Source organism: Bacillus sp. X1(2014), from assembly GCF_007678255.1.
Genome location: NZ_VEED01000002.1, coordinates 634,386 through 732,911 on the forward strand (window position 1 = coordinate 634,386; position 98,526 = coordinate 732,911).

96 protein-coding genes and 1 rRNA gene are annotated in these 98,526 nt (G+C 39.3%); 20 read left to right on the plus strand and 77 right to left on the minus strand.

Features of this window, described 5'->3' with window-relative positions; genetic code table 11:
- Window positions 1-266 precede the first annotated feature (266 nt).
- The 6 genes from FS608_RS07015 to FS608_RS07040 all read right to left on the minus strand — a co-directional run bounded on the left by FS608_RS07015 (window position 267) and on the right by FS608_RS07040 (window position 8,872).
- Complete coding sequence (locus FS608_RS07015) at window positions 267-4,220, minus strand: S8 family serine peptidase (protein WP_144548517.1); 3,954 nt, start codon at window positions 4,218-4,220, stop codon at window positions 267-269.
- A gap of 162 nt (window positions 4,221-4,382) precedes the next feature.
- Complete coding sequence (locus FS608_RS07020; protein ID WP_144548518.1) at window positions 4,383-5,045, minus strand: amino acid ABC transporter permease; 663 nt, start codon at window positions 5,043-5,045, stop codon at window positions 4,383-4,385.
- Window positions 5,046-5,057: 12 nt separating this feature from the next.
- Window positions 5,058-5,696 (minus strand): amino acid ABC transporter permease, encoded by a 639-nt coding sequence (locus FS608_RS07025; protein ID WP_144548642.1) that lies wholly within the window; start codon window positions 5,694-5,696, stop codon window positions 5,058-5,060.
- A gap of 88 nt (window positions 5,697-5,784) precedes the next feature.
- Complete coding sequence (locus FS608_RS07030) at window positions 5,785-6,591, minus strand: transporter substrate-binding domain-containing protein (RefSeq protein ID WP_144548519.1); 807 nt, start codon at window positions 6,589-6,591, stop codon at window positions 5,785-5,787.
- 14 nt (window positions 6,592-6,605) lie between these two features.
- Window positions 6,606-7,334, minus strand: a complete 729-nt coding sequence (locus FS608_RS07035) for an amino acid ABC transporter ATP-binding protein (RefSeq protein WP_144548520.1) — start codon at window positions 7,332-7,334, stop codon at window positions 6,606-6,608.
- A gap of 185 nt (window positions 7,335-7,519) precedes the next feature.
- A complete protein-coding gene (locus FS608_RS07040) occupies window positions 7,520-8,872 on the minus strand; it encodes an amino acid permease (protein WP_144548521.1) in 1,353 nt (450 codons plus the stop codon).
- A gap of 312 nt (window positions 8,873-9,184) precedes the next feature.
- On the opposite strand from FS608_RS07040, the gene FS608_RS07045 reads away from it, so the two are divergent.
- Window positions 9,185-9,862 carry a cell wall hydrolase gene (locus FS608_RS07045; protein ID WP_144548522.1) on the plus strand — a complete coding sequence of 226 codons (678 nt, stop codon included), beginning with the start codon at window positions 9,185-9,187 and terminating at the stop codon, window positions 9,860-9,862.
- 105 nt (window positions 9,863-9,967) lie between these two features.
- Here the strand turns inward: FS608_RS07045 and ypfJ are convergent, their stop codons facing one another.
- Together ypfJ and FS608_RS07055 are read right to left on the minus strand one after the other, a co-directional pair.
- Entirely contained in the window at window positions 9,968-10,807 is an 840-nt protein-coding gene (ypfJ, locus tag FS608_RS07050; protein ID WP_144548523.1) for a KPN_02809 family neutral zinc metallopeptidase, read from the minus strand.
- A gap of 219 nt (window positions 10,808-11,026) precedes the next feature.
- Complete coding sequence (locus FS608_RS07055; protein WP_144548524.1) at window positions 11,027-12,838, minus strand: S9 family peptidase; 1,812 nt, start codon at window positions 12,836-12,838, stop codon at window positions 11,027-11,029.
- 369 nt (window positions 12,839-13,207) lie between these two features.
- Between FS608_RS07055 and FS608_RS07060 the strand changes: the two genes are divergently transcribed.
- On the plus strand, window positions 13,208-14,779 hold the full coding sequence (locus tag FS608_RS07060) for a bifunctional metallophosphatase/5'-nucleotidase (protein WP_144548643.1): 1,572 nt from the start codon (window positions 13,208-13,210) through the stop codon (window positions 14,777-14,779).
- Window positions 14,780-14,933: 154 nt separating this feature from the next.
- On the opposite strand, the gene FS608_RS07065 is transcribed toward FS608_RS07060, so the two are convergent.
- From FS608_RS07065 to FS608_RS07080, 4 genes are all read right to left on the minus strand, one after another.
- The gene (locus FS608_RS07065) at window positions 14,934-16,505 is read right to left on the minus strand and encodes a SagB family peptide dehydrogenase (RefSeq protein ID WP_144548525.1); all 1,572 of its coding nucleotides are present in this window, start codon (window positions 16,503-16,505) and stop codon (window positions 14,934-14,936) included.
- Between the two features lie 23 nt (window positions 16,506-16,528).
- On the minus strand, window positions 16,529-18,478 hold the full coding sequence (locus FS608_RS07070; RefSeq protein WP_144548526.1) for a TOMM precursor leader peptide-binding protein: 1,950 nt from the start codon (window positions 18,476-18,478) through the stop codon (window positions 16,529-16,531).
- Complete coding sequence (locus FS608_RS07075; protein WP_144548527.1) at window positions 18,475-20,439, minus strand: putative thiazole-containing bacteriocin maturation protein; 1,965 nt, start codon at window positions 20,437-20,439, stop codon at window positions 18,475-18,477. Before FS608_RS07075 ends, FS608_RS07070 begins: the two co-directional genes overlap by 4 nt.
- Before the next feature lie 159 nt (window positions 20,440-20,598).
- A complete protein-coding gene (locus tag FS608_RS07080) occupies window positions 20,599-20,952 on the minus strand; it encodes a heterocycloanthracin/sonorensin family bacteriocin (protein ID WP_186328639.1) in 354 nt (117 codons plus the stop codon).
- 326 nt (window positions 20,953-21,278) lie between these two features.
- Here FS608_RS07080 and FS608_RS07085 point away from each other — a divergent pair, with 326 nt between their 5' ends.
- On the plus strand, window positions 21,279-21,536 hold the full coding sequence (locus FS608_RS07085; protein WP_222127316.1) for an HPr family phosphocarrier protein: 258 nt from the start codon (window positions 21,279-21,281) through the stop codon (window positions 21,534-21,536).
- A gap of 63 nt (window positions 21,537-21,599) precedes the next feature.
- Here FS608_RS07085 and FS608_RS07090 read toward each other — a convergent pair whose 3' ends face one another.
- From FS608_RS07090 to pdxR, 10 genes are all read right to left on the minus strand, one after another.
- Entirely contained in the window at window positions 21,600-22,295 is a 696-nt protein-coding gene (locus tag FS608_RS07090; protein WP_144548530.1) for a YoaK family protein, read from the minus strand.
- A gap of 432 nt (window positions 22,296-22,727) precedes the next feature.
- The gene (locus FS608_RS07095) at window positions 22,728-23,033 is read right to left on the minus strand and encodes a hypothetical protein (protein ID WP_144548531.1); all 306 of its coding nucleotides are present in this window, start codon (window positions 23,031-23,033) and stop codon (window positions 22,728-22,730) included.
- An 81-nt stretch (window positions 23,034-23,114) separates the two neighbouring features.
- Entirely contained in the window at window positions 23,115-23,240 is a 126-nt protein-coding gene (locus tag FS608_RS31185) for a hypothetical protein (protein ID WP_260871600.1), read from the minus strand.
- A 210-nt stretch (window positions 23,241-23,450) separates the two neighbouring features.
- Window positions 23,451-24,437, minus strand: a complete 987-nt coding sequence (locus FS608_RS07100; RefSeq protein WP_144548532.1) for a Gfo/Idh/MocA family protein — start codon at window positions 24,435-24,437, stop codon at window positions 23,451-23,453.
- A gap of 13 nt (window positions 24,438-24,450) precedes the next feature.
- Window positions 24,451-25,614 (minus strand): SEC-C metal-binding domain-containing protein, encoded by a 1,164-nt coding sequence (locus FS608_RS07105; protein WP_144548533.1) that lies wholly within the window; start codon window positions 25,612-25,614, stop codon window positions 24,451-24,453.
- Window positions 25,615-25,784: 170 nt separating this feature from the next.
- Window positions 25,785-27,908 carry a glycoside hydrolase family 3 protein gene (locus FS608_RS07110; RefSeq protein WP_144548534.1) on the minus strand — a complete coding sequence of 708 codons (2,124 nt, stop codon included), beginning with the start codon at window positions 27,906-27,908 and terminating at the stop codon, window positions 25,785-25,787.
- 168 nt (window positions 27,909-28,076) lie between these two features.
- Entirely contained in the window at window positions 28,077-29,291 is a 1,215-nt protein-coding gene (locus tag FS608_RS07115) for a helix-turn-helix transcriptional regulator (RefSeq protein WP_144548535.1), read from the minus strand.
- 33 nt (window positions 29,292-29,324) lie between these two features.
- Complete coding sequence (locus tag FS608_RS07120) at window positions 29,325-30,377, minus strand: LLM class flavin-dependent oxidoreductase (RefSeq protein ID WP_144548536.1); 1,053 nt, start codon at window positions 30,375-30,377, stop codon at window positions 29,325-29,327.
- A 185-nt stretch (window positions 30,378-30,562) separates the two neighbouring features.
- Window positions 30,563-32,098, minus strand: a complete 1,536-nt coding sequence (locus tag FS608_RS07125) for an NCS1 family nucleobase:cation symporter-1 (protein WP_144548537.1) — start codon at window positions 32,096-32,098, stop codon at window positions 30,563-30,565.
- 460 nt (window positions 32,099-32,558) lie between these two features.
- Window positions 32,559-34,004 carry a MocR-like pyridoxine biosynthesis transcription factor PdxR gene (pdxR, locus tag FS608_RS07130; RefSeq protein WP_144548538.1) on the minus strand — a complete coding sequence of 482 codons (1,446 nt, stop codon included), beginning with the start codon at window positions 34,002-34,004 and terminating at the stop codon, window positions 32,559-32,561.
- 144 nt (window positions 34,005-34,148) lie between these two features.
- Between pdxR and FS608_RS07135 the strand changes: the two genes are divergently transcribed.
- The 4 genes from FS608_RS07135 (at window position 34,149) to FS608_RS07150 (ending at window position 36,532) form a co-directional block, all read left to right on the plus strand.
- A complete protein-coding gene (locus FS608_RS07135) occupies window positions 34,149-34,340 on the plus strand; it encodes a hypothetical protein (protein ID WP_144548539.1) in 192 nt (63 codons plus the stop codon).
- Window positions 34,341-34,394: 54 nt separating this feature from the next.
- Window positions 34,395-34,676, plus strand: coding sequence for a hypothetical protein (locus tag FS608_RS07140; RefSeq protein WP_144548540.1), 282 nt, complete (start codon window positions 34,395-34,397; stop codon window positions 34,674-34,676).
- Between the two features lie 117 nt (window positions 34,677-34,793).
- On the plus strand, window positions 34,794-35,720 hold the full coding sequence (locus tag FS608_RS07145; RefSeq protein ID WP_144548541.1) for a DMT family transporter: 927 nt from the start codon (window positions 34,794-34,796) through the stop codon (window positions 35,718-35,720).
- Window positions 35,721-35,851: 131 nt separating this feature from the next.
- Entirely contained in the window at window positions 35,852-36,532 is a 681-nt protein-coding gene (locus FS608_RS07150) for a zinc metallopeptidase (protein WP_144548542.1), read from the plus strand.
- A 49-nt stretch (window positions 36,533-36,581) separates the two neighbouring features.
- On the opposite strand, the gene FS608_RS30115 is transcribed toward FS608_RS07150, so the two are convergent.
- Window positions 36,582-36,737, minus strand: a complete 156-nt coding sequence (locus FS608_RS30115) for a hypothetical protein (protein WP_186328640.1) — start codon at window positions 36,735-36,737, stop codon at window positions 36,582-36,584.
- Window positions 36,738-37,074: 337 nt separating this feature from the next.
- On the opposite strand from FS608_RS30115, the gene FS608_RS07155 reads away from it, so the two are divergent.
- Window positions 37,075-37,854 carry a Cof-type HAD-IIB family hydrolase gene (locus tag FS608_RS07155; RefSeq protein WP_186328641.1) on the plus strand — a complete coding sequence of 260 codons (780 nt, stop codon included), beginning with the start codon at window positions 37,075-37,077 and terminating at the stop codon, window positions 37,852-37,854.
- A gap of 49 nt (window positions 37,855-37,903) precedes the next feature.
- Window positions 37,904-38,431: a GNAT family N-acetyltransferase gene (locus FS608_RS07160; RefSeq protein ID WP_144548544.1), complete on the plus strand. Its 528-nt coding sequence runs from the start codon at window positions 37,904-37,906 to the stop codon at window positions 38,429-38,431.
- Between the two features lie 67 nt (window positions 38,432-38,498).
- Here FS608_RS07160 and FS608_RS07165 read toward each other — a convergent pair whose 3' ends face one another.
- The 5 genes from FS608_RS07165 to FS608_RS07185 all read right to left on the minus strand — a co-directional run bounded on the left by FS608_RS07165 (window position 38,499) and on the right by FS608_RS07185 (window position 43,292).
- A complete protein-coding gene (locus FS608_RS07165; RefSeq protein WP_144548545.1) occupies window positions 38,499-38,804 on the minus strand; it encodes a BC1872 family protein in 306 nt (101 codons plus the stop codon).
- 189 nt (window positions 38,805-38,993) lie between these two features.
- Window positions 38,994-39,980, minus strand: a complete 987-nt coding sequence (locus FS608_RS07170; RefSeq protein ID WP_144548546.1) for an aldo/keto reductase — start codon at window positions 39,978-39,980, stop codon at window positions 38,994-38,996.
- A gap of 275 nt (window positions 39,981-40,255) precedes the next feature.
- Window positions 40,256-41,383, minus strand: coding sequence for a cysteine desulfurase family protein (locus FS608_RS07175; protein WP_313958698.1), 1,128 nt, complete (start codon window positions 41,381-41,383; stop codon window positions 40,256-40,258).
- A gap of 10 nt (window positions 41,384-41,393) precedes the next feature.
- Window positions 41,394-42,128: a gamma-glutamyl-gamma-aminobutyrate hydrolase family protein gene (locus FS608_RS07180; protein ID WP_144548547.1), complete on the minus strand. Its 735-nt coding sequence runs from the start codon at window positions 42,126-42,128 to the stop codon at window positions 41,394-41,396.
- A 366-nt stretch (window positions 42,129-42,494) separates the two neighbouring features.
- Entirely contained in the window at window positions 42,495-43,292 is a 798-nt protein-coding gene (locus FS608_RS07185; protein ID WP_144548548.1) for an MBL fold metallo-hydrolase, read from the minus strand.
- Between the two features lie 159 nt (window positions 43,293-43,451).
- Here FS608_RS07185 and FS608_RS07190 point away from each other — a divergent pair, with 159 nt between their 5' ends.
- A complete protein-coding gene (locus FS608_RS07190; protein WP_035446489.1) occupies window positions 43,452-43,688 on the plus strand; it encodes a hypothetical protein in 237 nt (78 codons plus the stop codon).
- 56 nt (window positions 43,689-43,744) lie between these two features.
- On the opposite strand, the gene FS608_RS07195 is transcribed toward FS608_RS07190, so the two are convergent.
- Window positions 43,745-43,999 carry a DUF1292 domain-containing protein gene (locus tag FS608_RS07195; RefSeq protein ID WP_313958699.1) on the minus strand — a complete coding sequence of 85 codons (255 nt, stop codon included), beginning with the start codon at window positions 43,997-43,999 and terminating at the stop codon, window positions 43,745-43,747.
- Window positions 44,000-44,158: 159 nt separating this feature from the next.
- Here FS608_RS07195 and FS608_RS07200 point away from each other — a divergent pair, with 159 nt between their 5' ends.
- The 3 genes from FS608_RS07200 (at window position 44,159) to serC (ending at window position 47,191) form a co-directional block, all read left to right on the plus strand.
- Entirely contained in the window at window positions 44,159-44,503 is a 345-nt protein-coding gene (locus tag FS608_RS07200; RefSeq protein ID WP_395947637.1) for a hypothetical protein, read from the plus strand.
- Window positions 44,504-44,640: 137 nt separating this feature from the next.
- Window positions 44,641-45,942 (plus strand): MFS transporter, encoded by a 1,302-nt coding sequence (locus tag FS608_RS07205; RefSeq protein ID WP_260871601.1) that lies wholly within the window; start codon window positions 44,641-44,643, stop codon window positions 45,940-45,942.
- A gap of 151 nt (window positions 45,943-46,093) precedes the next feature.
- Complete coding sequence (gene serC / locus FS608_RS07210) at window positions 46,094-47,191, plus strand: 3-phosphoserine/phosphohydroxythreonine transaminase (protein ID WP_144548551.1); 1,098 nt, start codon at window positions 46,094-46,096, stop codon at window positions 47,189-47,191.
- Window positions 47,192-47,253: 62 nt separating this feature from the next.
- Here the strand turns inward: serC and FS608_RS07215 are convergent, their stop codons facing one another.
- Window positions 47,254-48,255 (minus strand): LLM class flavin-dependent oxidoreductase, encoded by a 1,002-nt coding sequence (locus FS608_RS07215; RefSeq protein WP_144548552.1) that lies wholly within the window; start codon window positions 48,253-48,255, stop codon window positions 47,254-47,256.
- A 338-nt stretch (window positions 48,256-48,593) separates the two neighbouring features.
- Between FS608_RS07215 and FS608_RS07220 the strand changes: the two genes are divergently transcribed.
- Both FS608_RS07220 and FS608_RS07225 read left to right on the plus strand, forming a co-directional pair.
- The gene (locus FS608_RS07220; RefSeq protein WP_144548553.1) at window positions 48,594-49,100 is read left to right on the plus strand and encodes a hypothetical protein; all 507 of its coding nucleotides are present in this window, start codon (window positions 48,594-48,596) and stop codon (window positions 49,098-49,100) included.
- Window positions 49,101-49,410: 310 nt separating this feature from the next.
- Entirely contained in the window at window positions 49,411-50,706 is a 1,296-nt protein-coding gene (locus FS608_RS07225; RefSeq protein WP_144548554.1) for an arsenic transporter, read from the plus strand.
- Window positions 50,707-50,868: 162 nt separating this feature from the next.
- Here the strand turns inward: FS608_RS07225 and FS608_RS07230 are convergent, their stop codons facing one another.
- The 5 genes from FS608_RS07230 to FS608_RS07250 all read right to left on the minus strand — a co-directional run bounded on the left by FS608_RS07230 (window position 50,869) and on the right by FS608_RS07250 (window position 54,527).
- Window positions 50,869-51,309: an SgcJ/EcaC family oxidoreductase gene (locus FS608_RS07230; RefSeq protein WP_144548555.1), complete on the minus strand. Its 441-nt coding sequence runs from the start codon at window positions 51,307-51,309 to the stop codon at window positions 50,869-50,871.
- 118 nt (window positions 51,310-51,427) lie between these two features.
- Complete coding sequence (locus FS608_RS07235; RefSeq protein WP_144548556.1) at window positions 51,428-52,600, minus strand: DUF3800 domain-containing protein; 1,173 nt, start codon at window positions 52,598-52,600, stop codon at window positions 51,428-51,430.
- Window positions 52,601-52,696: 96 nt separating this feature from the next.
- Window positions 52,697-53,362, minus strand: a complete 666-nt coding sequence (locus tag FS608_RS07240) for an LbetaH domain-containing protein (protein ID WP_260871602.1) — start codon at window positions 53,360-53,362, stop codon at window positions 52,697-52,699.
- 139 nt (window positions 53,363-53,501) lie between these two features.
- Window positions 53,502-54,161: a PspA/IM30 family protein gene (locus FS608_RS07245; protein WP_144548557.1), complete on the minus strand. Its 660-nt coding sequence runs from the start codon at window positions 54,159-54,161 to the stop codon at window positions 53,502-53,504.
- Window positions 54,162-54,182: 21 nt separating this feature from the next.
- A complete protein-coding gene (locus FS608_RS07250; protein ID WP_144548558.1) occupies window positions 54,183-54,527 on the minus strand; it encodes a lmo0954 family membrane protein in 345 nt (114 codons plus the stop codon).
- Between the two features lie 394 nt (window positions 54,528-54,921).
- On the opposite strand from FS608_RS07250, the gene FS608_RS07255 reads away from it, so the two are divergent.
- Window positions 54,922-55,512, plus strand: a complete 591-nt coding sequence (locus FS608_RS07255; RefSeq protein WP_144548559.1) for a guanylate kinase — start codon at window positions 54,922-54,924, stop codon at window positions 55,510-55,512.
- Window positions 55,513-55,554: 42 nt separating this feature from the next.
- On the opposite strand, the gene FS608_RS07260 is transcribed toward FS608_RS07255, so the two are convergent.
- From FS608_RS07260 to FS608_RS07280, 6 genes are all read right to left on the minus strand, one after another.
- Window positions 55,555-56,034 (minus strand): redoxin domain-containing protein, encoded by a 480-nt coding sequence (locus FS608_RS07260; RefSeq protein WP_260871603.1) that lies wholly within the window; start codon window positions 56,032-56,034, stop codon window positions 55,555-55,557.
- Between the two features lie 37 nt (window positions 56,035-56,071).
- On the minus strand, window positions 56,072-56,218 hold the full coding sequence (locus tag FS608_RS30120) for a hypothetical protein (RefSeq protein WP_186328642.1): 147 nt from the start codon (window positions 56,216-56,218) through the stop codon (window positions 56,072-56,074).
- Window positions 56,219-56,254: 36 nt separating this feature from the next.
- On the minus strand, window positions 56,255-56,389 hold the full coding sequence (locus FS608_RS31190) for a hypothetical protein (RefSeq protein ID WP_260871604.1): 135 nt from the start codon (window positions 56,387-56,389) through the stop codon (window positions 56,255-56,257).
- Window positions 56,390-56,527: 138 nt separating this feature from the next.
- Complete coding sequence (locus tag FS608_RS07270; protein WP_144548562.1) at window positions 56,528-57,964, minus strand: DHA2 family efflux MFS transporter permease subunit; 1,437 nt, start codon at window positions 57,962-57,964, stop codon at window positions 56,528-56,530.
- 239 nt (window positions 57,965-58,203) lie between these two features.
- Window positions 58,204-58,380 carry a DUF2187 family protein gene (locus FS608_RS07275; RefSeq protein WP_098576478.1) on the minus strand — a complete coding sequence of 59 codons (177 nt, stop codon included), beginning with the start codon at window positions 58,378-58,380 and terminating at the stop codon, window positions 58,204-58,206.
- 121 nt (window positions 58,381-58,501) lie between these two features.
- On the minus strand, window positions 58,502-58,783 hold the full coding sequence (locus tag FS608_RS07280) for a hypothetical protein (RefSeq protein WP_144548563.1): 282 nt from the start codon (window positions 58,781-58,783) through the stop codon (window positions 58,502-58,504).
- Between the two features lie 276 nt (window positions 58,784-59,059).
- Here FS608_RS07280 and FS608_RS07285 point away from each other — a divergent pair, with 276 nt between their 5' ends.
- Window positions 59,060-59,881 carry an HAD family hydrolase gene (locus tag FS608_RS07285; RefSeq protein WP_144548564.1) on the plus strand — a complete coding sequence of 274 codons (822 nt, stop codon included), beginning with the start codon at window positions 59,060-59,062 and terminating at the stop codon, window positions 59,879-59,881.
- 128 nt (window positions 59,882-60,009) lie between these two features.
- Complete coding sequence (locus FS608_RS07290) at window positions 60,010-60,504, plus strand: hypothetical protein (protein WP_144548565.1); 495 nt, start codon at window positions 60,010-60,012, stop codon at window positions 60,502-60,504.
- 57 nt (window positions 60,505-60,561) lie between these two features.
- On the opposite strand, the gene FS608_RS07295 is transcribed toward FS608_RS07290, so the two are convergent.
- The 10 genes from FS608_RS07295 to FS608_RS07340 all read right to left on the minus strand — a co-directional run bounded on the left by FS608_RS07295 (window position 60,562) and on the right by FS608_RS07340 (window position 70,350).
- Window positions 60,562-61,248, minus strand: a complete 687-nt coding sequence (locus tag FS608_RS07295) for an LrgB family protein (RefSeq protein ID WP_144548647.1) — start codon at window positions 61,246-61,248, stop codon at window positions 60,562-60,564.
- Window positions 61,248-61,616 (minus strand): CidA/LrgA family protein, encoded by a 369-nt coding sequence (locus FS608_RS07300; protein ID WP_144548566.1) that lies wholly within the window; start codon window positions 61,614-61,616, stop codon window positions 61,248-61,250. Before FS608_RS07300 ends, FS608_RS07295 begins: the two co-directional genes overlap by 1 nt.
- A gap of 136 nt (window positions 61,617-61,752) precedes the next feature.
- Window positions 61,753-62,631 (minus strand): LysR family transcriptional regulator, encoded by an 879-nt coding sequence (locus FS608_RS07305; RefSeq protein ID WP_186328643.1) that lies wholly within the window; start codon window positions 62,629-62,631, stop codon window positions 61,753-61,755.
- Between the two features lie 19 nt (window positions 62,632-62,650).
- The gene (locus FS608_RS07310) at window positions 62,651-63,751 is read right to left on the minus strand and encodes a threonine aldolase family protein (RefSeq protein ID WP_144548568.1); all 1,101 of its coding nucleotides are present in this window, start codon (window positions 63,749-63,751) and stop codon (window positions 62,651-62,653) included.
- 78 nt (window positions 63,752-63,829) lie between these two features.
- The gene (locus FS608_RS07315) at window positions 63,830-64,030 is read right to left on the minus strand and encodes a cold-shock protein (protein ID WP_026568674.1); all 201 of its coding nucleotides are present in this window, start codon (window positions 64,028-64,030) and stop codon (window positions 63,830-63,832) included.
- A 176-nt stretch (window positions 64,031-64,206) separates the two neighbouring features.
- Window positions 64,207-65,586 carry a branched-chain amino acid transport system II carrier protein gene (gene brnQ / locus FS608_RS07320; protein ID WP_144548569.1) on the minus strand — a complete coding sequence of 460 codons (1,380 nt, stop codon included), beginning with the start codon at window positions 65,584-65,586 and terminating at the stop codon, window positions 64,207-64,209.
- A gap of 298 nt (window positions 65,587-65,884) precedes the next feature.
- Window positions 65,885-66,559 carry a BsuPI-related putative proteinase inhibitor gene (locus tag FS608_RS07325; protein WP_144548570.1) on the minus strand — a complete coding sequence of 225 codons (675 nt, stop codon included), beginning with the start codon at window positions 66,557-66,559 and terminating at the stop codon, window positions 65,885-65,887.
- A gap of 192 nt (window positions 66,560-66,751) precedes the next feature.
- Window positions 66,752-67,543: an HAD family hydrolase gene (locus FS608_RS07330; protein ID WP_144548571.1), complete on the minus strand. Its 792-nt coding sequence runs from the start codon at window positions 67,541-67,543 to the stop codon at window positions 66,752-66,754.
- A gap of 108 nt (window positions 67,544-67,651) precedes the next feature.
- Window positions 67,652-68,845: a glucose-1-phosphate adenylyltransferase gene (locus FS608_RS07335; protein WP_144548572.1), complete on the minus strand. Its 1,194-nt coding sequence runs from the start codon at window positions 68,843-68,845 to the stop codon at window positions 67,652-67,654.
- A 272-nt stretch (window positions 68,846-69,117) separates the two neighbouring features.
- On the minus strand, window positions 69,118-70,350 hold the full coding sequence (locus tag FS608_RS07340) for a DUF438 domain-containing protein (RefSeq protein WP_144548573.1): 1,233 nt from the start codon (window positions 70,348-70,350) through the stop codon (window positions 69,118-69,120).
- Window positions 70,351-70,615: 265 nt separating this feature from the next.
- Here FS608_RS07340 and FS608_RS07345 point away from each other — a divergent pair, with 265 nt between their 5' ends.
- Window positions 70,616-71,593 (plus strand): ring-cleaving dioxygenase, encoded by a 978-nt coding sequence (locus FS608_RS07345; RefSeq protein ID WP_144548574.1) that lies wholly within the window; start codon window positions 70,616-70,618, stop codon window positions 71,591-71,593.
- 191 nt (window positions 71,594-71,784) lie between these two features.
- Here the strand turns inward: FS608_RS07345 and FS608_RS07350 are convergent, their stop codons facing one another.
- The 25 genes from FS608_RS07350 to FS608_RS07470 form a co-directional block, all read right to left on the minus strand.
- Window positions 71,785-72,474: a TetR family transcriptional regulator gene (locus FS608_RS07350; protein ID WP_144548575.1), complete on the minus strand. Its 690-nt coding sequence runs from the start codon at window positions 72,472-72,474 to the stop codon at window positions 71,785-71,787.
- Window positions 72,475-72,673: 199 nt separating this feature from the next.
- Window positions 72,674-73,975 carry an MFS transporter gene (locus FS608_RS07355; RefSeq protein WP_144548576.1) on the minus strand — a complete coding sequence of 434 codons (1,302 nt, stop codon included), beginning with the start codon at window positions 73,973-73,975 and terminating at the stop codon, window positions 72,674-72,676.
- Window positions 73,976-74,000: 25 nt separating this feature from the next.
- Complete coding sequence (locus FS608_RS07360; RefSeq protein WP_144548577.1) at window positions 74,001-76,046, minus strand: CocE/NonD family hydrolase; 2,046 nt, start codon at window positions 76,044-76,046, stop codon at window positions 74,001-74,003.
- A gap of 353 nt (window positions 76,047-76,399) precedes the next feature.
- Window positions 76,400-77,533: an alanine dehydrogenase gene (gene ald, locus FS608_RS07365; RefSeq protein WP_144548648.1), complete on the minus strand. Its 1,134-nt coding sequence runs from the start codon at window positions 77,531-77,533 to the stop codon at window positions 76,400-76,402.
- 78 nt (window positions 77,534-77,611) lie between these two features.
- Window positions 77,612-77,878, minus strand: coding sequence for a EutN/CcmL family microcompartment protein (locus tag FS608_RS07370; RefSeq protein ID WP_144548578.1), 267 nt, complete (start codon window positions 77,876-77,878; stop codon window positions 77,612-77,614).
- A 6-nt stretch (window positions 77,879-77,884) separates the two neighbouring features.
- Window positions 77,885-78,724 carry a hypothetical protein gene (locus FS608_RS07375; RefSeq protein ID WP_313958700.1) on the minus strand — a complete coding sequence of 280 codons (840 nt, stop codon included), beginning with the start codon at window positions 78,722-78,724 and terminating at the stop codon, window positions 77,885-77,887.
- Window positions 78,717-79,505 (minus strand): phosphate propanoyltransferase, encoded by a 789-nt coding sequence (gene pduL, locus FS608_RS07380; protein ID WP_144548579.1) that lies wholly within the window; start codon window positions 79,503-79,505, stop codon window positions 78,717-78,719. Before pduL ends, FS608_RS07375 begins: the two co-directional genes overlap by 8 nt.
- Before the next feature lie 3 nt (window positions 79,506-79,508).
- Window positions 79,509-79,790: a BMC domain-containing protein gene (locus tag FS608_RS07385; RefSeq protein ID WP_144548580.1), complete on the minus strand. Its 282-nt coding sequence runs from the start codon at window positions 79,788-79,790 to the stop codon at window positions 79,509-79,511.
- Between the two features lie 13 nt (window positions 79,791-79,803).
- On the minus strand, window positions 79,804-81,279 hold the full coding sequence (locus FS608_RS07390) for an acetaldehyde dehydrogenase (acetylating) (protein ID WP_144548650.1): 1,476 nt from the start codon (window positions 81,277-81,279) through the stop codon (window positions 79,804-79,806).
- Entirely contained in the window at window positions 81,279-81,776 is a 498-nt protein-coding gene (locus FS608_RS07395; RefSeq protein WP_260871605.1) for a BMC domain-containing protein, read from the minus strand. The genes FS608_RS07390 and FS608_RS07395 overlap by 1 nt, the downstream gene beginning before the upstream one ends.
- A 53-nt stretch (window positions 81,777-81,829) precedes the next feature.
- On the minus strand, window positions 81,830-82,639 hold the full coding sequence (gene phnX / locus FS608_RS07400) for a phosphonoacetaldehyde hydrolase (protein WP_260871606.1): 810 nt from the start codon (window positions 82,637-82,639) through the stop codon (window positions 81,830-81,832).
- Window positions 82,640-82,797: 158 nt separating this feature from the next.
- The gene (locus tag FS608_RS07405; protein WP_144548582.1) at window positions 82,798-83,994 is read right to left on the minus strand and encodes a saccharopine dehydrogenase family protein; all 1,197 of its coding nucleotides are present in this window, start codon (window positions 83,992-83,994) and stop codon (window positions 82,798-82,800) included.
- 218 nt (window positions 83,995-84,212) lie between these two features.
- Entirely contained in the window at window positions 84,213-84,740 is a 528-nt protein-coding gene (locus FS608_RS07410) for an MgtC/SapB family protein (RefSeq protein WP_144548583.1), read from the minus strand.
- A gap of 62 nt (window positions 84,741-84,802) precedes the next feature.
- Window positions 84,803-85,600 (minus strand): DeoR/GlpR family DNA-binding transcription regulator, encoded by a 798-nt coding sequence (locus tag FS608_RS07415; RefSeq protein ID WP_144548584.1) that lies wholly within the window; start codon window positions 85,598-85,600, stop codon window positions 84,803-84,805.
- Between the two features lie 154 nt (window positions 85,601-85,754).
- Entirely contained in the window at window positions 85,755-86,888 is a 1,134-nt protein-coding gene (gene phnW / locus FS608_RS07420; RefSeq protein ID WP_144548585.1) for a 2-aminoethylphosphonate--pyruvate transaminase, read from the minus strand.
- An 84-nt stretch (window positions 86,889-86,972) separates the two neighbouring features.
- Window positions 86,973-88,307 (minus strand): MFS transporter, encoded by a 1,335-nt coding sequence (locus tag FS608_RS07425; protein WP_144548586.1) that lies wholly within the window; start codon window positions 88,305-88,307, stop codon window positions 86,973-86,975.
- A 211-nt stretch (window positions 88,308-88,518) separates the two neighbouring features.
- A complete protein-coding gene (locus tag FS608_RS07430) occupies window positions 88,519-89,388 on the minus strand; it encodes an EamA family transporter (RefSeq protein ID WP_144548587.1) in 870 nt (289 codons plus the stop codon).
- Between the two features lie 118 nt (window positions 89,389-89,506).
- The gene (locus FS608_RS07435) at window positions 89,507-91,291 is read right to left on the minus strand and encodes a putative 2-aminoethylphosphonate ABC transporter permease subunit (protein ID WP_144548652.1); all 1,785 of its coding nucleotides are present in this window, start codon (window positions 91,289-91,291) and stop codon (window positions 89,507-89,509) included.
- An 87-nt stretch (window positions 91,292-91,378) separates the two neighbouring features.
- Window positions 91,379-92,374 carry an ATP-binding cassette domain-containing protein gene (locus FS608_RS07440; protein WP_144548588.1) on the minus strand — a complete coding sequence of 332 codons (996 nt, stop codon included), beginning with the start codon at window positions 92,372-92,374 and terminating at the stop codon, window positions 91,379-91,381.
- A gap of 121 nt (window positions 92,375-92,495) precedes the next feature.
- Window positions 92,496-93,542 (minus strand): putative 2-aminoethylphosphonate ABC transporter substrate-binding protein, encoded by a 1,047-nt coding sequence (locus FS608_RS07445; protein ID WP_144548589.1) that lies wholly within the window; start codon window positions 93,540-93,542, stop codon window positions 92,496-92,498.
- Between the two features lie 326 nt (window positions 93,543-93,868).
- The gene (locus FS608_RS07450) at window positions 93,869-94,867 is read right to left on the minus strand and encodes a histidinol phosphate phosphatase domain-containing protein (protein WP_144548590.1); all 999 of its coding nucleotides are present in this window, start codon (window positions 94,865-94,867) and stop codon (window positions 93,869-93,871) included.
- A gap of 61 nt (window positions 94,868-94,928) precedes the next feature.
- Window positions 94,929-95,168, minus strand: coding sequence for an aminotransferase class III-fold pyridoxal phosphate-dependent enzyme (locus tag FS608_RS07455; RefSeq protein ID WP_144548591.1), 240 nt, complete (start codon window positions 95,166-95,168; stop codon window positions 94,929-94,931).
- Between the two features lie 351 nt (window positions 95,169-95,519).
- On the minus strand, window positions 95,520-96,155 hold the full coding sequence (locus tag FS608_RS07460; protein ID WP_144548592.1) for a PspA/IM30 family protein: 636 nt from the start codon (window positions 96,153-96,155) through the stop codon (window positions 95,520-95,522).
- A gap of 50 nt (window positions 96,156-96,205) precedes the next feature.
- Entirely contained in the window at window positions 96,206-96,550 is a 345-nt protein-coding gene (locus FS608_RS07465) for a lmo0954 family membrane protein (RefSeq protein ID WP_144548593.1), read from the minus strand.
- A 152-nt stretch (window positions 96,551-96,702) separates the two neighbouring features.
- On the minus strand, window positions 96,703-97,671 hold the full coding sequence (locus FS608_RS07470) for a DUF1835 domain-containing protein (RefSeq protein WP_186328644.1): 969 nt from the start codon (window positions 97,669-97,671) through the stop codon (window positions 96,703-96,705).
- Between the two features lie 155 nt (window positions 97,672-97,826).
- On the opposite strand from FS608_RS07470, the gene FS608_RS07475 reads away from it, so the two are divergent.
- Window positions 97,827-98,135 carry a hypothetical protein gene (locus tag FS608_RS07475; RefSeq protein ID WP_144548595.1) on the plus strand — a complete coding sequence of 103 codons (309 nt, stop codon included), beginning with the start codon at window positions 97,827-97,829 and terminating at the stop codon, window positions 98,133-98,135.
- 118 nt (window positions 98,136-98,253) lie between these two features.
- Here FS608_RS07475 and rrf read toward each other — a convergent pair.
- Window positions 98,254-98,370 (minus strand): 5S ribosomal RNA (rrf, locus tag FS608_RS07480).
- Between the last annotated feature and the right edge of the window lie 156 nt (window positions 98,371-98,526).

Here is a 98,526-nt window from a genome sequence, read left to right on the forward strand (position 1 = left end):
TTCGCTCATTAGGGTCGAAAATTCGCTCATTGAACCCCTAAATTCGCTCATAAGACGCAAAAATTCGCTCATTTAGGGAGTAAGTCGTTAAATTCCTCTATTTTAAAAGTATAATTTTACTCCATTTTATTTTTTCCAATCAAAGTAAAATAATCCGGCCTATTCTGAGCCGGATTTTTAGATTTCAATATTTTTTACACAAGAATAGATCACTACACAAACAAAAATCCTGATGCCTTCATATGGCTCTCAGGATTTTTGTTTAACTATTTAATTAATGTAAACTGCGTTACTTTTAGCGCATCGATATTTATATATGCACCTTTTGCGGCTTTTGTCTTCTTGCCAGTAGCGACAATTTTTATTTTGTGTGTCTTATTGGCGAGGCTTTGCGTTTCAAAAACATTCGCTTTGTATTTGTGGCTAGCGGAGTACAGGTCGATTTGCTTTACTTTTACTCCGTCAATGTAAATATCAGCTTTTCCCATATTCTTATATTTTAGCGCATAAAGTGTGACTCCAGTTCCGGTAAATGAGTATTCAATGGATCCAGAACTTCCTTTGGTTTGATTTAGACTGCGTCCGGAAGCGCTGGAATAGTTCAGCTTCGACCAAGAGCCAGAATATTTAATCGTGGAATCTGTATTTTCAACTAATTTTGTCGTTTGGACCGAAACAGTTATACTGTATTGCCCTGACCCTTTTACAGCAGTGGGAACGATATAATAGAGTCCCGTTTTCCCTGGTTTAAAGACGATCTTTTCAACTGATGCGGTACCATTTGATTTTTTGAAGGAAGACGTACCATAAATAGTAGATGTGCCCATATTAAATAAAGAAAGATCAAAATTGGTACCTGAAGGCCCTGTTAAAGTAATTTCATAGGTTTTGCCCTGATCCAAGCGTTTAGACCAAACGTCATATACGTCTTTGGTGTTAGGATTCAGACTTCCCTTCACCGTCCCTGCCAATGGTAAACTTCCCTTTATATCATCATCATAAACAAATGTGGCAGCTCCTGAAAATGGCGTCTCCATTTTCTCTTTTGTATTAATGACGACCGTGTAGGAATAGGATTTTCCTGGCACTGCAGTAGGATCCGTATAACTTGCGGTAGTTATCGGGTTTGTATTAATTTGTACATAGTCTGCTTTTGAGGACTCTTTGCGATAAATGCTGTAGGATTCCGCCCATGATACAGCTGCCCATGTAATAACAGGAGATTTCTTGTCCTTATCATAGTAGGCTTTTAATGTCACAGGATTACTACTTACGATTAATTTATCAAGATTGATCCCAGAAGCACTTTTTCTCGACGCAGGATCACTATTTCCGGTCCAGACAATTTTGACCGTGTGTCTGCCATAAGATGTATAGTCCTTTTTAAAGATCGTTTGTTTTGCTTTAAATGTACTCGCATACAGGGATGGAGATGCAATTTTAACGCCGTCGATATAAATATCGGCAATTCCTTGTGTAGGATCTTTAAACCCTTGCCACTCAAAGCTGTAGCCAACAAAAGAAAAGCTTAATTCTCCTTTTGAATTAAGGGCCATTGCCGATTCCCCAGAATACTCTGGATTAAATGCTGGCATCCATTCCCCTAAGAATGTCATGGAGTTTGAATCATCCTCATACGATCCTCCAAAATTACCAGTGAATAGCTTGTAGTTGCCTGCACCTTTGTAGGCATAGACATTAACATAATAAATACCTGTTCTAGGAGCAGTAAACTTAATCGATTCATTAGATGTATTTGCATTCTCAGAAAAAGCAATCATTCCACTCGTATTATTTATACTCGTTGTTGAACCGTCATAAACATACAAATCAAAGTCAGTGCCTGAAACGCCATTCAGAGATAGGGATAGTGCTTCACCCTCTTTTAAGGAAAAGGCAAAAACATCGTTTTTATCTGTATTTGCTTCCAAACTATCATTTAATACACTTTTTTCTAACGGAAGTCCCGGAGTTTCATTATCATAAAAGTTATCTAGATTTAATGTGCTCACAAGTCTTCCACTGTTAACTAGACCTTTTAGTGACTCTTGGCTCTTTCCTTTTGTGCTTGTATACAACTTTAGCATTTCAGGAGACATGTTTGGACGTAATCCTAGTAACATAGCAGCTATTCCTGTTGTATGTGGGGTTGCCATAGACGTTCCGCTATAGTAATCATATGCCTGTGAATAATCAGAAACATACTTAGAATTTATAATTGTCCTTGGATCATTGGAAGTTACAAAATCAGCAAAATAGAAAGGTGTATCAAATCGATCCACATCATATTTACTATTTTCATAGATTCCACCAGATAAACCTTCGACATCCAAACCAGGTCCCATATCAGTAAAAACATTTAAATGCAAATAATCCTTAACAAGTGGTGATTTCTCTTGGCCAGATAGTGCATTCTGTCCAGATACCAACAACTTCCCCCCACCAGCTAGGTAAGTTTTTAACAGTTCGTTATCTTTAGAAGTTAATGTTGTACCTTCCTCAGAAAAAAAGCCAAGACCATTTCCTGTAAACCAAATGACCCCATCGTAGGATGATAAGTCACTACTATTCAGGTTATCAGATAAAGATGAATCGGAGCTAACCGTAACCGTTTTTATTGAAGAATGATTAGCCAATAGTTTTTGATAAATTGGCAAATAGTTTTTAAATAGGGCGCGCAGTTCAGGCTCGTCCTTGAATAAGTCTGCAAGATCACTTTCATCATCTTGGACAAGCAGAATGTTACTGGACGAATCCATCAATTCTAAATAACTTAATGCTTTGTCAAAAGCGTCTTGCCTTTGTGTCTCGGAAATTTTTTCATACCCAATGCCATCAAAAATCGCTTTATAATTGTCCCCAGCAATTTGTGCGGATGCTCCTGGCTGGTTAATATTCAATGCTTTTGTCAACTCATCCAGTGGGAATTTAGGAACGGTACTTAAAATGTCCACTCCAGGTGCAGCCACATCAACAGAATTGTAGCCATAATTGGAGAATGGTGCTAGTTTACCCTTGTTATCAACTGCTGCAACTGCTAATATATTTGCACTTTCAAAGCTAGCAGGATAAGCTCCGCCCTCATCATTATCCATTCCATCATTTCCGGCAGCGGCGACAAATAAACTACCACTATTTGCGATTGCTTCTTCTAGTAAAGGGTCATATTCTTCTCCGCCCCAACTGTTATTCGTTATTTTTATGCCCATCGTTTTTGCATACGCAATAGCATCGATGGCATCTGCTGTTGTTCCCCCGTCAGGACCTAAAAATTTTATCGGTAAAATTTTCACGTTTGGGGCCACACCGATGACACCTTTATTTTCACTTATACTTGCTCCTTCTGCGGCCGCAGCAATGGTTCCTGAGACATGTGTACCGTGCTCATCCCCTTCTAGTGCATCATAAACAGTGTTATCATCATTATAAAAATCCCAGCCATGGATATCGTCAATATAACCATTGTGGTCATCGTCGATATTATTGCCAGGTATTTCTTTTGTGTTAGTCCAAATTTTCCCCTCTAAATCAGGATGATTGATATCAACGCCCGTATCAATGACACCGACAACCACTTCTGGCAGGGTTGAACTAAATTTGTCCCATCCTTCTGGTGCATCTACATCCTTATCTGCTAATCCATTAATCTCTTTGATAACTTGTCCGGTATTGTCCAAGCCCCATAATTGATCATAATAGTTAGGAGTGTTGTTGATATCAGAAGGATTATATTTGTAGTTAGGTTGGACGGATTCAATTGTTGAATCTTTTTTTAGTGAACTTATGTAATCACTCGTACTTTGACCAGTAGGAATTTTTACAACCTCTGCATTTAAAGATTTTAATTTCTTCGTCGATTTTAATGAAAATTTCTTTTGAAGTGTACTAATTTCTCCAGAAGTCACTTTTTTCTTATATTTAATAATCAATTCGCCTGTTTGAAATTTATTCTTACTTTGTGATTCTTCATTATTCAATTTTTCCTTGATCTCTGTTACTAGGTTATTTTGTGTCTTCCTGTTAATAGAAACCTTTTTATTCTCTGTTTTTACTTCTTTCATTTGGCTTTTTCTTAGAATTTTACTAGAGTTAACCTGATTTTCACCAGTTACGACCTTAGTAGTTCCTGATTGTGCAGCCGCCTGCCCTGTTCCTGTGAAAATTGTTGATGCTAACAAAAAGGCAGAAACCGGTAAAGATAAAAGTATTTTTTTCTTCAATTCATGCACCTCTTTTTTACTAGATTTATAGAAAATATTATCTATACTAGAAGAATTATACAATAATAGTTCGCGAATAAATAGTACCTAAATCACACGACAAATTTCGCTTTTTTTATTAGTGTTAAATAAAAAAACGGCCCCATCGCTGAGCCAGATTTCTTACGTCTGCTTTTCTTCTAACCTCCGGGCAACTAGTGACAAGGCGTAATTCACGATAAAGTACATGAGCGCCATGATGATAAAAACAGGTATCACAAACGATCCTTTTTGTGCATAGATAATTTGTCCATTGTGCAATAAATCTGGCAAGGCAATGACGACAGCTAACGATGTATCTTTGAGTAGTGAAATAAATTGACTGACGATGGGAGGAACCATTCTTCTCAACGCCTGCGGCATGATGATATAACGTAATGTCTGGATGTAGGTCAATCCTGACGCCCGTCCTGCCTCAATTTGACCTTTTTCAATCGAGTTTAAGCCGCCTCGGATAATCTCTGATAACATTGCAGATTCAAATACCGTCAAAGCGGCAATCGCCGCAGAGGTTACTTCCATTTCAATTCCGATTTCAGGCAAGGCAAAATAAGTAAAGAAAATGATGAGCAGCAAGGGAAGATTCCGAATCGTCTCCACAACCAGGGCCAATAATTGAGAAACAAAGGGAATGCGCGCATATCGGAGTGTGCCAATGAGACCACCAAACAGAAAGCTGAGCACAATCGAAATGGCGGCTACTTTTAAAGTGACCCAAAATCCGTCCAGCAAAAATTTAAAATGGTCCAAGGTATATACTTCGACGAACGGTGCTAGAAAATCCATCTCTGCACCTCCTTAATTACTTCGAGCCATGTGTTTTTCTAAAAATCCTACACCTATACTTAACGGGACCGTCAAAATCAAATAAAATAAGGCAACGAAAACATACGTATCAAAGGTTACATATGTTTTTGCCGAAATTAAATCCCCTTGATACATTAAATCCCCACCCGCTACGACTGCCAGCAAAGATGAATTTTTCACTAGATTGATAAATTGGTTACCAAGGGAAGGGATAACAATTTTAATAGCTTGCGGAAGAATCACCATTCTCATCGCCTGACCATAACTTAAACCTGTTGAACGGGCAGCTTCCATTTGCCCTTTAGGAACTGACATGATTCCCGCCCGAATCGCTTCGGCAATGAAAGCCGCAGTATAAATCGTCAGTCCGATCGTTCCTGCAGTCAACCCGCCAAAATTTCCAGCTAGGTAAGTGAAAAAGATTATCACCAACACGGGGATATTACGGATAAATTCTACATATGCCGTACCTAGCCAGTTAAGAAATTTGACTGGTGCCATCCGCAGAACTGCAATCAGTGTACCTAAAATGAAACTGGATAATAAAGCGATTAAACTGGAAATAATCGTTATTTTTAATCCTTGCAAAAATGCATCGATATTATCTGTTAGAATCGCGAAATCCACAATCGATCTCCTCCTCATAAAACAGGACGAGCAGGCCCGTCATTTGCCTACGGACAACTGCTCATCCTGACGAGAAACAAGGTATATGTGATTAATTTTTAATCCATTTATTCTTGATTTCATCGTACTTGCCTGAATCCTTAAGACTTTTCAATGCTTTATTCAATTCATCGACAAGAGCTTTATTGCCTTTTTTCACAGCGATTCCGTATGGCTCTTCTGTAAATGTACCGCCCACTAGTCCATAAGAAGGATCTTCTTCGGCCATTCCATAAAGGATAGCATCATCCGTTGTCAGGGCATCCCCTTTACCTGCCTTTAAAGCGGTAAAAGCTTCCGCATAATTTTCGAATTCAAGGACCGTAGTTTCAGGAGCTTTCTCACGTATATTGATCGTAGAGGTCGACCCTTTTACTGCAAGAACCTTGGTTCCTTTCTTCAAGTCTTTAATACTCTGAATTTTGCTTCCTTTTTTCACCAGCAAGGATTGCCCAGCATCAAAATAAACATCGGTAAAATCGACTTCCTTTTTCCGTTCCTCCGTGATGGTCATCGTAGCGACAACTGCATCCACCTTCCCATTATTTAGGAGTCCTACCCGAGTTTTCGATGTCACCTCTACGTACTCAGGCTTTACATCTTTGCCAAACATTTCTTCGGCGAGTGCTTTAGACAGATCAATATCAAACCCTTCGACCTCACCCGTTGAAGGATTTTTTAAACCAAATAAACGAGTGTCATGTTTTACGCCAAAGACAATCTTTTTCTCTTCTTTAATCTGGGCAAGGACATCCTTGCTGTTCCCTTTAGAGTCCTTGTCCCCACCGCAGCCAGCGAGAATTAAGGCTGCCATTGTCGTTACCAACGCCATTTTCACGAAGTTTTTTGTTTTAAACATTCCTTTACCTCCAATTAATGATTTAAGATACGACTGAGGAATAAGCGCGCCCGTTCTTCACGCGGATGAGCATAAAATTCAGCCGGAACTGCTTCTTCTAAAATTCGCCCTTCATCCATAAATACGATTCGATCTGCTACCTCTCTGGCAAAGCCCATTTCGTGGGTTACAACGACCATCGTCATGCCTTCCTTGGCGAGGGCTTTCATGACATCCAAGACCTCTCCAATCATTTCAGGATCCAGTGCCGAAGTGGGTTCATCGAAAAGCATAATTTCCGGGTTCATTGCAAGGCCGCGCGCGATGGCTACACGCTGCTGTTGACCTCCGGAAAGTTGGGAAGGATAAGCTTCAGCCTTATCTAATATCCCTACCTTATTAAGGTAATATCTGGCTGTATCTGTTGCTTCCTTTTCGGATTGGCCCAGTACTTTCATAGGAGCCAGCGTGATATTTTTAAGTACTGTTTTGTGGGGATATAAATTAAAATGCTGAAATACCATGCCAATATTTCGCCTTAATTGATTGATATCAGTTTTTTTATCCCCTACGGATATTCCATTCACAGTAAGAGTCCCGGCCGAGATGGATTCAAGTTGATTGATACAACGGAGCAATGTACTCTTGCCTGAACCGGAAGGTCCAATTACCACCACTACTTCCCCTTGATAGATTGTTAGGTTAATATCTTTTAAAACATGAAAATTCCCATAAAACTTATTTACCTGCTTAAATTCGATCATTCTTGACCTCCTCAACTTAAAACTAAATAAATATGGCAATTTTCAGGATTACTTACATGTTATTCAGACCTTGTCCCATTCAAACCGCGACGATTGTCTCGTTTTAGGGATAGTCATAAAGACGGATAAAGTGAAAAAGGTGTCAGGCACCATGTGAATTCTTCACATATGGTGCCTGACACCCTTTACTTTTTATACCGATAACCAACATAAAGAACTATAAACCAAACTGGTGCTACCATTAATGCTACTCGCATTTCCTCTATAAAGGCCATTAAAACGATGACAATTGCTAAGAAAGCAAGGGCTAGGTAGGATGAAGCTGGATAAAGCGGCATTTTAAATGCTAGTTTTTTAACTTCTTCTTTTGTTTTAAATTGTCTGAACTTGATTTGTGTAACCAAAATAATGGTCCAACTTGTAATAACCGCAACGGTTGCTACAGAAGAAATATACATAAATACCTTTTCCGGAACAATATAATTTAAAAATACCGCCACTAGTAAAAATGAGGATGAAAATAAAATTCCACGTCTTGGTGTAGAATGCTTGTTTAGCTTTCCAAAATATTTCGGACCGTTATTTTGAAGTGATAAATTGTAAAGCATTCTACCTGTACTGAAAAGGCCACTATTAAAAGCTGACAATGCTGCAGTTAACACAACAAAATTAATAATATGGGCTGCTCCAGGAATTCCAACTTTATCAAAAATCAATACAAACGGGCTGCCGTTCGTACCTACTTCATTCCAAGGATATAAACACATCATGATTCCTAATGCAGCAATATAAAAAATTAAAATCCTCCAGACCACATTGTTGATGGCTGATGGAATCGATTTTCGAGGGTTTTTAGCTTCACCTGCTGTTATTCCGACTAATTCTACTCCGCCAAATGAAAACATTACTAGAACCAATGACATTAAAATACCTTCCATACCATTTGGCATAAATCCGCCATGAGCCCAGAGATTGTTAAATCCGATTGGTTGGCCTTCGTTGCCGATACCTAAGAGGATCATTCCTAAACCAACCACAATCATTCCAATAATAGCCACAACTTTGATCATCGCGAACCAGAATTCAAACTCCCCGAATGCTTTTACACTAGTAAGATTTATCATAGTAATAACCACTAGTGTAGCTAATGCAGTTACCCATTGTGGAATATCAGGGAACCAGTAGTTCACATACACACCAACAACTGTAATTTCTGCCATCCCAACGACAACCCACATAAACCAATAGGTCCACCCTGTTAAGTAACCTGCAAACGGTCCTAAATAACGATTCGCATAGGAACTAAATGAACCGGAAACGGGCTCATCTACAGCCATTTCACCTAATGCCCTCATAATAGTGAAAATAACTAAGCCTCCAATTAAGTAGGAGATTAAAATTGACGGTCCAGCCATCTGAATCGTTGCACTTGAACCATAAAACAAACCAACGCCAATGGCCCCTCCTAGTGCTATTAACTGGATATGCCTGTTGTCTAGACCTCGTTGTAATTTTTCACCTTCGTGATTTTTGCCCACACCATGATTCCACCCTTCTTAATTATTCTTTTAGAATAACTAAGTTAGATATCCCTTTCCACATGAAAGAATATTCATATAAATCAAATTTCTCCTTATACTTCTATTACACAATAATAAATCTTAAGTAAAATATTCCTCTACTTCGTAAAATTGGGTTGAATATGTCATTTTTACAGGAATAATGTCATAAAACTATTTTACCTGTAATGTTGTTCATCAAACTAAAAAGAAATGTAACAGAGGTGTTCTGTTAATCGTGTACTAGTACATGATAAAGTGGGAACATACGAAATTACAGGAGGTAGCAACATGAAAAACAATTATATGAAGAAATTAATTGTAGCTAGTGTAGCTACATTTGCATTTATAGGGTTACAAAACAATACGGCGGAAGCTATAACACAATCTCCAGTTGTAAAAGAGGTAAACCTCGAGGAACTTGGACAACAAAATGGATTAAACACTAATAATATAGAACAAGTTAATACTCGTACTGACGATTGGATTGATATAGAAAAAAAATTGCAAAATCCTATTCAACCGAAAGTAGCAGCAAAACACTCATCCAAACCTGATAAAAAAACGCCAAAAAAAGAAAAAGTGAAACCAGCTGTTAAAATTTCTAATAAAGAGAAAGACTTATTTGCCCGATTAGTTAATGCCGAAGCAAAAGGTGAATCCTATGAAGGAAAAGTAGCCGTTGCGACTGTCGTATTAAATCGAGTTGATTCTCCTGATTTCCCAGATACAGTTACAGGTGTAATTAAACAAGTTGTAGGGGATGCCTATGCCTTTTCACCTGTTCAAAATGGTGAAATTAATAAACCAGCTTCAGATGAGTCGAAACGTGCAGTTGAAGACGCGCTAACAAGAAAAGATCGTTTAAATAATTCCATTTATTTCTATAACCCAGAGATTGCAGAAGATGAATGGATTCGTACGCGTACAGTTGTAACGACGATTGGTGATCATGTTTTTGCAAAATAAAGTTTAAAAAGCCGTTGTATGAGAAGTGCCCCCCTTAAGTTGGACTTATAATCCACCGTAGGGGGTTTTTTGCATGGAAAAAAGTATACTTACAGTTGGAGTTATTTAAAGGTTTGCTGCTTTAAAGGTATCGCCTCCCTCGATGGTTCCGTTTTTGAAACCTTTATTGAACCAGCGTTTTCTTTGCTCAGAAGTTCCGTGTGTAAAGCTTTCCGGGACCACATAGCCCTGCGTTTTTTTCTGGATATTATCATCACCCACAGCATTTGCTGCATTTAGTGCCTCTTCCAAGTCGCCTTTTTCTAGGTAGCCCTTCCCTTGTGCGTAGTGGGCCCAAACACCCGCCAAGTAGTCAGCTTGCAATTCAAATCGGACTGAGTACTCATTGGAACGCTTCTGTGCCTGTGAAGCATTGTCTCCAGTATGCAAAAGAGTCTGGACATGGTGACCTACTTCATGGGCAATGACGTACGCCATTGCAAAGTCCCCCGGCGCCTGAAATCTTTGTTTCAGATCCTCATAAAAACTTAAATCAATATAAAGGTTGTGGTCGCCAGGACAATAAAATGGTCCTACAGCCGAACTAGCGGATCCACAGGCAGACTGGACACTGCCAGTGTACAAGACAAGCTTAGGATTCTCGTATTGCAGTCCCTTTTTCTTGAATTCATCTGACCACACATCTTCTGTATCGGCAAGAACAACTGAAACAAAGTCCGCTAATTCCTTCTCTCCGGCAGACTCTTGATAAGGAGGAGGAGCTTGTGTACCCGTATCAGAAGCCTGATTGTTTCCTAAAAGATCACCTGGGTCCCCTCCAAGCAGTGTAAAGAGAAGAACGATTATTATACTGCCTATCCCGCCGCCTATCACGGTTTTGCCGCCCATTCCCATTCCTCGCCGGTCTTCAACGTTGGCGCTTTGTCGTCTTCCTTTCCATTTCATTTTTTTACCTCCTTTAATGAACCATTAACCAATTCTATCTTGTTATACCCACAATTGAGCAGATTAAAAAGGAAAGATTTTGGAAATCATTAACCAAACACGTGCGAATACAAAACAGCCCCCGAATTTCGGGAGCTGTTTTGTATTACTCATTAATCTGCCAGTTTAACTTGGTGCTTGATGAATTCTCCAGCACTGTCCCGCTACTGCAGGACTATTTTAAATATTGAGTTTGGATTCATTACCAATATAATGATCAAGGAACTTAACCATTTCTTTATAGGCAGTAATCTTATTTTTTTGTTTTACGATGGAATGGCCCTCATCTTCGAAGCGTATAAAGTCAACCGTGTGATTTCGTTTCTTTAGTTTATCGACGATTTGCTCAGATTCATTTATGTGAACACGCGGATCGCCTTTCCCGTGAATAACTAATAATGGGGTGGTAATTCGGTCTGAAAAATTCAATGGATCAATACTATCAAAAAATTCTCCATCTTTTTCTATTGTTCCATATTCACTTTCCCTGTGCTTCTTTCGCCATGGACTAGTTGTTTGAAGGAAGGTTCTAAGGCTGGACATTCCTACAATATCAATAGCAGCAGACCAAAGATGCGGGTAGTGACTGATGGCAGCAAGCACCATAAAACCGCCATAACTCCCACCCATGATTGCAATTTTTTTAGAATCTATATTCTTATTCGCCTTTAGCCATTCCACTAAAAAAATGAGATCCTTAACAGCGTCCATTCTTTTTCGAACATCATCCAAATGTGTATACCCTTTTCCATAACCTGTACTTCCCCGAATGTTTGGTGAACACACGGCATAACCCTGGTTTAGAAGGTACTGCTGAACTGGGTTGTATACCGCACGTGCCTGACTCTCCGGACCTCCATGAATGTAAATAACAACTGGATGTTTTTCAGTGGTATCTTTTGGTTTTGAATAAAAGGCAGGAATTTCGAGGTTATCAAAGGAGCGATAGGATATAAGTTCCGGCTCAACTAATTTATGTTCAAGGACTGGGGACCGGGAAACATATGTAAGCCTCTCCGCCTGAATAGTCTTTAGGTCAAGTTCCCATATATCCGAGGGATTTGCCGCCCCCTTAAATACATAAGCTAGTTTTTGGCTATCAGGGGAAAACTTTAGATTTGAAATGACTCCGATTGGAGTTTTCCAGGTATAAAGGTAACTCCGGGTTATGTCTAAAAGTACCCCCTTGGAAGTTCCTCCCTCATTTATTGAATAAGCTAACAAATTTTTATCATTATTCATTGTCAAATCTTCAAAATCCCACTTTCTCTGCTCTAGCCACTCGAGATGTTTGGTTTTTAAATTTATAAGTGCAAGCCCGTAGAATTCTTTGTCTTTATTCGATAATACATATAGATGGTCCCCATCCTTATTAAAATGGGCGTCTCTAAAACCAGCTTCCCCTGTATGTTCTGTTAACCAATTTATTGACCCAGTGGAAAGGTCGATTATGCCCAAATCGTTATCTAAAGGGGAATTTATCCTCTGGACCAAAATGGATTTACCGTCAGGAGACCATTTAACCGCTGAAAATACCCCATCTCCAGCATTCAAAAGACGAATATCCAACGATTCTAGATTTTGAATATGGATATCAAAAAAAGCTGGATTTCGGCGATTACTCGACCAGGCGATCCATTTTCCATCTGGAGAGCTTCCACCATAACGGTGAATATGATCTGGTGAGTTCGTCAACTCAATTAGTTTTCCTTCATCCTTAAGTAAGTACAATTGCTGATTTTCATCCCCGCCAACATCCATACCAATAATCAAGTTAGATTTGCCATTTAGATAGCTGATAAAGGTGATTCTTTCTTTTGTAAAAGAAGTTTGGACAGGCCATCCACCATTCCCTTCCCCTAGATTCAATTCCCAAACTTGTGGCAAACCAGTATAATCAGCGATAAAGCTTAACTTGTGACCAAATGGATCGTAGACTGGATTTTGGGCAAAACGAACATGTAAATACGGTTCTATATCAACGGTCGCCATAAACATCCCCCTTTTCAATTAAGCCATTGTATGACGCACTCAGGAAAATATGTAAAAGAATCATTAAGAAAAATTCATGAATGCCTTTATCCATTACAAGATTCAATCAACTTTACGTCATTCTATCCAATCAATTATATTTAGAAACAATTCATATTATTCTTAAGGGCTGGACTCAATAACCATATTAATTAACTGAAAATTCATAAAAATATAACGCAGATTTAACAATCCTTCTTTAAGCTATAGAAGTAACCAACTAGAGAATTTGGAGGCGAGAAAAGAGTGAGAGAAACATTGAATTGGAACGTATTGAAAAAAGCAGTACCTGCTTTAGTTCTTACGACAACGTTAACTGCGGGCATTGTAATGGCCTCCGGAGAACCGGAGACACCAGGCGTACCCAATAACACCGAGATTACTAAGAACCGTTTCATTCAAGTGCAATTACTCGGCGTAAACGATTTGCACGGACAATTAAACATCACTCGCAAATTTAACCAAAGGGATGTGGGCAGTGTTGAGTATCTAGCTGCCTATTTGAAGCAAAAGAAAGCAGAAAACAAAAATACCCTTTTGGTTCATGCTGGTGACATGGTTGGCGCAAGTGCACCCGTCTCCTCGCTTCTGCAAGACGAACCAACGATTAAAGTATTAAACACAATTGGCTTTGACTTAGGATCCCTTGGAAATCATGAATTTGATCAAGGCGTGAAAGAAATGATGCGGTTGATTCACGGCGGGTTCCACCTCAAAACAGGATTTTTTGAAGGTGCTCAATTCCCCTATATATGTGCTAATGTAATTGATGTAAAAACGCGGAAACCTCTCTTCCCTCCCTATAAAATTATCCGTCTGAATGGCATATCTATCGGATTTATTGGCATTGTATTGAACGAAACACCAACGATGGTTAATTTGAAAGGAATAAAAGGGGTAAAATTCATTGATGAAGTGAAAGCCATTAATAAATCGGTGGCACAACTTAAGAAGCAAGGTGTGAAAGCTATCGTCATACTGGCGCATAATGACGGCAGGCAGTCCACTCCAAACAGTGCTGCTACTGGAGAAATCGTCAAAATGGCCAAAAGGATAGACAATGAAGTAGACGTGATGTTTGCTGGTCATAGCCATACCTATCTTAATACCGAAGTAGATGGAAAGCTGCTTGTTCAAGCTTATTCCTACGGAATGGCGTTCTCCGTCGTCAACTTGAAGATTGATCCAGTAACGAGAGATATCGTGAACAAAAAGGCGGAAATTGTCATTACTTATCAGGACGCTATTAAACCGGATAAGGAAATTAAGGAAATGGTGGAAATGTACGAAGCTGAAGTTGCTTCCTATGTTAAGGAAGTCGTTGGAACGGCTGCAAACGACATTTCCAGCAATCAAAACGAAAACGGTGAATCAGCTTTGGGCAATCTGATTGCCGATTCGCAGCGAAAAGTGATGAATTCTGATTTCTCTTTTATGAACCCAGGTGGAATTCGGGCAGACCTTCATGAAGGAGAAGTAACCATTGAGGATTTGTTAACCATTCAACCGTTTAAACGCAAACTCGTTAAAATGACGTTGACCGGCGACCAAGTCCGCAGCCTTTTAAATCAGCAATGGCAGCCTGGTAAAGTGCGAATGCTGCAAGTTTCCGGTTTAAAATACACTTGGGACGGAACAAAACCTGCGGGAAGTAAAGTGAACGATATTTTCGCAACAGACGGAACCGAACTTGATCCAAAAGCAAGCTACACCGTTACGGTAAACGACTACATGGCGGACGGCGGGGATAATTTCACTGTTTTACTTGAAGGGACAGAAAAAGTCATTGGCCCAGTTGACATAGATGTATTTAAAACTTACTTGAAGCAACTTAAGCAACCGTTTACCTCTTCGAAGGAAGGCCGAATAAAAAAAATTCAATATTTATGCGGTAAGGATTAACATTTAGAACTTCTTACCTACTATAAGCAAATAAAACACTTTAAAAAGAAAAGGAAAACACCAATTAAAACGAATCTAATTGGTATTTTCCTGTTTTATTTCTTTCTTGATAATAGATCAATTCGTAGACCGGGGTTCCGTCTAATAAACCTGCCTAACTATGCAAGCTTCCCTTCAACCAAGGACGATGTCGATAGGGGCCAATCGGAATTTGGATTAGGCTGGTTTTACCTATTGGCACCATACCGTAAATCTCATCACTCATGTTCGCATCAAATCCCAGTAGTGGGTGCCCTCCCATTCCAAGGGCTGAGGCAGCTAACAGTAATCGTTGCACGAGCATGCCGGCTTCCATTTGTTGGATTCGATATCCTCTATATCCCAGGGCCGTTCTGAACGATTCCCTATCTCCTGCCACATGTAGGCAGAGCGGTACCTGGAGCAAATTAACATTATCTAGAGACATTCCAGATTGCAACTGGAGTCGATAATCTCCAGGATGTACCTTTCGCAACTCATGAGTAGTGCTGTCATAATAATAGGCTCCATTTGGAATACCTTCGACATTATAAAAACAGCCATACAATGAAACACGAGGCTCGTTCTTCCAATATGCTCCATCCAAATCATTCCGATAAGAGAAGGATGCGGTCGCTTCCTGCATTAGTGTGGCCAGTTGAATTTGACTCACCTTTCCCAATACAAAATCCATATCCAGTGAAAATCTCTTTCGACAGGCTGACGCCAGATCATAAGATAATCGGTTCACGTGGGGCAGAGCTTCGGCTTGGCCGTCAAAATTCAAACCCTCTTTCGCCTCAACGAGCCGAAACGTTTGCGTTGAATTCAGCAAGGACGCTTCATTCAACTTGGTTAACATCGGATACTCTTTGACCCTCTTTGACCGGACGTAATGAATGGGCTGAATCGCTGTTAACTCTCGGCACAATTCTGCAGCATTGGTGTCTATTTTTTTCCCATTTGTAGACCAAATAGTTGGTTCAACTGAAAGCGGAATAACCGCATAAACACTCTCCTCCTGTTCGGAAAGCCCAACAAGATGGTTAATGGCCCGATCAAGAAACTGGAAGTAAACCCCCGTTTCAAAGCCAAAACGTTTCGCGACTTCCAGCAACTGTCCAATCACCACGCCGGCATCCAACCCTTGCAGACGGTAAGAAAAGTTATTGTATTTATAGAAATTTTTCCAAAACAGGGTCGACACAAACACAGAACCAAAACAAGCAGACATATCACAACGATTCCCAAGTGCACGGGCTAGATATGCATCAAAATTTCCTTCTCGTAACAATACCAAGCGGTGATGAGCTACATCATAATGGTACACCCCAACAGGCAAATCCTCTATCTTAAGATAAATATATACTTCGTTTGGATATAATGCCCCGCCGGAAGGTGCGAACCGCCGAAACGACTGTACTAGGTTCGCTGTTTTAGCTGTGGATACCAAGGGAGAGACTGACTGGCTAACTTGTGTAAGACCATATACATACCATAGAAAATGACCAATTTTGCGAAGATTAGGCTTTGTGGGTGGTTCTTGTTCCTCAAGTGTCAGCGGTACTTCAAGAGAAAATGGTACTTCTGGCAAGCCGCGGTAAAGCTTATAAGGAAGTGGCGCATCTTCCCAATCCACTTCCCAATTAGGTACGCTTGCCTTGTCAATGTCAAAATGTAGATTGAGCAAAAACTCCTCTAGACTCATCCTCCTTGCCTCCTAGTATCCGCTTATGGAAACGGATGCGGATGTGGGTTTAGTTGGTCAAGTGTCAACGGTTGTTTTGAATATCCAAGTTCCATCGGTACCCGGAGCACCCGCTCTAGCCCAGTAACACGGGTAAGATGTTGGCCGAATGTCATCGGCAGCATCCCCGGAATCAGTACCTTCACGCAATAAAGTCCGTTCCGTTTCAATTCTGGTGCCGTCTGGTCGACCACAATCACATCAAGATTTAATTGGCGAAAAACTTGAAGAATGTCTAGCAGATCATCTGTAAGGTCGGTATGCCTCGACTTCCACTTAAATTCCTCTGAGAATGTTCTCAATGGACGATTATCTTCAAGTAAAAAATCCAGACGCTTTTCCGCTTGCGGCAAACCGTACAGCATGCCATGATCATCCATCTGTTGGACCAGAGATGAATCTTGCAGCATACGGCTATATTCTACCTGGTTCGACTCCAATTTTTCATCTAGGGTCAGCATCATGCCAGCCAACTCATGGACCGCACTTTTAACCGCCCTTACCGGGTCAAGATGTGCGCCAGCAGCACAGATAAGATTCACTCCCTTTTCTTTCCTGTTTTTAGCAATCGCACAAATACTCGGAATTCCGTGCTCCATTGTCGAATTATACAAATACAAATCATATCCCGCGACTGCCCGCATACGTTCGATCATCAACTGCAATTCTTGGTCGTCAGCAGAAGATGGATCTAGTCGCGGCAGTTTCAGTTGTGCGTACCAAGTCATCAAAAATGAATCCCGCTCCACCACTTCCATAATTCCGTAGAAAATAGCCTCCTCCAAACTCCCCCCTAACGCGCATCCGTTGGAAGTTTCATAGACAAATCCACGCTGCCCGCCTCCCAAGCTGTAATAGGCAAGCAGTTCAGGCACAAGTATTGGACGCTCTTCCAAAAACGAATGACCCCATACCCAATTGATTGGTTTTTCAGGATTAAACGGTTGAAAAGGAAAACCATGCTGCTCATACTGTTCCTTTGCATGTACACCTACTTTAATCGGATTGAGTGCCTTATCTTGCAAATTGCGGAAACTATCAAAGACAACTGTACGTTTCCCGCGTGGCTCTAGACCACAGTACCGCTCCAGTCCTTCTAAAATGGCAGTCAACTCACTTACCTCATATGAATTTGTCCTGCCTGCTGTTCCCTCATCTCCCTCAAACAAAGGCAGATTTACACTGACATCGGCAAAGGGTTGGACTAAATAAACCATTTTACCATTCAAAAGGCCAGTTCGCTGATCTAGATAGTCTTTAGCTAAAACTTTATTCAGGTCATCCAACGAACGACAGCGGTAACTGTCGGGGCTGACCTTAGGACTTGGCTGCAATGAGATTCGAGCAGTTTTTTCCGAATCATCGGGTAATTGGCTGCATACTGGACACAACGGGTCAGGGAGAAAGGGATGCCAGGAATTCGATAATGTTTTCAAATTGATTAAACATACCTGGCCGTCCGAAAGTGGATGATTACCCTGTAAGATTCGTTTAACCTCCGCCCTGAGTAGATATGCCAGTTGCGAGAGTCCCGTGTTCGATACAAATCCTTCAGGCTGCATGCTTCTGTACTCCTTCAGCCTTTGCTGAATCCCCCACATCTCTTTTCGGTCGCGTCCAGCCATGAGACGTCTCAAATCCGCGCACTGAGAACACCCCGGGGTCCCTGGTCGAACTAGCGGCCCCACCACACCCTCTCCAAATGATAGGAAGCCCCGCAGCCAAGGCGTCCCTGTTCGTCGAAATATCTCTTCTGCCATTTGATGAACAGAAGGATTCCAGGCATCCTGCAGAACCAGAGCCAAATCAGTTTTTCTCGGAACAACCGCCTCGAATTCGGTCTGGCGAACTACATGGTAATGGGCGAAAAGTGCTTCGCACACACTGTCTGCCACCACCCCTTCTCCTATAACCAAAACGACAGCAGCGCTCACCCAAATTCCTCCTCTCGAAGCAACACTCCGAACACCCCAGCCAAACCTTCTTTTAAAAATGGTTCAATTTCTTGTTCAAACACCGAAAGCTGCTTATGATTTTGCTTCAAGACATCCATAGCGGCCTGCAAGTCCTTGAATTGTATCCTCTCTTCACAAGCGGGGATGACAATGCTTTGTGACACCTTTTCTTCCAGACACAAGGTCGATTCATCAAATGCTTGCGCTGTAATGCTGCCTTCCGAGTTTTGTACTTTGAAAAGAGCTTGTTGTAACGCCTTTCGTAACGCCATTGTTATATTTAAATCTGCGCTGCGATACCATCCGTCACTCGTATTGACCCATACCACAGGGAAACCTGACACTTCCTCACCTAACCCGATATGCGGTGCTCCCTGCATCGTAGTCAGCGATTGCAAATAAAACCGGCACCGTTCATCTTCAACAGCACTTAAATGCACCCCTTTGACAGATATCTTCTGATCACGCTGTTGAATGTTCATTTCTTCCTCCAAACACTTTTGCAACCCACGGCAAACACCTTCAGCAAACGTTTCCCCCGCACCAACTCCTACAAATTCCTCCCAATCTTGTATTCTACCCTCTACTTTCTGATATGGATGTAGATTTGTAACGCACAAATCGATCATACGTGAAGCATATGCTTCAATCCCAGCCAGACCAGCTTCCCTTCGTGCCTCTTCATGTGTCAAACCTGAACAGACTATGTCACGTAACAGTACAGCCGGTCCATCCGACAACGGGTCGACTGCCTGAACACGACACTGAGCTAACGGCAGCTGTTTTAATTCCTCCTCCCCCCATCGATGGAAAATCCCCGTCTCTTTTGATGTCAACTGATAGAAGTATAGAAGCAACTGACTTGGCTCACCAGTGCTTAATTTCTGTTCAAGTCGTCTATCATAATCGTCAACCCATTTAGCCGATATTCGTCCAGTCACCAAAGGATGAGGCGTAAATGAATGCCAGTTTCCTTCCAACGTATCAAGGTCAAGCAAGAAAAATTGATTCTGTTGTTCCTGTTCAGTTACTCCTGTAACCTCTTTAAACAATTCAAATACAATCACATTGGCCAACATTGCTCCTGCTGTCGAAGAGTATGCCGATAATTCTTGATCTTTGAATAGCGCAGAATGGTGCAAGCGGCGCCAAGCAGACTCCCAGCATGCCTCAGAATCTGGTTTTACTAACGGACCCGCAATACCCACCTGTTGTATGCAAATAGCAGGGAGTAAAATCTTCTTTTCTTCCCTACAAACCGTATGAAGAAGTCGCAGTGCCTCTAGATTTCCCTCCTGTGAAACATACAAAATCGAATCAAACGGCTGCACACACTCCCGCCAAAAACTTACCCTATCTTCCTTTAATTTGACCTCTTCTATCTCCACCTCAGGGTCTGATTTACGGGCATGGTCCACTAGTTCCAATAACCGCCGTCTATTTGTCGGTACGGTGTCGGTGATTAGTAGTTTGAACTTGGGCAATCCGGATTCAATCAAAGAAGAAACCAACGAAACCAAAAAAGGACCGGAGCCAACTGCCAACACTTTGGCCTGGCGATAGGTTTGAAAACGATACGCACCCGAATTAACAAAACTGTCCACAAATTCTATTTGTGAAGCATGCCTTTTAAGAACCTGAGCCTCTAATTGGTGTGGATAGTCTTGACTTACATCGCGGACAAACCCATTTCGATACAGCACTTCAGCAATTTCATACACCCGATCCCGGTATGGTCCAGGTAATCCTTCTGTTAAATTACCCAACGTATACTCCCCGTTGAACATTGGAATCAGCTTTTCAACCCACTGATCAATCGTACTGCCTTCCATACGGAACGAGCTTATGTTGTTCCGAAAATACACTCCATTGTTTGAATCGGGGAGAAAAAACGTGTCCCTTTTCACTTTCAGACGCATAGAAGGGTTCAAACTTGTCATTTCGCTCCTCCTTAGCCTTTACTTTTCTCCAATCAGTCTCATGACTTTACTATAATTCTATGTAACGTAATTTGTCCCTTATGTCTAAACTAATAGAGAAGGGCCTCTTTAAAGCCCTTCTCAATAAACAGCCAGTTTTACATCAGAAAAAGGGTGCGATTAACCGTGGCAACGACCTCCGCCGCAGCGATGCCCGCCGCCACAACTAGAGCAATGTGAGCAATGTGAACAATTAAAGCAACTAGAGCACCGGAAACAACTAGAGCAGTTAAAGCAGTTAAAGCAGTTAAAACAGCTAGAGCAACTAAAACAACTAAAACAACTAAAACAGCTAAAACAGCGGAAAACACCACCAATACCACCTATACCACCTACACCACCAATTCCGCCCAAACCACCAATTCGAGACTGATCAAGATAGTATTGGTTTGGGTCAAAAGGAACGGCCTGGCTCGCTTGAAAGTCGCCTACATTCAACATTTGGAGTTCATTTTGTAAGGGATTCATTTTCATACCTCCATCTATTTAAAATCAATAATTTGTGTCAGTACATGAAACTTCAAGTACTCTCCTCATCAAAATATGGCCGTTGGGTGGGTATTGCTACTGATTCAGAAGCCTATTTTATTGGGACATTCATACTACTTTGCCTAAAATGTTGATTAAATTAGAGGATTATATGGTATTCAAAAGAAATCAAACAAATCACTTGTCAGGAGGACTACCACACAAAAGGCCCATATTGAATCAAACAGAACATTTTTTCTGAGGTAGTTTCATACATAAGAAAAGGGCATGTTTTAGAACTTATACAAAAATCTCAGCCAGGGGGGAAAATGATGATTCAACAAACTGTGACAATCAACAGAAACGCAGGTTTATATGCTCAGCCGGTCAATCAATTAGTACAACGTGCTTCTCTATTTAATGCCGATATCTTTCTAACGTACAAGGGACGAAGGGTGAATGTAAAATCAGTCCTCGGCGTGTTATCTTTAGCGATACCTAAACAAGCAGAAATTATCTTAGAAGTTTCCGGGGACGATGAAATAGAAGCACTTAGAGAGGTCATTGATACGTTGGAAATGCTAGAGTAGTAATAATATTTTGTAAAAAGGCCGAGGCTGGATCTACTTTAGATTCCAGCCTCTTCCAACAGACTATTTAAATGTTAAGGACTTGTTTACATATCCCCGGTCACGATGATATAAAATAAGTGCAATTACTAAGATCCCCGAAGCGATCCAGATGGATGTGTTCCCAATGTAGGTGGTGGAAAATGTCCCAGTCAATGCGCCAAATAAAAATGAAAGAATAATTACAAAAAATTCTTTGAACTGTTTTTTAGCCTCATTATTATTTTCTTTCAAGGCCAAATACGCCGCTTGTGTAGCCGTCCGAAGATTGCCAGTTGTCATTGTTGAATTGTAGGCCCACTTGTCGAGTTTGTTGAAAGTGGAAATTTGTAAGGACGATACAAATGCGATACATACGGTTACCACGATGTTAGGTACACTGCTTGGTAATAGGCCAACTGTTATTAAAACCAGGCATTCCAAGATAAGAATAGACCTTCGGTAGCTGTGTAGAACTTGTCTTACCCGAGGAATTTTGGCGACTTCTGATACCAAAACACCTAAGATAAATGCTAGAATGGGTGGGATATAAAGCAACGCGCCATGCCATTCCTGATTGGCTGCTTTTACAGCGAGAAGTACCATATTACCTGTTTGGGCATTGGCAAATACTCCATCCCTGCTGGTAAACGTATAGGCATCTAAGAAACCTCCAACCACCGCTAACAACATGCCTAAATAAAATGAGTTGGACGATAACGAAGGGATTTTATCTTTCATTTGTTGTATGTTCTCCTTGTTCTGATTTGTTGCTTAAAAAAGTATTTCCTTAGTTCTGATTTTCTTAAAATATCATGAATTTAGATGAAAAAGTTACCCCAATTTTGACAATAAACGAAATTTTAACTGTTCATTATGGGAATTTGAGGTAAAATTTTTATGATTTTCCACTTCAATTATATGAGTTTTGAAATTTTAGATATAAACGGGCGAATTTTTGCATTTTTTGAGCGAATTTTTACATTGAGTGAGCGAATTACCACCTTCAATGAGCGAATTGAGAAATCATTCATAGATTGCTAGTTCTATCAGTGAATTTCTAAGTCCAATCAGCGAATTTCCAGGGCCAATCAGCGAATCTGATATTAAATGAAATCCTTCCCAAAAAAGGACCAACCTCATTAGTTAGCCCCCTGGTTTCACAATCCAATATTATTGATTATTTCTCATCCAATCGATCAATTCAGCGATCGCGTCTTCAAAATCAACTGCTGCTGTCCCGTCTTCAGGAATCTCCTCCTTGCATTGATCATATTCATTAAGCCTAATTACCAGTTCCTCCATACTCTTATCTGCCGTTTGTTTCTTTGATTGATATTTTTTGGCTTTATTTAGAAAGTCAGTGAACTGATCATCCTCACCAATTTCATCAACCAGGCTCCAAACCTCTTGTAAAACCCCTTCTAGTTTTTGTACGGAATCATGCAGCTTTTGTAATTTATCAATTGTGTTTCCCATTCTGTTACTTCCCTTCTTCCTCGAAATGCACTCCCTTCTATTATTTTCAAAAAATCCGATTAGAAACCAATAAAAAAACGCCTAAAGGCGCTTAATAATTGCACTTTGGACAAGGTTGAAATCGGTCTTTCCCATGTCCGCATTGTCTGCACTTGTCTGAGTATTTTTTCCCATTTTTACATTTCCATTGTTCATACGTGATGCCATGTGAACCTTTATCGTTTAAGTACTTGATATAATCATTCCCATAAGGATAGATCAACAACATCACCTCCAGTGCTCACTATAAATGTATGCGCTTACATAATAGAAAAATACTGTATATAAATAAAAAAAGTGTCAGGCACCATCCATTTTCTAAAGGGGCATGACACTTTTCCTTGTAAAATTGATAATCAAATTAACCGGGCTTCAATACTAATAATAATTCTTCACCATTTCTCCCATGACCCAGTTCGTTCTTGCACCTGTTACTCCGTAGCTTGGGCATTGAGAACTACCATTCGTTACGTCTGCAACAATAGTTTCGACAAGTGGCTGGTGGACGTGCTGTGGTCGTTCGAAACTCCATTCCTGCGTTCCGCCCGCTGTCGTCAAAACGATAGGCTCGTTTCCGAAGGTTGAAAAGCTGATTTTCCCTTTGCTCCCCACGATTTCATTCATATCGACATCTTCAAAAGCCGTGAAACACCAATTTCCCACGCCATGGATCCCAGATTCAAACTTATAGGTACCTGTTACAATATCCTCCGCCGAATAGTACCCCGCTTGATTGGAAGCTAAACCTTGAACGGACGTAATCGGTCCAAGCAGAAAATCTAAAAGATCAAGCGTATGGCTGGCTAAATCAAAGAAGAGTCCTCCTCCGGCCAATTCGGGTTGTACTCTCCAAGGGAGATGTTGCGGGTCCAACACATCTTCAGAAGCTTTTTGGTATTGGGTTGACGATACAAAACGGACTTCTCCAATCGCACCGTCTTCCAATAACTCTTTAATTTTTAAAAATCGCTCTTGTGCCCTGCGATAGTACGCAACATATAAAGGCACGCCGGCTTCCTCACACGCAGCGATCATTTCTTGGCATTCAGCATAATTGCGGGCCATTGGCTTTTCTACATATACAAGTTTCCCTGCTTTTGCTGCCTTGATGGTATATTCTTTATGTGGTCCTGGCGGCGTGGCAATATAGATTGCATTGACCTCAGGATCGTTTATGAGATCATCGGCATTATCGTACCATTTGGGGACACCATGCCGTTTTGCATAGTCCTTGGCAAGTTCCCCTGATCTCCTCATAACCGCTACCAACTCTGAATGATTGATTTTTTGGAAAGCTGGGCCGCTTTTCACTTCCGTTACGTCGCCGCATCCAATAATTCCCCAACGAACCTTATCCAACCTCATCCTACATCTCTCCTTATTTGCCACAGCACTTTTTATATTTTTTACCGCTTCCGCATGGACATGGATCATTTCGGCCAACTTTATTTTCCTTTTGAATCGGACCATTTTGGGGATTGCCACCCTTTTTGCCAGTATTTCTGAAATCAATTTCTCTTTCAAGTGCTGCAAGTTTCCAATCCAATAGTTCCGGGTGTGACTCTTCTAAAATGGAATAATAGCTATAGACCGTCTGTTCGATATCAACTAGGCTTGAAAAGTATTCCTTTTTCATATGATCGCTAATTTCTGGTAATGCCTTTTTAGACAACTGATGACATAGCGCTTCTATCAAAATGTCCTGATCTTGCAGTTCATTAGTATGATGGTAAGCCTCTCTTAAAACCTTAACTGCCTTGTCAGATTTAATATTTTCGACAACGGAACTAGCATAAATAATTGAATCGGAATTTTTTAAATATGGTTCTACCGCTTGCACAACTTCATCCGATTGAAAACCAATTAATGCGGATGAAACCTCCTCTAACAAGATATCATCATCACGGTCCAACAAACTGGCTAGCCGGGGGATATGCTTTTCTAGTTTCAGTAATCCAATCATATATACAGCCAAAATTCCATGAAATGAAAACCATTTTTCTTTTAATTCCTCTTGTAGAATTTCCTCGATACCCTCTTCTGTAATCCAGCCATTTTGAACGATACAGGCGGCAAGTTTTTTTGCTTTAATAAATTGTGAATGCTGATACGTTGTGGCTTTGTCAAGAGAATTAATTGTATTTGCAAATTCTTCCCAAACTTCTTCCTCGTCCCCATTTACGATTAGTTCAACTAAGGACCAATGTTCTTCATTAAAATATTTTTGCAGCGGTTCTTTATATTTGAGGCTAAGTATTGGTTCGATCCGTTCTAATAATTTCACGGCCAAGTGGATTTGGGTCTTGTCCATCTTTGGGATATTCTCTAAGAGAAGCTGGACTGCCTCTTCATTGATCCTCATGTTATCAATGTAAATTAGGATCGACGATTGCTTGTCCTCGTTGGTAAAAGCTTCCTTCAATAATTTTATCGTCCATTCTTCAGGAACGTTTGGATAATCGTGTAAGGCATGAAGCACTATTTCTTGAATTAAGATATCCTTGCTAATTACATGCGGTTCTATTTTTTCTAAAAAAGTCATCGTATCCGTCCTCTAATCATCTTTATTCTCCATAGTATTATAATTGATTTTAGCAGCATCACCAAAAGAAAACTTTAATGGTATGTATGAGCTGGAGCAATTGAAATACAAAAACTCGCCGCAAATCAATCTTTGGGCGAGTTTCTGATTTATGATTGTTTTCCTTTATATTAAAATGTTAATCCATGACCAAGCTTATAGATATTGCCATCACTATCTTTATAAGCATAAGCGAGACCTTCCGGCATATACTTGTCCTTGTCATAGCCTGGTACATCATTTCTCGATACACAATTACCTTCTTCATCAACCGCAATGACGGCTTCACTAGCTGGCAATGTTAACGGTAAAACACCAACTGGACGGCTATTGCCTGCGATCACCTCATATTGTGCCTTATAGTAGGTATCGTAACCAGCGATTAGGACATCCGCCAAAGGTTCAACGTTTCCAACGATCCATGGCAAAATGAAATTCACACTCATAATGACTTTTCCGCCGCGGACATGGATACTGTCTGCCACTTCTTTAAGATGGTCCATTCCACTTAAAGTGGTTTCTTGATAGGTGGACCCATCCAAAGCCGTTTCTGTTTTATCTTCGCAGATTTCAAGTTCTAACAATCCTGGGGTTGCATTGAAATATGCCCCAGATTTTGGACTTAAGAATAGAATAGCAATGTCAGCTTCATTGTAGTTATCCGTCAACGTAAATTGACCAAGCTCTTGACATTCCTGTCTTGCTTTTTCAGTATAAGAAGTTGCACGCTCTGGTTCTTTGTGGAAGACTTCCACATAAACTTTCTTCGTACCAAGCTTATCAGCTTTTAAAGGTAACGTCTGGTTGGTATTTTTAAGAACGGTTACTGATTTTTTATGAGCTTCATATGCAGCTTCCCAGCTAGCAGGATTATTAACTACTGTCGCAGCATTCTCTGGTGAAACGTATGTGCGATCATCAAATAATCCTAAAGCAAACATTTCAGTAAGCAATCTTACATTCGCTTCATTAATCCGCTCTTCACTAATCCAGCCATTTTCGATTGCTGTTTTAAGGTTTTCAATATCATTCGTGTCAGAAATAAGATCTGTGCCCGCATTAATCGCTTTAGCAAAACGTTCCGCCTCGCTTAAGGTTTCAACGCCCCAGCTCATTTTACTAGTGACGCCGCTGTCACTATTGATATAGCCTTTGAAGCCTAATTTTTCTCTAAGGATCGTATTTAAGAAATAATCATTAAAAGTAAACCCAACCTCTTCGAAAGGAATGTTTTCACCTTCGAATTCTTGTACTGAACTTTTCTTGATACTAGGGATCGAATAATATGGCATCATCGATGAAGTCCCATGTTCTACCGCTGCCCTAAACGGAGGCATATGATACTTTTCTAAGCTTCCAGGTGTGGGATATAGGTTCCATTTTCCCTCTTCATAGTGTGGATCAAATCCATTTTCCCTTGGTCCACCACCAGGAAAATGCTTAGTCGTCATAGCGATACTATGATTTCCAAGGGTCTTTCCTTGAAAGCCATCAATAATACGGCCGATAGCATCCGAGATAAATTCCGGGTCTTCACCGAATGTCCCATATATCCGCTGCCATCTTGGGTCAGTAACAGTATCCGCCATATACATATATCCTTTTCTTAATCCAACTGCATCCCACTCATCATGGGCTATTTCAGCAAATTGGCTAAAAAGGGAGGCATCGCCGCCATTTTTTATATCCCCTTTAGCTGCAGCAGTTAGTCCTAAGGTTCCTGGCCAAGTTGAAAAAATCCCAGCTGCATCATTCATACCAAAGATGAATTCTGTGTTTTCGTTTCGTGAATTCGATGCGATTAAACAAGGAATTCCTAGACGTGTTCCCTCACAAACTTCATTCATGGTATTGACCCACTCTGCCATTTGAGCTGGGCTCCAGTTATCTCTAAGAATGAAGTGGCGCAAATGCATGTTTTCAATCGTATGTGTTGTACCATATACTTTTGCCAAAGCAAAAATAGTTTCGCCCTTTTCAACAATCCCTTCATCTAACACACCATCATGACTTGTTTTACTCTTATCCTTTTGAGTAAGTCCCATTTGGCGGGTATTAATCAGCATCATTCCGACCTTTTCATCGGTATTCATTAATGAGACTAGGTTCTCCGCACGTTCTTTCGGGCTTAAGCGCCAGTCCTTATATGGTTCTAGCTTCCCACTATTATTTAAATCTTTAAATTTTAATCCATCCACTTCAATGATGTTCTTGACTCTTACTTCTAAATTCGGTTGCTCATGGTTATCTTTCAATTTAATGCCTCCTATTCTTGTCCAATCCCATCATTATAGAATCGTTTGGGACAAGGGCTAGATTCATGTTAGCAATTTGTGTGGATTTTCACATCCAATATTGTTACCTTTTATATAAAATTGCACATTAATGATAAATTTTTATATTAAAAGGGGCCATGAGTTTATTCATGACCTTCTTTTCTTGTGACTGTTTTTATACTCTGTAGTGGTCATTCCTATTAACTCCTTAAACACTTTACAAAAGTAATTATAGCTACTAAAACCCACATGGATACCAATATCTGTAATAGATAAACGCCCTTGTTCAATAAGGAAAATTGCTTCTTCTATTCGCTTTTTATGTAGATAATCAATCACACCAATATTCAATTCTTCTTTAAATTTCCTCGCAAGATACATTCGATTAAAACCTATTTCGTCTGCTATCGCTTGTACATTTATAGGTTCTTTAAAGTAGAGATTTATATACATTAACGCTTTCCTTACAACAGTACTATACCCTTTAACTGCAAAATTCTTCACCGCATCACAATATTCATCGATCATCCTGAAATTTATGGCCTCTAAATCGGACATAGCTACTGCGGCCTCAATCTCTAAAGCAAATTTTTCCGAAATAGCATGTAAATATTGAGGTTCGACCCCACCCTTAGCAGCAGCCATCCGATTCATCGTGTTACTTGAAAAGCCAAGATTTTTTTTCGCCCGCAAAGGATTTCCAGGAACTCGATATGAAAAGTCACCTGTAAAATCAATTAAAGCTTTCATGGCATTTTCTTTATCTCCAATTTCGATAAAATGTAATAATTTCTTTTCTGCCTCATATCTTAGCTTAACTTCCATCCCATCTTGGGCATAATCTTGCGGCTCTATCTCCGGTTGATATTGCTCATTATGTTTTTTGGTCGTAATGAATTGGGAATCCACGCGCGGATTTGCTAATAGATTCACTAATAAATCACCAATTGCGATGTATGATTGTCCCAAATAGGGTAATGATTTGTAAAACTTCTCAAATGCAGTTATCCAATTATTTTCAAGATGATTTTCCCTGATAACATTCCAGATAAAATGGTCAGTTACTTTCTCTATCAAGAAAGGTCCGACGATAACCATACCTTGAAACTGTTCACCTTTGTGCAGCGCTACTGCCATATACGATAGTCGGAAAGAATCTGTATGAAAACAAAAACTCTTTTTATGGGCCTTTTCTAAAGAGTTTTTAAGTTCCAAATAGATTTTCTTTCGGGCTTCAATAATAATTAGTGGATCACTATCATCAGATATGTGTAAAATCGTTTGAATTTGATGATCAACCGCTTGTACATCTATATGAAAAGCATTTTTGATTAGCCAGCATTTACTTTTCAGTTCCTCCATAACAAATCACCCTTCAGATTCTTCGGATTCGCATTAGTCGCTTTCAGATTCCCATTTGCTTATTTCTTCCCTAACAATTGGTGCAACTTCTTTTCCTAAAAGTTCAATGGCTCTCATTACATCATCATGAGGCATGGAGCCAACAGGACAGTGGAGCATAAAGCGCGTGATCCCAACATTCTTACGTAAGTAGATAATTTTCTCGGCAACTGTCTTCGAATCCCCTACGTACAATGCTCCTTCCAAACTGCGCGCAGTATCAAAGCTTGAACGGTCATATAGCCCCCATCCGCGTTCATGTCCTAGTTTATTCATGACAAGCTGGGTGGAGGGGAAAAACTTTTCAGCTGCTGCTTCGCTAGTCTCCGCAATGAAACCGTGCGAATGCGAGGCAACCGTAAGCTTAGATACATCATGACCAGCGTGAACAGCTGCCTTTTTATATAGTTTCACAAGTGGCTCAAATTGCAGCGGGCGACCGCCAATTATGGCTAAAACGAGTGGCAACCCAAGTAGTCCTGCACGGATAATGGAATCACGGCTGCCGCCACTACCAATCCAAACCGGCAGAGGATCCTGAACCGGTCTAGGATATACACCGAGATTATGTATTGCTGGTCGATGTCCGCCTTCCCAGGTCACTTTCTCTGACTCACGTATTTTTAATAATAGCTCTAGCTTCTGATCAAATAATTCATCATAGTCTTTTAAATCATAGCCGAACAATGGAAAAGACTCGATGAATGAGCCCCGGCCAGCCATGATCTCGGCACGGCCATTTGAAATCGCATCAAGAGTTGCAAAATCCTGAAAAACTCGAACCGGATCGGCAGATGAGAGAACCGTTACTGCACTGGTTAATCGAATTCGATTGGTTTGTGATGCGGCAGCAGCCAACACCACTGCTGGAGAAGAGGCCGCAAAATCCTCACGATGATGCTCACCGACACCAAAAACATCAAGTCCAACCTGATCTGCTAGCACTATTTCCTCCACCACTTCACGGATCCGTTGCGCATGACTAATTACCTCCCCGGTTTTCACATCCGGCGTTGTCTCTACAAACGTGCTCACACCTATTTCCATTAAGAATACCCTCCTATTAAGCTAAGGCCGCTCATGTGCCTGCGTATATTAAAATTTTATCTAATAAATACCATGCGTAATTATCCTACATTTCCCGATATATTTCAAAATAATCGGATTTTTACTTTTAGAATGTAAAACAAAAATGAGTGTCAGGCACCCAAAGGGTGCCTGACACTCATTTTTTAATAAAAGAATTCTGTTTCATTATGGGCAACTGAATCTGTTTTATTACCAGGAGTGGACGATTTGAAGGTCGTAATTTTTTCGTATTCTCCTGGTTGGAGAATGCTTTTGTCCCCTCTCATTAGGTAGGTGTAAGCGATAATCGAGATAAATAATCCAAATGTCCAGGCGTTATCCCACAAAAAGCGAAGTCCCGGGATGAGAAGTCCAAGTACAGGAACGGCGACACCAATTATCAGGGCGTAAACACCGTTTTTATTAAAACCGGATGTATAACTATAGCGGCCGTTTACATCATATAGTTCGTTAAGGGCCATTTGCCGCTTGCGAACAAGCCAGTAATCCGCAATGGCAATTCCATCAATCGGACCGAGTAAAGCACCGTACGTTCCCAACCAGCCAAAAATATAGTTACCAAAGTTCTCCATGATATACCAAGGCTGCATTAAAATCGCAAAGATTCCAGTGATTAGTGCACCTATGCCAAACGTAATTCGTCTTGGATTTAGATTTTCAATTGCACGGGCCGGTGCAACGATGTTTGCCCCGACATTGATCGTTAAGGAGGCAATGACAATGATTAATGTTCCCAAAAAGATAACGAATGGCGGGAATTTCGCAAGCAGTTGAACGGGATCCCAGAGTGCTGTCCCGAAAATAACCACTGTCGCAGATGTGACAGCAATTCCAATAAAGGAGAAGATACTCATTGTAAGTGGGAGGGAGAAACTTTGAGCCAGCATTTGTGATTTTTGACTTTTTGCATAGCGGCAAAAGTCAGGAATATTCAAGGCAAGGGTTGCCCAGAAGGCAATGACGCCGGTTAATGCAGGGAAAAATACCTTTAAAAACGCACCTGTTGTCGCGAATTCAGAAGGGGTATCTAAGATCGGGCCCCACCCTCCTGCATTTGTATATGCCCATATAAGTAGAATAATGGAAGCGATGCCGACAATCGGTGTGGCAATTAAGCCAAGAACTTTCATTGCTTGAGGTCCCCTATAGGCGACAACCACATTTAATGCCCAAAACAAGGCAAATACAATTGCTGTATGTCCTGGGACGTTTCTCCAGGCGGCAAAAGAAGCCGATAAAAGTGTATCAATCGCACCCGTACCAATCCATGTGTTAATTCCAAACCAGCCAGCAGCAACAATCGCTCTAGCTAAAGCTGGGATATGCGCTCCTTTTGATCCAAACCATAAACGAGCAAATACGGGATAGGGAATTCCAAACTTCGTACCAGCATGGGAATTTAATAGAATAGGGATAAGGACAATGACATTTCCAAGAAAAATCGTTCCTATTGCCTGCCACCAATTCATTCCTAACGAAATCAGGCCACTAGCCATCGTATAGGCAGGAATACATAAACACATACCAATCCATAATGTAGCAAAGTTAAGCCCTTTCCATGAATGTTCCTTCATTGTCGTTGGGCGCAGGTCATCATTCCACATTTCACTGTTACTTAAACCATTGGCTGCTTCAGTCGTCAGGGTAACAATACCATTTTGTTCAATTTGCGTTTTCAACAAATTTCCCCCTTATTGGTTATTTAACGTGCTTTTTAGTGAAACAATGATGCCTTAAATTCAAATGTACAGATTTGTTGGAACTCCTCTCACTCAAGATATAATTGAACGAATATTTAAAAAATTTTTAGCAGTTTTTACCTACTCACCATTGCATCCCCTCTTTCCTTCAACTCCCGAAAACAGGATCCTGTTTGCCGTACCCTATGTATCAGGTAAAGCAATAGGACAAGAAAACCTACTTCTCTATACTAAATTATAAACCTCTTCTACTTTCTGTCATTGGACAAAAAGTAGAATAATTTCGATAAATTCTTTTATGTTATGTAAAATGCTGCATCGGGTTGATCAGGTGTATCCTCCTGAAAGGATACCAATACCTTTTATTGGATTATAATCAGGAGGACAGGATCTGTCTTAAATTGCGTAAGAATCCCTTACATCATTTCGTGTTCATTTTCTAATAGTTGTTTACTTCTAACTTAGTTAATGCGTGTGATAATCTATTGATTCCCTCATGAATCATGCTTGTATCAACCCTTCCATAGGTAAGACGGAGACACCCTTTTTCAGAGCCTAAAACATTTCCAGGTACAAAGGCTATTCCCTTCCTGATTGATTCCTCCAGTAATTTTTGCTCATCTATAGGTTTGTTTACTTTGCACCACAGATGAATTCCCCCATCTGGAATAGAGAAAGAAACTTTTTCATCCAATAATTGGTTAAGACTTTGAACAAGTTGATCTCTCCGTTGTTCAAGCTCTTTTCTTAAAAATTGTATATGTGCATCAAAGGACTGTGACTTGAGAAATTCGTTCGCCACCCATTGAGGAAAAACACTGTGTCCAAAATCAACTTGTTGTTTCGCGTCGGCAAGCCGTTGAATGACCTTTGAGGGGCCAATAACCCAACCGATTCGTAATCCTGAAGCAATAATTTTCGACAATGAACTAATATATAGGACATTTCCATTATCATCCATTGATTTTAACGATGGATTTACCACTCCATTAAAGGAGGTCAAACTATAGGGGTCATCTTCAATAATCGGAATTCCAAATTCTGCTGAAAGGTTTAAAATTCGTTGACGCCTTTGCAGGGAAAGAACCTTACCCGTTGGGTTTTGATAATCCGGATTTAAGAATACCATTCTTATTCGATGTTTCTTATGTAATTGAACAAGGTCCTCCGGATTTATCCCATATGAATCCACGGGCAATCGGAAGATTTTTAAACCTGCTGTTTGAAAAATGGGCAGGGAAAAACAATAAGATGGATCCTCTATAGCAACAGCGTCACCAGGTTTAAGCAAGCATTGGACAATCAAATGCAGCGCTTGCTGTGCACCCGATGTAATAAGAATGGAAGAAGAAGTTGTATTAATATTCTTATACTCATTCACATGTGCGGCAATCGTACACCTTAATTCTTCATTCCCTTGCGGATCATCATAGCCAAGATAGCCTGTAAAGGGCTGCTCGGAAAGAATTTGTTGGAATTGCTCATTTGGAAACAGACTAGGTGACAATTCACCGCTTGCCATATTAATAAGGTCATTATCTTGTGTTTCCTTACGAATTCTTTGAACAACAGGAAGGTTGGGAAGAAATGAGCCACGCTCCAAATATCTACTCCAGTTTGGAATTCGTCTATGTTCGAGCCCCCAAATATCTGTACTGACAATGGTCCCACTACCTTTTTTTCTCTCAACAATCCCCAGTGACTGCAGTTCTTCATATGCGGCTACCACTGTACTACGATTCACTTGCAGCTCTTCAGCTAAGGCCCTTTCTGAAGGTAACATGGTTTCCGGTGAAAACTGGCCTGTGGAAATACCTTGTTCAATGTAATCAGCAATTTGTTTATAAATTGGTTTTTTATTTGTTCGATCGGGTCTCCAATCCACCGTTCTCCCTCCTTTCATAAAAGTGGATGGTCCATTTTTTTAGCAATTGGCTGGTCATTTTTTATAACTTTAACCTTAATATAGGAATCATACTATGTCTAATGAAAAATCAATAATTTTATCATTTAGTGAGGATGAAAAAATATGAAGATTGGCATGATTCTTATCATTGTTGTTTTAATAGCAGCATTAGTTGGTACCCTTGCACTTACTGGGAAACCAGATGATGACTATAAAAGTTCCACAAAACAAAACACTATACGATTGACGGCTATTTATGCCATTGTCATCTTAGCTGCAATTGGAGGCTTGGCTTGGTATATCAGTATAAACTAAATCATAAATCACTGGCAGTAAACACATAATAAGGTTAAAAAGGTGTGTTTATCTGTGGATTTCCCTGCCATTCAAACGAATTTTTGGGATGCGGTATTTGCGATCCCAATCATTATCTTGTTAACTCAACTAATTAAGGTATATTTCAAGTTACCGAAATGGTTTGTTCCAACCATTGCACTTCTATTTGGACTAGGAATTTCAATTTTTATTAGTCATAAACATAACACTCTTGGCGGTATATTTATGGGCTGGTTTTACGGATATGCAGCAATTGGAACTTATGCATCGTTAAAAACAAATATTATTTCCTTTAGAAATAAACAAAAGAAATAATTTTAAGCCCTCCCTTATTTATCGCATAATTCAAAATCTATTAAAAATAATTATTTCGAAATCCGAAAAAAATGTTACAATACTAATTATTACTTTTAATAGATTGAAGGGACATGAATGAAAAAAAAGCAATGGCTTATATACGGAATGTTGATTTTCGCTACGGCGACATGGGGAAGTGCATTTATTGCTGGAAAGATTGCTGTTCAAGACTTCGAACCGGCAACTGTTGCTTTTTTACGTTTTTTAGGAGCTGCTGTCCTCTTGTTCCCGCTGATGTGGGTAACTGAAAAAAATCGGATCCGGCCAACTCTTAAGGACTATGGCTTGTTTGCGGTTTTAGGCTTAACTGGAATAGCTCTCTATAATATTTGCTTTTTTATTGCCACCAAACATGCACCAGTCATTAAGAGTTCCTTATTTATTGCGTCAAATCCTGTATTAATCGTTCTTCTATCAGGGATATTTTTAAAAGAGACGATCACCAAGAACCATATTATTGGAATGGTTACTGCTCTTATAGGGGTTACTTTTATTATTACAGATGGTCACGTACTTTCTTTATTCGAAATTGGCTTTGAAACGATTGATTTTGTTTTACTTGGTGCGGTGATTTGTTGGGCCTTATATAGCGTTGTTGGCAAAGTGGTGTTAAAAAAATTTAGTTCAGTCGAATCCACTACTTATGCCGTAGCTTTTGGTACATTATTTTTATTGCCATTTGCATTAGTGGAAACCACATGGAAGGATGTACAGCATGCTGACATTTCAACTTGGATAGCCATTGCCCACATGAGCATTTTCGTAACAGTGGTGGCATTTATCATGTATTATTACGGGATCAAGGAAATTGGCGCGGCAAAAGCATCGATTTTTATTAATGTCATGCCAGTATCGGCCGTCTTGATGGCAACGATCTTTTTAAATGAAACCTTCACTGTGGCTCACGGAATTGGAGCTGCCTTTGTTCTATCAGGTGTTTATATTGGAACAAATACGAAGATATTTAAGAAAAAAATAAGTACAGTAAATCGTGCTATTTAATTAAAATAATCGCGTAAAAGGACTTACCTAATTGGTTAGTCCTTTTTTTAACAAGCACTTTATTACTAAAAAAGTGTACCTTAAAGTATAATAATGTATATAAAATAGCATCTTGAGAAGGAGCATGCTTTATGGGTTTTATCGTTTATTTTATTCTAATCATGATAATTCCAATATTTGTGCAGATGTATTTAAGGAGTACCTACTCTAAATTTTTGAAAGTAGGAGCCTCTTCTGGTTTAACGGGGGCCCAGGCTGCTAAAAGAATCTTGGATCAAAATGGCTTATATGATGTATCGGTCGAAGAAGTGAAAGGCCACTTATCTGACCACTACGATCCAAGAAGTAGAAGTGTTAGGCTTTCCTCAACGAACTATCATGGGACCTCGATTGCTTCGATATCCGTTGCCATTCACGAGGTTGGCCATTGTTTACAACAAAAGGATGGTTATGTACCTTTACGAGTAAGACATGCATTGGTACCTGTCGCGAACATTGGCTCAAATTTTTCATTTATCTTGATCTTAATCGGTATTCTTTTATCCTCTGCCAATTTTTTATTACTTGGAATTATCGCTATGGGGGCTGCAGTCCTTTTTCAGGTGGTTACGTTACCTGTCGAATTCAATGCGAGTTCCAGAGCTCTCGATGTAATGGTTGGTTCTGGTCTGATTAGAAATGAGGAAGAGTATCGGGCGAAAAAAGTGCTTAACGCGGCTGCGCTAACGTATGTAGCAGCAACAGTAGTTGCAGTAGCAGAATTACTCCGTTTTGTACTCATGTTTACTGGAATGCAAAATAATGATGATTAAGAATGTAAATAAGACTCCCGCGGTGGAGTCTTATTTTTTGCTTCAGTTATTAGGATTTTTCTGATGTTATGTCGTTATAGGGCAAGATCAGTTTTTCCAGCCTACTATAATCCATGGAACTAATTTCCTCCATTAATCTAGGAATTGCTTTTTCAGGATAGCCATAATCACGAAGTAGTTTCCGCTTTTTTTCTATTTGATCCACTCTAATACCTCCCCTAATCTGTGTTGTGATTTTCCTTTAAAAAACCAATATCATTTTCACATTTTGCCCGAGACCTTCATGTTCTATGAATTCTTTTCAAATCCCATCAGTAAGTTTACATAATGTAATTATAGTTAATTAATATAGAAATATTGCATAAGTTTTCTTGTCGGTTTTTCTGTACTTAGATTTGACTAGGAATATCCTGTAACTATATAATAAATCCCCATCGATTATAAAAATTACTGTTTAAGTGTGTTTTGGATAGAGTTTTTCTTGGAACATGTTATACTTTGCTTTACAAATATCTGTGAAAGAATTATTGGGAGTGTGTATTATGAATTACAAGGTTGTCATCTTAGATATAGACGGAACCATCCTCCCGCATGGAAAAACACTGAGTCATGCCACAAAGGATGCCATCCAGAGGCTAAAAGAGAATCAGACAAAAGTGGTGATTGCTACCGGGAGAGCACCATATTTTACTGAGTCGATTATTCGAGAAACTGGGGTCGACTCGATGGTCTTTTTTAATGGATCATTTGCCTTCCATGAAGGAAAAGAAATATACAAGAGTTCGATTGAAAAGCAAGTATTAGAAAGAGTCCATCAATTATCCAATGACTTTCAACATCCACTGACATATTTAGGCGATTCAAGCTTTAAAGTTACTCATTTAGATCATCCCTTCGTCGTAGAAGCGTACCAGCATGATCCATGGAAACCGGAGCTTGCCACGCCGCAATATTGGAAGGACCAAGATATATATCAAATCTTCCTTCATTGCGATCTGGAAGAGGAATTATCCTATCAGTCAATGGTTCCAGAACTGGATTTCCGCAGATGGAGTTCAGGGGCACGTACGTGTGATGTGAATTTGTCTAATTCAAACAAAGCAGTGGGAATTAGTAAATTATTAGAAAAACTAGGGATTGCACCTGATGAGGCCGTTGCCTTTGGCGATGGTTTAAATGATATGGAAATGCTGTCACTGGTCGGAATGGGAGTCGCTATGGGAAATGCCCGTGATGAATTGAAAGCAGTGGCCAATATGGTCACACTCTCCGCCGAAGAAGATGGTGTCCGTTACGGATTAGAGCGTCTCGGTTTAATTTAAACCGAGTGCTCTTATCAGTTTTGATATGGGAGATAAGGAGTGAGAAGTCGTGAATTTAACATATGAAGTCATCTCGGACGAAGAAATAGAATATTGCCGAGATTTATGCAATGAATTAATGGCCTTTCAAAAATCCAAAGCTTACATAACACCCGAACGATTTGATAGCATGAATTTTGACACCCGAATGGTACCTTCGATAAATAGCGCCATTCACAATTACATCGTGATTGTAAAAGATGGAGACCAAATCGTTGGGTATGTCTATTCAAATATCTCACCCAAAGAGGCTTATTCTAATGAATTTGCCACCTTTTTTGACCTTTCATCGGTTCATAGACCAAATGTTGGTTGTTTATCGCAATTTTATATTAAGGACGAGTATCGGAAGTATGGGGTGGGGTCTACACTTTTCAACATGTCGATGGAGTGGTTAAAACAATTTGATGAGGTCGAGGATTATTTTATCTTTGTCTCTAACGGAAATAATGACGCGCTAGAATTTTATAAACGTAAGGGATTTTCGGTCAGTCATGAGATCTTGGACGGTTTTATAACAGTGTTACGCAGTAAATAGAAACGAAAAAAAGCTTGTAGGATTTGGTCCATATAGATGTAATCTACAAGCTTTTTGTATGTACTTATTACATCCATTCTTCAGCGATCGAGCTGTTATCAGCAATGGTGAAGGCTGCATTAGTAATGGCTTGGGCTAATGTGTCGCCCGTTTCACATATGTTATTAAAGCAAACTTCAGTGCCCCCATTGGTTGTATAAGTAAAACCAAAGTCTTTTAATTTTTCAACGATGAGCATCGCATGGTCAAGCTTCTCCTCGGGTTGAAAATCAGCAACTGGAATGAATTTCCCTTTTTCAAAATCAAACCATCTGTCCCATCTATTTAACTTCCAACCTAGTATTCTCCGAGCGATTATTTCTACTTGGTTCATTTCTTTCTGGCTCCTTTTCTCTGTATTTTTCTATTTTACTATTTCCATCGTGTCTGGCCACCGTAATCATTTTCAATTTAGTGACAATTCATAGGGTGAGGAGGTTATGGATGCCCAATAATTACAGGTAGGAGCCAGTTAGGTCGTCAATCATGGCGACTGACGACCTAACTGTTTGAGCACAACATATTACAAATTGACGCCTCTCATGCCTGCTTCATGATAACGTTCTCCAGAAGCTGCACCTCGTGGAGCAACTTCATTAATACGATCTAAATCGGTAGGTGTTAAGGATATTTGAAGTGCACCGACATTTTCTTCTAAATACTTGATTCTCTTTGTCCCTGGGATTGGAACAATATCATCCCCTTGGGCAAGTAACCATGAAAGTGCAAGTTGGGACGGCTGGCAGTCTTTTTCACGGGCTATCTCATTTATCTTCTGAACCAGTTCCAGATTTTTTTTGAAGTTTCCCCCTTGAAAACGAGGAGATAAACGACGATAGTCATCCACTTCTAAGTCCTCAAACTTTTGTATTTGTCCTGTAAGAAATCCTCTTCCTAATGGACTGTAGGGGACAAATCCGATCCCGAGTTCCCTGCAGGCGGGCAGAATCTCATCTTCTACATCCCTGCTCCAAAGAGAGTACTCCGTTTGTACAGCTGTAATTGGATGGACAGCATTTGCCCGTCGAATTGTTGCCGCAGAAGCTTCCGAAAGCCCTATATAGCGAACTTTCCCCTCTTGGATTAAATCGGCCATCGCTCCGACGGTTTCTTCAATTGGTGTGTTGGGGTCAACTCGATGCTGGTAGTAGAGGTCGATATAATCCACACCTAAGCGGCGAAGACTCGCTTCACATGCTTTTTTCACATATTCTGGACGGCCATTTATTCCTAAAAATGCCCCGTCCTCTGCTCGTACATTTCCAAATTTAGTGGCAATAACCACTTGATTACGTTGTTCTTTGATGGCTTTTCCAACCAATTCTTCATTCTTACCGACACCGTACATATCAGCTGTATCGAGAAGGGTAATACCCATTTCAAGTGCACGATGAATCGTCCTAATTGATTCATCGTCATTCCGTCCGCTGTAAAAGTCTGACATCCCCATACAACCCAGCCCAAGTGCCGAAACTTCAAGCTCCGATTTCCCTAATATTCTTTTTTGCATCCTTTACCATCCTCTCATGATTATCCTTTTTCGTGAAAACAACGTATTTATGCTGTACATGTTTCCTTTCATTTAACCGAGATCCTTTTATTTATGTAAGGCTTAGACAGTATTTACATATTATACCAACTTGGTGAATTTTCCACCAATGAAACAATAATTTGGGGCTGCTTTACTTTCTCTAATTCATTGTATGTCTAGTCTTGGTAAGATAGGACGGCCACTCTACCCACAAAAAAGGACTATCTCCTATGAGCTAGTCCTCTTCCTTTATTTCATAGAATCCCCTTAATCGATTCCACCACTTGGTCAATCTCGTCTTTTGTTGTATACCTTCCTAAACTAAAGCGGATGGCACCCATTCCAACTTCTTCAGAAACACCCATTTCCTTTAAAACTGGGGATAATTCAATACTGCCGGCGTGACAAGCAGATCCTGTGGATGCAGCTAACTGAGGGATCGCATCTAACAGCTCTTGACCAACTCTTCCTACAAAACTGACATTCAAAGTATTCGGCAGACGGTCCTCCGAATGGCCATTCAATACGATCTGATTGCCGAAATTCTCCTTTAATTGCAACCAAAAATAATCGGTTAAATCTTTTATTCCACAATCTTCTACGTGTTGTTTAGCCATCTCACAGGCCTTTCCTAAGCCCACCGCCAATAAAGTATTTTCGGTACCTGCCCTAAGGCCAAACTCATGGCCCGCTCCATGGATAAGTGGTTCCAGATGGATTCCCTCTCGTATATACAGCGCGCCAATTCCTTTTGGTGCATAAAGTTTATGTCCGGCAATCGTTAGCATATCTACTTTCAAATCATTCACATTTACCGGAACTTTTCCAACTGATTGGGAAGCATCCGTATGAAAAGCAAGCCCAAGTTGTTGAGCTAATTCCCCTATCTCCTTTATTGGCTGCAAAGTACCAGTTTCATTATTTGAGTGCATAATGGAAATCAAAATGGTTTCTTTGGTAATTTCTTTTTTTATTGCTTCTAGTGTAACCTTCCCCTCCCATTCAACGTCTACATATGTGACCTTTGCCCCAATTTGTTCAAGAAATTTGCAAGGGTTCATAATTGCAGGATGTTCAATTTTGGAAGTAATGATATGATTGCCTTTATGCCGATTTTTAAAATAATATCCTTTTAATGCAAGGTTATTGGCTTCACTGCCCCCGCTTGTAAAAATAACCTCTCTTGGGGAGCAGCCAATTAATTCGGCCACTTGTGCTCGGGTTTGAAGTAATAATTCTTTTACGGGTAACCCTGCCCAGTGTAAGGCCGACGGGTTCCCATAAAATCGATCTAATAATGGCTTCATTGCCTCGGCTACTTCAGGAGCGATTGGTGTACTGGCATTGAAATCGAGATAAATTTTTTCCATCAATAGACTCATTCCTTTCCCCTTAGACAGAAGCTGGGACCTTAACAACGCTGTTAATAAATTCTATGAACAAATTATTCATTTCATGGTTCGTACTCGCCATCGATTCAGGATGCCACTGAACACCGACTGTAAATGTGGTTGGATGGATATACTCCACTGCTTCAACAATCCCATCCGATGATTGGGCAACAACTCGAAGGTCATTGGCCACCTTATCAATGGCTTGATGATGGAGACTATTCACACGTACTCGTTCAGAACCGACAATTTCAAATAATTTACTATCCGTGGCGATGGTCACCCAGTGAGTATCTCTGCTTCTATCAATTTTCTGGTTGTGTTGGATGGGTTCCTTCACTTGACTCGGGATGTCCTGGATTAATGTACCGCCAAGGGCAACATTCAAAATCTGAACACCTCTGCAAATGGCAAGGATCGGAATATTGTTTTCAAGCGCATATCTCACCATCGCGATCTCTGCCACGTCCCGCTCCGGAGTAGTTGGACCCAAGTGCTGATGCGGATCCTGGCCAAAAAGTTTTGGATCGACATCTTCGCCTCCACTTAGAATGATTCCATCGCACAATGCAAGTGTTTCTATTGCCATCTCAGGGTTAATGTAAGGAAGAATGATAGGTATTCCTCCATTGGCGGCAACACTTTTATGATAATCATGGTGTACATAGACACCTTCCATATATTCGTTATGTTTTACATAGGCACCTGTAATGCCGATAACTGGTTTTTTGCTCATATTTTTTCCTCCTTAACAAGCTAACATCAATATCTTATCATACTCATTCTTTAAGATTGTATTTTTGTAAAAGCTACTATTTTGAACTTCAAAAAAAATTTACATAAACTTCAAATGTTCTTCATAGATTACTATGTATGGCTTATATAAAATAATATAAAGATTGTCAAAGGATGGAGATAACATGGAGTATGTTCTTTACAATGGCAAGAAATATTTAATCCTTTATAAGTACACTTCAGGATTCTGCGAAATTAAGGAAGTCGATAGTATACATAATATACAATTGGTTCATTCATCGGAATTAACAAATATACATTAAAAAAAGCTGAAAAAGGGAATGTACCCTTTTTCAGCTTTTTTTACTTAATTGTTGGCGACAATAGAAGAGATGATATGTCGCGAATTCCATTGTCCTTCAGAAAACGCAATGATTGGATACTTTTTTGGAAAAAGCATTTGCGTAATTTCATCAATGGAGCGGCCTTCTTTGTATAGATTTTCTACTTCGCCAGATAAATTCTCAAGGTAATCTAATTTTTGTATCATCCTGCTTTTTCCATCCTCAATATAACCACTATGACAACAAAACAGGGATTGAAAATTAAAACTGAGCAATGTGCGAATGGAATTGATAATCACAGGGATGGATTCGCTATCCATAATGACCTTTGTTCTTGTTGTAACGAACAAATCTCCTGAAAATAACCGGCCGGATTCTTCATGAAAAAATGAGACATGATCCTCGGCATGCCCTGGTGTATAGATGACTTTCCATTCTTGATTGCGTGATTGAATTTTCTCCCCAAGAGGCAAGGCATCAAAAGCCGTCCGCACCCCCCAGGTAAGTTGTCGATACTTTGGATAGGGACAATGCTGATTGCAAATAGAAATACCGTTTGGATGAACATAGATTGGAACCTGTTTATGCTTTTGAATCCATGGCGCTAATCCTGAATGGTCTTCATGGCTATGCGTTAATGACACCAATTCAAAATCATGCTGCTCATAAAATGGGATCAGTTCTGGCTCAAGGCATTGGGTCCCTGTATCAATTAGCATGCCATCCACCAAAAAAGCATAAACCGTTCCTAATTTGATACCCGAGCTTTGAACATTCCCCTCTATACATAGAACGTCCTCATTCGTAAACACGTTTACCATGATCGACAATCCTCCTTTTTCGAATTTTCTAAATTGTTATAACAACTGTATCGAAAAATGAATGAATAATCAATCATATTTTCTTGAAGAAATTTACACCTACGAATGAATATTTCGCCACATTTTCTCAAATTATATGATAAAAAAGGTGGGGTTCTCATGAATAATTGGCATCTGATTTTGGCCGGAATTGTCTTGTTAGTCTTAATCGTCGGTTTAGTTGTTACGTTGGGTACTGGAAGAATGGTAAGTACTAAATCGGGGGAATTTGATACTCCAATTAATGAAGGCACACAAAGACATCCTTACTTATTGAATCCAGTTTTTCTTGTCTGGATTATTGCAATGACAGCTATCATCATTTATATCATCTATCTAGGCTTTAATTACTATTGAAAAAAATCAAGCGAAAGGCCCTCGGTTTTCTGGAGGTACCTTTCGCTGCTTTTGTTTTATTCTGCTGGAGCATGTTCCACGGCGATTTGGTATGCATCCAATATCGCTTCACTTTCAGAAGGATCATTAATACCCACTAAATCTTGATTCCCTTCCTCTCCTTCTATTTTCATAACGATGGTTTCATCCTCAGCCTTTAATAACGCATAGGATTCATCCTCCATATCAAACAAAGCTTCAACAGCATAATCTTTAAGATTCCCTTGGTTATCTTCGATCGTTATAAAATCACGTGGTTCATCACGTTTCATCATCTCTCACCTCAACAATCATTATTCCCTTAACGAAGAATGTGCTAGATGGAAATTTATAGTTTTTACTTTCAAAAGAAAATTGGGCAAAATAAAATACTAGCCTTGAGTGAGGAGGCCATTATGGCAGACAAAATTATTGAAATCGTTTCATCAGAAATGCAACAAGAAATTGAACGAGTTATCTATGGCATGACTTTCACGAAAAATTTTCGCTCACCTACTGCTGAAGAGTGGTATCTTTTCTTGCCCGGCTACCAAGATCCACGATCAGGCGGGGCAGCTGGAAAAGCCATAATTCATTATAATCTTTACGGAAATCGAGAAATTTTTATTAATACTACAGTGATTATTGACGTTCCTGCACTACATAAACCTAATGCTCACCCGCTCGTCTACACGATTGCAGATGAACTGGTCAATCGGCTCGTTGGTTATGCTGACACCCTGCTTTCAGTTCATGCTGGTGAAAATTCATATGATGCTGAATATAATCAGAAATAGATTATTAAAACTGGAACTATATGGATTAAAACTGCGAACAAGTTTTGAATTTTTCGACACTATTCTATATAAACTGCTTTTCTTTCTTGTTAAAATTAAAAACAAATATCAACCTACAAAAAGAAAGAGGTTTAAATGTGTCACATAATCCAAAAAGTTCAAAACCAGCTTGGCTGAAAAGCTACATAGGTTCACCAGAAAAGCAGCAAAAGTTATATCGTCGAACATTGCTAATCGTGGTTATGTCACAGATTTTCGGCGGTGCTGGACTGGCAGCAGGTATTACTGTAGGTGCACTCCTTGCCCAAGAAATGTTAGGGACGGACAGTTATGCAGGGATTCCAGCAGCATTGTTAACGTTTGGCTCTGCAGGAGCAGCGCTGCTGATCGGTCGCGTCTCTCAACGCTTTGGCCGTCGAATCGGTCTTGCGGGAGGCTTTTTGACTGGTGGAATTGGTGCGGTTGGAGTTATTGTTTCGGCCATTACTAGTAATATTTTTTTTCTTTTTGCATCACTACTGGTCTACGGTGCCGGATCGGCTTCAAACTTACAAGCACGCTATGCTGGGGTAGACTTAGCCAAACCTACTCAGCGAGCAACAGCTGTCAGTATCTCCATGGTTTCAACGACATTTGGGGCTGTGGCAGGACCAAACTTGGTGGATGTCATGGGTCGATTTGCTGTCTCTATTGGTGTCCCCGCTCTTGCCGGTCCCTTCATTCTAGGGGCGGCAGCCTTTCTTCTTGCAGGTTTAGTCCTACTAGCATTTCTGCGTCCAGATCCTCTAATTGTTGCCAACGCCCTTGCCGATCGGCAGGTCATCGACAAGAGTGATCCTATTGAGAAACAATCTGGTAATCTGGCAATGAATAAAAGAGGAATTATTGTTGGAGCTACCATCATGGTGTTAACGCAAATTGTCATGACCTCGATAATGACGATGACACCTGTTTACATGAAACATCATGGACATGGTCTGAGAGAGGTTGGCATGGTCATCGGCTTCCATATTGGCGCAATGTATCTTCCTTCGCTCGTCACAGGAATACTCGTGGATAAAATCGGACGGACCACAATGGCCATCGCTTCTGGTGCGACACTTCTTGCTGCGGGCATACTAGCTGCCAGCGCACCTTCAGATTCCATGCTTCTCCTTATCGTCGCGCTATCTTTACTAGGACTTGGCTGGAATTTTGGTTTAATAAGTGGCACCGCACTGATCGTCGATTTCACTCATCCCTCAACTCGCGCCAAAACCCAAGGAACGGTAGATGTCTTGATCGCTTTAGCAGGGGCTTCTGGGGGAGCCCTATCCGGGATGGTGGTCGCACAAACAAGTTACGCAGGGCTTTCATTCGCAGGGGGAATTCTTTCTCTTATCCTTATTCCAGTGGTTATCTGGTCTCGTGGTAATCAAAAAATAACTGAACAAAACTAATAAGAAGAAAATAGGATCTCTGGAAATGAGATCCTATTTTCTTCTTATTTTTAAAAAAATATTTAAAAATTCACTATTTCACAATTAAATTTATTTTCGGAATTTTATATGTGTGGTATAGTCATAGAAAAGAAAAAATGGAGTGATAAAAATGAAACTGCAAGTCCAACGTGCTTATAATTTCAATGCAGGCCCTTCTGCATTACCCATTTCTGTTTTAGAAAAAGCTCAGGCAGAACTAATTGATTTTCGTGGTACTGGCATGTCCGTCATGGAACTTAGCCACCGCAGCAAAGCTTATGAAGAGGTACATAATCAGGCGATTGACAGCTTAAAGGAGCTTCTATCCATTCCTGATACTCATGAAGTCCTCTTCTTGCAGGGTGGTGCAAGTCTTCAATTTTCGATGGTAGCAATGAATTTTTTACAAACGGGTAAAAAAGCGGCATATGTCATGACTGGCTCTTGGTCAGAGAAAGCTTTCACCGAGGCAAAACTATTTGGCGAGGTTTACCATGCGGCTTCTACGAAAGAAGGCAACTACCGCAGCATTCCTGCGCTTGATCAATTACAGTACGATTCATCAGACGCTTATGTCCATGTAACTTCAAACAACACGATTTATGGTACACAATGGAAGGACTTCCCAGACACTGGTGATGTTCCATTAATCGCAGACATGTCCAGTGATATTCTCTCTAAGCCGATTGATGTCAGCAAGTTTGCGCTCATCTATGCAGGCGCACAGAAAAACCTTGGCCCTTCAGGCGTAACCGTTGTGATTATTCGTAAGGATTTGCTTGAACAAGCAAACACAAATATCCCAACGATGTTAAAATACAGCACGCATTCTAAAAATAATTCATTGTATAACACACCGCCAACTTTCGGTATCTATATGCTTGGAGAGGTTCTAAACTGGGCACGTGAATTGGGCGGTTTGGATGCCATTGCAAAGCTGAATGAGAAAAAAGCGAACTTGATTTATGAGACAATCGATGCAAGTAATGGTTTTTACATTGGTCATGCCACACCAGAAAGCCGTTCCCATATGAATCTTACATTCAACTTAGCGTCAAAAGACTTAGAAAAGAAATTCCTCGAGCAAGCGAAACAGGAAGGCTTTGTCGGCGTAAACGGACACCGCTCCATTGGCGGATGCCGAGTATCAGCCTATAATGCGGTTCCAGTGGAAGCCTGCCAGGCATTCAAAGAGTTCATGATTAAATTCCAATCAGAAAATAGTTAAGATTTCTGTAAAACGGAAAGACCAGAGGAGATAAAATCTCTTCTGGTCTTTTTTTATTATCATTATCTACCGTCAACTACTTCTTTCAATATTTCATACGAACGTTTTTGTTTTTCCGTGTCATAAATATACGATACGGCCATGAGTTCATCGACGTGATATTTCTCTTGGAATGCTACCCACTGTTGGCGGACAGTTTCTTTACTTCCGATCAATGTCACACTTTGCTTCGTGGCGGCCATTTCCTTTTCCATCGGAGTCCAAATCTCATCCAAGCTTTCAACTGGCGGCTGCAACGGATTTTGCGTTCCACGAACAACATTTAGGAAAAATTGCTGCATTGTTGTCGATAAATACTGAGCTTCACCATCTGTTTCAGCAGCAATAACATTTAAACAAACCATCATATATGGTTTATCCAAGTATTCTGAAGGCTGGAATCGACTTCTGTAGATTGAGATCGCTTCTTCCATGAATCTTGGGGCAAAGTGGGAAGCAAATACATATGGCAGTCCCAAGCTTGCCGCAAGATACGCGGAATCAGTCGATGATCCAAGGATATAAATCGGAATATTCGTGTCAACACCCAGATAGGCTTTCACATAACTTTGCTGTTCTGCTGGGCCAAAATAAGTAAGCAGTGCATTCACATCATCCGGGAAGGTGTAGACAGAATCATTTTTCGAACGTCTTAAAGCGCTTGCCGTCATCATATCTGTTCCAGGTGCCCGCCCAAGTCCCAAGTCGACACGATTAGGATAAATTGTTGCTAAAGTGCCAAACTGTTCTGCAACCACGAGCGGAGAATGATTAGGCAGCATAATCCCGCCAGACCCTACATGAATCGTATTTGTATGTTCTAATACATGTTTAATTAGAATCGATGTCGCTGAACTGACAAGTGTCGCTGTATTATGATGTTCTGCAATCCAATAGCGTTGATAGCCCATCGTTTCAACTGATTGCGCGAGTTCAACCATTGAATCAATCGCTTGGCTAGGAGTTTGCCCCTTTCGGATTGGAGCTAAATTCAAAACAGATACCGGTATCTGAGTAGTTGTCATTTTTTTCATTCCTTTCCCTAAAGAGAATACTACTATAGTAACAATAGGAAGGAAGAAATCAAAAATAAATGCTTACCAAGATTACCTTAACTTCTATTTCAAAAGCTCCCAACATCGATTGGACTGATGATAGTACTTTCGAGACATTACTTCATTGGTCAGCATCCCTTCCAATTACATTCATAGTCTTTATCAAGTTCACTAAATAATAATCCAGATTCCTATCTACTTTAAGCGGAGGATTATTGAAGCTTACTATCTTGACACCAGAATCGGAAAAAATTGGCATATTAATCAGAGAACTCGCCCGCACTTTATAATAGAGGATGCATATAAAATTGTATGCTATTAAAAATAGCAATTTCATGAATTATTCTCTGGTACAGGAGCGGATATTACTCTTGCAACAAGAACAGAAAAAGAAGGTGTTTATTTTGCCAAAACCACACAAAAAGCATCATCATGTACAAGCCCAAAACAATCAATCTCAGACTGATGGACAAGACTCTCAAGCTCAAACTGAAGAAGAAAACTCTCAAGCTCAAACTGAAGAAGAAAACTCTCAATCCCAAACTGAAGAGGAAAACTCTCAATCCCAAACTGAAGAGGAAAACTCTCAATCCCAAACTGAAGAAGAAAACTCTCAAGCTCAAGCCGATGGAGAAGACTCTCAAGCTCAAGCCGATGGAGAAGACTCTCAAGCTCAAGCTGATGGAGAAGACTCTCAAGCTCAAGCCGATGGGGAAAACTCTCAAGCTCAAGCCGATGGGGAAGACTCTCAAGCTCAAAATAGTCAACCCAATGTGCTAAGCCCTACTCCAAAGGGGAAGAAGAAAAAGGACTAATTGCGAAACTGGAGAGAATAGGAGATAACTGGTGATTTTATTGGTGGCAAAATTTATCTTTTTGCCACCAATAAAATCACCCTCCATAAATCACTAGCCTTATTGATGTCTTCTGGCATATATTAATAATTATAATTTGTGGGAGGGTTTACATTGATTGTTTTGCTATTAGGGATTTTTTTCTACATTTTCTTGGTTCCACCGATAAAGCATAGTAATTCAGCAAAACAAGCGAGGATAAACGACGACATGAAAGGTTCCCAAATAAACCTTGGGGTGAAACAAGATATTTAACCTAGAATTGATCCTCATGTTTATCATTTTTTTATCCGTAATTAGTTTAATAATTTGGCGACCTAAAGGGCTCAATGAATGGATCCCCACAGCTATTGGAGCATCGATTACTATTTTTTTAGGAATTGTGCCTTTAGATGATATTTATAAAATCCTCGATATCGTTAGTGGAGCGTCTATTACCATTTTATCAACGATTATTATGTCTATAGTCTTAGAAAGCATTGGTTTCTTTAATTGGGTTGCATTCAATTTAGTTAAAAAAGCAAAGGGTTCCGGTACTTTACTTTACATTTTTGTAAACCTAATTTGTTTTTTAACGACCATCTTTTTTAATAATGACGGAAGTATATTAATTACTACTCCGATAATAATTCATATGACAAATTACCTCAACCTTAAACCCCATCAAAAAATTCCATATTTACTCTCAGGAGCATTAATTGCAACCGCTTCCAGTGCACCGATTGCAATTAGTAATATATCAAATTTAATTGCATTGAAAATTGTTGGGATAGATTTAAACAGCTATATAGAAATGATGTTTGTACCATCTATGATTGGTATAGTCACAATTGCAAGCTTGCTTTATTTATACTATAAGAAGGCTATTCCCAAAAAGATTGAACAAAACTTCACTGATCCGCTTACCATGCAAATTAATATAAAGATTGATTGGTGGATGTTTAGGGTATGTATGGTCATTGTTGTAGCAGTAAGAGCCAGTTTCTTTATCTTAACACCGTTTGGTATTCCAATGGAGTGGATAGCATTAGCAGGGGCCATTTTAATAATTATGATTAGGTGGTATAAAGCAGGAAAAGGCGTAAAAGATGTCATAAGTAAAACCCCGTGGCATATACTCATTTTTGCTTTTAGTATGTATGTTTTAGTATACGGTCTTCAGAATGTTGGATTAACATCCTTTTTAGTAAAATACCTTCAACCCCTAGTAGAAAGTAGTCATTTAAATGCTAGTCTAACAATGGGTATATTATTAACGTTTTTGTCAAATATATTTAATAATTTACCTGCTGTGATGATAGGTACATTATCACTCACTGATATGGGATTAGACCCGCATACATTACAACTATCTTATCTGGCAAATGTGCTAGGCAGTGATATTGGTTCATTAATAACCCCTGTAGGAACTCTTGCCACTTTAATATGGATGTACATTTTAAAAAGCAATAGCATTAGATTTACGTGGGGTCAGTATATTAAAGTCGCTGTACTCGTTATACCAATTGGATTAATTACAAGCTTAGTAGCTTTATATTACTGGAATGAATGGTTTATCTTCAAATAAGGAATAGGCAATAAGGACTTGTTCTCAAAGTGTTAGCGTCAAACTTATCCCACCTCGCTACATATTGAGAATTACGTGTTAATCTCCAAAACAATTGAACGAAAACCCGAATAATATACACTTAATAAAGTCCCTTATTCGGGTTTTGTCCAATGGAGCCCATCATTTTAATAATTCTCTCAACTCTTCTGTCATTTCTTCCACTAATTCTGGACGGCCATGAAACTCGGCAGGAGTATTTTGAAACAGTTGAATTCGCCAATCCCCTTCTCGATTGACAACAACCAGTGTATGATGGGTGTTCACGTTGTGATTAATATCCGATTGACCCGGAGGCACCATCCCTGCAATTGCTCGAACTAGGGCAATCTCGGAACTTAAAAACCGAACATCCTTCACTTTACTAACAAATCGTGCAGTTGGATGATGTTCAAAAATTGGCTTTAGGTGCGAAAATATTTCCTGCCTGCCAATTGATTGAGACCCATCAAACCCGATACTCTCGCCATCCTCCGTAAATAAGGCTGCCATTCCCTCAGCGCTGCGTTCATTCCAGGCATCTAATAGCTTTTTATAAACTGCTTGTACATCTTTTGATTCCATCCTTATACTCCTCTCATTGCTTTGTTATTATCGTAAATCAAACCTGATCATAATTTCAACCTTCGGGTCAGTCCAACCTCAAATAAAGGTCAGTCCCAGATGAACCAGGACTGACCTTTTATTCCGTAACTAATAATTTTTCCATCTCTATTATTTTTTTAAGATATTCATATTCATTGTTTTCGAGAATATCTATTTCATTGTTAGTGGCCAATAGAATTTGATTGCGGCACTTGGATATTCTTTGAATCATTGGGTGTATCGTTAGGCTTGATAAATTAACAAAATCGTATACGTCTGTTAAACAAACCGGCAGTTTATAGCCCTTATTGCTGCTGGCAATTAACAGACCGCTATCCCGGAGTTTGGAGACGATGTTCGACCTAAAGTAATGGTGATTGATTTTGTTCACCCGAATGGCATTAAGATTATCGAGAATTTCTTGCGTGTAGACATAATCATTCGGGTTTTCTCGCAGGTTAAATAGCAAAAACTTGAGAAAATCAATCCTAATTTTTTCATCCATGTCTTCACTGTTTTTATTTTTCTCCAGGTAATGGAGGCTTAAATTCACCGATTGTTGAAAAATAACCTCATCAAACTGAGTGTCCTGATTCCTAGATATGTAATCATGTAAATAATTTTTATAGTTTTGCGGCCATAAATTCATTGCGATGATTTTCTTTTTAATGATTTTATTAAAATTCGGATAATGTTCAGAGTATTGGGTTTTGTCATACCCTTTTGCAATCGTCCCAGCTATTATATTAGCCAATTGGAGGAGAATCTCAGATGAATTGTTATTGAATCCAAAGGTGGAGTAGTTAAAAAGATCGGGAATACTTTTTTCAGTGATATAGGTTTTAAATTCAGTCATGAATTCTTTCGATCCCTGTTCAACCAAAACAAGATCGAGCTGATCAAAGGTCCGTTTCAAGTCATCATAAATCAAACGATTCATGTATTTAATGAATGTCTTTTCAAAAGTGATGCCGTTATCTTCTCTAATTTTTCTTTTGTCGACGACATACGCATAGATATTAAACGGAAAATCCTTCAGTTCATTTAATAACTGAATTCTTTGATGTGGGTTATCGATTCTGGCAGATTGCATTTCTTCGCTTGAAAAGTATTTTTGTCGAACCTTCTCGACTTCCTGTTCTAACCATTCTTTATTAGACTCTTTCGCTAGAATCGCAACGATAATAAAGTGGGTTGATACATCATTACTTCCAAAATCAAAACTATAATCACCTGATTCATCAATAAACGCAAATTGGATATCGTTCATTCTCCCCACCTCACCCCAAATTTCTTACATTCTTAATTCAACAAAATAGTCTTTAAAACCTTCTAAAAGTTATTTTTCACCTGATAAATCTCAGGATTATGTTGATAACCCGCATGTACAACGTTCTTTTCCGAAAACAATCGAATAGGCAGAAGGAAATTCTTGATTCACCCGCTGGACCTCGCGGGCAAATTCGACTTCATTTTTAGGAACTTGGGATAAGGAATCCGCCTTTTTCTGCGAATCAACATGAGCTCCAGGTGGGACAAAGCTTCCCGGCTTAAGTGTCACACCACCGGTAACAATAGCTCCGGAGGCAATAAAACTGCCCTCTCCGACCCTGGCATTATAAACGATAGACTTAAAACCAATAAATACTTTTTGATCAATCTGACAAGGACCATGGATCAGCGCCCCATGGGCACAGGATACCTCGTCACCAATATAAATTGAATATTTCTTTTGGTTAATCTCCATCTGTTTGTTTTTTAAACCGTGAAGGATTACCCCATCCTGTAAATTACAGTTGCTTCCGATGTAAAATGGCGTCCCTTCATCTGCACGGATACTGACAAAAGGGGCGACAAACGTATTTTTTCTGATTGTGACATCGCCGACTATATAAGTGAATGGACTTAAAAAGACTGTTTTATTGATTTTTGGATAACTGGGGGTTGGATTTGTTGATGTTGGGGGATTTGCTCCGACAAAGTAACTATACATATTAAAAGCACCATTTATATTATTGTGATAGTTCCACAAAATAAATTCCCCTTTCTGAGCATTGATTTCTTCCTGACTCTCATACTACATATACGTAAGATAATTAGATTCATACCAGATCCATGGTCTTCCGTTCAACAAAAAAGGCAGTGATTCCCAAATCACTGCCCTTTTCAAGTTATTCTTTTGTTAGTTTCACAGATTGTTCGTCCTGCTTACCCATTTCTTTTTCTAAATGCTCCATCCTTGCATCGATCGTGCTGTGGAGAAAAGATTGGTTTACTTTTTGTTCTAATCGTTCCAGATAGTTTTCGATATCTTTAAACTTGGATGAAAATTGGTCCGAGTATGAACTTGATTCTGAAACCTGATTTATTTTGAGATTAGCCCGTGTGACATTTTCCCGACCCATTAATTCCATCCGGCGCAAATTCATATCCTTTAACTTATGTTTCATTTCATCGTGCTTTCTTTCTAATTCACTTAACTGCTCAGTGACTTGTGCAAGAGATATCTTAAGCCGCTCTGCACGTTCCGCATATTGCTGATGCTCTGCTGAGGCAAATTGATAGAGTTCCGTTTCATCAGCGTTTGATGCAATCTCTGCTTGGTACTTCCTTTTTTCTGCTCGTTCTGTTGCCTGAAGGTATTCTCGCGTAAATTCTTCCTTCAAACTTGCTTGACGTTCGACTAGTTTACCAACTTTCACTGTCTCTTGCTCACACTCATAAAGATATTGATTAAGTAAAGCAATTGGACTTTGTTTTTCCTTGTGTTGACGTGATTCATTTAAATCAGCAATAATTAGATCTTTAATTTTAGTCAATAAGTTTGCCATTTTCATTTTCCCCTTTGATTATTATTTTTTTAATTCATTCCATTGTTTATCAAAATTTTCAAATGGATCGGACTCCTTGATCACTGGTGGCTTTTTATTTTTATTCCATTGTTTATAAACAAGAAAAAGTACATAAGCTGCACCAACCCCGATAAGTGCTGGGATATGGTGGATGGTTGCTGATAATACAATTAAGCCGATGATGATTAACCCAATTTTCCAGCCTGTAGATTCCGCCTTCAAATACTGTTTATAAATGAAGTAAAGAATCGCTAGGCTGACAAGTAACCCTACCATCGGACCAATAGTTTTTAGTAAAATAAATGCAGCAATTCCGCCCACTAACAGTAAACCGAATTTTTTCATGTTATTATCCTCCTTCGTTTCACTTAACTTGAACACTGAGCTTTTCATAACTTTATCTTGATTTCATCTTACCTTTTTTCATGGTATTTAATAATTGCGCTTTAGCTTGATTTTTCACTAAGACCTAAGACGTAGATACGATTGGACTGCATATAACAAAAAAGCCCACACTCTATCTTGACAATGCAAGTGAGTAGGAGCTCTCATTAATTTATGTGGAAATTTAGTACTATAGCATGGTCTTTAAAAAAAACAGAAAGGTCAAACTTTTATTTCGACAGCAATCTGGTATAATTAAAATATTACCATTCCAACCATATTATGGTGTAATACTAAAAAGCATTTACCGAGAGGTAGATTCTTTTTTATATAATCTTTTTTCAGGAGGTTATCCATGTATAAAATCAAGAATAAGGAAAAGCTATTCATTTACACAGGTCCAGATGGTTCAGGCAGAAAAACGGTTGCCAAAATGGTAGCCACCGCTTTTGATATGGAGACAGTCATCTCCTACACAACTCGCTCCCCTCGCCACTATGAAAAGAATGGGGAAGACTACCATTTTATTAACGAAGATACATTCAAAAAGATGGAAGATAAACAGGAATTTCTTGAATGTGTCGAAATCGATGGTATCCATTATGGCATTCGCGAAGAGGATATTGTTAAAGCATTCGAATCCCACAACCTCGTATACCTCACATTAAATCCCGAAGGAACCGAAAAATTAAAACAAATGTACGGTGATCGTGTCATGCGCTTCTTCATCTATGCCGACCGCGATACGGTTATTGAGCGACAAAAGGAACGACAAGATAATGAACAAGATATTGCCCGCCATATGGCCCATTATGATGAAACCATGAACTATAAAAACAGCTGTGAACATGCCTTTGAAAATTATGATTCACCGCAGATTTCCTTTCAAGTCAGTGAAGTTATTGAAGAATTTCTCGAAAGAGGTTTTATCGTTACCGATTATTAATTAAAAATAAAGGTGTCAGGCACCGATTGGTGCCTGACACCTTTATTTTTTCTGGCTTGTTAACTTTTCAAGTTCATTAAATACGGCCTCATAATCTTCTTTTTTGTCCGCTTTAAATGAGGTGTTTATGTAGGTTATTACGCCTGTTTTATCCACCACGAAGACTGAACGAATCGCTGTTCCGCCTTTTTCGTTAAATACATAGTAACTTTTTACCGTTTCTTTAAACCAATCAGATAATAATGGGTACGGCAGGGTTCCCATACTCGCTGCGAAGACTCTATGGGAGTGGATATGGTCCACACTAAGCCCAAGTACTTCCGCATCTAATTGCTCAAATCTCTTGTAATCCTCTTTCCAAGAGGAAATTTCTATAATTCAGCCGGGTGTAAAGTCCATCCCATAAAAGGCAACGACGATGTTTTTCTGCCCGCGATAATCTGACAAGGATATCTTTTCCTTTGTCGTTGCCGATAAAGTAAAGTCTGGGGCAGAGTCACCGATGTTTAATGAATCTATCATGAAATCTCCCTCCTCTTTTAGTAATTTCTGGACTCACTTATTTCACTTTTTTTCCAGTTTGGTCCTGAATCGGTACATGCTTTGGCCGCTCGGGATAAGAAGCTTTACCTTCCTCGGGACCGGTAAGGTCATTTCTTTGGTCTAGAACTTTCCCAGTATATTCAATTGGGTTATTCTTCGGCATGGTCTCACCTCCCTTTGAAAACCGTAATTATCTCTGTTAGCTCTTTTTATTTGGAAATTTCAGCTTCTGCTCAGCTTCACTCATGTTCGGATTACTTCTGGGCTGGCTTTTGTTCAATGCTTTCTTTAATTCAATGGCAGCATCATCGCCTGTATTGTATTTTTGGTCCATACTGTTCCCTCCTTTTGGTTTTATTATGAACCTAATCAGAAGGTTCATTCTCTGATCTAACGATGAGCCAAATAAAAAGAACTCTGAAAAACAAATTACCTTTGTTTCTCAAAGTTCCTGGTTAGTTAATATATAAAACTACTCCTGTAATTTAACTTTTACTTTCCTTTGCCGCTTTCCTTTGCCTTCAGTCTGATGTTCATTTTTTATAAAAAAGGAAAGAATAAGGGCTAATAGTGACAGGATGGATATGACCATAAAGGCAACATTGGCCCCATACATATCCGGATAGGAAATCTCTGGGCGCGTCTCGGCATTTTCCGCTGTCGTCGTCATAACCGTGACAAGAATGGCGGTCCCAACAGAGGCTGCGATCATTTTCATCGTATTATCCACTGCCGCTCCATGAGGGATTAAGTGTTTGGGTAACTGGTTTAAGGCTGATGTTGCGACTGGCATCATTACCATTGAAAAACCAAACATCCTGATCCCATATAAAACTGTTATATAGGTCATCGTCGTCGAAGGACCTAAATTTGTAAAAGCAAACGAAGATGCTGTCATAATCGTTAAACCAATCATTACTAACCATCTTGCACCGATTTTATCAAACACTCTCCCAATAATTGGTGCCATCAATCCACTGATTAGCGCCCCAGGTAATAGTGCGATCCCTGCCTCCACTGCCGTAAATTCGCGCATCCGCTGCATAAATAAAGGGATGATCGTCTCTGCCCCTATCAGTCCCATAAAGCCGATCATTCCAATGATAATGGCAAACGGGAAAACAGAATACTTAAATACACCAAATTCAAGCATAGGATGTTTCAGTTTTAACTGTCTTGTAATAAATAGAACCAGTGACAATCCTCCGATTCCTAACGTTAAAAGCGTGGTCGGGTTTGCCCATCCATAATTTCCTGCACAAGTAAATCCATACAATAAGCCGCCAAAACCTAGTGTAGATAACACGATAGAACTAACATCCATTTTCGGTTTTGATACTTCAGTTACATTTTTTAAAGCAAAGAAAGCAACAAGAATATCAATAAGAGCAATCGGCAAAATGATAAAAAACAGGACTCTCCATGAAAATTGTGATGTCACCCAACCTGACAGTGCCGGACCAATTGCCGGCGCAAAGGAAATGACTAAACCGACCAATCCCATTGCGGCACCACGTTTATTGACAGGAAAAATCATCAAAAATACCGTTGTCATTAAGGGAAGCATAATCCCTGCCCCGCCAGATTGTATAATCCTTCCTAATAATAGTAGTTCAAAGTTAGGAGCTATTCCGCCTACTAGGGTTCCCACGGCAAAAATACTCATTGCCGAGATAAACAGCTGCCTCGTGGTAAACCGTTCTAATAGAAATGCACTAATCGGGATCATAATCCCATTGACTAGCATAAATACCGTTGTCAGCCACTGCGCGCTGTTGGCGGTTATATGCATTTCTTCCATAATTGGAGGTATCGCTGTGATCATTAAAGTTTGATTTAAAATAGCAATAAAAGCTCCTGCAAGCAAAAGCGCAACGATCGTCGATTGTTTATTTCTTGATATCGCCATCTATCCATCCCCCATTCCTATTTTCTTTCTTTATGATGGTGAGTTTCGCTGTTAGCCTATGCAAAAAAAGTACTTTTACAGATTAACTGATTTATCCAAAAAGTGCCAATCAAATGCTCTTTGTTATATCCCCTATCCATTTGCAGCCCAGCCACAAAAAAAGAGCACTTTCACCACTATGAGGAAGGAATTCTTGAACAAAAAAATCGAGTGGAGATATAATCCCGCACTCGATGTTTTTACTTCTTAATTTTGTAATTTTTATGGTTGACTATGGTTGTCAGTGGCTCATCTTTGTCCTTTGAGAAACCATATTGGACCATAACAGAATTTTCCCTTATCCCAGAAACGACACCTTCAAGGTTCTTTCCATCCCGTTGAAAGGAAATTGTATCGCCTAACTTTGCCGTTGCCATTCCATCACCTCGACAATATCGTATCCATAATTTCTCGAAAACATACTTTTCAAATGATGGATCATTACAAAAAAACAAGCCTTTGTATGTGCAAAGGCTTCGTGGGTTATTGTAGAAACCACTAATGCGCCATCGTGCCCTCTAGGAACATTTCGTTAATGGTCTTTCTAAATCCCCATATAATATCAGTTAACATATCCAGATCAATATCAACTTCTTTAATGTCCCAATAATTTTCATTTTTTCGGTGGTAGGTAAAATTCCCTTCTGGATACTTCATAATCGTAAGTGTCCCTTTGGGGCTATCCGTGTTTAATGTAAGAAAATACTTCCTACCATCATGGTGAGCATATCTCTCAAAGTCATGAAGAAATCCAGTTATTTCACTAATTCTCAAAATCATCACTATTCACTCCCGATCTCTTATTCTTAAAAACAATGTGTGAAAAAGTAACGTGAGGAATGGGAATAGCACACTACACCAATAAGGTTATTGTATTGATTATAGAAGGAAAAAAATGTTATTTCAACTTAAATGTTAAATATCCAAGCATTTTTTCCTGATCATCGGTGTCAGGCACCACTATTTCTCAATTAACTATAAAATTTGGAATCCCATTTTTGTGTGAAAATCTGATATAGTTGTCTTTATGATGGAATGGAAAGGAATTTTGATATTATGAAATGTATTTCAATTGATCTAGATGGTACATTATTAAACTCTCAGCATGAAATTTCTGTGGAGAATGAGAAAGTTTTAAACGAATTAAAGTCCCAAGGTCACTGCCTGATTTTGAATACAGGCCGGGCTTACGCAGATGTCATTAAATTAAAAGCTGTTCAAAATATGGAGATTCCGATCTTTTGTATCAATGGATCCGTTTTATATTCAGAAACTAGAGAACTAATGTATGAGGCTACCTTACCTATTTCAACCTATAAAAATATTATGGAGAATCTAAAAGGATTAGAAGTTGGTATCCTTGTTTATACAAATTATGGAGGTTTTCCCTCAACATTGCCGCCATTACACGGCAAAAGTAAACAGGAGCTGGATCAACTTTTTCAAACATTTAATTATGATGAAATTCTTGAAAAAGACAATCTTAAAATCTATAAACTTATTGCATTGGTCCACCCAGATCAAGTAGAAAAAATCGAAGATGTTAAAGCAGCTTTGGCGGGCAAATTCGATATATCTATGGCTTCTTCTTTTCCAAATAATGTGGAAATGACCTCAAGTGAAGCCCATAAGGGAAAAGCATTATTACGTTACCAGCAAATGATGAATCTTTCTTTTGAGGAAATTATTGCTTTTGGTGACGGCGGTAATGACCTCGCCCAGTTTGAAGTCGCAACCACGTCTGTTGCAATGGGAAATGCCCCTGCCCTTGTTCAACAAAAAGCCGATATCATTACAAAAACAAATGATGAAGATGGATTTTCCTATGCTGTCCGCGAACTTTTACAGTTATTAAATGCTGAAGAAACAATTCTTTAATAAAAGATTTCACTATGTCATTTGATTTTGCACAATTTGTCGGTTAATTTTCTTACAGTCTGTTAGACTTGTTCAGTCATTTAACATAGTGGAAAGCATACCCTTCTTACTAAAGGAGGGATTTTTTTATGAACAGAGAATTCGCAAATAAAACGTCATCCAGATCTTCTGGTGTTTTTGGACTTATTTTTTGTTTTATTGGAATTGGATTCATGTTTATCAACGTATTGATTGGATCGATTATCGTTATTCTTGCCCTCATCATTTTTCTAATTATGTATTTCTTTGGCAATGACACCACGGTTATTTGTCATGAAAAAGGGTTTACTGTCACTATCGCGAGCCAAAGAAAAGGTACATTTGTTAATGAGTATACCTGGGAAGAGGTAATTGATACCCTGTATTATGAGAAAGAATCGGCAGGTGAAAATAATACCACCACATGCTATTTCCAAGTAAAAACAGAAAAAGGAATCGCCTTTAATGTATATCAGATGAAGAACTTCCATGAACTCATTGAACTCTTTAACCAAAATACAACTCACCTTGCATACTTTTGGGAAAAACCAACAGGCTTGCTTAAAACAGGTTATCATAAACAAACACGTGTCCCGAATAATTAGTAAAAGGTGTCAGGAACCATGTGAAAAATTCACATGGTTCCTGACACCTTCATGTTTTTAGACATTAAAGTGCATTAGGGGTGGTATAAGGAGAGCCCCCCAAATTAAGGTGATTAATGCTGCAAAGATCATGGCTAGGGATGAGAACGTTGCTTCTTGTTTCCCGTATTCAAACGCTTTGGTTGTTCCTGCACCATGTGCACCCATGCCTAGTGCAAGACCTTTGGCGATGGGTGTTTTAATGGATAGTCCTTTGATTACTGATGGACCAACAATGCTGCCAATAATTCCAGTTAAAATGACGAAAACAGTTGTTAAGGTTGGCAGACCGCCAATTTCTTTTGATACCTCAATGGCAATCGGCGTTGTAATCGACCTTGGCAGCATAGATGTGATAAAGTCATATTTTAAGTGAAACAATTTCGACAAACCATAGGTAGAAAATATCGCCACTAATGATCCAGAGGTAATACTGATGATAATGGTTCCCACATATTTCTTAATAATCTTTATGTGTTTATAAATCGGCACGGCAAACGCAACGGTTGCTGGTCCGAGTAAATGTCCCAGCCATTTTGTATCCTCTAGGTATTGATTGGCTGAGACATGAGAAACGGAAATCAAGATGATTAATAAAATAGGAGCAAGCAATAAGGGATGGAAAAAGAACAGGTTCCATTTTGTATGAACCATTTTCGACAGCCGATAGATTAGAAATGTTACGATCGTAAATAAAAACATCATCAATGCTGCTCACTCCTTTTCCCGCCCGTTATTCTTTCAGCAATCAGTGCCGTAATTCCCATAACAATAATCGTACTAATCCCAATCAAGCCAACGATCTCTGCCCCTTCGACACTTAGTATTTCATCATAATTGACAATGCCCACCGTTGATGGGACAAAGAAAAGCAGCAGCTCCGCTAACAGCCAATTTGCTCCCTTTTCCACCCATTCCATTTTGATAATTTTGAAATAAAGAGCCAGAAAAAGAAGGCACAATCCGAACATCGAAGCAGGGATTGGAAGTGGAATTACCACTTTCAGTGCCGCGCCTAGAAATAAGAATACATGTAAAAATAATACCTGTAAGATAATAACTCCAAGTTTCATCGAAATAATCCCTCCATAATGCAAAAAAAGGAGCTAAAAGACTCCCTTTCATTCCGAAATGAACTATAGAGTATATATTAGCCTGATTATCATCATTCGTAAAATACACATGTGGAATGATTTACATAACTAAAAGTTATAATGGATCTTTTAAAATAAAATCAATAAATGTTCGACCTGCGTTAGAGATATAGCGGTCTTTCTTGGTTAGGACCGCCAGCCTCCATAAAATAGGTTGTTCAAGGTCGATAATCCTAATATCAGGGTTAAATGCCCGGTTACAAATGGATTGTGGAAGAATCGTAATTCCGAGGTTGGCAGCTACCATTTCTGTCATCAAGTCCCATTGAGAACTCATAAATAGGATATTGGGTTCAAAACCGGCAGCAATGAAATGATTCCTCATAATTTGGTTCAGAGCAAATTCTTCATGGTAAAAAATAAACTCCTCATCCCTTAATTCCTTAATATCGACTACATTATGACTTGCTAAATAATGTTCTTTGTAAACCAGCAGCTTCATTTCTTCTTCCACGATGGGGTACACATCAAATTGCTGTTCATCAATCGGGAGAACTGCTACACCAAGCTCGAACTCTCCTTCCTCAACACTCTTTACCACTCTTGCTCCACCATACTCAGTAATATTCAGTACTATATTGGGATATGAATGATGAAACTTCGCAATTACCCTAGGAAAAAATAAACTGCCTATAAAAGGGGGCAGCCCAATATCGATCTGCCCTCTAGACAGGTTCGTGATATCATTTAAGGTTGTTTTCATTTCAGATAGGATTCCAGCCATTCTCTGCGAATATTCTAAAACAATTCTTCCTGCATCAGTCAGGCCACTTGTCTTATTGGTCCGCATAATCAACGTCATCCCTAGCTCTTCCTCTAACGCTCGAATTGACTTACTCAGAGCTGGTTGTGAGAGATGCATGCTCTCCGCCGCTTTTGTTATACTTTTATGCTTAGCCACTTCAATGAATAATTGTAATTGCCTTAATTCCAAATCATACACCTCTAAACTATTAAATTAAACTAAGAAATTCCTTCATTTTCTCATCTAGAAGTATAAATGCCTTCTCTAATTCAATCTTAGGAATTTTAGAATACATATCACCGATGCTTATTTCAAAATAACTGGACGCCTGGTCTACTTCTTTAATATGACCGGTTAAACCAATACCAGTTTCCTCGTAAAACTCAACTAAAATCGACTCTATCTCTTCTTTTGAACCATTAATATGAACGTGAAACATATTAGAAACAGGTTCCAAAGGCTTGGTCACTATTCCATGGCATTGATTATAGTATCCTGCAAGTTCTTTCGCTGCATGAAAATATTGTGCCATTTTACCAACATTTTGATCAAAGTAGTAATCCGCACTAAGAATATATGGATAAAGACTAATTAAATCACCGCCATGTCGCCGTTTCCATACTTTTGATTGGTCGGTAAAAGCTTGATCACCTGCAAGAATGGCTCCAGCAATTCCGCCAATTCCTTTGTAAAAAGACACATACACACTATCAAATAAAGCACAGACTTCCGCAGCTGTCTTTTCATAGTAAGGAAGAATTTCACAAAGTCGCGCTCCATCCAAATGCAACTTTATCCCTTTTTCACGACAATAGACTGAAATTGCTTCTAAGGTTTTATAATCTGGAAGTTGTCCGCCAATCTCCCTTTGTGGTAATTCCAACAATAAGCAGGAGATCTCCTCTTTTAATTCCATGACATCAACCAATTGGATCACACGATCATTATCTGCCAATAAGACTGTTTCTATATGATGCAATTCTTTCAGGCCATCTTCTTCATGAATCTCTAAATGACACAGCGGATGATATGCCACTTTTCTTATTCCTTTTTTATCACACCAAATTCTTAAGGCAATCTGCTGGGCCATCGTTCCACTCGGAAAAAAAACTGCCGCTTCCTTTCCTAAATATTTTGCCATTTTCAATTGGAAGTCTTCAATGATTTTTCCGTTCCCATAAATATCACTTTCCAATTGGCCATCGATGTCATTTAGTGCCGCTTTTAATGTTTGAATATCCCTAGGACCATACCCGGGGACCTTATATTTTGCTTGTTTATATGCATCCAATAAGAAATTTTCGCTCATTAACTTTGTCTCCCTTTTTATGGTTTAAAGGCACAAAAAAAGACTCCCAAAAGAGAGTCTTTTTATATTTAGGTTCAATTATGCTTTACGAACGTTAGTAGCTTGTGGTCCACGTTGACCTTGTTCTACTTCAAATGTAACTGCTTGACCTTCGTCTAAAGTTTTGAAACCTTCGCTTTGGATAGCTGAGAAGTGTACGAATACATCGTCTCCTGCTTCGCGTTCGATGAATCCGAAACCTTTTTCTGCATTAAACCATTTTACTTTACCTTGTTCCATTGTTGTTTCCTCCTCGTGTGCTTGGCACACATTGTGTTACTATCCTTGCTCAGTTCTTTAAGACAGAAAGTTTAGCACTTATTATCCTACAACTAACAAAAATAATTCTTCCTAAGTATAACAGGGAATTGCTAGAAATGCAAATAATTATTATAACAGAATTTTGTCTTTCAATTTTATGATAAACTTTCAGTTTTGTTTTTCACACGTAACGATGAAAAATTCTGCAGAACGACGATACCTCCGATTAGGATCATCGTAACCAAAACCGGTAGCAGCCAACCCAGTCCATTGTGATAAAAAGGCAACACGCGTCCATAAAAATTAACAATCTTCTCCAGCCATCCGAAATATTCGATTCCAAGCAGGTCGCAGAATGTTTTAAAGCCATCAATGATACTGATCATAAAGGTGACTATAATGACAGCTGCATAAACAATTCGTGAATGATTAAACAACTTCGACAAAAATGTCAGCAGCATTAAAGCAATCGCCAATGGATATAACAACATTAATACTGGAATGGAGAAATTAATGATATTCGATAAACCAAAGTTTGCAATTACAAATGAAACAAGTGAAAAAAACAACACCCAGATTTTGTAACTGACTTTAGGAAGCAGCGTATGGAAATATTCACCGCACGCTGTCATTAAGCCAATGCTCGTAGTCAGACATGCGAGCAGGATAATAACTGACAACATTACCGTTCCGAACGATCCAAAATAATAGGAAGATGCCTTCCCTAAGACGGGCCCCCCCGTATCAAAAAGTCCGAATGCACTTATGCTCGTCGCCCCTAGATAAGCAACACCAACATAAATGATTCCAAGAAAAATCGTTGCAATCAACCCAGATTTAGCTGAAGCTAAGAGGATTCCTCGAGTGGTGGTAACACCCATTGATCGAATCGAATTGATAACGATAATCCCAAACACCAGTGATGCAAGAGCATCCATCGTGTTATAACCTTCCATAAATCCTTTCATAAATGCGCCGTTAGCATAAGCAGCTTGTGGAGCTTCGATTGAACCAAGCGGTTTGACAATGACCATAACTAATAAGATGAAAATTAGTACAATGATCGCTGGAGAAAGAATTTTGCCGACCCGATCTACTAGCTTTGCCGGGTTTAATGAAAACCACAAGGTCACAATAAAAAAGAGTAAGGTGAATACGAACAAGCCAACATGGCCATAACTCTCGCTCACGAACGAGGCAATACCGATATCATAGGCAACAGCGCCCGTCCTTGGTGCGGCAAAAAATGGCCCAATCGTTAAATAAAGCAGGGAAGTAAAGATTACCCCATAGATTGGATGGACACGTCCTGCCAGTTCCTCTAAATTCTTGCTTCCTGAGAAACCCATTGCGAGAATCCCTAGAAAAGGCAGCCCAATTCCTGTAATTAAGAAACCAGTAATGGCCATCCATACGTTAGTACCTGCATTCTGACCAAGTGCCGCGGGAAAAATTAAATTTCCAGCCCCGAAAAATAAGGCAAATAACATAACTCCTATTACGAAATACCTTGAAAATGGTAATTTATTTTGCATATTTAGCTACTCCTACCTAAATGTTTCTTCCGTGTATATTCAATATAGTCCGAGAATTATATTACTATCCTTACAATATAATATCAACCTATTTTTGCGATTAATTAGATAATTTCGACAGGAATATAATGATGTTTTTATAACATTTTTCCTATCTTTTCATAATCTGCAAAAGATACCAATCTATTCCAATCAATCAGATAAATACTATTTCGATATAATTGATGCTTACAATCAGGATAACAAAAAGACCTTTATCCCACTTTCGGCAAAGGCCTTTTTGATATACCTCTAACATTTATAGAGTTTCTGTAATAAACTTATGAATCAATTTTTGTCCAGATTCATTTTCAGTATATAAAAATGATACTTGTTCGCCTTCCTTCAATAGCGGTAATTGTTTGATGGCCTCCTCAGTTAACTGAAAGGCTACCTTTTTGCCTTCGATATCGATTTCAATTGTGTGGGGATCCATTTGGCCAACGAGCACACCACTTCTTTGACTATACGAATTCTTAATAATTAGGTCAGTCACCACTTTAGCTTCTTCTTCTTTTGCCGTTAAGAACACCTCTATTTTATAGCGCCCATTAGGAAGATCTGAGATTGTAAATTCTTTAGTGATTTCTTGATTACTGCCTACCTCTAATGCCTTAATCGCTTGCGTTGACATGACTTCCTCCGAATATTGTTTGACTTTCTTCCCTTGTAAATCATAAACAATATAATCTGCCTCTAACCCGCTAGGAAACGTTAGCTTCTGGGACTTGTCTGAAAGATTTTTAACAGTATAACTAATAATCATTGATTTGTACTCAGGCTTTGTTTCAATCGTGGTATGAAATTTAGCAGCAATCTCATTCTGTTCTGGAACCTCAGTTTTGGTACCTTCAGCGCTCCCCTTTGGTGCAGACTCTGTTTCACACCCTGTTAAAAGGCCAATCACCAATGTTGAAATAAAATAGGTAACCATTTAATGTCTCTCATTTTTCCTCCCCTTTTCCAAAAGAGAATTTGTTGGTCTTAGACATATAGTCGCCGAAAAGAAGAACATAGTTACATCTTTTTTAAATAATTAATTTCAACAAAATCAACTAAAACAAAAAAAGTTGCCATAAATATAGGAAAACCTCCTACATGTACGGCAACTTTTTAGGATATTGTTTTATTTCGATTTCAATTCCTCTAATAAAGGAAAAAGTTCTTCCAAATGTTTAATCTCAAAAGTAGGAATAACTTCATTTCTAGCCTTATCATGTCGGTTAATCCAGACTGTTTTGATTCCTGCACGATTCGCTCCTAGAATATCGGTCATGAGATTATCCCCCACCATAATGACATCATCCTTATCAACCGACAATAACTCGAGTGCGTGTTCAAAAATGGTCGGGTCCGGTTTCCCTCTACCAAAATCCCCTGAAATAACAATGTGGTCAAAATATGGAACCAGCTCCGGCGTGATCTCCAATTTTGTTTTTTGAAGGTCAGGTGAACCGTTGGTTAACAATAGCAGTTGATAATTTCCTTTCAACCTATCTAGAATCTTAAAAGATTCCTCATATACAAATGGTAATTTCCTACGTTCCTGTGGAAAACGTTCCGCCAGCTCTAAACCAAAATCGTCATCGTCCACACCCAAAGCTTTCAAGCCGGCTGTCCAAGCATCTTTCCGGTAGACAGGCACCATTTCCTTCATCTTTCTAAAATCATCTTGATCATCTAAAAAGTTCCCCCATAGCCCTTCAAACGGATTGATGCCAATCATTTGAGTGAAAGGATAAAATTCATAGCCGGCATAAATGCTTCTCGCAGCTTCGCGAACGGCCTCTTCTAGTTGATCCACATTAACCCTATACCGCTCCTCTGCCACTTTACATGTAGCAACAAAAGCTTCCTTTACACTTTTTTGATCCCAAAGCAGTGTATCATCTAAATCAAAAAAAATCGCTTTAACCATCGTAATCTTCCCCTTGTCCAAGATATATTTTACTAGTTTACCATTTTACAAAATAAAAATATATGATTCTGAATTTTTTATTATTTTAAAAGGGAAGATTTCCGATTTTTAAGATGATAATGTTATTACATTGTTTTTGGATGTTAATTTGTGTAGCGCCGGGTCAACGGTAACATTATTTCCGACAACGATTAAATGTATGTCCGGATCCTTTGAGACAAGGATGACACCCTTCTTAATCACTGTATGGCTGCCGATGACAGCATTTTCAATCCAAGCATTCTCTTCAACAATGGTATTTGGCAGTATGACAGCATTCTTGATTCGCGCCCCCTTTCCAACCTTCACCCCGCTAAACACAACAGACTTTTCGACAGTGCCGTATATTTCACAGCCTTCGCTTAGTAAACTTTGCTGAGCCTTAGCGGATTGATCCAAATATAAAGGATCCTCATTATGTTCGACAGTATGGATTTTCCACTCCGGATTTTGCAGAAAAATGTTTGTCTCCTTTTTTAAAAGATCTAAATTAGCATCCCAAAAACTCCTGATCGTCCCAACATCTTTCCAATAGTTGTTGAAATAATAGGCATATAACCCTCGGCCATCACACAGCATTGAAGGAATGATATCCTTGCCAAAGTCTCGATTGGTAAATTCTTTTTGTTCCTCCTGCAGCAAGTACTCTTTTAACACTGGCCATTTGAAAATATAAATACCCATTGATGCTAAATTCGTCGTCGGATGTTCCGGTTTTTCTTCAAAATCGATAATTTTATAGCTTTCCTTTTCCATTTTTATGAGTCCAAAGCGGCTAGCGTCTTCCCACGGAACTTCAACGACAGCAATAGTACAATCCGCGTTCGTTTCAATATGTTGTTCAAGCATCAAAGAATAATCCATTTTATAGATTTGGTCTGCAGAAAGAATCAGAACATGCTCTGGCTTTTGCTGCTCGATGAATTCAATATTTTGAAAGACAGCATGAGAAGTCCCTTCATACCATTCTACTCCGGAGCTATTGCGTTGAAACGGCGGCAGAATCGTCAAGCCCCCGTATCGATTATATAAGTTCCAATAACTGCAATGGCCAAGATGAGAATGCAGCACATAGGGTCTGTATTGCGTTAAAATCCCTACAGTCTCTATTGCGGAATTCTTACAGTTACTCAAGGCAAAATCAATGATACGGTATTTCCCACCAAAGGGGACTGCTGGTTTAACTAGTGATTTTGTCAGTAGGTTTAACCTTGTACCCTTCCCGCCAGCCAATAACAAAGCAATCCATTTTTGTTTTTTCATTGTTACCCTCCTCTTAAATTGGTTTCTTAAATGTGCACATCTATAACATCTTCCTCTACTTTTATTATCTCCGTTTTCTTCCATTTTTCCGTTGAACCTGTTACAGCTTTGTGAAAGTGATCAGCTTTTTTATCGACACCAACAGTAAACAGAAGCTAATATCCGCTAAAATTGTCATAATTTTAAAAACTTGATTTTTTCCATAACAAAAAAACTGCCATTTCTTGACGATTACCTCGACATTGAAATGGCAGTCCTTTTAATACTTGCTCTTAATTTAAGATTCGTTTCTCTCCTTCAATTGCTTTGATCGGATCGATATTTTGAGTAAATTCAAGCGTGCCGATATAGTTTCCGTTCTCATCACGGACAGCAAAGTAGCGAATATAAACATATTTATCCTTGAACTTAATCCAAAAATCTTCACAGTCCTTTTTGCCAGACTTAAAGTCTGCCAACAACTCCTCTACAACATGGACACTTCTTGGCGGATGACAGTTTTGGACAGTTCTGCCAATGACCGCTTTGGTCCGAGCAAATATTCTTTCCTTCCCGTGTGAGAAATAACGGACCACATCATCCTGATCAATAAAAGTGATATCCACGGGTAAATGGTTTAATAACAGCTCCAGTTGCTTTAAGAAGAGAATCCCAGTTTCCATTTTAATATACCCTTCAGAGATTGCTTTTTCTTCTAAGGCCTTTCTCTCCGGCTTCCAAATCTCTGCAGAATCGATCAGGCAAAAACCAATTTCATCACTTTCATGGGCTATTTTTACCCATTCATCTTCCGTAAAATTATTTAAGGCCATCGGGAAAAGGATGTTCTCTTCCTTATAAATCATCCCTGTTACTTCTTGAATGACATAATTCAAAACGGCTATAACAGCTTCCTGATCGCCATGATAATTGGCAAGTTTCTGCCTGCTATCCTTTATCGCGTCCCGAATGAAATCATCTATTCTCCACATATTGGTGGTTGGACCGAAGATCCCGTACTTTTCTAAATATGGAAATATCAAATTCTCTTTACGGCTATAGTGCTTTTCAATATCCAGCAAAAGATTGATATCTTCCATTAGTTTATAGATATTCTCTGTAGAATCTTCTTTCATAAATTCCTCAAAATGGACCTGAAGCTTCCTAGTTAACAGATTATCGATTTCTTGATTCTCGAGCCTAAAAGTATGAACGGGATGCCCAGGCTGATCTTCGGGTCTTCCGTTTTGGTGTACATCTTCCTCAATCGCTCCTTGAAAAATAGACGAATGCTGATGATAGATATGTTGAAGTTCTTCCACAGAAATACTTCCCTCTTCGACAAAATCATGTTGAAGCTGTGTAATTTCATCAATGGTTACTTTTCCGATCAAGGCATCAAAGTGGGCTTTAACGTCGTCTAAGTTTCTGCCTCGATGAAGATCGACAAACAGTTGTTTTAATATACTTAAACGTTTTGTATTTGATTTAGTCAATTGTTCACGATTATTAATGATTTCACTCATAATAGGATTCTCCTTCACTGTGGCAAAATACTTTTGATATTTGTTCTCATTAGTAACTTACCACTTCCGAAAATCCTTGTTAGTGATTAACATCATTAGTAACTAGCAAATTGTGAAATCTTTAGGAACGAACCTTTGACAGCAAAATTATTTCGTGTTATATTTATTTCGAATTAAAGATAAATTAATTCAAGATAATATTCTTATATTTATAGAAGATACTAATTAAATATATGTTAATTAAAGGGCAATGGGAGGAACGACAATGAATGGATTAAAAGGTATACATCACGTAACCGCGATTACAAGCAGCGCGGAAAAAAACTATGAATTTTTCACTTATATCTTAGGGATGCGCTTGGTCAAGAAAACAGTTAACCAAGATGATATTCAAACCTATCACTTATTCTTCGCTGATGATGTCGGCAGCGCTGGGACCGATATGACCTTTTTCGATTTTCCTGGAATCCCAAAAGGAGTACATGGGACCAATGAAATTTCAAAAACCTCCTTCCGTGTCCCAAGTGATGCGGCGATCGATTATTGGGTGAAACGTTTGGATCGTTTAGAGGTAAAACATACAGGGATTAAAGAACAATTCGGTAAAAAAACCCTGTCGTTTGTGGATTTTGATGACCAGCATTATCAATTGATTTCAGATGAAAATAACCAAGGGGTTACAGCCGGAACCCCTTGGCAAAAAGGCCCCATTCCATTAGAGTATGCTATTACAGGATTAGGTCCGATATTTGTTCGTGTCGCAAATTTTGACTACTTTAAAGAAATGATGGAAAAAGTCCTTCTCTTTAAAGAAATAGCAAATGAAGGTTCGTTTCATTTATTTGAAGTAGGTGAAGGTGGAAATGGTGCACAAGTGGTTGTGGAGTATAATGCGATTCTTCCTCAAGCACGCCAAGGTTTCGGGACAGTCCATCATGCGGCCTTCCGTGTCGAAGATCGGTCTGTTCTCGAAGAATGGATTGGACATATGGAGAGCTTTGGTTTTCAAACGTCAGGGTTCGTCGATCGGTTCTTCTTCGGTTCCTTATATGCCAGAGTGGCACCACAAATACTATTTGAGTTTGCAACAGACGGTCCAGGATTTATGGGAGATGAGCCTTACGAAACACTAGGCGAAAAATTATCTTTACCGCCGTTCTTAGAATCGAAACGGGCACAAATCGAGAGTTTGGTTCGCCCAATTGATACCACCAGAAGTACAAAAGAATTCATTAAAGAATAATACAAAGAGCGAGGCCATGATAAATATAGAGTTAATAATTATACTAAAACTTAATAATGATCACCTGAAACAGCCTTTTTCTTAATGAAGAAGGCTGTTTTCTATTCCATCACTTTATAAAAATATAGAGCAAATACGATTACTAATATGAGAGGGGCTATATTTAAGTGCTGTTGTACGGGATGAGCAAGTTACTGCTGATTCATATGATCGCATGTTTTAAAATGAAACAGATTCGCGTTGTGAACAATCTCCGTAATATAGTTCATGGTAATCTTCACTGCCTCTTGAAACTCATAGCTTTTCCGATTATTAAGGATATTTGTAAACATCCCCTGCCATATTAAAATGGTTAATTCATTAATCGCATCAACGTTTTCCTTTTTAATATATCCCTCTCTCAGGGCAATTTCTAAAAAGGATCGCCCCCGTTTTGATACATTCCGTTCAAAAAGAATAATCTTTAACTCCTCAGGAATGTTAATCAAATCAGCAGGATAGATTTTATAATATTCCTCAAGCAGCTTCTCGGGTTGATCCCCTAAATCCATAATAAATACTGCATGAAAAATCTGTGGCTGTCTAAAGGAGTGAATACAAAAACATTCCCAAGCCAACAAGTACTTTTCAATGGGGTCTTTTCCTTTTTCAATATAAACAGCTACCTCATCTGTGTAGGATTTTAAGAATTTCATGGAAGCGAAAAAGATCAGATGGGAGATCTCAGAAAAATAGTTATAAATGGTTGCACTATTATAACCTGCTTTATCCGCCACTTTCCTGATTGTTACATTCTCTAAACCTTCTTCTTCGATAATTTCAGCTGTAGCGTCCACAAAGTATTTCCACATGCGGCTCAATTGTATTTTCTTTTTTTTCATTGCTTACTCCTTACATATTTTATATCAACATAAGTATTTCGGTCGTAGGCGAAGTAAAATCTAAAAAAGATGATAGAAAAATTATACCAAACTATTGCATTGAAAGCCGAAAAAAATCTGAATGGAACGGGTTCAAAATGAAAAACTGGCGGAAAACAAAGAGTTTATCGCCAGCTTCTTTTCATTTTATGGGCTCATTCTAACCAGCTTTCTTTTCTTTCATTTCTTTCCTCTGAAGGGCAATCTCGTGTCGTTTTTCTTTCGTTACTTTTTGCCAAATGACTGCGGTAATCAACCCAACGATCGTCAAGCCTAATAAAATGGCAAATAATACCTTATAGCCTGTTGTACCACCCCAGTGGTCCAAACAAGCCCCGGCAATGATTGGCATAAAGATTTCTCCGCTGTACCCGATGATCATTAATGGCATCGCGACAGTTCCTGTAGTTTCAACTGGATAGTCTCCTTCCACCAATATCGCGAAGTGCGTCGCCTGTAAGGCATACATGGATACATAAACAACGGCGATAAAGACTAACAGCATTAAGATCATAGAAGGCTTTCCAGGCAAAAGAATGAGAGCGGCTAAACCGGCTGCCAATAAACTATAGGCAATGATGACCATATTTGAAATCCCAATTCGGTCACCGATAATTCCAGAGGTGAAACTTCCGACTGGGCGGCAGTATTGTGAAAAGTAACCCAGTGCAGCGGCAATGATGGTGGAAGCACCAAAGGCTGCCGTTGCATATGGGGTAATATAATAGAAACTATTGATCATTGCATAAGAGGTCAAAATAAGAACGGCTGCCAGCCAGGTTGTTGGCATTTTTAGAATCTTCCAAAGTACATCCCAATTAAATTTTGTATGATCTTTTTCGTTCGCTTGAACACTGCTGTTGTTTTGTTCAGGATCCTTATATATGAACATAATGATCATCCCTAAAAGAATACAAAACACGGAATAGAAAATAATCACAGTGGACAATGCCAGCTTGTCACTCAGTTGCTTTGATACAAAGGCGAAGAGTCCTAATACCAAAGCAGATTCGACGACTTTGGCAGCACCGCGTCCGCCTTCAAAAAAGCCGAATGCTTTTCCTTGTTCATTTTCATTTGCTAATGACCGGACGGCTTTAATTAACGCTACCCAAAAGGTCATGATGGATGTTATTCCCCAAGCTCCATAGATTAAGAGCAATACAGAGTAAGGGGGATACAATAGTAATGTAAAGCCTAGAGCTCCTGTCACGATTAAGGAGAGCGTCAATAAGTGTTTCGTTTTCCAGCGATCTGCCACATACCCTGCAAAGATATAGGAAATCAAACAAGCAATTCCAAATACACTTCCGAGCGAACCCATTTGTGTATTGGTTAAGTGAAAGTCTTTTATAAATACATCATAATAATAATTCCGGAAATATGGCAATGTATAAATCATTTCACCTGCAATGATTAAAATGATTAAAGTAGGTATATTTTTCTTAAGTCTTCCTTCCATCTCTTATCCCCCAATCGCGGGATTTTTAAAGTCCCACGCGTTTAATTTTTTGGTCCCAATTCTTCTGAAATGCCGGTTCGTCGTTTTCTTTTACATCCATTTTGCCCACGATGATAAAGTTTTCACCATCAGAAGTTTGCGTAACGGTTATGTCAGCATCAATCCACCAGCCCTCGCGGCCAATTCTCATTTTTTGATAAATAGTATATTTTGCGGAAAGAGGATTAGCGTTAGATAATGTCAACTCCCGCTTCAAATTGTGTTCAACTGTCACATCAATTTCATCAAAGCGATAAACCCCTTCGCCAAATACCCCGCCGACACCATCCGTTATGCAAGTCCATGTATCGGTTACAAGATCGTATGAAATCGAACGATCGACTTTGCCCTCTGAAAGCAGGGTTATCGGAGTTAATGGCGCGCTTTGAGGACTCATATTTGGTCCTACTGTCCGGCTGCCGTTAAAGATTGGCAATGAAAACTTGGCGGTTTCCAGATTCAATGTAAGTGCGGCATCCTCCGGCATGGTCCAAAACATTGGCCAAAAAGTGGAGGCAATCGATAAACGCACCCGGTGTCCGGCTTTAAATTTATGTCCGCAGCAGTCGAGATTCACATAGGCATTTACTTTCTCACCAGCGGCCAGCAAGTCTACCCGATCATGTCCATTTAAATGCGTTAAATTCATTACACCATAGGAAACCCGGGTAACGGCTCCGTCTGGTGCCACATCTGATAACTGCGCAAAGAGCATTGCTTTAGGTTTGTCACTCGATAATTGTACTTCAAATCTTGGGTAGCCTATTATTTCTAATGGGTTTTCTAAATGATCACTTTCAAATACCATCGCCATTCCATCATCTAATCGCTGGTCTGACGGACTTTCCCCAAGTACTCCGGCACCCATCCATTCACCTGATAAAAGGCCGTGATTTAAAGGTGTTTTTAATAACACTTGTTCTTCTTTTCCATTTCTTTCTTCCAGCAATTTTCCATGAGTCAATTGATACGTTTTCGTGAGAACTTCAGTGGATGGCCATGAATCCAGTCCAACCCACTCTCCCTTACTAACCGGTTTAGTAGAAGAAGGAGGCATGCTTTCCTCAAGCCATACATCGATCATTGGTCCATCGATGCAATCGTTTTCAATTCCTTTTAGCCAATGATCCCACCATTTAACAGCCTCTTGTAAAAAGCCCATCGCCGGTCCCGGAACGCCATCCTGAGGATAAACATGTGCCCATGGTCCGATTATCCCTTTTCTAGGAACCGAAAGTCCTTTCATTAAACTGAATATGGTATTTGTATAAGAATCTTCCCAGCCATCGATGGCAAGAACGGGCACTTCAATGTCATCGTAGTTTTCACAAACTGAACCATGCTTCCAATAGGCATCTCTCGTTTGGTGCTCCATCCACTGCGCCATCCATAACGGCATATTTTCTAGTCGTTCCAGCCAATTTTCCCGCCAGCTATCGCCAACAATATGAGGATCGAGCGGACGCACCTGATAGGCCAGCATAATGTTTCCCCACCAGAAATTATCGTTTAACAGGCAGCCGCCTTTATAGTGAATATCATTGTTATAGCGGTCATCGGTAAATCCAAGGGTAATAATAGCTTTTAAATTTTTGGGTCTTCTAGCTGCGACTTGAAGGGAATTAAAGCCTCCCCAAGATTTACCCATCATCCCGATGTTTCCATCACACCAAGGTTGATTTGAAATCCATTCTATTACTTCCAGGGCATCATCTTGTTCTTGCTTTAAGTATTCATCCATTAGCAGACCATCGGATTCCCCCGAACCTCTCATATCCACTCTGACTGCTGCATAACCATGTCCCGCAAAATAACCATGCATCGGTTCATCTCTTGCCCTTGTACCGTCTGTTTTTCGGTAAGGAATGTACTCTAAAATGGCCGGTACTTTTTCACCTTCCGGAACTTCAGGCATCCAGATCCGACTGGAAAGTCTCGTTCCGTCTTTTAAAACAATCCAAGTGTTTTCAATCGTTTGATACGCATAAGGAAAATTGGTGATAATTTCTCTTTCTTTGCATTCTGTTGACATTTTAACATCCCTTTCTTCCTCTTCCGCCGTAATGAGGTTAACATAACAAGTATCACTTTAAAGTGCCTTCCAAAACTTTAATCGTAGTTAAAAAAATAATCAAAACCATTTTATAATCATGATTATAAAAATTAATATGATTAGTATAGCACCTGAAAATATGTTGTACAACTCAAAATTTTCAAAAAAATCAATTTTACTTTGGAATACAGGGGGTATGACCCCCGGCCGCCATGGATACCACCAGAAGTACCAAAGAATTCATTAAAGAATAAAAAAAAGAGCGAGGCTATAGCCTCGCTCTTTACTCCATAAATGAACCATCCATGATTCGCTTATATGTCACCAGGAGTTCAAATCCTTACAAATTCTTTTTCAAGCACCTTTTCGACTGTCACATATTTATATCCAATGTCTTTCGCAACTGCTTCATAAGTAATTTCGCCTTTAGCAACATTTACCCCATGTTTTAATGGTTTGTTTTCTAGGATTGCTTTGTAAACTCCCTTATTGGCTATTTGTAAGGCAAATGGTATGGTTACGTTTGTTAAAGCAATCGTAGAGGTTCGTGGAACCGCACCAGGCATATTAGCAACCGCGTAATGAATGACCCCGTACTTTTCATAGGTTGGGTGATCATGTGTGGTAATATGATCAATCGTCTCAACGACTCCACCTTGGTCAATGGCCACGTCAACAATAACGGAACCTGGCTTCATCGTTTTAACCATTTCTTCTGTGACGAGTTTAGGAGCTTTTGCACCAGGAATTAAGACGGCACCGACTAAAAGATCGGCCTCACGGACAGCCTCAGCAATGTTAAAAGAATTAGACATTAACGTCTTAATTTGGTTGCCAAAAATATCGTCCAATTGCCTCAATCGGTCTGCACTGAGATCGATAATGGTTACATCAGCTCCTAAGCCAATAGCCATTTTCGCTGCGTTGGTCCCAACGATACCTCCCCCAATTATAGTCACCTTCCCTCGGCTCACACCAGGTACACCGGCAAGAAGTATTCCTTTCCCGCCATTCGATTTTTGTAAAAATTGAGCCCCTATTTGAGCTGCCATTCTGCCAGCCACTTCGCTCATCGGTGTCAGAAGCGGGAGGTTACGGTTAGCGTAAACGGTTTCATAAGCAATTGCTAGCACACCTTTTTCTTTTAGCGCCTTCGTTAAAGAAGGCTCTGCTGCTAAATGTAAATAAGTAAATAAAATTAAGTCCTCTCGGAAGTAGCCATACTCGCTTGGCAGAGGTTCCTTCACTTTCATAATCATCTCTGATCTTGCCCAAACGTCTGCTGCTTTATCAACAATCTCAGCTCCAGTATGGAGGAAATCTTCATCCCTAAAACCACTGCCACTACCGGCATCCTTCTCTACCAGAACCTTATGGCCGGCATTTACGAACGACACAACCCCGGCCGGTGTTATCGCTACGCGGTTTTCATTATTCTTAATTTCCTTGGGCACACCAATAATCAAACGTAACATCCTCCTCAAACAACCTAAAATTTATTTTAAACAGGTAACTTTTGGTGGTGCCTGACACCATTAAACACATTATCCTATTTCAAAGGAGTCAATAATTCCAACAACGGCTGCGTCAATCGGTGCGTTTTTTTCACCCATGATTCTTTGTGCTGGTGAACCTTGTGTAATAATGACGAATTCTCCCGTCCCGGCCCCTATTTGGTCCATCGCAATAATTGCATTTCCAACTGGCTGTTTCTGTTCATTCATCGGCTGGACAAAAAGAAGTTTTAAATTTTCCATTCCTTTTTCCTTTTGAATGGCCCAGACACTTCCCACTACTTTCGCTAAAAGCATTCTTAATCATCCTTTTCCAATATAGCTTACAGTCAATTTTTTCTCCTTTAACAGATCTTTAGCCAAAGGAGAAATAATTGCGCCTTTAGGAAGATAAATAGTATCTTTCGGGAAATGGGATTGTGCTAGAATCCAATCCGGAGTAAGAAGTTTTTTTATAAATGTCAGTTGGTTTTCTGATGACGAAACAGAAGGATTACCCGATAATCCCTTTACCTGCTCCTGCTTTTCTGCAAGCTTGTTGCTGAACTTCCGAATAATAGTATCCGCCAAATCCATTTGTGGTTTAAACTCTATGCCTAAATCTGTCATTTGCTTAACATACTCTCCGAATCGCTTCCGATATGGAGCAGGTAATTCAAGTACTTTCAAACAACGTCTGTCGGAACGCTTGATTCCGGATGTATCAGCGCCGACCAGAATGAACTTTTGAAGCATGATGGCAGAGAAAATAGTCTCCGCTTTAATCGTTCCCTTTAAACCAGCCGCCACACGTGCAGCATTATCTAAGTCAATTTCTGGAATGATAATGCCATCATACTCTTTCGGAAGTTCAATGGCTGCTGGTGAGAACTCGTCAGATGCAATGATACGAGTCGAACCACTTGATTCCACTTTTTGCATCCCGAGCCATGATGATGTTTCACCATCCAAAAATAACAAATCATAGGCAATATTAGCATTCTTTAATTTAATCAACTGATCAGAAAATGGTTCGTGTGCTGAACTATCACAAAAAATAAATAAAACCTTGGCAAGCTTCTCCCTTTCCTTCTCAACCTTCATCGATTGTATGACTTCAAGGACAACCGACTCAATCATCGTTCGAATTTCTATTCTACTCACCCCCCGTTACAGGAAAAAACATCCCATTTTTTCCGACTATTTTCACTTGATCACCTGTTTTTAGGCTCGCGGCATTCCCTTCATCAAGGTCGACATGGAAATCCAATCGATAGTTGGGATTTACACGAACTACTACATCTGTAAAAATAATCGGCCGATCACCTAAGGTTTGAATTATAAGCTGATCCCCTTGCTGCAAATGGTGCCTATCGGCATCTTCAACAGACATATGGACATGACGCTTTGCGACAATCACCCCTTTTTGAAGGGAAATACACCCTTTGGGTCCAATCAACGTGAGGCCAGGGGTGCCTTCCAAAGAACCAGATAATCGAACAGGAGGATGGATCCCTAATTGAAATCCATCCGTAATCGAAATTTCGACTTGGGTTTCCCCTCTGGCCGGACCAAGGATTCTTACATTTTGGATAACCCCTTTTGGTCCCATCAAGGTAATCTGTTCATTAGCCGAAAATTGTCCTGGCTGCGATAACTCCCTGTATGGCGTTAGCGAAAACCCGCTGCCAAAAAGTATTTCCACATCCTCTGGTGCTAAATGAATATGCCGATTCGAAACTCCAGCAGGGATCATGAAGCTTGTTTGATGTTCATTTGGCGGTAGTACAGATTTCAAAAGGCGTTGATTCTTAATTGTAATGCGACGGTCTCGCAAGAAGTCAACTGCAGCCGGAGTAAGCTTATCGTCCTCTCTAATAATGAAAGGATTAGGAATCCCTCTTTTCAACATGGATCGTAATTTGGATTCCGTAATTAGATTCATGGTTTATCCTTCTAATTTCGGAAGAATGAGCTCAATATCAGAGTGTGGGCGTGGGATAACATGAACAGAAACCAACTCGCCGACCTTTTCTGCAGCTGAAGCGCCCGCGTCTACAGATGCTTTCACCGCTCCAACATCTCCGCGTACCATAACCGTTACGAGCCCGCCGCCTACATGGATTTTTCCTATTAAACGTACATTTGCCGCCTTAGCCATGGCATCTGCCGCCTCGACTGCACCCACTAATCCTTTTGTTTCAACCATTCCTAATGCTTCTCCACTCATTGTTTATTCCTCCTCATTTAAAATTTAATTCTTTTAAAATACTTTTCACGATTTCCATTACCTCAGCCCTTGAAATGTTATCATCACTGTTTGAAACAGGTTGATAAGGGTTTGTATCATGCAGGGGTGTTTCATTTTTCATCTCACGAATACCAAATGCAATTCGTTTTATATTTAACAAATGCTCTGGCCCAATATTGTCAGAGGATATATTGTTTCCATAAGTCCCGCAGCCAAGTGTCATCGAGGGGGCTATACCTGTTGTTGCCCCAATCCCGCCAAAGGTTGTTCCGGAATTAACAACGACTCGGGAAGCTTTTTGCTCAAGCCCAAAGCTTTCGATGATTTTTTTGTCCTCACAATGAATACCAATCGTATGACCCAGGCCACCAAGCTCAAGCAGTTCATTACATACCCTGCTAGCCTCCTGGCAATTTTCAACGGTATAAAAAGCGAGTATAGGAGACAATTTTTCAAGTGAGAATGGGTATACCTTGCCAATGTTTGTTTCTTCAGCAACTAGTAATCTAGTAGTATCTGAAATTGATATTCCCGCTAATTGTGCCAAAGCCTGAGGAGATCTACCTACGATATCAGGATTTAAGCTTCCATTTCGTAAAATAATCTGCTCAATTCTTTTTTTCTCATAATCATCGAGGAAATAAGCCCCTGCAAGTTCGAGTTCACTTTTCACTTTTCGTTTGATCGCCTTCTCCACAACAAGCGCCTGCTCGGATGCACAAATTGTCCCATAGTCAAATGCTTTGCTTTGGACAATTTGTCGTGCCGCCTTCCCGATATTGGCACTAGAGTGAATATATACAGGAACATTACCAGGACCTACCCCATATGCAGGCTTCCCAGAACTATAGGCCGCCCTAACCATCCCTGGACCCCCAGTAGCCAAAATCAAATTGGTGATTTTGTGGTTCATTAATTCCTGTGCTGATGCAAGCGTCGGCTTGGTAATGCAGGAGATAACCCCCTCCGGTGCACCAGCCCTTTTAGCGGCTTCCTCCAATACCTTCACAGCCTCATTTGTACACTTCGCAGCGGAAGGATGAGGGCTAAATACAATGGCATTTCTCGTCTTGATGGCAATCAGCGCTTTAAAAATAACTGTTGATGTAGGATTGGTGGACGGGATAATTCCAGCAATGACTCCAACAGGCTCAGCCACTTCCCAAACCTTATTTTCCTCATGACGTGAGATGATTCCTACTGTCTTTTTATCCTTAATCATTTCGTATACATTTTGGGCAGAAAAAAGATTTTTGGTCGTCTTATCTTCTGTTTTGCCATACCCTGTTTCGTCTACAGCCATTGCAGCAAGCTTGCCTGCTTCTCTCATTGCAGCTTGAGCCATACTGTGAACGATTTGATCGACCTGGTCCTGAGTCATGTTCCCGATTACTTTTTGTGCTAGTATTGCCTGTTCAAGATTTCGTCTCACCTCTTGAGTAGATTCAATATCGGTATCCAGGTACATCATTTATCGCCACCTTTCCCAGCTTGGAACTTGTAAATATTTTTTAATAGTTCTTCCCTTTTCGTTTTTGTAATTGCTTCAGGGGACAAAGAGAAACCATCAAAGGAATTGGCAAGTTCCCTCAGCTCCTGTAAAGATTTTTTATTTAAATCATTCGGTATGTCCTGTACTTCCCTATTAGCTCTTGTTTCTGAATAAACATTTGACTTTTCAGACTCCTTTGGAAAAAGCATTTGAATAACATGTTCGTCAGGTCTTGCAATAACGTGCGCATGACGAAATTGACCAACATGATTGGCAGCTTCTTTTCCCACGTCAACAGCAGATTGAACGGAGGCAACGTCGCCAATGATATAAATGGTAACAATTCCTGAGTCCGCCTTTTGAAACGTAGTAACTTTTACATCGGCCGCTTTTGCTGCAGCATCTGCAGCCGCAACCATTGCTGGAAAACCAATCGTCTCGACCATTCCCAACGCATAGGTAAGTTTTCCCAACTAATTTCACCTCTTCACCTCTCGGCAGCTTAATCCTTTATATATAAGTATGGTTAATCCCCATTAGCTAAACGAAGATTAATTTTCGGAATCAGTTTATCTAATTCTCCAATACTATTAATAATATAATGGGCACCAGCATCAATATATCTTTTCCTTACGGCCTCTAATTTCTCTTCCAAAATATCAGGATCCATCTCATTTACTTCAGCTTCTTTTAGCCCTAGTTCACTGCTGCCCAGCAAGATCCCAACACTCCAAGCACCTGCATTTACTCCCTCTTTAATATCGCTGGTTGTATCACCAACCTTGATAATATGCTTCATCGGATAAACCCCTAAGGTCATCGCGTTTTGGTAACACATCCATGGAAATGGCCGGCCGGCGGGAACATCGTTTGGAGTAAACATTGAATCGGGAGCGTAGCCTTTCTTTTTAGCTTCCGGAGCAACCACCGCCATCATTTCCGATGTATAACCAGTAGTTGAGCCAATTTTGATTCCTTGCCTTCTTAACCTTTCAACCAATTCAATCGCACCAGGAATAGGGGTACAATAATTAGGAAGAATGGAAAATAGCAGCGGTTCAAAGTCAGCATATAAATCATCAATGTCCTTCTTTTCTGGCAGTCCGCCAAATTTTCCCTTCCATAATTGTGCAATCCGGTCCATGCTGCACATCTCATGAATATGATCCCACTTTAAAAGACCCATCGGAGCCCGTGCTTCCTCATCTAAAACATCAATTCCTCTTTTTCTAAAAATTTCTTTAAATACGTCTAAGGGCGCAAAGCAGCCGTAGTCCACAGTCGTGCCGGCCCAGTCAAAAATGACAGCTTCAATCTGGGGAGATTGATTTCCCAAAACACGAACCTCCTTTATCAACAAATAATTTAACAGCATCAATGCTGCTTCCTATTTTATTAGCTGGGTGATTTATTTTAGGGCAGATATTTTAATTGATTTCCTTATAAAAATATCTGCCTTAACCTACATGTTAATAGTATCTCTAGGAAAAGTAGTTAGGCCGTAACAGATGTCTCCTCTCCCACTGTCTCATCCACCACTGCAATTTCTTCGTGAATGTTGATTCCTCTTTTCTTCAGTGCTTCAAAAATCATCGTTGGTTCAAATGCCTCCTCTGGAATTAGTACCCCGGTTTTTTCAACTAACCCTTTGGCAAGAATTTCTGTTGCAATGGCCATTGGAATACCAACATTTCTTGTGTAGGCCCTTAATTTTTCCCAGCCCTTAACCGATCCATCACTTGCAGGATGAGTGTGATAGAGGACATGACGTTTTTTGATACCGTCTTTTTTCCCTACAACTTCTATATGAAGAGAATATCCGTATAGCGCTGTTTCTTGACCCTCTTTCGATTGAAGTAGATACTCACCAATTACATCCATAACCCCAACTTCTGCACCATTTACAGTAATTTTTGGGTTACGCATGATCCCATAATCATAAAGTGCGCGCACTAACTGCATGTTTTGCTGCGGCCACGTTCCTCTCACTTCGATTAACTGGACGTTCTTTTTTGAAAGTGCTACAGCAAGGGTACGTGTTTCTGAATGTGGAATAATATATTGAACAGTTTCGCCATATGGTTCAGGGAGTTGAATTTTTCTAGGTCTTGCAAATGGGGGAACCTGCACAAATTCTCCTTTTTCAAACACAATTCGGCCTGGGAGATCTGGGTCGTATTCATAGGTAGTGGTTTCTGTGATTGATTTTGAAAAAGCAATCGGGCGGAACGATCCATGGCTGACTCTTACCGTATCTACTTCATCTAATTGATTTGCTGCATGCATCGCCATCATTTGGGTGACACCAGGTGTCATCCCAAAGCCAGGAACTGCTGTTTTCTTATTTTTTTTGAAGATTTCAGAATATTCATCTTCAGCTCCAAATCCATTTAAATTAATTCCATGGCAGCCCGCTTCAGCAATACATGCTGTTGAACGTCCATTTAAAGTGATTGTGGTGCCATCCATGACAATATCGTAGCCTTTCATCTGCTGGACAGTTTCATCATGGTTAAAAACATTAACCTTTACAAAATTAACACGGGGATCATTGAGCTCTTTGACTAATTCCTGGCCAATTTCCTCATTGAAATCACCTATAGTAATGACGTCAAAATCAGAATGCTCAACAAGATCTAAAACCGCTTCTCTGCAAATTCTTCCAGCTCCACCTAAACAAAAGACCTTCATGTAATCCCCCTTAATATTAAAAATATTCACTCAATTATTGAGTTGAGTTAATTATAACACACGGAAATTGGTTTGTCTTGGTTTTAGTTGGTTTTAATTAAAACTTTTTTAATTTTTATATTAACTTATCAATATTACCAAGCAATTCAAATGAAACAAATGCAAAAAAACCGCCAGGCTCCAATATTTTAGAACCAGACGGTTTTATAATTTATTATTTATCCAGAATTTCTCTGCAATTCACGTTTCTCCTCTTGTATTTCTTGCTTTTCCAAAGCCTCTATATGTCTAATTTCAATGATATGGCTAATTTTTGCTAAAATAAAAGTAAGTAAAACGGAGGCCAAAACAATTCCATAAAAACCTGCCCCAATGCCAATACCAACTCCACCAGCAAAAAATATCATCGCTGCTGATGTTAACCCTTTTACTTGCAGCCCGTCTTTTAAAATAAGACCAGCTCCTAAAAAACCGAGACCAGAAACTATTTGCGCAGTAAGCCGCATTGGATCCATTCGATTATTGATATTTGAACTGCCAAAAAACTCTGCACTATAGATAGAAACAATTGTAATTAACGTACATGAAACAGAAACATAGGTGAACGTTTTCAAACCAGCCGGCTTATTTTTTGCACTTCTATCCCAGCCAATAACCATCCCGAGCAGAGCACTGATAACGAGCCGCATATAAACCTCTAAATTTTTCAAAAAATGTTCCTCGTAAAAGACTCCCAAATGATCCATTTCTGAAACCTCCTTTACAGGCAATCCGCTTTGCCTATAGTTCGGAGAGTCTATAGGATTACTTATTTTTCTTCCTCTTCTGCGACAAGCCATTTTACATGATTATCCTTTAATATATGTTCCCAATCCTCCGGATGTGGTTTATCAGAAACCACCATATGAATGTCCTTAAAGTCAGCCATTTTATAATTCGTCCGTTTACCAACCTTGGAATAGTCAATTAACAGGATAGATTTACCCGAATGCTCTATTAGTTTTTTTGTTACCTGCCCTTTTGAATAGTCGTAACCCGTAATTCCATAATCCTTCGATAGCCCATCCGCAGAAATAAAATATTTATCAACATAGATATTGTCGAGCATCTCCATGGTAAAGCCGCCTGTCACCCGGTGATGATTTGTATTAATTTCGCCGCCCAAGACAATAATTTTCCCAGAAAAAATATTTTGCTGGCTAAGTTCTATCAACACGGAAAGGGCATTAATGGATGTTGTAAAAATGGTCAAATTCCGCTTTTTTTGTAAACTTTTAGCTAAATGTAATGGTGTGCTGCCGTCATCAATCGCGATGACATCATTGTCATTGATTAAATTAGCTGCCATTTCCCCTATTCTTCTCTTTTCATCAGAATGGATAATCTCCCTTTCGATTGTGGGAGGCTCCTCGTTAAAAAATGAAACATTAATCGCGCCGCCATAAACCTTTATTAATTTTTCCTCTTGATGTAATTCATCTAAATATTTTCGAATAGTTTCTGTTGATACTTTTAGATTCTCGGCAAGGTCACTTACTTTAACCTTGCCGCTGATTTCTAAGAGATCAAGTATTTTCTTTTTTCTTTCTTCTCCCGCTAATGACAAGACTTTCACCCCGTGATAAATATTTCCATTATTATTTTATTATACTACTTGAAAAGGAAAGTATCATTATAAACGGCAATCATTCCCTTTATTAATGCTTCATGGTAGTATTCAAAAAAATAATAGAAGGTTCAAGAAGCCTGCGAGAGTATCCTTATTTTTCAAGAACAGCATCTAGCCAATATCTGCTCTCTTGAATGGCCTTTAACAAGGATTCAACATCATGCTGATGAACATTTCCAATATTACCAATTCTGAATGTATCTAAATCTGATACTTTGCCTGGGTAAATGACGAAGCCTTTTTCCTTTAGTTTATGGTAAAAGGTTGAAAATTCGAAACTTTCAGAATTAGGATAGTAGAATGATGTGATAATAGGCGACTGCATCTCTACTGACAGAATCGGTTCGAAATCAAGCAGCCTCATGCCTTCTGATAAGACCTTTTGGTTATTTTTATATCTCGCCGCACGTTTTTGGATCCCACCTTCTTCTTCAAGCTCCATTAAAGCCTGAGCAAAGGCACGGACGACATGAGTTGGAGAAGTAAACCTCCACTTGCCATTTTGCTCCTCCATTGTTTTCCATTGATCGTATAAATCAAGCGAAACCGATCTTGCATTATGTTTGCATTTCTCAAACTCTTCTGTTTTCACAACCGCAAAGCCAAACCCGGGAACACCTTCAATACATTTATTGGCACTGCTAATAAGGTAATCAATTTGAAGTGCATCAATATCCATTTCAACCCCGCCGAAGCTGCTCATCGCATCAACGATAAAAACACGATTATACCTCTTAACAATCTCGCTCACTTTATCAATGGGATTCAGCATACCCGTGGTTGTTTCACAGTGAACAATGGCCACATGGGTGATCTCAGGGTCATTTTCTAACTGAGTGGTTAGCCTATTTAAATCGATGGCCTCAACTTCCCCGCTTGTTAAAACCACTGTATTAATTCCTAGGGTTTTGGAGATTTTTGCAATTCGATGCCCATAGACTCCGTTTGCCACAACTAATAGTTTTCCATCCCTTGGAAGAGCCGTACCAATAACAGACTCCACACTAAAGGTTCCACTTCCTTGCATTAACACGGCTGAGTACTTATCGACAGCCTTTGTGGCATTACTAACAAGCTTTTGCCGTACTCCTTGAACAATATTATTATAATCGTCATCCCAGGTGCACCAATCCTTCATCATTGCTAGTTTGACAGTGTCCGTTGTCGTTAAAGGCCCTGGTGTCAGTAAAAGATATGGGTTGTTTGTAATATCCTTCATATTCATTCTACAAGTCTCCTTTTGAAAAGCATTTTTTAAATGACAGTGTAAATCAAATTTGTTCTCTTTTGTTCAAATGTTTTTTTCACTTTATTTATCAAGCATGTTAAGTAATGCTGGATTAAGACGTTTTTTCATCCCACTTTTTTCTTCATCACTCATCGTTTTAATAAGGCTCACACAAATAAGTGACATAACTCCAAGGAGCATGAGGTAAATCGCTGCTGGCAGCCAGGAACCATGGAATGCAGCAACTAACGATGTAGCAATTAGAGGGGCAGTACCACCGAAAATGGCAGCACCCAGCTGGTACCCAACTGAAATACCAGTATAGCGAACTTCTGCACTAAACATTTCCGAGAACATTGTACCCAATACGGATGTTATAACAGACCAAAGTCCATATCCAATCATAACGGCAAGGGTTAATAAGAGGATTGATCTTTTTGAAAGTAGGTAGAAATAAGGCATGGAGAACAAGATAACTCCAACAGTTCCTGAAACAAATACCTTTTTCCTTCCAATATGATCTGATAATTTACCCATTAAAGGTATCATCACAAGGGAAATCAGTGTTCCAATCGTAATAGCATTTAACACAGGAGCCTCTGGCATTTTCAGTGTATTCGTTGCGTAAGAAATCCCAAAGGTTGCAAAGATATAGAATGGTGCCGTCTCAATCGCCTTTGCTCCTGTTGTTAAAATGATTTCTTTCCAATGGTATTTAAACGTATCCACAATTGGTAGTTTTGACACGACACCTTCATCTTTTGCCTTTTGAAAATCTGGTGTTTCTTCTAATCCGTTTCGAATCCATAACCCTAAGAAAACAAGAATTAAGCTCCCGATAAAAGGTAGTCTCCAGCCCCAAGCAAGGAACTGTTCATCTGGCAATAATCTTAATAGTCCTATTGTGGCAGTAGCTAATATCATTCCAACTGCCGCTCCCATCATCGGGATACTTCCCGCAAATCCGCGTTTCTTTTTTTCCGAGTATTCAACAGCAAGTAGCACTGCGCCTCCCCATTCGCCGCCAACAGCTATCCCTTGAATCAACCTTAACACAACAAGCAGGATAGGAGCCCATACGCCAATACTCGCGTATACCGGTAATACACCAATAAGGGCTGTACTCACTCCCATGATTCCAAGCGTAAACACCAAGGACTTTTTCCTGCCAAACTTATCTCCAAAATGGCTGAAGATCACACCGCCCAGCGGCCGGAAGAAATAAGGAATTCCAAATGATGCCAAGGCTATTAGGAGTCCTACCTTTGGATCAAAATTCGGGAAGAATAGTTTGTTAAATACAAGTGCAGCAACAGTTCCATATAAAAGGTAATCATAATATTCAATTGAACTACCAATCAAGCTTGCAACTAATGCTTTCACCCTCACCTTCTTTGATTTAACATCTGCTGACATTTCAAACCTCCTTTTTTAATACTACTTGTGTCTGGAAGCGCTTACCCAAATAATCTTGTAATAAGAGTACCATGTTTTCTGACAATTGTGAATAGTTTTTCGTTTATTTTTTTTATTTACTTGGTACTTTTGTTATTTTTAATTGGTTTTACTTTGTTTTCTATTTTTAAAAAGGTGTCAGGCACCATCCAAGGGATGGTGCCTGACACCTTTAACTGAATTTGATGATCACCACGCCTAGGACAATGGTGATAATAGAAACCCACTTCATAACGGTTACTTTCTCTTTTAACCAGATGATTCCGATAATAGCTGCAAATACAATGCTAATTTCACGAACGGCGGCAACATAAGTTACAGGTGTGGTTTCCATAGCATACACGGCTAATGCGTTGGAAATAAAGACGAAAAGCCCGCCTATTACTAAATAAAGAGGGTATTTTTTTATCAAAAAAAGATAGGAGACTCCAAGTTTAGTAATCTTATCAACCATCAATTTACCGATAAACATCCCAATAAACACAAAGTACTTGAATAATAAGCCTGACATTAATGCGGCTCCCATGCCATCTAGGACACTACTTAATGCCGAAAAAGAACCCGCTAGAAAAACCCATTTTAAATTTACTAAATTCCCTTTTGCCTTTCCTAGAAAGCCCTTAAGGGAAATGGTGCTTTGATTGATAAACAAAATTCCAATTATAATCATCAGTATCCCAACACCCCCGGAAAACGTAATCGTGAGGCCGAAAAATAGAATACTAAGGATGGTTGTTACCACTGGTGCAGTACCTCTTAATATTGGGTAGGCATGACTAAGAGGTACTGAAAAATAGGCCTTGCCAAGGGCAAAGAAATACAAAGTTTCAGAAATGGTGCTTAATAAAGCCCATTTAACCGCTTTTACGGGAAAATGTCCTGATTGGAAAAGGTAAATAGCCAGTGGAATATAAAGAATGACAGAGGCACCCAATATTAAGGTGAAAAACGCTTCCCGTTCCTCCACTTTCTTTCCTAAGGCGTTCCAAATGGCGTGACATACAGCTGCGAACAAAATAATTAATAGAATGGTATTGGACACGAAGGTTTTCTCCTCATCCTTGTTTTATTAACTCGTTTTATTCCACTTTGCAAAAGAAACCATCGACGACACTAATGGACATCGATGGCTCAGTTTTTTCTTAACTAATTATAAAAATTTATCGTTGCTGCCACGCTTGAGTGCGTTTTCTAATCTTTTTCGTTACAAATTCATACAGAAAACGAACAAGGACATTTGTAAGAACAATGATAAAAGACATAGCTGCAGCGGGTGCGGTATCCCCCGCATCGGTCATATTTACAATCGAAATGGAGGCGAGCTTCGTATCTGCCGTATAAAGAAAAATGACGGCAGAAATCGTTGTCATTGAATTAACAAAAAGGTAGATTCCCATCTCCAATATGGCTGGAAGCGACATAGGTACCGAAACACTTAAAAAAGTTTTATAAAAAGGAATATTCATTGATTCGGAAACCGGCTCAAATTCTTTATCGAGCTTTTTCAATGCCGTCGTTGCCGTAATCAGGTTGACTGAGTAAAAATGTACAATATTCGCTATGATGATAATCATAAACGTCCCATACAAGAAATGAAACGGATTCGCAATCGTAGCATCAGTAAATGGAATATGAAAGTCTGGTTTATTAAAGAAAAAGATATAGGCTAGCCCAATGACCAACCCAGGCAATGCAAGCGGCAGAATCGACAAAAAGTAACTCAGTTGCCTCGTTATTTTCATAAACCGAGATTTTTCAATTAAATAAGCACCAAAAAAGATCATCACTGTTCCTAACACGGCTGTAACAAACGATACAAGAAGGCTGTTAAAAAAAGGCTCAAGTCCATTCCCCGCAACATTTTTGAAGGTCAAATGATCAAGAGTTAGCGAAAAGTTATACGGCCAGTTTTTAACAAATGCCGCTGCCATGACAGCGCCAATCAATGATAAAACACCAGCAGTAATGATTAAGCAATAAACAAAATAAAATCTGTCACGGATTGGACTTTTCTTGATTTTATAGTTTACCGATTTTGAAGAGAAAGATGAGCTTTGTCTCCTTTGTATGATCCGGTCGACAATAAAAGCGATCAGCGCAGGAATGACTAGAATAATTCCGACCGTTGAACCCATGCTCAAATTTTGCTGACCAACTACCTGTTTATAAATATCTGTTGCCAGTACATTGTATTGTCCCCCGACTACCTTAGGTGCCCCAAAGTCAGTGAAACTTAAAATAAATGAAACAAAAAAAGCACTAACTAAGCCGTACTTAAGACTTGGTATCGTAACGGTAAAAAACTTCTTCATCTTACCTGCTCCAAGTGTTTCTGCTGCTTCATAAAGCCTGTAATCCGTTACAGCTATTGCTACCATGAGAATTAAAAAAGCTTGGGGAAACGTATAGATTACCTCAGAGATGACGATACCTACCGGGCCATACAAGTGAATATCTATTGCTAAATTGAGTCCGGTCAACTTTTCTAAAACACCAAAGAATCCGGTTGTAATTGCACCTTTGTTACCAAACAAATAAATCAGCGCAATCCCGTGCATCATCGTCGGAGCAAACAATGGAAGGAAAGCAATATATTTAAAAAAGGATTTCCCGCGGATATTGGTTCTCGTTAAGGCATAGGCGTAGAAAAAGGCAAGTACAACAGATATGACTCCTGTCAAGACGGAAATAGATAAAGTGTTATACATTGATTGGACAAGTGATGGTGTATTAAAATATTGGATAAAATTTGTTAGCCCGACAAATTCTCCATTTTTTTGGAGAGATACCAATAAGAGCTGGTATAACGGAAGGACAATTCCAATGATGAGTCCCAGAAGTACCAAGACAATTAAGCCTTTGTGAAACCATTCGACTTTTCCGGTCTTTTGGCGGACTTTTTTCTTATAAACATCACTAGCGACTTGAGCCTCTGCCTGCTTTATTACATGGTCCGTGTTTAGCACCTATCTTCACACCCCTTCCTTCCTTTTACATTTATAACTCTAACCGCATCCTGTGCTACATTTTTATTAATAGGTAACAAGATGTTTTTGCGGTAATTCGGCATATACAATGCTGTCCTTTTCAATATTGAGCTTTCTTACCAAGGAGGTTTGAACATCAACAGCTAATAACCCGTCAGCAACTTTGAATTGATCTTTATCATGTATTTGTAAAAATAAACGATAAAAAGCTCCCCGAAATTCCATGTCTTTTACCACCGTCCGAATTCCACTTTCGGATTCTTGTTCCGTGATATGGATATGCTCCGGTCTGATCGCCATCGATGTTCCCTCTTGAGCTAACATATTGACTGTCCCAATAAAATCTGCGACAAAAGGTGTCGTAGGATATTCATAGATTTCTTGTGGTGTCCCGATTTGTTCCATCCTTGCGTTATTCATCACAACAATCTTATCTGCCATCGTCAGTGCTTCTTCTTGGTCATGTGTCACCATGATTGTTGTAATGCCCAATTTTTCTTGTAATTTCCTAATCTCGATTCTTAACTTCAGCCTAACTTTGGCGTCCAAAGCGGATAAAGGCTCATCTAGCAGTAAAAAGCTAGGTGATAAAGCTAGTGCTCTAGCGAGAGCAATCCTTTGCTGTTGCCCACCAGATAACTGAGCAGGATAGCTGTCCTTAAGATGTTCCAAATTGACTAAGGAAAGCGCTTCTCTAACCCTCTCATCAATCTCTTTTTTAGGAAGTTTCTTATTTTTCAATCCATAGGCAACGTTTTGATATGCATTCAAATTAGGAAACAATGCGTAGGATTGAAAAACAATTCCAAAATTCCTTTTGGATGGAGGTGAAGCAGTAATATCCCTTCCTTCCAATACTATTTTAGACCCGATATTGGGTTCCTCCAGGCCAGCAATAATCCGGAGCAATGTTGTTTTCCCACATCCACTCGGACCAAGTAAACAAACAAACTCTTTTTTTCTGACAGAAATATTGATATGGTCCAATGCCACAAATTTACCGAATGTTTTGGTTACGTTTTGTATTTCCAGAAATTCCATCCATAATCCCCTTTCTCCCTTTTGCCAATTCATGAACAGATTTAAGAGAAAACTTTGCAAGGGACAGTTGTCACCACGAGACGATTGCCCCTGCAAAGTATTCTCTGAAAGTCACATGCTATTATTCTTCCTTCGGTTCACTTTTAGAGTCGTATCTCTTCGTCCATTCTTCTAAGATTGAATCCCGGTTTTGTGCTGCCCACTGGAAGTCATTTTCAATCATTTGTTTATCCATGAGATCCTGAGGGTATCCTTCTGGCAGCGGATTACCTAAATCTTGGGCAACAACGGCAAAGTTCTTATTCACTAATTCTAAAGAACCCTTAGTAATTGCCCAATCCAAAAATGTTTTTGCTGCTTTTTTGATTTTTGGCTTTTTAACCAATGCATTTGCTTCCATTTCCCAGCCGGAGCCTTCTTTAGGGAAGACAACTTCAACTGGTGCCCCTGTTTCTTTTTCCTTGAAGCTTGGATAGTCAAAAGAGATTCCGATTGGAAATTCCCCCTGTCCAGACAATTTTGCCGGCTTTGATCCAGAATGCGTATAAATACCGATATTTGCATGAAGCTTATCCATATAATCCCATGCTTTATCCTCCCCCATCAGCTGTATAAGCGCGGATACTGTTAAAAAGCCTGTTCCGCTGGAGGCTGGGTTTGGCATGGAAATCAGCCCTTTATATTTTGGATCGAGGAGGTCCTCATAAGATTTAGGAATCGGCAGACCTTTTTTCTCCAATTCGACCTTATTCACAGCAAAAGTAGCCAAATATGCGTCAATACCCACCCAGTGGACTGGATCTGCTTTATCTTTTAAGGTTGGAAGAATCTTTTCAATCCCTTTAGGATTATATGGTTCAAACATTCCAAGTTCATCCAAAGGCATTATACTAGTAATTCCCTGCCCCCAAACGACGTCAGCCACCGGATTATCCTTTTCAGCTAGTAATTTCGCTGCAATGATCCCAGTTGAATCCCTTACAATTTTGACCGTAATCTCAGGATGTTCTTTCTCGAAATACTCTAAATATGCTGGCAGTTGGTTATCTTCAAGCGCTGTATAAACAGTTATTTCCTCCTTTTTACCCCCTGAAGTACTTTTACTGCTGCAGCCAGTAATAATCGAGATTATAAGGATTGAAATCATTAATATCGCTATTTTTTTCATTAAAACATCCCCTTTATGATCCTTTTGATAGAAAGTAGAGAACGACTCACGAAGAAAAAGTGGTAGCGCTTTCAGAAACTTCATTAAAATAAATGCCTTACCCAAAAAACATAGATTTTGACGGATGAAAAATTGGCAACTTTACTCCTTTCACTAGAAATAAATGTTTAAAATATTCTTAATATTTAAACTAAATATAAAACGAAAACAAAGTAATTGCAATACATTTTTCTTGTTTTCGTTTTGTTGTTTTTGCTTTTAAAGAATTAATACCCAAATTTTATAATGTAAAAGGTGAAATTTTAAGATTTGTGAAAGGTCACAACCTAACCCAATGGCTTCATGATTCTCTTTCGATTTTTATAGGTGGCTATTTTTGTAATCCCTTTATTTAGTAATGTAGTGGTGTTTAAGTTGATAAATGCTCCAATGTCGTCTGGGAAATGCGAATCAGAAGACGTGGTAAATACGACCCCATTTTTTAGCAATATATCTAAAAATATCGGACTTGGACACATTTCTTTTATAGGATATCGATAGTATAATCCAGCATTTATTTCGGTTGCCGTATCAGTTTCTATTAACGCCCTTGCGATTTTTTCATAATGATGCAGAAGGCAGTTTTCATCCGGGCGGTGTTTGAAAACCTTAAGGTTATCTAAATGGGCAACGAAATTAAATAACTTGCTGCGGATAGCTTTTTCTACCACTTTAAAAAATTCTTCATAAAGTTCTGGCAAATTATAATTTAAAAATAATTGTTGTGTTTCAGGATTATCAAATCCCCAGCCGTAGATAAAATGTACGGATCCAATAACGTAGTCCCATTCAAAGTCCCCTATGAGCTCTTTTAATTCTTCTTCCCCGCCAGGAAAATAATCTGCTTCCAGTCCAAGTCGAAGTGTTATTCCTTCTGCTGCCCATCGTTTTTTTGCCTCCTTAATAGCTGCAACAAAATCCGCCATTTGTTCCGTCATTACCTGGTTAAGCCATTCCTTTTGTTTACGACCGAGGTCCGTGTCACTTATATCAACATATTTTTCAAAATAACTCTTCGTTTCTTTAAATCGATATAAGTGATCAACGATGCCAACCTCTGACAAACCCTGCCGTTTTGCTTCTGTTAAATAGAGGTCAATCCATGATGAATCATATGAGCCCTTATGGACTCGTTCTGTTAATCGTTCGATACTTTTCTTCAGCCACTCATGTGTGTGCAACTTTTCATTTAGCGGATGAAACTGGTCTAATGCTTTATTGGTTCGATCCAGCCAGCGTAATGAATATGGACCTTCTTCCAGATGTAAATGGTAATCAACCTTCAAGGAAAAACCCTCCTTTTGTTTTCTAGACAGTATTTTTATCTATCACGACAGTAAAAAGTGATTAAACTTGCGCTATAATTTCTTTTATCGATTGTGCGACAATATCCATTAATGGTGGTGCTAGAGTTAATACATTCCCTTGTGATACCTTAAAACTTAACCCTTTTTCCATACATTTGTACATGACGCGTTCCGCTTCCGAAATCGCTTTTTCTTTTGAATTTCGATCTCGCACCAATTCAACTCCATAAAAAAGTCCAATTCCTCTTATATCTCCAACGATATTAAAATGGTTTTTCATCTTCTCATGACTGCTGCCATAATTTTCGATTTTCCAATAAATTAACGTCTCCTTATGTTCTTAATGCGTCTGAGTTTAATTTCATTTTTCTCGCTCCTTTAATCTAGAATCTATCATTTAACATTCACCGTGATTCTTATTTTAACTTCCTAATTTCGTAAAATCGTTAAATTTTTGTTGTCTTTACAATGAATTTTATGTCTTTTTTACCTTTAATTCGTCGTTTATTGTAGCATTCTTGTTTTATATGACAAAAGGTGACTATAAACGCGAAATAAGTAGAATTAGTAGAAATAAAAAAAGTGCCTGACACTTTTAATTTTTGAAAGGTGTCAGGCACTATCTATTATCCTAAACTTCTACTTTACCCATTTCTTTTTCTATTGACGCAATCCGAGCATCAATTGTACTACGATAAAAGGAGCTGTTCACTTGGTGCTCTAAACGGTCAAGATAGTTTTCTATCTCCTTAAACTTTGAGTATGATTTATCAGAGTATGAATGGGAATCGATCACTTGGTTGATTTGGAGATTTGCGCGGGTCACATTTTCGCGGCCCATTAATTCCAAACGGCGAAGATGCATGTCTTTTACCTTATGCTTCATTTCCTCATATTTTTTTTCTAAATCACTAAGCTGCCCGTTAACTTGTTCTAAGGATGTACGTAGACGATTTGCACGTTCGGTATATTGCATTTGCTCTGCGGCTGCGAACTGATATAGCTCGTTTTCCCCTGCTTTTGACGCAACTTCGGCTTGGTATGTTCTTTTTTCAGCTAGTTCGGCTGCTTGCTGGTATTCTCTTTGAAATTCATCCTTCAAGGTATACTGTCGTTCCAACAGTTTTCGCACCTTTTCAGTTTCCTGTTCACATTGGCGAAGGTATTGATTAAGAAGAGCGATTGGATTTTTATTCTCCTTGTGATCAATTGCCTCGTGTAAATCTGCAGTAATTGTGTTTTTAATTCTTGTAAATAAGTTTGTCATCTTATTCTCTCCTTTTTTCGTTTGATTTTATTTTCCGTTAACACCACATACTATTTCTTTAATTCATTCCATTGCTTTTCAAAATTAATGAATGGGTCTGATTCTTCCTTTTCAAAAACCTCCTTGCTGTTATTCCATTTTTTGTAGACTAGGTACAGCACATAAGCAGCCGCCACACCAATGATGGCAGGAATATTGTGGAGAGAAGCGATTAGGACAATCCCCCCGATAATCGCTAAGCCAATTTTCCAACCTGTTGATTCTGTTTTTAGGAACTTTTTGTAGATGAAATATAATAGCACTGCACTTACAATCAAGCCTAGCAAAGGACCAATTGTTGAGAGCAGGATGATTGCTGCAACTCCACCTGCTAAAAGTAAGCCAAATTTTTTCATTTTGTTTTCCTCCTTTGTTTATCTTGATATCATCTTACCTTTTTTCCCTATTTATCATAATTGCGCCTAAGCTTGATTTTTAATTCGGTCCAAAGACGTAGAAAGGGTCAGTCCGTTACAACTTTACGTCGTGGAGGACTGACCTGTATTAATTAATATTCAGCTTTATTAATAAGCCTTTTTCCATTCCAGAACCATTTATCCTTTTTTTGATAGACCCCGCCAAGCCACCAATCACGTTCATAAATTTCAAAGCACTTTATTAGTCCATATAAAACATCTAAACCATTGGAAGTTAACCTAAGTTTGGCTATGTGTTCTGGATTTTGATAGTCAGGAAGTGGATTATCACATTCCAACAATGGGTATGGGCCATTCATCAGTTCGTTTAGCATAGCTGCAAAATAAAGATCACTTATACCATCGTTACTTCTTTTTTGAGTAATGGCTTGAAACAATTCCGAAAAAGAGCAAGTATTTCTATCAAGATATTTAATCACCCAGGTTTCTATTTCATTTAGACCTGTATGTATTGAAGGGAAGTAGCTTAAATGAGATTGTAATGCTTGTTTCAAAAATGGTAACTTCTGTTTTGAGTCAGCAATCCACTTTTCAATATCAGTCGGATTCTTTGAGGTATATGCTTGCCAGCCCGTAATTGCTTCTTTCTTTTGCACATCTGAAATAGGTTGTCTCTTTTTATGAAAAAGTTCTTCCAATTGATGTGAAGCTAGTTGACCAAGGCCATAAAACTGCTCTTCCCCCTCATACTCATTAATTGTCACCATTGATAATTTCATCAATTCTTTTTTTGATAGTTCATTGAGCAAATACATTAACATCGTTTGATCATATCGATCGTGCTCAAACCAAAGAATAATTTCTGTTTCCTTTGGAATCTCAGAAAGTAATTGATTTTGGTCTTTACAATTCTGGATGAATAAATCAGCTGGAATCGCTAACTTTTTTTCAAAAAAATGGGCGCGCCAGCTGATCCAATTTTCACCGGAAATGTCATGGGAGAGTGGACCAAAATCATACATTTCCCGCCAAACCAGAACATCACCTGGAAGATTTCCAATCTTATTGCCCACCACATCCCCATTCACAATATGTATCATATCCATACCTCCACTGTTACAAGCATAAATCAATTTTAGCATGGAAATGCATATATCCTTCTAATATATGAATGGACTTGTAGGTTGCTAAGAAGGGATTGCATATTAGTGATAGCATATGCATATCGTTTTAAGACGGAAAAAGGAGTGATGTTATGCTTAGTATCGAAGCAACCAAGAAAATTGAGAGTATTGCCCATCCAAAGGTCCAAAACATTGTGCGGACTTGTGTGGAACAAGGATGTCAATTCAAGCCACATCCAAGTAATCCTAACTTAGTTAATTTATTTGACCCTGTCCGCAGGAAAAATATCATTGGGGATATTAATCTTTTAAGTGAAAGAGGATATTTTACTCTGGAAGTAGAAGATGGAAGATTTAAGACCTTCCGAAACGAAGTGATGGGATTGGATATCGATCGTGATGATTTTGAATACAAGGTATTACGACGATTGAGGCGGTAATTTCATTATATAAAGATGCATAAAAGGACAATGAATTTAACTCATTGCCCTTTTTTACTTATATTAGAAAAAGCATAAAAAACAAAAAAGACAACCTTTTTCAGATTGTCCTTTTCGTGCCTGGCAACGTCCTACTCTCACAGGGACGCGTGTCCCAACTACCATCGGCGCTGAGAAGCTTAACTTCCGTGTTCGGTATGGGAACGGGTGTGACCTTCTCGCCATTGCTGCCAGACTATTTGGTTTGAGGTTCATTCCCTCAAAACTAGATAATGCAGAAGAAGTTTTTGTAAACTCAGAGTTCACCTTAAAAATGGTTAAGTCCTCGAACGATTAGTATCAGTCAGCTCCACATGTTACCACGCTTCCACCTCTGACCTATCAACCTGAT

Excerpts from the sequence above, each read along its gene's own strand:
- FS608_RS07020 (WP_144548518.1), bottom strand. The coding sequence starts at position 5,045 with ATGGATTTTCTAGCACCGTTCGTCGAAGTATATACCTTGGACCATTTT.
- FS608_RS07030 (WP_144548519.1), bottom strand. The coding sequence starts at position 6,591 with ATGTTTAAAACAAAAAACTTCGTGAAAATGGCGTTGGTAACGACAATG.
- FS608_RS07035 (WP_144548520.1), bottom strand. The coding sequence starts at position 7,334 with ATGATCGAATTTAAGCAGGTAAATAAGTTTTATGGGAATTTTCATGTT.
- FS608_RS07045 (WP_144548522.1), top strand. The coding sequence starts at position 9,185 with ATGAAAAACAATTATATGAAGAAATTAATTGTAGCTAGTGTAGCTACA.
- ypfJ (WP_144548523.1), bottom strand. The coding sequence starts at position 10,807 with ATGAAATGGAAAGGAAGACGACAAAGCGCCAACGTTGAAGACCGGCGA.
- FS608_RS07055 (WP_144548524.1), bottom strand. The coding sequence starts at position 12,838 with ATGGCGACCGTTGATATAGAACCGTATTTACATGTTCGTTTTGCCCAA.
- FS608_RS07060 (WP_144548643.1), top strand. The coding sequence starts at position 13,208 with ATGGCCTCCGGAGAACCGGAGACACCAGGCGTACCCAATAACACCGAG.
- FS608_RS07065 (WP_144548525.1), bottom strand. The coding sequence starts at position 16,505 with ATGAGTCTAGAGGAGTTTTTGCTCAATCTACATTTTGACATTGACAAG.
- FS608_RS07075 (WP_144548527.1), bottom strand. The coding sequence starts at position 20,439 with ATGACAAGTTTGAACCCTTCTATGCGTCTGAAAGTGAAAAGGGACACG.
- FS608_RS07080 (WP_186328639.1), bottom strand. The coding sequence starts at position 20,952 with ATGAAAATGAATCCCTTACAAAATGAACTCCAAATGTTGAATGTAGGC.
- FS608_RS07085 (WP_222127316.1), top strand. The coding sequence starts at position 21,279 with ATGATTCAACAAACTGTGACAATCAACAGAAACGCAGGTTTATATGCT.
- FS608_RS07090 (WP_144548530.1), bottom strand. The coding sequence starts at position 22,295 with ATGAAAGATAAAATCCCTTCGTTATCGTCCAACTCATTTTATTTAGGC.
- FS608_RS07095 (WP_144548531.1), bottom strand. The coding sequence starts at position 23,033 with ATGGGAAACACAATTGATAAATTACAAAAGCTGCATGATTCCGTACAA.
- FS608_RS31185 (WP_260871600.1), bottom strand. The coding sequence starts at position 23,240 with ATGGCATCACGTATGAACAATGGAAATGTAAAAATGGGAAAAAATACT.
- FS608_RS07100 (WP_144548532.1), bottom strand. The coding sequence starts at position 24,437 with ATGAGGTTGGATAAGGTTCGTTGGGGAATTATTGGATGCGGCGACGTA.
- FS608_RS07105 (WP_144548533.1), bottom strand. The coding sequence starts at position 25,614 with ATGACTTTTTTAGAAAAAATAGAACCGCATGTAATTAGCAAGGATATC.
- FS608_RS07115 (WP_144548535.1), bottom strand. The coding sequence starts at position 29,291 with ATGGAGGAACTGAAAAGTAAATGCTGGCTAATCAAAAATGCTTTTCAT.
- FS608_RS07120 (WP_144548536.1), bottom strand. The coding sequence starts at position 30,377 with ATGGAAATAGGTGTGAGCACGTTTGTAGAGACAACGCCGGATGTGAAA.
- FS608_RS07135 (WP_144548539.1), top strand. The coding sequence starts at position 34,149 with ATGAAGATTGGCATGATTCTTATCATTGTTGTTTTAATAGCAGCATTA.
- FS608_RS07145 (WP_144548541.1), top strand. The coding sequence starts at position 34,794 with ATGAAAAAAAAGCAATGGCTTATATACGGAATGTTGATTTTCGCTACG.
- FS608_RS07150 (WP_144548542.1), top strand. The coding sequence starts at position 35,852 with ATGGGTTTTATCGTTTATTTTATTCTAATCATGATAATTCCAATATTT.
- FS608_RS07155 (WP_186328641.1), top strand. The coding sequence starts at position 37,075 with ATGAATTACAAGGTTGTCATCTTAGATATAGACGGAACCATCCTCCCG.
- FS608_RS07165 (WP_144548545.1), bottom strand. The coding sequence starts at position 38,804 with ATGAACCAAGTAGAAATAATCGCTCGGAGAATACTAGGTTGGAAGTTA.
- FS608_RS07170 (WP_144548546.1), bottom strand. The coding sequence starts at position 39,980 with ATGCAAAAAAGAATATTAGGGAAATCGGAGCTTGAAGTTTCGGCACTT.
- FS608_RS07175 (WP_313958698.1), bottom strand. The coding sequence starts at position 41,383 with ATGAGTCTATTGATGGAAAAAATTTATCTCGATTTCAATGCCAGTACA.
- FS608_RS07180 (WP_144548547.1), bottom strand. The coding sequence starts at position 42,128 with ATGAGCAAAAAACCAGTTATCGGCATTACAGGTGCCTATGTAAAACAT.
- FS608_RS07185 (WP_144548548.1), bottom strand. The coding sequence starts at position 43,292 with ATGGTAAACGTGTTTACGAATGAGGACGTTCTATGTATAGAGGGGAAT.
- FS608_RS07190 (WP_035446489.1), top strand. The coding sequence starts at position 43,452 with ATGAATAATTGGCATCTGATTTTGGCCGGAATTGTCTTGTTAGTCTTA.
- FS608_RS07195 (WP_313958699.1), bottom strand. The coding sequence starts at position 43,999 with ATGAAACGTGATGAACCACGTGATTTTATAACGATCGAAGATAACCAA.
- FS608_RS07200 (WP_395947637.1), top strand. The coding sequence starts at position 44,159 with ATGCAACAAGAAATTGAACGAGTTATCTATGGCATGACTTTCACGAAA.
- serC (WP_144548551.1), top strand. The coding sequence starts at position 46,094 with ATGAAACTGCAAGTCCAACGTGCTTATAATTTCAATGCAGGCCCTTCT.
- FS608_RS07215 (WP_144548552.1), bottom strand. The coding sequence starts at position 48,255 with ATGACAACTACTCAGATACCGGTATCTGTTTTGAATTTAGCTCCAATC.
- FS608_RS07225 (WP_144548554.1), top strand. The coding sequence starts at position 49,411 with ATGTTTATCATTTTTTTATCCGTAATTAGTTTAATAATTTGGCGACCT.
- FS608_RS07230 (WP_144548555.1), bottom strand. The coding sequence starts at position 51,309 with ATGGAATCAAAAGATGTACAAGCAGTTTATAAAAAGCTATTAGATGCC.
- FS608_RS07235 (WP_144548556.1), bottom strand. The coding sequence starts at position 52,600 with ATGAACGATATCCAATTTGCGTTTATTGATGAATCAGGTGATTATAGT.
- FS608_RS07245 (WP_144548557.1), bottom strand. The coding sequence starts at position 54,161 with ATGGCAAACTTATTGACTAAAATTAAAGATCTAATTATTGCTGATTTA.
- FS608_RS07250 (WP_144548558.1), bottom strand. The coding sequence starts at position 54,527 with ATGAAAAAATTCGGTTTACTGTTAGTGGGCGGAATTGCTGCATTTATT.
- FS608_RS07255 (WP_144548559.1), top strand. The coding sequence starts at position 54,922 with ATGTATAAAATCAAGAATAAGGAAAAGCTATTCATTTACACAGGTCCA.
- FS608_RS30120 (WP_186328642.1), bottom strand. The coding sequence starts at position 56,218 with ATGCCGAAGAATAACCCAATTGAATATACTGGGAAAGTTCTAGACCAA.
- FS608_RS31190 (WP_260871604.1), bottom strand. The coding sequence starts at position 56,389 with ATGGACCAAAAATACAATACAGGCGATGATGCTGCCATTGAATTAAAG.
- FS608_RS07270 (WP_144548562.1), bottom strand. The coding sequence starts at position 57,964 with ATGGCGATATCAAGAAATAAACAATCGACGATCGTTGCGCTTTTGCTT.
- FS608_RS07275 (WP_098576478.1), bottom strand. The coding sequence starts at position 58,380 with ATGGCAACGGCAAAGTTAGGCGATACAATTTCCTTTCAACGGGATGGA.
- FS608_RS07280 (WP_144548563.1), bottom strand. The coding sequence starts at position 58,783 with ATGATTTTGAGAATTAGTGAAATAACTGGATTTCTTCATGACTTTGAG.
- FS608_RS07285 (WP_144548564.1), top strand. The coding sequence starts at position 59,060 with ATGAAATGTATTTCAATTGATCTAGATGGTACATTATTAAACTCTCAG.
- FS608_RS07290 (WP_144548565.1), top strand. The coding sequence starts at position 60,010 with ATGAACAGAGAATTCGCAAATAAAACGTCATCCAGATCTTCTGGTGTT.
- FS608_RS07295 (WP_144548647.1), bottom strand. The coding sequence starts at position 61,248 with ATGATGTTTTTATTTACGATCGTAACATTTCTAATCTATCGGCTGTCG.
- FS608_RS07300 (WP_144548566.1), bottom strand. The coding sequence starts at position 61,616 with ATGAAACTTGGAGTTATTATCTTACAGGTATTATTTTTACATGTATTC.
- FS608_RS07310 (WP_144548568.1), bottom strand. The coding sequence starts at position 63,751 with ATGAGCGAAAATTTCTTATTGGATGCATATAAACAAGCAAAATATAAG.
- FS608_RS07315 (WP_026568674.1), bottom strand. The coding sequence starts at position 64,030 with ATGGAACAAGGTAAAGTAAAATGGTTTAATGCAGAAAAAGGTTTCGGA.
- brnQ (WP_144548569.1), bottom strand. The coding sequence starts at position 65,586 with ATGCAAAATAAATTACCATTTTCAAGGTATTTCGTAATAGGAGTTATG.
- FS608_RS07325 (WP_144548570.1), bottom strand. The coding sequence starts at position 66,559 with ATGGTTACCTATTTTATTTCAACATTGGTGATTGGCCTTTTAACAGGG.
- FS608_RS07330 (WP_144548571.1), bottom strand. The coding sequence starts at position 67,543 with ATGGTTAAAGCGATTTTTTTTGATTTAGATGATACACTGCTTTGGGAT.
- FS608_RS07335 (WP_144548572.1), bottom strand. The coding sequence starts at position 68,845 with ATGAAAAAACAAAAATGGATTGCTTTGTTATTGGCTGGCGGGAAGGGT.
- FS608_RS07340 (WP_144548573.1), bottom strand. The coding sequence starts at position 70,350 with ATGAGTGAAATCATTAATAATCGTGAACAATTGACTAAATCAAATACA.
- FS608_RS07345 (WP_144548574.1), top strand. The coding sequence starts at position 70,616 with ATGAATGGATTAAAAGGTATACATCACGTAACCGCGATTACAAGCAGC.
- FS608_RS07350 (WP_144548575.1), bottom strand. The coding sequence starts at position 72,474 with ATGAAAAAAAAGAAAATACAATTGAGCCGCATGTGGAAATACTTTGTG.
- FS608_RS07355 (WP_144548576.1), bottom strand. The coding sequence starts at position 73,975 with ATGGAAGGAAGACTTAAGAAAAATATACCTACTTTAATCATTTTAATC.
- FS608_RS07360 (WP_144548577.1), bottom strand. The coding sequence starts at position 76,046 with ATGTCAACAGAATGCAAAGAAAGAGAAATTATCACCAATTTTCCTTAT.
- FS608_RS07370 (WP_144548578.1), bottom strand. The coding sequence starts at position 77,878 with ATGCTTTTAGCGAAAGTAGTGGGAAGTGTCTGGGCCATTCAAAAGGAA.
- pduL (WP_144548579.1), bottom strand. The coding sequence starts at position 79,505 with ATGAATCTAATTACGGAATCCAAATTACGATCCATGTTGAAAAGAGGG.
- FS608_RS07385 (WP_144548580.1), bottom strand. The coding sequence starts at position 79,790 with ATGAGTGGAGAAGCATTAGGAATGGTTGAAACAAAAGGATTAGTGGGT.
- FS608_RS07390 (WP_144548650.1), bottom strand. The coding sequence starts at position 81,279 with ATGTACCTGGATACCGATATTGAATCTACTCAAGAGGTGAGACGAAAT.
- FS608_RS07405 (WP_144548582.1), bottom strand. The coding sequence starts at position 83,994 with ATGAAGGTCTTTTGTTTAGGTGGAGCTGGAAGAATTTGCAGAGAAGCG.
- FS608_RS07410 (WP_144548583.1), bottom strand. The coding sequence starts at position 84,740 with ATGGATCATTTGGGAGTCTTTTACGAGGAACATTTTTTGAAAAATTTA.
- phnW (WP_144548585.1), bottom strand. The coding sequence starts at position 86,888 with ATGAATATGAAGGATATTACAAACAACCCATATCTTTTACTGACACCA.
- FS608_RS07425 (WP_144548586.1), bottom strand. The coding sequence starts at position 88,307 with ATGTCAGCAGATGTTAAATCAAAGAAGGTGAGGGTGAAAGCATTAGTT.
- FS608_RS07440 (WP_144548588.1), bottom strand. The coding sequence starts at position 92,374 with ATGGAATTTCTGGAAATACAAAACGTAACCAAAACATTCGGTAAATTT.
- FS608_RS07445 (WP_144548589.1), bottom strand. The coding sequence starts at position 93,542 with ATGAAAAAAATAGCGATATTAATGATTTCAATCCTTATAATCTCGATT.
- FS608_RS07455 (WP_144548591.1), bottom strand. The coding sequence starts at position 95,168 with ATGAAAAACCATTTTAATATCGTTGGAGATATAAGAGGAATTGGACTT.
- FS608_RS07460 (WP_144548592.1), bottom strand. The coding sequence starts at position 96,155 with ATGACAAACTTATTTACAAGAATTAAAAACACAATTACTGCAGATTTA.
- FS608_RS07465 (WP_144548593.1), bottom strand. The coding sequence starts at position 96,550 with ATGAAAAAATTTGGCTTACTTTTAGCAGGTGGAGTTGCAGCAATCATC.
- FS608_RS07470 (WP_186328644.1), bottom strand. The coding sequence starts at position 97,671 with ATGATACATATTGTGAATGGGGATGTGGTGGGCAATAAGATTGGAAAT.
- FS608_RS07475 (WP_144548595.1), top strand. The coding sequence starts at position 97,827 with ATGCTTAGTATCGAAGCAACCAAGAAAATTGAGAGTATTGCCCATCCA.